General features: G+C 73.7%; 83 protein-coding genes and 4 tRNA genes (1 of these 87 running past the window's edge). 20 read left to right on the forward strand and 67 right to left on the reverse strand.

The genetic code is table 11. The annotated features are described in order from the left end of the window. The 15 genes from ACZLKG_RS12375 to ACZLKG_RS12445 all read right to left on the reverse strand — a co-directional run. Window positions 1-932 carry the 5' portion of a bifunctional phosphopantothenoylcysteine decarboxylase/phosphopantothenate synthase gene (locus ACZLKG_RS12375; RefSeq protein ID WP_425709470.1) on the reverse strand. It extends 412 nt beyond the left edge of the window, so 932 of the gene's 1,344 nt are visible here — the first part of the coding sequence; its start codon is at window positions 930-932; its stop codon lies off the left edge, out of view. 34 nt (window positions 933-966) lie between these two features. Continuing rightward, the gene (gene rpoZ, locus ACZLKG_RS12380) at window positions 967-1,230 is read right to left on the reverse strand and encodes a DNA-directed RNA polymerase subunit omega (protein ID WP_425709471.1); all 264 of its coding nucleotides are present in this window, start codon (window positions 1,228-1,230) and stop codon (window positions 967-969) included. A gap of 62 nt (window positions 1,231-1,292) precedes the next feature. After that, window positions 1,293-1,901 carry a guanylate kinase gene (gene gmk, locus ACZLKG_RS12385; RefSeq protein WP_425709550.1) on the reverse strand — a complete coding sequence of 203 codons (609 nt, stop codon included), beginning with the start codon at window positions 1,899-1,901 and terminating at the stop codon, window positions 1,293-1,295. 74 nt (window positions 1,902-1,975) lie between these two features. Continuing rightward, window positions 1,976-2,287 carry an integration host factor, actinobacterial type gene (mihF, locus tag ACZLKG_RS12390; protein WP_463648897.1) on the reverse strand — a complete coding sequence of 104 codons (312 nt, stop codon included), beginning with the start codon at window positions 2,285-2,287 and terminating at the stop codon, window positions 1,976-1,978. Window positions 2,288-2,574: 287 nt separating this feature from the next. After that, window positions 2,575-3,492 carry an orotidine-5'-phosphate decarboxylase gene (pyrF, locus tag ACZLKG_RS12395; RefSeq protein WP_425709473.1) on the reverse strand — a complete coding sequence of 306 codons (918 nt, stop codon included), beginning with the start codon at window positions 3,490-3,492 and terminating at the stop codon, window positions 2,575-2,577. Beyond that, window positions 3,489-6,872, reverse strand: a complete 3,384-nt coding sequence (gene carB, locus ACZLKG_RS12400; protein WP_425709474.1) for a carbamoyl-phosphate synthase large subunit — start codon at window positions 6,870-6,872, stop codon at window positions 3,489-3,491. The genes pyrF and carB overlap by 4 nt, the downstream gene beginning before the upstream one ends. Continuing rightward, on the reverse strand, window positions 6,872-8,077 hold the full coding sequence (carA, locus tag ACZLKG_RS12405; RefSeq protein WP_425709475.1) for a glutamine-hydrolyzing carbamoyl-phosphate synthase small subunit: 1,206 nt from the start codon (window positions 8,075-8,077) through the stop codon (window positions 6,872-6,874). The genes carB and carA overlap by 1 nt, the downstream gene beginning before the upstream one ends. Further along, complete coding sequence (locus ACZLKG_RS12410; RefSeq protein WP_425709476.1) at window positions 8,078-9,409, reverse strand: dihydroorotase; 1,332 nt, start codon at window positions 9,407-9,409, stop codon at window positions 8,078-8,080. Further along, window positions 9,406-10,413: an aspartate carbamoyltransferase catalytic subunit gene (locus tag ACZLKG_RS12415; RefSeq protein ID WP_425709477.1), complete on the reverse strand. Its 1,008-nt coding sequence runs from the start codon at window positions 10,411-10,413 to the stop codon at window positions 9,406-9,408. The genes ACZLKG_RS12410 and ACZLKG_RS12415 overlap by 4 nt, the downstream gene beginning before the upstream one ends. Further along, a complete protein-coding gene (pyrR, locus tag ACZLKG_RS12420) occupies window positions 10,410-11,123 on the reverse strand; it encodes a bifunctional pyr operon transcriptional regulator/uracil phosphoribosyltransferase PyrR (protein WP_425709478.1) in 714 nt (237 codons plus the stop codon). Before pyrR ends, ACZLKG_RS12415 begins: the two co-directional genes overlap by 4 nt. Window positions 11,124-11,202: 79 nt before the next feature. After that, entirely contained in the window at window positions 11,203-11,916 is a 714-nt protein-coding gene (gene nusB / locus ACZLKG_RS12425; RefSeq protein ID WP_425709479.1) for a transcription antitermination factor NusB, read from the reverse strand. After that, the gene (efp, locus tag ACZLKG_RS12430) at window positions 11,917-12,474 is read right to left on the reverse strand and encodes an elongation factor P (RefSeq protein WP_425709480.1); all 558 of its coding nucleotides are present in this window, start codon (window positions 12,472-12,474) and stop codon (window positions 11,917-11,919) included. A 150-nt stretch (window positions 12,475-12,624) separates the two neighbouring features. Beyond that, entirely contained in the window at window positions 12,625-13,125 is a 501-nt protein-coding gene (locus tag ACZLKG_RS12435) for a hypothetical protein (RefSeq protein WP_425709481.1), read from the reverse strand. Further along, on the reverse strand, window positions 13,122-13,733 hold the full coding sequence (locus ACZLKG_RS12440; protein ID WP_425709482.1) for a hypothetical protein: 612 nt from the start codon (window positions 13,731-13,733) through the stop codon (window positions 13,122-13,124). The genes ACZLKG_RS12435 and ACZLKG_RS12440 overlap by 4 nt, the downstream gene beginning before the upstream one ends. A 10-nt stretch (window positions 13,734-13,743) precedes the next feature. Continuing rightward, window positions 13,744-15,234: an HNH endonuclease gene (locus ACZLKG_RS12445; RefSeq protein WP_463648898.1), complete on the reverse strand. Its 1,491-nt coding sequence runs from the start codon at window positions 15,232-15,234 to the stop codon at window positions 13,744-13,746. 316 nt (window positions 15,235-15,550) lie between these two features. Between ACZLKG_RS12445 and ACZLKG_RS12450 the strand changes: the two genes are divergently transcribed. Further along, window positions 15,551-16,303, forward strand: a complete 753-nt coding sequence (locus tag ACZLKG_RS12450) for a 3-beta hydroxysteroid dehydrogenase (RefSeq protein WP_425709484.1) — start codon at window positions 15,551-15,553, stop codon at window positions 16,301-16,303. Between the two features lie 90 nt (window positions 16,304-16,393). Here ACZLKG_RS12450 and ACZLKG_RS12455 read toward each other — a convergent pair whose 3' ends face one another. The 3 genes from ACZLKG_RS12455 to aroC are packed head-to-tail and all read right to left on the reverse strand — an operon-like array spanning window position 16,394 to window position 19,874. Next, window positions 16,394-17,011 carry a shikimate kinase gene (locus tag ACZLKG_RS12455; protein ID WP_425709485.1) on the reverse strand — a complete coding sequence of 206 codons (618 nt, stop codon included), beginning with the start codon at window positions 17,009-17,011 and terminating at the stop codon, window positions 16,394-16,396. Further along, on the reverse strand, window positions 17,008-18,660 hold the full coding sequence (gene aroB / locus ACZLKG_RS12460; protein ID WP_425709486.1) for a 3-dehydroquinate synthase: 1,653 nt from the start codon (window positions 18,658-18,660) through the stop codon (window positions 17,008-17,010). Before aroB ends, ACZLKG_RS12455 begins: the two co-directional genes overlap by 4 nt. Continuing rightward, complete coding sequence (gene aroC / locus ACZLKG_RS12465) at window positions 18,657-19,874, reverse strand: chorismate synthase (protein ID WP_463648899.1); 1,218 nt, start codon at window positions 19,872-19,874, stop codon at window positions 18,657-18,659. The genes aroB and aroC overlap by 4 nt, the downstream gene beginning before the upstream one ends. Window positions 19,875-20,030: 156 nt before the next feature. Here aroC and ACZLKG_RS12470 point away from each other — a divergent pair, with 156 nt between their 5' ends. Beyond that, window positions 20,031-20,561, forward strand: coding sequence for a flavin reductase family protein (locus ACZLKG_RS12470; protein ID WP_425709488.1), 531 nt, complete (start codon window positions 20,031-20,033; stop codon window positions 20,559-20,561). A gap of 109 nt (window positions 20,562-20,670) precedes the next feature. On the opposite strand, the gene ACZLKG_RS12475 is transcribed toward ACZLKG_RS12470, so the two are convergent. From ACZLKG_RS12475 to ACZLKG_RS12505, 7 genes are all read right to left on the reverse strand, one after another. Further along, window positions 20,671-21,462: a creatininase family protein gene (locus ACZLKG_RS12475; RefSeq protein ID WP_463648900.1), complete on the reverse strand. Its 792-nt coding sequence runs from the start codon at window positions 21,460-21,462 to the stop codon at window positions 20,671-20,673. Further along, on the reverse strand, window positions 21,459-22,802 hold the full coding sequence (locus ACZLKG_RS12480) for an FAD-binding oxidoreductase (RefSeq protein ID WP_425709490.1): 1,344 nt from the start codon (window positions 22,800-22,802) through the stop codon (window positions 21,459-21,461). Before ACZLKG_RS12480 ends, ACZLKG_RS12475 begins: the two co-directional genes overlap by 4 nt. Before the next feature lie 8 nt (window positions 22,803-22,810). Further along, window positions 22,811-23,995 (reverse strand): hypothetical protein, encoded by a 1,185-nt coding sequence (locus ACZLKG_RS12485; protein WP_425709491.1) that lies wholly within the window; start codon window positions 23,993-23,995, stop codon window positions 22,811-22,813. Window positions 23,996-24,069: 74 nt separating this feature from the next. Continuing rightward, on the reverse strand, window positions 24,070-25,029 hold the full coding sequence (locus tag ACZLKG_RS12490) for an ABC transporter permease (RefSeq protein ID WP_425709492.1): 960 nt from the start codon (window positions 25,027-25,029) through the stop codon (window positions 24,070-24,072). Continuing rightward, window positions 25,026-25,805 carry an ABC transporter ATP-binding protein gene (locus tag ACZLKG_RS12495; RefSeq protein ID WP_463648902.1) on the reverse strand — a complete coding sequence of 260 codons (780 nt, stop codon included), beginning with the start codon at window positions 25,803-25,805 and terminating at the stop codon, window positions 25,026-25,028. Before ACZLKG_RS12495 ends, ACZLKG_RS12490 begins: the two co-directional genes overlap by 4 nt. Continuing rightward, window positions 25,802-27,163 (reverse strand): amidohydrolase family protein, encoded by a 1,362-nt coding sequence (locus tag ACZLKG_RS12500; protein ID WP_425709494.1) that lies wholly within the window; start codon window positions 27,161-27,163, stop codon window positions 25,802-25,804. Before ACZLKG_RS12500 ends, ACZLKG_RS12495 begins: the two co-directional genes overlap by 4 nt. Beyond that, window positions 27,160-28,080: an MBL fold metallo-hydrolase gene (locus ACZLKG_RS12505; protein WP_425709495.1), complete on the reverse strand. Its 921-nt coding sequence runs from the start codon at window positions 28,078-28,080 to the stop codon at window positions 27,160-27,162. Before ACZLKG_RS12505 ends, ACZLKG_RS12500 begins: the two co-directional genes overlap by 4 nt. A 130-nt stretch (window positions 28,081-28,210) precedes the next feature. On the opposite strand from ACZLKG_RS12505, the gene ACZLKG_RS12510 reads away from it, so the two are divergent. After that, complete coding sequence (locus ACZLKG_RS12510; RefSeq protein ID WP_463648903.1) at window positions 28,211-28,852, forward strand: helix-turn-helix domain-containing protein; 642 nt, start codon at window positions 28,211-28,213, stop codon at window positions 28,850-28,852. On the opposite strand, the gene ACZLKG_RS12515 is transcribed toward ACZLKG_RS12510, so the two are convergent. The 3 genes from ACZLKG_RS12515 to ACZLKG_RS12525 are packed head-to-tail and all read right to left on the reverse strand — an operon-like array spanning window position 28,821 to window position 31,674. Next, the gene (locus ACZLKG_RS12515; RefSeq protein ID WP_425709497.1) at window positions 28,821-29,279 is read right to left on the reverse strand and encodes a cupin domain-containing protein; all 459 of its coding nucleotides are present in this window, start codon (window positions 29,277-29,279) and stop codon (window positions 28,821-28,823) included. The two genes, ACZLKG_RS12510 and ACZLKG_RS12515, sit on opposite strands and share 32 nt — an antisense overlap. A 56-nt stretch (window positions 29,280-29,335) precedes the next feature. Continuing rightward, a complete protein-coding gene (locus ACZLKG_RS12520; protein WP_425709498.1) occupies window positions 29,336-30,109 on the reverse strand; it encodes a cysteine hydrolase family protein in 774 nt (257 codons plus the stop codon). Beyond that, on the reverse strand, window positions 30,106-31,674 hold the full coding sequence (locus ACZLKG_RS12525) for an AtzH-like domain-containing protein (protein WP_425709499.1): 1,569 nt from the start codon (window positions 31,672-31,674) through the stop codon (window positions 30,106-30,108). Before ACZLKG_RS12525 ends, ACZLKG_RS12520 begins: the two co-directional genes overlap by 4 nt. A gap of 139 nt (window positions 31,675-31,813) precedes the next feature. Between ACZLKG_RS12525 and ACZLKG_RS12530 the strand changes: the two genes are divergently transcribed. From ACZLKG_RS12530 to ACZLKG_RS12555, 6 genes are all read left to right on the forward strand, one after another. Then, the gene (locus ACZLKG_RS12530) at window positions 31,814-33,337 is read left to right on the forward strand and encodes an MmgE/PrpD family protein (protein ID WP_463648904.1); all 1,524 of its coding nucleotides are present in this window, start codon (window positions 31,814-31,816) and stop codon (window positions 33,335-33,337) included. After that, window positions 33,338-34,231 (forward strand): methylisocitrate lyase, encoded by an 894-nt coding sequence (prpB, locus tag ACZLKG_RS12535; RefSeq protein WP_463648906.1) that lies wholly within the window; start codon window positions 33,338-33,340, stop codon window positions 34,229-34,231. 71 nt (window positions 34,232-34,302) lie between these two features. Next, window positions 34,303-35,433, forward strand: coding sequence for a bifunctional 2-methylcitrate synthase/citrate synthase (locus ACZLKG_RS12540; protein ID WP_463648907.1), 1,131 nt, complete (start codon window positions 34,303-34,305; stop codon window positions 35,431-35,433). Between the two features lie 249 nt (window positions 35,434-35,682). After that, window positions 35,683-37,233, forward strand: coding sequence for a xylulokinase (locus ACZLKG_RS12545; RefSeq protein WP_463648908.1), 1,551 nt, complete (start codon window positions 35,683-35,685; stop codon window positions 37,231-37,233). A gap of 132 nt (window positions 37,234-37,365) precedes the next feature. Beyond that, complete coding sequence (locus tag ACZLKG_RS12550; RefSeq protein WP_425709504.1) at window positions 37,366-38,403, forward strand: zinc-dependent alcohol dehydrogenase; 1,038 nt, start codon at window positions 37,366-37,368, stop codon at window positions 38,401-38,403. A gap of 47 nt (window positions 38,404-38,450) precedes the next feature. After that, complete coding sequence (locus ACZLKG_RS12555; protein WP_463648946.1) at window positions 38,451-39,104, forward strand: class II aldolase/adducin family protein; 654 nt, start codon at window positions 38,451-38,453, stop codon at window positions 39,102-39,104. Between the two features lie 98 nt (window positions 39,105-39,202). Here the strand turns inward: ACZLKG_RS12555 and ACZLKG_RS12560 are convergent, their stop codons facing one another. The 7 genes from ACZLKG_RS12560 to ACZLKG_RS12590 form a co-directional block, all read right to left on the reverse strand. Beyond that, complete coding sequence (locus ACZLKG_RS12560; protein ID WP_463648910.1) at window positions 39,203-39,871, reverse strand: prepilin peptidase; 669 nt, start codon at window positions 39,869-39,871, stop codon at window positions 39,203-39,205. A gap of 49 nt (window positions 39,872-39,920) precedes the next feature. Continuing rightward, complete coding sequence (locus tag ACZLKG_RS12565) at window positions 39,921-40,910, reverse strand: shikimate dehydrogenase (RefSeq protein ID WP_463648911.1); 990 nt, start codon at window positions 40,908-40,910, stop codon at window positions 39,921-39,923. Beyond that, a complete protein-coding gene (gene mltG / locus ACZLKG_RS12570; RefSeq protein ID WP_463648912.1) occupies window positions 40,907-42,079 on the reverse strand; it encodes an endolytic transglycosylase MltG in 1,173 nt (390 codons plus the stop codon). Before mltG ends, ACZLKG_RS12565 begins: the two co-directional genes overlap by 4 nt. Further along, window positions 42,076-42,576, reverse strand: coding sequence for a Holliday junction resolvase RuvX (ruvX, locus tag ACZLKG_RS12575; RefSeq protein WP_425709508.1), 501 nt, complete (start codon window positions 42,574-42,576; stop codon window positions 42,076-42,078). The genes mltG and ruvX overlap by 4 nt, the downstream gene beginning before the upstream one ends. Beyond that, window positions 42,573-45,254 carry an alanine--tRNA ligase gene (gene alaS, locus ACZLKG_RS12580; protein ID WP_425709509.1) on the reverse strand — a complete coding sequence of 894 codons (2,682 nt, stop codon included), beginning with the start codon at window positions 45,252-45,254 and terminating at the stop codon, window positions 42,573-42,575. Before alaS ends, ruvX begins: the two co-directional genes overlap by 4 nt. A 176-nt stretch (window positions 45,255-45,430) precedes the next feature. Further along, the gene (rpsD, locus tag ACZLKG_RS12585; protein ID WP_425709510.1) at window positions 45,431-46,054 is read right to left on the reverse strand and encodes a 30S ribosomal protein S4; all 624 of its coding nucleotides are present in this window, start codon (window positions 46,052-46,054) and stop codon (window positions 45,431-45,433) included. Window positions 46,055-46,193: 139 nt separating this feature from the next. Further along, on the reverse strand, window positions 46,194-47,555 hold the full coding sequence (locus ACZLKG_RS12590; RefSeq protein ID WP_425709511.1) for a replication-associated recombination protein A: 1,362 nt from the start codon (window positions 47,553-47,555) through the stop codon (window positions 46,194-46,196). Window positions 47,556-47,675: 120 nt separating this feature from the next. On the opposite strand from ACZLKG_RS12590, the gene ACZLKG_RS12595 reads away from it, so the two are divergent. After that, complete coding sequence (locus tag ACZLKG_RS12595) at window positions 47,676-49,928, forward strand: MMPL family transporter (RefSeq protein WP_425709512.1); 2,253 nt, start codon at window positions 47,676-47,678, stop codon at window positions 49,926-49,928. A gap of 1 nt (window position 49,929) precedes the next feature. Further along, on the forward strand, window positions 49,930-51,204 hold the full coding sequence (locus ACZLKG_RS12600) for an MFS transporter (protein ID WP_463648913.1): 1,275 nt from the start codon (window positions 49,930-49,932) through the stop codon (window positions 51,202-51,204). Window positions 51,205-51,345: 141 nt separating this feature from the next. Here the strand turns inward: ACZLKG_RS12600 and ACZLKG_RS12605 are convergent, their stop codons facing one another. Genes ACZLKG_RS12605 through ACZLKG_RS12615 form a run of 3 tightly spaced genes read right to left on the reverse strand, consistent with a single transcriptional unit; the run spans window position 51,346 to window position 53,973 of the window. Beyond that, entirely contained in the window at window positions 51,346-52,143 is a 798-nt protein-coding gene (locus ACZLKG_RS12605) for an ABC transporter permease (RefSeq protein WP_425709514.1), read from the reverse strand. Continuing rightward, window positions 52,140-53,057 carry an ABC transporter permease gene (locus ACZLKG_RS12610; protein ID WP_425709515.1) on the reverse strand — a complete coding sequence of 306 codons (918 nt, stop codon included), beginning with the start codon at window positions 53,055-53,057 and terminating at the stop codon, window positions 52,140-52,142. The genes ACZLKG_RS12605 and ACZLKG_RS12610 overlap by 4 nt, the downstream gene beginning before the upstream one ends. After that, window positions 53,050-53,973 carry an ABC transporter ATP-binding protein gene (locus ACZLKG_RS12615; RefSeq protein ID WP_463648914.1) on the reverse strand — a complete coding sequence of 308 codons (924 nt, stop codon included), beginning with the start codon at window positions 53,971-53,973 and terminating at the stop codon, window positions 53,050-53,052. Before ACZLKG_RS12615 ends, ACZLKG_RS12610 begins: the two co-directional genes overlap by 8 nt. Window positions 53,974-54,082: 109 nt before the next feature. Here ACZLKG_RS12615 and ACZLKG_RS12620 point away from each other — a divergent pair, with 109 nt between their 5' ends. Continuing rightward, window positions 54,083-54,820 (forward strand): hypothetical protein, encoded by a 738-nt coding sequence (locus tag ACZLKG_RS12620; RefSeq protein ID WP_425709517.1) that lies wholly within the window; start codon window positions 54,083-54,085, stop codon window positions 54,818-54,820. Window positions 54,821-54,859: 39 nt separating this feature from the next. Here the strand turns inward: ACZLKG_RS12620 and ACZLKG_RS12625 are convergent, their stop codons facing one another. From ACZLKG_RS12625 to aspS, 3 genes are all read right to left on the reverse strand, one after another. After that, window positions 54,860-55,480 carry an L-threonylcarbamoyladenylate synthase gene (locus ACZLKG_RS12625; RefSeq protein WP_425709518.1) on the reverse strand — a complete coding sequence of 207 codons (621 nt, stop codon included), beginning with the start codon at window positions 55,478-55,480 and terminating at the stop codon, window positions 54,860-54,862. Between the two features lie 102 nt (window positions 55,481-55,582). Further along, window positions 55,583-56,359 carry a GNAT family N-acetyltransferase gene (locus tag ACZLKG_RS12630; RefSeq protein ID WP_463648915.1) on the reverse strand — a complete coding sequence of 259 codons (777 nt, stop codon included), beginning with the start codon at window positions 56,357-56,359 and terminating at the stop codon, window positions 55,583-55,585. Further along, window positions 56,356-58,200 (reverse strand): aspartate--tRNA ligase, encoded by a 1,845-nt coding sequence (gene aspS, locus ACZLKG_RS12635; protein ID WP_463648916.1) that lies wholly within the window; start codon window positions 58,198-58,200, stop codon window positions 56,356-56,358. Before aspS ends, ACZLKG_RS12630 begins: the two co-directional genes overlap by 4 nt. 156 nt (window positions 58,201-58,356) lie before the next feature. Here aspS and ACZLKG_RS12640 point away from each other — a divergent pair, with 156 nt between their 5' ends. After that, window positions 58,357-59,829 (forward strand): MFS transporter, encoded by a 1,473-nt coding sequence (locus tag ACZLKG_RS12640; RefSeq protein ID WP_463648917.1) that lies wholly within the window; start codon window positions 58,357-58,359, stop codon window positions 59,827-59,829. A 289-nt stretch (window positions 59,830-60,118) separates the two neighbouring features. After that, window positions 60,119-62,167, forward strand: coding sequence for a DEAD/DEAH box helicase (locus ACZLKG_RS12645; protein ID WP_463648918.1), 2,049 nt, complete (start codon window positions 60,119-60,121; stop codon window positions 62,165-62,167). Window positions 62,168-62,293: 126 nt separating this feature from the next. Here the strand turns inward: ACZLKG_RS12645 and ACZLKG_RS12650 are convergent, their stop codons facing one another. The 4 genes from ACZLKG_RS12650 to ACZLKG_RS12665 all read right to left on the reverse strand — a co-directional run bounded on the left by ACZLKG_RS12650 (window position 62,294) and on the right by ACZLKG_RS12665 (window position 67,902). Further along, entirely contained in the window at window positions 62,294-63,922 is a 1,629-nt protein-coding gene (locus tag ACZLKG_RS12650) for a GTPase family protein (protein WP_463648919.1), read from the reverse strand. Next, window positions 63,919-65,676, reverse strand: coding sequence for a dynamin family protein (locus tag ACZLKG_RS12655; RefSeq protein ID WP_463648920.1), 1,758 nt, complete (start codon window positions 65,674-65,676; stop codon window positions 63,919-63,921). The genes ACZLKG_RS12650 and ACZLKG_RS12655 overlap by 4 nt, the downstream gene beginning before the upstream one ends. After that, complete coding sequence (hisS, locus tag ACZLKG_RS12660) at window positions 65,673-67,031, reverse strand: histidine--tRNA ligase (protein ID WP_425709525.1); 1,359 nt, start codon at window positions 67,029-67,031, stop codon at window positions 65,673-65,675. Before hisS ends, ACZLKG_RS12655 begins: the two co-directional genes overlap by 4 nt. A gap of 130 nt (window positions 67,032-67,161) precedes the next feature. After that, window positions 67,162-67,902, reverse strand: coding sequence for an MBL fold metallo-hydrolase (locus tag ACZLKG_RS12665; protein WP_463648921.1), 741 nt, complete (start codon window positions 67,900-67,902; stop codon window positions 67,162-67,164). An 845-nt stretch (window positions 67,903-68,747) separates the two neighbouring features. On the opposite strand from ACZLKG_RS12665, the gene ACZLKG_RS12670 reads away from it, so the two are divergent. The 3 genes from ACZLKG_RS12670 to ACZLKG_RS12680 all read left to right on the forward strand — a co-directional run bounded on the left by ACZLKG_RS12670 (window position 68,748) and on the right by ACZLKG_RS12680 (window position 71,876). Continuing rightward, complete coding sequence (locus ACZLKG_RS12670; RefSeq protein ID WP_463648922.1) at window positions 68,748-70,091, forward strand: DUF349 domain-containing protein; 1,344 nt, start codon at window positions 68,748-68,750, stop codon at window positions 70,089-70,091. 79 nt (window positions 70,092-70,170) lie between these two features. Next, the gene (locus ACZLKG_RS12675) at window positions 70,171-70,791 is read left to right on the forward strand and encodes a hypothetical protein (protein ID WP_463648923.1); all 621 of its coding nucleotides are present in this window, start codon (window positions 70,171-70,173) and stop codon (window positions 70,789-70,791) included. A gap of 86 nt (window positions 70,792-70,877) precedes the next feature. Beyond that, on the forward strand, window positions 70,878-71,876 hold the full coding sequence (locus ACZLKG_RS12680) for an NAD-dependent epimerase/dehydratase family protein (protein WP_463648924.1): 999 nt from the start codon (window positions 70,878-70,880) through the stop codon (window positions 71,874-71,876). 44 nt (window positions 71,877-71,920) lie between these two features. Here the strand turns inward: ACZLKG_RS12680 and ACZLKG_RS12685 are convergent, their stop codons facing one another. The 18 genes from ACZLKG_RS12685 to thrS all read right to left on the reverse strand — a co-directional run bounded on the left by ACZLKG_RS12685 (window position 71,921) and on the right by thrS (window position 91,292). Further along, on the reverse strand, window positions 71,921-74,221 hold the full coding sequence (locus tag ACZLKG_RS12685) for a RelA/SpoT family protein (protein ID WP_463648925.1): 2,301 nt from the start codon (window positions 74,219-74,221) through the stop codon (window positions 71,921-71,923). 49 nt (window positions 74,222-74,270) lie between these two features. Then, window positions 74,271-74,828 (reverse strand): adenine phosphoribosyltransferase, encoded by a 558-nt coding sequence (locus ACZLKG_RS12690; protein WP_463648926.1) that lies wholly within the window; start codon window positions 74,826-74,828, stop codon window positions 74,271-74,273. Beyond that, window positions 74,825-75,937 (reverse strand): protein translocase subunit SecF, encoded by a 1,113-nt coding sequence (gene secF / locus ACZLKG_RS12695; RefSeq protein WP_463648927.1) that lies wholly within the window; start codon window positions 75,935-75,937, stop codon window positions 74,825-74,827. The genes ACZLKG_RS12690 and secF overlap by 4 nt, the downstream gene beginning before the upstream one ends. After that, entirely contained in the window at window positions 75,937-77,976 is a 2,040-nt protein-coding gene (gene secD, locus ACZLKG_RS12700) for a protein translocase subunit SecD (protein WP_463648929.1), read from the reverse strand. Before secD ends, secF begins: the two co-directional genes overlap by 1 nt. 13 nt (window positions 77,977-77,989) lie before the next feature. Further along, a complete protein-coding gene (locus tag ACZLKG_RS12705) occupies window positions 77,990-78,424 on the reverse strand; it encodes a preprotein translocase subunit YajC (RefSeq protein WP_425709534.1) in 435 nt (144 codons plus the stop codon). 165 nt (window positions 78,425-78,589) lie between these two features. Beyond that, complete coding sequence (gene ruvB, locus ACZLKG_RS12710) at window positions 78,590-79,594, reverse strand: Holliday junction branch migration DNA helicase RuvB (RefSeq protein WP_425709552.1); 1,005 nt, start codon at window positions 79,592-79,594, stop codon at window positions 78,590-78,592. A gap of 52 nt (window positions 79,595-79,646) precedes the next feature. Beyond that, complete coding sequence (gene ruvA, locus ACZLKG_RS12715; RefSeq protein ID WP_425709535.1) at window positions 79,647-80,279, reverse strand: Holliday junction branch migration protein RuvA; 633 nt, start codon at window positions 80,277-80,279, stop codon at window positions 79,647-79,649. Window positions 80,280-80,389: 110 nt separating this feature from the next. Continuing rightward, entirely contained in the window at window positions 80,390-81,019 is a 630-nt protein-coding gene (ruvC, locus tag ACZLKG_RS12720; protein WP_463648931.1) for a crossover junction endodeoxyribonuclease RuvC, read from the reverse strand. 22 nt (window positions 81,020-81,041) lie between these two features. Continuing rightward, window positions 81,042-81,800, reverse strand: coding sequence for a TSUP family transporter (locus ACZLKG_RS12725; RefSeq protein ID WP_463648933.1), 759 nt, complete (start codon window positions 81,798-81,800; stop codon window positions 81,042-81,044). Window positions 81,801-81,829: 29 nt separating this feature from the next. Further along, on the reverse strand, window positions 81,830-82,591 hold the full coding sequence (locus ACZLKG_RS12730) for a YebC/PmpR family DNA-binding transcriptional regulator (protein WP_463648934.1): 762 nt from the start codon (window positions 82,589-82,591) through the stop codon (window positions 81,830-81,832). Between the two features lie 121 nt (window positions 82,592-82,712). After that, window positions 82,713-83,279 (reverse strand): hypothetical protein, encoded by a 567-nt coding sequence (locus ACZLKG_RS12735; protein ID WP_463648935.1) that lies wholly within the window; start codon window positions 83,277-83,279, stop codon window positions 82,713-82,715. 508 nt (window positions 83,280-83,787) lie between these two features. After that, entirely contained in the window at window positions 83,788-84,360 is a 573-nt protein-coding gene (locus tag ACZLKG_RS12740) for an NUDIX hydrolase (RefSeq protein ID WP_425709540.1), read from the reverse strand. Beyond that, window positions 84,353-85,498: a PrsW family intramembrane metalloprotease gene (locus ACZLKG_RS12745; RefSeq protein ID WP_425709541.1), complete on the reverse strand. Its 1,146-nt coding sequence runs from the start codon at window positions 85,496-85,498 to the stop codon at window positions 84,353-84,355. Before ACZLKG_RS12745 ends, ACZLKG_RS12740 begins: the two co-directional genes overlap by 8 nt. Window positions 85,499-85,507: 9 nt before the next feature. Beyond that, a complete protein-coding gene (locus ACZLKG_RS12750) occupies window positions 85,508-86,704 on the reverse strand; it encodes a glycosyltransferase family 4 protein (RefSeq protein ID WP_463648937.1) in 1,197 nt (398 codons plus the stop codon). Beyond that, on the reverse strand, window positions 86,701-87,831 hold the full coding sequence (locus ACZLKG_RS12755; RefSeq protein ID WP_425709543.1) for an LpxL/LpxP family acyltransferase: 1,131 nt from the start codon (window positions 87,829-87,831) through the stop codon (window positions 86,701-86,703). The genes ACZLKG_RS12750 and ACZLKG_RS12755 overlap by 4 nt, the downstream gene beginning before the upstream one ends. Then, on the reverse strand, window positions 87,828-88,457 hold the full coding sequence (pgsA, locus tag ACZLKG_RS12760) for a phosphatidylinositol phosphate synthase (RefSeq protein WP_425709544.1): 630 nt from the start codon (window positions 88,455-88,457) through the stop codon (window positions 87,828-87,830). The genes ACZLKG_RS12755 and pgsA overlap by 4 nt, the downstream gene beginning before the upstream one ends. Continuing rightward, window positions 88,457-89,158, reverse strand: a complete 702-nt coding sequence (locus ACZLKG_RS12765; protein ID WP_425709545.1) for an HIT family protein — start codon at window positions 89,156-89,158, stop codon at window positions 88,457-88,459. Before ACZLKG_RS12765 ends, pgsA begins: the two co-directional genes overlap by 1 nt. A gap of 7 nt (window positions 89,159-89,165) precedes the next feature. Next, on the reverse strand, window positions 89,166-91,292 hold the full coding sequence (thrS, locus tag ACZLKG_RS12770; protein WP_425709546.1) for a threonine--tRNA ligase: 2,127 nt from the start codon (window positions 91,290-91,292) through the stop codon (window positions 89,166-89,168). 175 nt (window positions 91,293-91,467) lie between these two features. Here thrS and ACZLKG_RS12775 point away from each other — a divergent pair, with 175 nt between their 5' ends. Further along, window positions 91,468-91,995, forward strand: coding sequence for a hypothetical protein (locus tag ACZLKG_RS12775; RefSeq protein ID WP_425709547.1), 528 nt, complete (start codon window positions 91,468-91,470; stop codon window positions 91,993-91,995). Beyond that, entirely contained in the window at window positions 91,992-92,501 is a 510-nt protein-coding gene (locus ACZLKG_RS12780) for a hypothetical protein (RefSeq protein ID WP_463648941.1), read from the forward strand. The genes ACZLKG_RS12775 and ACZLKG_RS12780 overlap by 4 nt, the downstream gene beginning before the upstream one ends. 154 nt (window positions 92,502-92,655) lie before the next feature. On the opposite strand, the gene ACZLKG_RS12785 is transcribed toward ACZLKG_RS12780, so the two are convergent. From ACZLKG_RS12785 to ACZLKG_RS12795, 3 genes are all read right to left on the reverse strand, one after another. After that, window positions 92,656-92,730 (reverse strand) — tRNA-Val (locus tag ACZLKG_RS12785). 1 nt (window position 92,731) lies between these two features. Then, a tRNA-Cys gene (locus ACZLKG_RS12790) sits at window positions 92,732-92,802 on the reverse strand. A 55-nt stretch (window positions 92,803-92,857) separates the two neighbouring features. Next, window positions 92,858-92,929 (reverse strand) — tRNA-Gly (locus tag ACZLKG_RS12795). A gap of 182 nt (window positions 92,930-93,111) precedes the next feature. Between ACZLKG_RS12795 and ACZLKG_RS12800 the strand changes: the two genes are divergently transcribed. Then, window positions 93,112-93,186, forward strand: a tRNA-Val gene (locus ACZLKG_RS12800). Window positions 93,187-93,408: 222 nt separating this feature from the next. Here the strand turns inward: ACZLKG_RS12800 and ACZLKG_RS12805 are convergent. Further along, a partial coding sequence (locus tag ACZLKG_RS12805; protein ID WP_463648942.1) for a DUF222 domain-containing protein occupies window positions 93,409-94,357 on the reverse strand: 949 nt, incomplete at its 5' end.

Genomic DNA, 94,357 nt, shown 5'->3' on the forward strand with positions numbered 1-94,357 from the left:
GCCATGACGATGATGTCGGCCTCCGCGGCAGTGTCCTGGACGGCCTCGGCCAGCTCGAGGGCGGAGCCGACGGGGACGACCTCGATCGCGAGCTCGTCGGGCAGCAGCGCGCGCTCGACGTTGGCCGCGAGGAGGGTCACCCGGGCGCCGCGGTCGGCCGCGGCGCGGGCGATCGCCACGCCCTGCCGGCCGCTGGACCGGTTGCCGATGAAGCGGACCGGGTCGACCGGCTCGTACGTGCCACCGGCCGAGACGATGGCCGTGCGACCGGCCAGGTCCTGGCGACGCGGCGGGCACGCGCCGGACGAGAGCGGAGCGGGGACCTGCGCCGAGTCGGCACCCGATGGGGCGGCACCCGACGACGCCGCGACCGGGCGGCCGCCCGGGGTCAGTCCGACCAGCGCGAGGCCGGCGGTCACGATGCGCTCGGGCTCGGGCAGGCGCCCCGGCCCGGTGTCGGCACCGGTGAGTCGGCCGGAGTCGGGGTCGAGGACGGTGACGCCCCGGGAGCGCAGGGTCGCGACGTTGGCGACGGTGGCCGGATGCTGCCACATCTCGGTGTGCATCGCGGGCGCCAGCAGCACCGGGCAGGTCGCGGTGAGCAGCGTCGCGGTGAGCAGGTCGTCCGCGAGGCCGGCGGCGGCCCGGGCGAGGGTGTGCGCCGTCGTGGGAGCGACGATCACGAGGTCCGCGTGCCGGCCGAGATCGACGTGGTCGACGGCGGTGGCGCCGTCCAGCACGCCGGCGCGGACGGGCTGCCCGGACAGCGCCTCGAACGTCGGTGCGCCGACCATCTCCAGGGCCGTGGCGGTCGGCACGACGCGGACGCGGTGGCCGGCCTCGGTCAGCAGGCGCAGGACCAGGGGGGCCTTGTAGGCGGCGATGCCGCCGGTGACACCCAGGACGACGTCGAGCCGGCGGGGGGCGCGCACGCCCTCTCCCCCGGTGCCCGACGTCACGACCGGATCAGTCCTCGGTACGGGTGAGGGTGAGCTGCCCGGCGTTGATCTCGCGCAGCGCGATCGACAGCGACTTCTCCTCCGGGGCCGACGGCACGAGCGGGCCGACGAACTCCAGGAGACCGTCCTGCAGCTGCTGGTTGTAGGTGTTGATCTGACGCGCGCGCTTGGCGGCGTAGATGACGAGCGCGTACTTCGAGTCGACGGTGGTCAGGAGCTCGTCGATCGGCGGGTCGGTGATGCCGATCGGCTCGGCGACTGTTCCGGCCATGGGTCCTCCTCGCATGATGGGTGCGCTCGCGCGTGAGGGCGACGGGCACACGGACCGCCATCCTAGCGTGCGGGCTGCCGGACCAGGCCCAGGAGCCCGGCAAGGGCCAGTGCGGCCTCGGTCACGTCGGAGTTGACGATGATCTCGTCGAACTCCGCGACGGAGGCCAGCTCGACGTCGGCGGTGGCGAGCCTGCGCTCGCGCTCCTCCTCGGTCTCCGTGCCCCGACCGACCAGGCGCCGGACGAGCTCGACCCGGTCGGGCGGGGCGAGGAACACGTGGCGGGCCCCGGGCAGTGCGGCGCGCACCTGGCGGTGGCCCTGCAGGTCGAGCTCGAGCAGGACCGCCCGACCGGCGGCGAGCTGGTCGACGACGGCGCGGCGCGGCGTGCCGTAGCGGTGGACGCCGTGGACCACCGCCCACTCGAGCATCTCGCCGGAGTCGACGGCCTCGTCGAACTCGTCCGAGGTGAGGAAGTGGTAGTGCACGCCGTCGACCTCGCCGGGCCGGATCGGCCGCGTGGTGGCCGACACGGAGTACCACAGGTCCGGGTACAGGCGCCGCAGCTCGGTGACCACGGTGCCCTTGCCGACGGCGGTCGGCCCGGACAGCACGGTCAGGCGCGAGGTGTCGACGGGCGCGTGGTCGGGCCCGTGGGTGGTCTCCCCGATCGGTGGCGTCTCGTTCGGCACCGCGTCATTGTGTCAGGTCGACGGGCACGGTCGTCAGTCGCCGGTCGCGATCGTCAGCCGAACCGCTCGACGAGCCGCGAGCGCTGGTGCGGGCCGAGCCCACGCACGCGCCGGGACTCGGCGATCTTGAACTCCGCCATGATCGCCCGCGCCGTGGAGGAGCCGACGCCGGGCATCGCCTCGAGCAGCGCGACGACCTTGAGCTTGTTGAGCGCCTCGTCGTCCGGTGCGCGGCTGAGCACGTCCGAGAGCTGCAGGGCGCCTGCCTTGAGCTGGGACTTGACCTCGGCGCGCACGCGACGCGCCTCGGCGGCCTTGGCCAGGGCCGCAGCCCGTTCGTCGGCCGTGAGCGGGGGGACTGTCACAACGACCACCTCGTCAGTTGGTGAACACCGGTCCGGAGTAGAGGCTGACCCTAGCCCGGGAGACGCGGGTCACGCCAGATGAACACGCAGGTCCGTCCGGGCATCCGGGACGTACCGCGTGGGCGATGACGCGGTGAACGGCGCGTCGCCGGTCCGCCGCACTCCCCCTGCGGGTGCTCCGCCGCCCTGCCACCGCGCCGCGCGCGGGTCGCCCCGGCGGTCGGCCCTCGGGTGTCGCAGGCGGTCGCCCCGCGGGTCGCCCGGACGATCGTCCCGCGGGCCGGGGCTCACCGTCCGCGCAGCGCGCTGGTCACCACGGCGGCGGTCTCACGGGCGGCGCTGCCGACGGCGCCGCGCTGCGGACCGGCGGCGAGGACCGCCCGGGAGGCGGCGGCGAGCACCCGGTGGCGGGCGGGTCCGAACACGGCACGCAGCTCGTCGGGGCCGGCGCCCTGCGCGCCGACTCCCGGGGCGAGGATCAGCCCGCCGAACCCGTCGAGGTCGAGCCCGAGGTCCGTGGCCGCGGTGCCGATCGTGGCCCCGACGACGAGGCCGACCGGCCCCGGCGACGCCTCGGCGCCCAGACGGGCGTTGGTCGCCTCTGCCCAGGCCGCGACCTGACCCGCCACGGACCTGCCCGGGCCGCCGGCGTGCTGGACCGCGGAGCCCTCCGGGTTCGAGGTGAGGGCCAGCGCGAAGACGCCGCGACCGCCCGCGTGCGCGAGCTGGACGGTCTCGTCGAGCGAGGCGGGCCCGAGGTAGGGCGAGACGGTGATCGCGTCCGCGGGCATCGCGGCGTCGTCGGCGAGGTGCGCGGCCGCATAGGCTGCCATCGTCGAGCCGATGTCGCCCCGCTTGACGTCGAGGATCGTCAGCACGCCCGCCGAGCGCGCGGCCACCAGCACCTCCTGCAGGGCCGCCCAGCCGGCCGGGCCGTGCCGCTCGAAGAACGCCGACTGCGGCTTGAGGGCCGCCACGGAGCCCGCCACCTCGTCGACGACGCGCAGGCCGAGCTCGCGCGCCCCGTCGGCGGTGTCCGCCAGCCCCCAGGACGCAAGGACGCCGGCGTGCGGGTCCACGCCGACGCACAGCGGCCCGTGGTCGTCCATCGCGCCGGCGAGCCGCTCGCCGAACCCTGTGCGGGGAGCAGGTGCGTGGCGCCCGGATGACGCGTCGCCGGCCGACTCGCCGCCGGCCTGCGTCATGCGCTCGCCCCGGCCGCGGGAGCGGCACTACCGGGAGCGGCGCTGCCAGGAGCGGCGGCGCCCGCCCGGCCCAGGCCGAGGCGCTCGTCGCGCGCGGCGTCGAGGTCCTGGAGGGAGGCGACGTCGAACGCCCCGGCCCGCTCGGCCTCGATGGCGCGCACCGCGACGACGAGCTGCGCCGTCGTCGTGATGATCGCGCGGTCCACGGCCGTGGTCGCGGTACGGATCTCGTACCCGTCCGCGCGCGAGCCCTGCCCGCTGGGGGTGTTGATGACCATGTCCACCGAGCCGTCGGTGATGAGGTCGATGATCGTCGGCTCGCCGTTCGGTCCCCGCCCCTCCGAGTGCTTGCGCACCGTCGTCGAGGGGATGCCGTGGCGCAGGAGGACCGCCGCGGTGCCCTCGGTGGCGAGGAGCTCGAACCCGAGGTCGACGAGCCGGGCGGCCGGCCCGGCGATGTCCCGCTTGTCCCGGTCGGCGACGGACACGAACACCCGACCGCCGCTCGGCAACCCGCCGAACGCCGCGGTCTGGGACTTGGCGAAGGCGACCGGGAGGGTCGGACCGACCCCCATGACCTCACCCGTGGAGCGCATCTCCGGCCCGAGGATGGAGTCGACGACCTGTCCCTCGCGGGTGGCGAACCGCTTGAAGGGCAGCACGGCCTCCTTCACGGCGATCGCGGAGCCGAGGTCGATCGTGGAGGCGTCCACGGCGGGCAGCAGCCCGGACGCCCGCAGGTCGGCGATCGACTCCCCCGCCATCACCCGCGCCGCGGCGCGCGCGAGCGGCACGCCGGTGGCCTTGGCGACGAACGGCACGGTGCGCGAGGCGCGCGGGTTGGCCTCGATGACGTACAGGACGTCGGAGACCAGGGCGAACTGGATGTTGATGAGCCCGTGGACGCCGACGCCTGCGGCGATCGCCTCGGTCGAGTCGCGGATGCGCGCGATCTCGCCGGCGGAGAGCGAGACGGGCGGCAGCACGCACGAGGAGTCGCCGGAGTGGATGCCGGCCTCCTCGACGTGCTCCATGACGCCGGCTAGGTAGAGCTCGGTGCCGTCGTACAGGGCGTCGACGTCGATCTCCACGGCGTCGTCGAGGAACCGGTCCACGAGCAGCGGGGCCGCGCGACGGGTCGCGTCGCCGGCGTGGACGGTGGCGTCGGCGAGGTAGTCGGTGAGGTCGGCCTCGTCGTAGACGATCTGCATGCCGCGGCCCCCGAGCACGTAGCTGGGCCGCACGAGCACCGGGTAGCCGATGGATCCCGCCACGGCGAGCGTGTCCGCCGGGGTCACGGCGGTGCCGTGGGCGGGGGACGGCAGCCCGGCGTCGTCGAGGACGCGGCCGAAGATCTCGCGGTCCTCGGCCGCGTCGATGGCCTGCGGCGGCGTGCCGAGGATCGGCACGCCCGCGTCCGCGAGGCGCTGCGCCAGCGAGAGCGGCGTCTGGCCGCCGAGCTGGACGATGACGCCCTCGACCGGGCCGGCGGCGAGCTCGGCGCGGTAGACCTCCATGACGTCCTCGAACGTCAGCGGCTCGAAGTACAGGCGGTCGGAGATGTCGTAGTCGGTGGAGACCGTCTCCGGGTTGCAGTTGACCATCACCGTGGTGAACCGGTCGGCGAGCTCGAGCGTGGCGTGCACGCACGAGTAGTCGAACTCGATGCCCTGCCCGATCCGGTTGGGGCCCGAGCCGAGGATGATGATGGCCGGCCTCTCCCGGGGCGCGACCTCGCTCTCGGCGTCGTAGGCGGAGTAGTGGTACGGCGTCTGCGAGGCGAACTCGGCGGCGCACGTGTCGACCGTCTTGAACACCGGGTGCAGGTCGAACGCCCGGCGCACCTCGCGCACGGCGTCCTCGGACAGGCCGCGCAGCTCCCCGATCTGGACGTCGGACAGGCCGTGCCGCTTGGCCCGCGCGAGGACGCCGGAGGTGAGCGCGTGCGCGCCGGCCACCTCCTGGGCGACCTCCTCGACGAGCACCATCTGGTCGAGGAACCACGGGTCGATCCAGGTCGCCTCGAAGAGCTCCTCGACGCTCGCGCCGCCGCGGATCGCCTGCTGCACGTCGACGAGGCGGTGCTCGGTGGGCGTGGCCGTCGAGGCGACGAGTGCGGTCAGCTCCTCACCGGCGGGCGCCTCGCCGCGCCAGTGGAACTGCTGGCCGGACTGGTCCAGGGAGCGCAGCGCCTTGCCGAGCGCCTCGGTGAAGTTGCGACCGAGCGCCATGGCCTCGCCCACGGACTTCATGGTGGTGGTGAGCGTGGGGTCCGCGGCGGGGAACTTCTCGAACGCGAACCGCGGGACCTTGACGACCACGTAGTCCAGCGCCGGCTCGAAGCTCGCGGGCGTGGAGCCGGTGATGTCGTTCGGGATCTCCGGGAGCGTGTAGCCGATGGCCAGGCGCGCTGCGATCTTGGCGATCGGGAAGCCGGTCGCCTTCGAGGCCAGCGCGGAGGACCGGGACACGCGGGGGTTCATCTCGATGACGACGATGCGGCCCGTGCTCGGCTCGACCGCGAACTGGACGTTGCAGCCGCCCGTGTCGACGCCGACCTCCCGCAGCACCGCGATGCCGATGTCCCGCATCCGCTGGAACTCGCGGTCGGTCAGCGTCATGGCGGGCGCCACGGTGATCGAGTCGCCCGTGTGGACGCCGACCGGGTCGACGTTCTCGATCGAGCAGACGACCACGACGTTGTCCGCGTGGTCGCGCATGAGCTCGAGCTCGAACTCCTTCCACCCGAGGATCGACTCCTCCAGGAGCACCTCGGTGGTCGGCGAGAAGTGCAGGCCGGCGCCGGCGATGCGGTCGAGGTCCTCGCGCGTGTGGGCCAGGCCCGAGCCGAGGCCGCCCATGGTGAAGCTCGGGCGGACCACGAGCGGGAGCCCGAGCTCGTCGGCGGCGGCGTGCACCTCGTCGATCGAGTGCGCGATGACCGAGCGGGCGGACTCCCCGCCGGCGCGCTCGACGACCTCCTTGAACGCGAAGCGGTCCTCCGCCTTGTTGATGGCGTCGACCGAGGCTCCGATGAGCTCGATGCCCAGGCGGTCGAGCACGCCGGAGTCGTGGAGCGCGATCGCGGTGTTGAGCGCGGTCTGGCCGCCGAGGGTGGGCAGGATCGCGTCGGGCTTCTCCTTGACGAGGATGGCCTCGACGACCTCGGGGGTGATCGGCTCGACGTAGGTCGCGTCGGCGACCTCCGGGTCGGTCATGATCGTCGCCGGGTTGGAGTTGACGAGGACCACCCGCAGGCCCTCCTCGCGCAGCACGCGGCAGGCCTGGGTTCCGGAGTAGTCGAACTCGGCCGCCTGGCCGATGACGATCGGGCCCGAGCCGATGACGAGGACGGAGCTCAGGTCGGTCCGGCGGGGCATCAGTTCTCCTCGGAGGTGGTGGGGGTCGCGGGCTCGGCGCCGCGGTGGGCGGCCATGAGCGCGAGGAAGCGGTCGAAGAGGTGCTCGCCGTCGTGCGGTCCGGCGGCGGCCTCGGGGTGGTACTGGACGGAGAACGCCGGCAGGTCCAGCGCCCGCAGGCCCTCGACCACCTGGTCGTTGAGGCCGACGTGGCTGACCTCGACCCGGCCGTAGCGGCCGTCGTCGTAGGGCGCGACGGACTCCCCCTCCACGGGGGCGTCGACGGCGAAGCCGTGGTTGTGCGCGGTGATCTCCACGCGGCCGCTCGCCTTGTCCAGGACCGGCTGGTTGACGCCCCGGTGACCGTAGGCGAGCTTGTAGGTGCCGTAGCCGAGGGCCCGGCCGAGGAGCTGGTTGCCGAAGCAGATCCCGAAGAACGGGATCTGCTCGTCGAGGATGCCGCGCAGCAGCTCCACCTCGTGCTCGGCCGCGCCCGGGTCGCCGGGGCCGTTGGAGAAGAACACGCCGTCCGGCGTCAGCGCGAGCACCTCGGCGAGCGTGGTGTCACGGGGGACGACGTGGACGCGCGCGCCGCGCTCGGCGAGCTGGGCGGGCGTACGGGCCTTGATGCCCAGGTCGACGGCGACGACCGTGGCGACGGGCTCGCCGTCGGGCTCGATGGTGTACCGCTCACCGGTGGAGACCTCGCCCGCGAGGTCGGAGCCGGACATCGCCGGAGCGTCCCGGACGACGTCGACGAGGACCCGGGTGGCCTGCGGGTGCAGGTCCGCGGCGCCCGCGGGCAGCGCGGAGCCGGAGAAGATCCCGGCGCGCATGACGCCCGCCTCGCGCAGGTGGCGGGTGAGCGCGCGCGTGTCGACCTCGCAGATCCCGACGACGCCCTCGGCGGTCAGGCGCGCCTCGAGCCCGCCGGTGGCCCGCCAGCTGGACGACCGCCGGGCGGCGTCGCGCAGGACGTAGCCGGCGACCCACACGCGGTCGGACTCGTCGTCCTCGTCGTTGACGCCGGTGTTGCCGACGTGCGGCGTCGTCATCACCACGATCTGGCGGTGGTAGCTCGGGTCGGTGAGGGTCTCCTGGTAGCCGGTCATGCCGGTGGAGAAGACGATCTCACCGAGTGTGCGGCCGCCCGCGCCCCAGGCAGATCCTCGGTAGGTGGTGCCGTCCTCCAGGACGAGCAGGGCGGGTGTGCGCTCGGCGCTCACTCAGGACTCCTTCTTCTCGGGCATGCCGGCGAGGTCGTCGACGAGGGACCCGTCGAGGACGGTCGCCCGGCCGGCGTAGAACGTGTGCGTCACGGCGCCACCCAGCTCGCGGCCCGCGAACGGCGAGTTGCGGGACCGCGAGGCGTGCGCCGCGGTGTCGACGGTGCGTCGGGCGGCCGGGTCGACGAGGGTGAGGTGGGCGGGGGCGCCGGGAACGAGCTGCCGGCCCTGGTCGGCGACGCGGCCGATCCTCGCGGGCGCGGTCGACATCACGCGGGCGACCCCGGCCCAGTCGAGCAGGCCGGTGGCGACCATCGTCGTGGTGACCACGGCCAGGGCGGTCTCCAGCCCGGTCATCCCCATCGCGCCGGCGGCCCACTCGGTGTCCTTGTCCTCGGCGGCATGCGGGGCGTGGTCGGTGGCGACGATGTCGATCGTGCCGTCGGCCAGCCCGGCGCGCACGGCCTCGACGTCTGCCGCGGTGCGCAGCGGCGGGTTGACCTTGTACAGCGGGTCGTAGTCGCGCACGAGGTCGTCGGTGAGCAGGAGGTGGTGCGGCGTGACCTCGGCGGTGACGTCGATCCCCCGGGCCTTCGCCCAGCGGACGATGTCGACCGAGCCGGCGGTCGAGAGGTGGCAGACGTGCAGCCGGGAGCCGACGTGCTCGGCGAGCAGGACGTCGCGGGCGATGATCGACTCCTCCGCGACCGCCGGCCAGCCGGTCATGCCGAGCTCGGCGGAGACGACGCCCTCGTGCATCTGGGCGCCCTCGGTCAGGCGCGGGTCCTGCGCGTGCTGCGCGACGACGCCGTCGACCGAGCGGACGTACTCCAGCGCCCGGCGCATGAGGACGGGGTCGCTCACGCACCGGCCGTCGTCGGAGAACACGGTGACGCCGGCCGCGGAGCGGTGCATGGCGCCGAGCTCGGCGAGCTGGGCACCGGCCAGGCCGACGGACACGGCGCCGACGGGTCGGACGTCGACGTAGCCGGCCTCGCGGCCGAGGCGCCAGACCTGCTCGACCACGCCGGCGGTGTCGGCCACCGGCATGGTGTTGGCCATCGCGTGGACGGCGGTGAAGCCGCCCGCGGCCGCGGCTCGGGAGCCGGTGCGGACGGTCTCGGTGTCCTCGCGGCCGGGCTCGCGCAGGTGGGTGTGCAGGTCGACGAGGCCGGGCAGCGCGACGAGGCCGTCGGCGTCGACCCGGACGGCGTCGGACGAGGCCTGCGCGGCCGCGTCGTCGCCCACGGCGGTGATCGTCCCGCCCGAGAGCAGGAGGTCGGCCCGGTCCCCGCCGAGGGGCCGTGCCCCGGTGATGAGGTAGCTGGTCATGACGTGGTCCCTTCGGAGCCGGCAAGCAGGAGGTAGAGCACGGCCATGCGCACGGCGACGCCGTTGCGGACCTGCTCGAGGACGACGCTGCGCTCGGAGTCGGCGGCGTCGGCGGAGATCTCCAGGCCGCGGTTCATCGGGCCGGGGTGCATGACGATGCCGTGCGCCGGGAGGAGCGCGAGACGGGCGGCGTCGAGCCCGTAGAGGCGGTGGTACTCCTGGGCCGAGGGGAAGAACCCTCCCCCGCCGGCGGACATCCGCTCGTGCTGGACGCGGAGCATCATCACCGCGTCGGGCGCGGCCTCGAGGGTGGCGTCGAGGTGGTGCTCGACGCGCGCGGGCCAGGCGCCCACGCCCACGGGCAGGAGCGTCGGCGGGGCCACCAGCGTGACGTCGGCGCCGAGCGTGGTGAGCAGGTCGACGTTCGACCGCGCCACCCGCGAGTGCAGGACGTCCCCGACGACGACGACGCGCGCCCCGGCGAGGTCGCTGCCCGGCGGGGCCGGGGTGTCGGTGGTCGGGGGCTCCCCGGGCGCGGGTTCCTCGGCACGCGAGTGCAGGTGGCGGCGCAGCGTGAAGGCGTCGAGGAGGGCCTGCGTGGGGTGCTGATGGGTGCCGTCGCCCGCGTTGAGGATCGGGACGTCGGTCCAGCCGGCGTGCGCGAGGCGGTGCGGCGCGCCGGAGGCGGGGTGCCGGACGACGACGCCGTCCGCGCCCATCGAGCGCAGCGTGAGCGCGGTGTCCTTGAGCGTCTCGCCCTTGGACACCGAGGATCCCTTGGCCGAGAAGTTGATCACGTCGGCGCTCAGGCGCTTGGCCGCCGCCTCGAAGGAGATGCGCGTGCGGGTGGAGTCCTCGAAGAAGAGGTTGACGACCGTGCGGCCGCGCAGGGTGGGGAGCTTCTTCATCTCCCGTTCCTGCGTGGCGGCCATCTGCTCGGCGGTGTCGAGGATGCGCACGGCCTCGGCGCGGGAGAGGTCGGCGGCGGAGAGCAGGTGCCTCATCGGTCCCCCTCCCCGACGATCCGGACGGACTCCGGCGTGCCGCCGACGGCGTGGGTGCCGGCGTCGGTGTGGATGGCGGCCGCGACCTCGTCGGCAGTGCGATCGGTAGTGCCGCCGGCGTCGGTCGCGGCGATGATCCCCGCGTCGGTCTCCGCGAGCGAGACCCGCACGCTCTCCTCCCGGGAGGTCGGCAGGTTCTTGCCGACGAAGTCGGCGCGGATCGGGAGGTCGCGGTGGCCGCGGTCGACGAGGACCGCGAGCTGGACCCGGCGCGGTCGGCCCAGGTCGGACAGGGCGTCGAGCGCCGCGCGGATGGTGCGCCCGGAGTAGAGGACGTCGTCGACGAGGACGACGGTGCGGCCGGTGAGGTCGACCGGGATGTCGGTGCGCTCGAGGCCGCGGACCGGGTGGTCGCGCAGGTCGTCGCGGTACATCGTCGTGTCGAGCGAGCCGTGCGGGACCGGCTCGGCGAGGTCGGCGGCGCGCGCGACGCGGGCCGCGAGCCGGGCGGCCAGCGGGACGCCGCGCGTGGGGATGCCGAGCAGGACGAGGTCGTCGGTGCCCTGGTTGCGCTCGACGATCTCGTGCGCGATGCGGGTAAGCGAGCGGTCGATGTCGCTCGCGGTGAGGACCTCGCGTCCGGCTCTCTCGCCGGCCGGCGTGGGTGATGTGGATGTGGGGTCTGCGGATGCAGCCGGGTCGGGGCACATGGTGCCGTGACCTCCTTCCCTGCCTCGCTGGACAGATCGTTAAAGGATGTCGGTGCGCCCAGGGTACGCCGGGCGCGGGTCAGATCCGGTAGAGGTCCTTGTTCCTGGACACCTCGCCGAGGACGCCGCCGACGAACCGCGGGGAGTCGTCGGTGGAGAGCCGGCCGGCCAGGTAGGTCGCCTGCTCGATGGCGACCCCATCCTGGACGTCGTCGAGGAAGACGACCTCGAAGACCCCCAGCCGCAGCAGACCACGGTCGACCGCGGGCATCCGCCTGAGCGACCAGCCGTGGGAGGTGGCGGTGAGGATCTCGTCGATGATCGTCAGGTGGTCGGCGACGCCCTCGACGAGCTCGACGGCGTAGGCGGGCAGGCCGTCCTGCGCGATCGTGCGCCCACCGCGCTCGGCGAGGACGGCGAGCAGCCGGTCGCCGTCGGTGACCAGGCCCTTGGCGTCGGCCTCGAACAGGACGTCGAGCGCCCGGTGACGCGCCTTGGTCCGGGCGGTGGCGTGGAAGGCCCTGCGCACGCCCTGGGTGTCCGAGGTGCTCCCCCGTACCGAGTCCGACCGGTCCGCGCTCACGCGGACCGCGCCGGCGGGCACCTCGTCCTCGGTCGTGACCTCGACCGGAGTCGGCTCGTCCTCGGTCAGCGGCGCGGGCAGGTCCTCGGTCGACGGCACAGCTTCGTCCTCGCTCACCTGCGCAGGGACGTCCTTACTCACCGGCGCGGAGCCGGTCGGCGCGCGGTCGAGGCCCTGGTCGTCCTCGCGCGCGGGTGTCTCTCCGCCCACTCAGGCGCGTCCGAGGTAGTCGCCCGAGCGGGTGTCGACCTTGACCTTGACGCCTTGCTCGAGGAACAGCGGGACCTGGATCTGGTAGCCGGTCTCGAGGGTGGCGGGCTTCGTGCCGGCCGAGGAGCGGTCGCCCTGGAGGCCGGGCTCGGTCTCGGTGACCTCGAGCACGACGGAGGCGGGCAGCTCGACGAAGAGCACCTGATCGTCGTGGGTGGCGACGACGACGTCGGTGTTCTCGAGCATGAAGTTCGCGACGTCGCCGACCACCTCGGGGCGCACGGGGATCTGGTCGAACGTCGCGGAGTCCATGAAGATGAAGTCGGTGCCGTCGTTGTACAGGTACTGCATGTCGCGGCGGTCGACCGTGGCGGTCTCGACCTTGACGCCGGCGTTGAACGTCTTGTCGACGCCCTTGCCGGACAGGACGTTCTTCAGCTTGGTGCGCACGAACGCGGGGCCCTTGCCCGGCTTGACGTGCTGGAACTCGACGACCGACCAGAGCTGGTTGTCGATCTTCAGCACCATGCCGTTCTTGAGGTCGTTCGTCGATGCCATGCGTGTGCCGTCCTTAGCGTCGGGAGTCGTCTCGGTCGTGCTGTCTCGATGCTGCCGTCCCGGCCCCGCCGGGCGCGTGGTCGGTGCCGGGGCCCGCGATCGTGGCCCGCGACCGGCCGTCGGCCTGGCCGCAGGGGCCCGGGCAGCGGTTCAGGATATCGCGACGAGGACACCCAGTCCCGCGAGCCCCCATGATGCCGCCCACAGGTAGGAGGCGAGCGTGCCGATGATGAAGCGCTCGGCCGTGAGTCCGGCGACGACGACACGCGGCGGGACCGGACGCTCCTGAGGGTCGCCCTGCAGGACGATCGGGGTCTCGTCGTCGCGGCGTCCGACGCCGGAGCAGTGGTCCGCACGCAGCTCGGGATAGCGCCCCAGGCCCTTGAGCGCGAGGACCACGGCGACGACCTCGGGGAAGCCGGTGACCAGGCCGCCGGCGATAGCGGCGCGCTCCAGGTAGCCGATCCACTGCCCGCCGCGGTCGAGGCCGACGGGGTGGGTGACGAGTCCGGGCGTCCCCTCCCTCCCACCGCCGGTCACCGTGAAGCGCCGCAGCAGCCGGGCGACGATGGGGCTCCCCGTCAGGGCGGCGCCGACGGCGGCGACGAGCACGAGGCCGGCCGTGACGAGCCCGAGGAGCCAGCCGTTCACGGGGTCTCCCCCTCGGCGTCGGCGACCATGCCGGCGACGTGCGGCAGCGCGGCCAGCTCCTCACGGACACCGGCGACCCGGACCCGGTCGTGGACCGCCTGGTAGGTGATGCCGAGCTCCTCGGCGACGGCACGCTGGGTGACGCCGGTGACGAGGCGGTCGGACACCTCCCAGCCGGCGTCGGACCTCGTGCGTCTCAGGGCACCGACGAGGTGGAGCACGGCGGTGGCGGCCTCGGCGGCTCCCTCGTCGGCACCCCGCACGACGATCGGGTACGGCGACGCCTTGCTCCGCGCGGTCTCCACCGCGTCCCGGGCGAGGACGAACGCCGTTCCCGACGACGCGCTCGCGCTGTCCGCGAGCGGTGAGTCCACCGGTCCGGCGCCGACCCCCACCGCCCAGTCCAGGCGGGCGAGGCGCAGCGCGACGTCGACCGCAGCGGGGGCGCTCGAGAGCACGGCCTGAACCTCGTCGCCGACCGTCCGCTCGAACGGGAGCACGACGGCGCGGCCCGCTCGTCGCTGCCATGGAGCCAGTTCGGCGAGGATCTCGTCCACGAGAACCCCCCGCTGGGTCGACCGATTCTGATCGGCGGTGACGACGAACATGCGATCAAGGCTATGTTCTTGATTGCAGAGGATCAAGGGGATGATCGGGGGCGGTTGGCCCGGCCCTTTCGCGGGCGATCTCCTCGTCGTGCGCGCGGAGTGCCTCCCGGTTCGCGGCGACGCGGGCCCTCAGCGAGTCGACCCGCCTGTCGGTGACGTTCTGGGCGAGCGTGGATCGGCTCGCGGCGTAGCGGTGCCCGGTCGGCGTCGTCACGGTGAGGCTCGTCGCCGTCGACTCGTGGGTCCAGCCGGCGTTCTCCTTGGCGAGGTTGCACCGCTGGCACAGGCCCGAGGCGTTGGCGAGGCTCGTCTCTCCGCCCTCGGCCCACGGGGTGGCGTGGTCGACCTGCCGGAAGTCCGCCCCGCAGAAAGGGTTGCGGCAGATGTCGTCGCGCAGGCTCACGAGGTGCCGCAGCGAGGCGGGGAACCCTCTGGCACGTGAGTCGACGCCGTCGATCTGCCCGTTCTCGGGCCGGACCCACAGGCGGCGCAGGGTCACGTCGGCCGCCTGGGCCTCGGAGAGGTAGCCGCGGGCCACCGCGGCGGGCACAGGGCCGTGCCCGGGCAGCCAGGCGGACTCGGGTCCGCCGAGCAGCGTCTCGTCGGTCATCACCAGGGTGAGCGCGACGTCCCGCGGCTCGCTGACGTCCGTGCCGGTCACGCGCTCGACGAGGAGGTCCGCACCGATCTGCGCGTTGCTCCGACCGTCGGCGGCGCCTGCTGTGACGGCGCTCCCGGAGTCGCGGTCGAGCGTGGTCTTCACCCGCACGGCGTCCGCCACGGTGAGCAGGGCGGTGAGATAGGCCATCCCGTTCGGGGCCGGGCGGACGTTCACGCGACGCTCGCTGGTGGCACGCTGCATGCGCAGGACGGCGCCGGCCTGGTCGAGCTCCTGGGCGAGCTTGCGCGCCCGGTTGCCGGCCTGCCGGTCACCCATCGCGGGGAGGTCGGGTGCCAGCGCCTCGTCGACGGCGCGGCGATCCTCCGGGGTGAGGAAGGCGATCTCCCTCGCGACCAGCGTGGCGCGCCACTCGGACACCTCACCGGCCTCCATGAGCGCGAAGGTGCGCGGCATCTCCGTGGTGAGGCAGCGGGCGAGACGTAGGTGTACGCCGCCCTGGCTCGGCGACTCGCGGCGCGCCAGTGCGATCTCGTCCGCCACTCCCCTGCCCTGGAGCTCCGCCGGCACACCGCGGTGATCCTCGTCGTCCCGACGCATGTCCTCCAGCGCCACAGAGGCTCGCGCCTGCAGGGCCTCGGCGGCGCACTTGAGCGACTCGACCGCGGAGACGACCGCGATCACCTCGGCCTGGCTCGCGACCTCGAGGTCCGCCAGGGCGCGCGAGAAGCTGGCGATGCCCTCGGTACCTCGAAGGGCGGCAGGAGGCATGACCGGCTCTACGGCATCCGTGGCTGCACCGACGGGGACGCCGGAGTCGCCGCTCGGCGAGCCGCCGTCGGGACCACCCTCGCCCGAGCCCGGCGTCCACTCCGTCGTCATACCGCTCACCTCCCCCGTCCTGTCACTGACCGCCGACGGATCCCTGTCCACCGACCGCGCCACGCCTTGTCGCGAAGACCCCTGCGTCGGTCGATCTGGTGGCTACGTTACGGGCCACCACCGACATCGAATCCTTGGAATTGCAACGGTTGTGGACGGTCATGCAGTGGGGGGACCTGTGGAGACGGCGACGAGAAGCTGGGCCTCATCCGGCACGGCCTGCCACGTATCTCCCGTGCGCCTCCGCCGTGCTCCCCCTAGCCTGGCTCCCACGCGATGTCGTCCGACGGCGGACGACCGACAGGTGGGCAGAGCGATGCGGGTCGCGATCGTCGGCGGCGGGATCTCCGGGCGGGCCATCCAGCGCGCCGTGACCGACCGGGGCGGCGCGGCCGTCCAGCTCTCCAGGTCCACCGGCTACGACGTCATCTGCCACAACCCGCTCGAGCACCTCCGCGGCTACGACGTCATCATCGAGGCAGCCAGCCGGTTCACGACGAGCGCGCGGGCGGCGACCGACTTCTTCACCCGTTCCACGACGGCGGTCGCGAGGGCGGCGAACGCAGGCGGAGCGCGGCACGTCCTGCTCTCGATCGTCGGTTGCGAGCTGCCCGAGGTGCAGGGCTACGGCTACTTCGCCGGCAAGGCCGCGCAGGAGCGCATGGCGGCCGAGGTCAGCGAGCACCTCGTCGTGGTCCGCTCGAGCCAGTGGTTCGAGTTCGCGGAGCAGAACCTGGGCCGTATGCGGCTCGGCCCCCTCGTCGCGGTGCCCACCATGCGCATCCGCCCGGTCGCGCTCGACGCCGTCGCCGACGTCCTGGCCGACTGCGCGCTCGCGCGACGTGCGGGCGACCGCCACGACCTCGTCGGTCCCGAGGAGCTGACGCTGTGGGACATGACCCGGCGCGTGGCCGGGAACGCGGCCGGGGACGGGCGGCGTATCCGGCCCTTCCCGCTCCCGCTGCCCGGACGGATGGGTCGCGCCTTCCGCGACGGCACGCTCGGCCGCGCACCCGGCGCCGAGGTGGTCGGGCCGACGTTCGAGGAGTGGCTCGTCGCGCGGGGCTGACGACAGGGGGGCGGCCCGGTGCCGCCCCGCGCGTCGGTCGGGGGTCGAGCTGCCAGGGCCCCACCCGCCGGTCGGGGGTCGAGCTGCCGGTCAGCCCGCCCGTACGACCTCGAGCACGGCGTCGCGCACCTCGTCCGGGTCCATCGCCGTCGTGTCGATCGTCGTGCTGGCGACGGCCTCGAGAGCTGCGTCCCGCTCGGCCGCCATGGTCGTCCACATCGCCCGCGGGTTCGGCAGCGCGACCGAGCCAAGGCCGGACAGACCGAGCCGGCGCATCGCGGTGCCCGGCGTCAGCCGGAGGTGGACGACCGGCACGCCCTCGGCGCGCAGCTCGGCCAGCCGGTCGGCGACCGCGCCGAGCGCACCCGAGCCCAGCCCGACGACGGCGGGCCTGGCGAGCGGGTCCGTCGCCAGCACCTCGGTCACCACAGCGGACTCGGCCGCCCGGTACTCGTCCTCGCCGAGGTCGACGACGAGCTCGTGCACCGGGGCACCGAGCCGTTCGGCCACGAGCTCGTCGGTGTCGCGCACCTCGATCCCCAGCGCCTCGCCCACCGCGACGGCCGTGATCGAGACCCCGGCCCCGGGCACGCCTACGAGGACGATCGTGCCCGTGCCGCGTGGCGTCGCGGTCTCCGGCGCCCGGTCGCCGTCCGCGCCGGCGATCGGAGCGTCGCCGGTCGCGAACCCGCCCGCGTCCCCGGTCACGCGCTCACCGTGTCCCAGGCCGCCTCGAGCGCAACCTCGTCGGGCCCGTCCAGAATGACCGGATCGCCCTCGGCGCGCAGGGCGACGAACCGCAGTCGGTCGCCGCGCACCTTCTTGTCGTTGCCCATCGCCGCACGGACCTCGCTCCACGGAAGCCCGCTCACGGTCACCGGGAGGCCGAGCGAGCTCAGCACCTCGCGGTGGCCCTCGGCGAGCCCCGGCCGCGCGAGACCCACCCGTTCGGCGAGCTCGGCGGCGACGACCATGCCGACGGCGACGGCGTCCCCGTGGCGCCACGCGTACCCGGAGGCGCGCTCGATGCCGTGCCCGGTGGTGTGCCCGTAGTTGAGGACCTCCCGCAGCCCGGCCTCGCGCAGGTCCTCCCCCACGACGTGCGCCTTCACGGCCACCGCGCGCTCGACCAGCTCGCGCAGTACGCGCGAGCCCGGGTCGAGCGCGGCCTCGGGGTGCGCACGCACGAGCCGCAGGACGTGTCGGTCGCCGAAGAAGCCGACCTTGACGACCTCGGCGAGCCCGGCGGCCAGGTCCGCCCGGGGCAGGGTGGCCAGCAGGTCGAGGTCGCAGACGACGGCGAGCGGCGCATGGAACGAGCCGACAAGGTTCTTGCCGGCCGGCGTGTTGACACCCGTCTTGCCGCCGACGGCCGCATCGACCATCCCGAGCAGCGTCGTGGGCACATGGACGACGCCGACACCCCGCAGCCAGGTGGCCGCAACGAATCCGCCGACGTCGGTGGTGGCCCCGCCGCCGAGCGTGACGACGACGTCCTGACGGCCGTAGCCGTGCTCGCCGAGCAGGTCGTGGCAGCGCCCGACGACCTCCCACGTCTTCGCGGCCTCGGCGTCGGGCAGGACGAAGGAGTGCGCGTCCCTGCCGCCGAAGCGAAGCGCGGCGGCGATCCGGCCGGCGCGCTCGGCCATCGCCTCGGGGTGGACGATGAGCACGCGGCGCGCCGTCTCGGGGATCGCGCGGGCGACCTCGCCGGACAGGTCGTGCCCGATGGTCACGCGGTACGGGTGGGCGCCGGGCACCGTGAGCACGGTCGGCTCCGTCGCGAGCGTGGCGACCTCGGCGGCGACGTCGGTCAGCTCACGGCCGTCGGTGTCGACCGTCCACGTGGCGACCTCGTCGTAGAGCGGGGCCCGCTGCTCGGCGAGCACGGTGAGCCGGCCGACCGGGTCGTCGGCGAGCAGCGGCCGGGTCGAGGCGGTCCCCACGCGCGCGTGCGCCTGCTCGGGCGAGACCGACAGGTGCACGACGCGTCGCGTCGCAAGGTCGGCGCGCGTGTCCGGGTCGAGGACGGCGCCACCGCCGAGCGTGAGGATGCCGGTCCCGTGCCCGAGGGCATCGATGATCACCTCGCGCTCGAGCTGCCGGAACGCGTCCTCGCCGGCCGCGGCGAAGACTTCCGACACGCTGCGGCCGGCCCGGCGCTCGACGAGGTCGTCGGTGTCCGCGACGGACGTGCCCAGCATCCGCGCCAGGTGGCGGCCGACCGAGGACTTGCCCGCACCCGGCAGGCCGACGAGCACGAGGTCGGGGCCGCGGCCGGGGACCGGCACGCCGGCGATCCGAGTCCCGGTGATCGGCGTCCCGGCGATCGGCAGCGCCGTCCCTTCCCCGCTCACCGCTGGTGCTCCGGGAACGAGGCGAGGTAGGCGGCCAGGTTGCGGGACGCCTCCGCGAGGGAGTCGCCGCCGGTCTTCTCCAGCAGGGCCTGCGCGAGCACGAGCGCGACCATCGCCTCCGCGACGACGGCGCCCGGCGCCACGTGGCAGGTGTCGGAGCGCTGGTGCAGGGCCGTCGCGTCCTCACCGGTGGAGACGTCGACGGTCGACAGCGCCCGCGGGACCGTCGAGATCGGCTTGAGCGCGGCGCGCACGCGCAGGACCTCGCCGTTGCTCATGCCGCCCTCGGTGCCGCCGGCGCGGTTCGTGGTCCGCGCGATGCGGCCGTCGTCGTCGTGGACGATCTCGTCGTGCGCCGCGGAGCCGCGGCGCCGGGCGGTGGCGAACCCGTCGCCGATCTCGACGCCCTTGACGGCCTGGATGCCCATGACGGCGCCGGCCAGGCGGGAGTCGAGGCGGGCGTCGCCGGACACGAACGAGCCCAGGCCGGGCGGCAGACCGTAGGCGAGGACCTCGACGACCCCGCCCACGGTGTCGCCGTCCTTCTTGGTCGCGTCGACCTCGGCGACCATCTCCTCGTCGACCCCGGGGACGATGCACCTCAGCGGGGAGGCGTCGAGCGCGGCGACGTCGTCGGGCGAGGGCAGGGGGGCGTCGTCGGGCACCCGGACCGGGCCGACGGCGAGGGTGTGCGAGACGAGCCGCACACCGGCGACCTGCTCGAGGATCGCGGCGGCCACGGTGCCGAGCGCCACTCGGGCGGCCGTCTCCCGCGCGGAGGCGCGCTCGAGGACGGGCCGGGCGTCGTCGAGCCCGTACTTGCGCATACCGGTGAGGTCCGCGTGCCCGGGGCGGGGACGCGTGAGGGGGCGGTTGCGGGCCACCTCCCGCTCGTCGCCGGTGCCGGCGTCGACGAGGAGGTCGGCGGGGTCCACGGGGTCGGCCGACATGACGGTCGACCACTTCGGCCACTCGGCGTTGCCGATCGTCATCGCGACCGGACCGCCCATCGTCACGCCGTGGCGGACGCCGCCGAGGAGGGTGACGACGTCGGTCTCGAACTTCATGCGCGCCCCGCGGCCGTAGCCGAGGCGGCGCCGGGCGAGCGCGGCGACGATCTCGTCGGAGGTGATCGACAGGCCGGCGGGCACGCCCTGCAGCACGGCGACGAGCGCCTGGCCGTGGGACTCCCCGGCAGTGGTCCAGCTGAGCATGGGACCGATCATCCCATCTGCGGGTCCGGTCGCCGTCGCGTGCCCGAGGGCCGGAAGCCACGGGCGAGAAGTGATCGCCTCCGTGGTGTCACACCGGGGAAACATCACGGTCCTAGCCTGGATGTTGATGGTATCAACATCCACCGAGGAGCACCCATGACCGTCACCCGACCGGCACGCACCATCGACGACGGCGTCGCCACGTCGTTCCGCACGGCCATGGCCGGACTCGCCGCCGGCGTCTGCGTCGTCACCAGCTGCGCCCCCGACGGGGCACCCGTCGGGACGACGGTGAGCACGGGCTTCAGCGTGAGCATGTCTCCGCCGCTCTTCGGCGTCTGCTTCGACACCGGCTCACGGACGCTGCCCACCGTGATCGCACGCGGCGCCTTCGTCGGCAACGTCCTTGCGGGCGAGGCCCAGGACGTCGCTCGTCGCTTCGCCTCCCGCGAGCCGGACAAGTTCCGCGGGATCGCCCACCGGTACACCGCCGACGGTCTGCCGTGGCTGATCAAGGACGCCGTCAGCGCGGTCGAGTGCGAGGTCGTCGGCGCGACCGAGATCGGGGACCACGTCCTGGTGCTGGGCGCCGTCTCAGGCGTGCACCGCGTCCGCGACGAGTCGGCGACCTCGCTCGCCTACGTGGACCGCCGGTTCTTCTCGCTGCCTCGGGGCACTACCGACTGAGCGGGGTCCGGCCGTTCGGGCGGACCACGTTCTCCGTGGATGACGCGCAGCGAGGGGGGCCGGGCTCCGGTCCCCCTCGCTGTGCGCCGTCCACGTGTGCGCCCGGTCGCTACGTCACGGAGAAGGTCGATGCCTCGGCGATCGCCCGTGCGGCCTGGTCCACCGCGGCCCGGAACAGGGCGCGCCCGTCGTCGGCACCGGCCGTGGTCGGGTCGCCGACATGGCCGTCCGGCCCGAAGTCGTCGGACAGCCACCCGAAGCTCGCGGGCCTGCCGAAGCCGACGACCTCGAACCCGTCGAGCCGTTCCGGGACCCGCCTGACCGCACGATCCATGTGCACGAGCTCCGGCCGCAGGTGCAGCATCATCGACGTCTCGGTGTGGCCGCCGTGGATCCCCAGTCCGAGCTCGCTGGGATTGCCGTGCTCCCGCGCGACCTCTCCACCGACGGAGGCCGGGACGAAGAAGGTCGCGAGCCCGAACCTCCGCCTCAGCTCGCGCAGCGCCACCTGCTCGAGCGCGGCGTTGCCGCCGTGGCCGTTGACGAGGAGCACCCGGGTGATCCCCGATCCGGCGAGCGAGCGCCCGATGTCGACGAGCGTCGACATGAGGGTCTCCCACGACAACCAGATCGTGCCGGGAGACCAGGCATGCTCGTCGGACTTGGTGTAGGCCAGTGCCGGGAGAAGGACGACGTCGGCCCGGCCGTCGGCGGCTACCGCGTCGGCGGCGTGGGTCGCGACCTCGGTGGCCGTGACGAGGTCCGTCGACAACGGGAGGTGCGGTCCGTGCTGCTCGATCGCGCCCGTCGGCAGGACCGCCACGGTGTTCTCGGGCAGGGCCGCGACGTCAGGGAACGTGAGGTCGGCCCAGCGGGCGGCCCTCGGCGTCGGCGCGGTCACCGCACACCGATCGTCGTGCGCGTGTCGGTGCGTGCCCGCTCCGGCACGAGCTTGCCGGGGTTGAGCAGCCCCAGCGGATCGGTCCGGGCGGCCGTGGCCGCGACGAGCTCGACGTTGCGGTCGACGTACCACTGGTGCGGCGAGTGGACGCCGAGTCCGGCGGCCTCCAGGAGCGGTATCCCGTCCAGGACCTGCTGCTCGTCCACGTAGTCACCCACCACCATGGCGAGCGGCTCGGCACCCATGAGCTCGAGGTGGAGCCGGGTCCCGGGGTAGACGGCGCGGACCCGGGCCGGGTCGTCCCAGAGCGCGCGCCCGCCGGTCTCCATGTGGAAGCATGCGGGCTCCCCCACCTCCCGCTGCCAGTAGTAGATCGGGTGGTTGTAGGACATCGACGAGAGCCGGTCCGTCTCGGCGTACTCGTCGTAGGTCGCCACGACCTGGCCCCCGCCGGCGGCGACCAGGTCGGCCACCTGATCGACGGTGGAGGACTCGGCGATGACGCGCAGGCTGTGCTGCGTGGCGTCGAGCGGCGTCGGCGCGGGGAGGGTGGCGACCAGGGCGGGCTCGTCGGCGGACGCCAGGCGCGGCAGCACCGGCAGCGTGAGGAGCGCGCGGTGCGCGGCCACGAGGCCGTCGTAGGTCGGGAACGACGCGTACACCGCCGACCAGTCGCGGGCGGGATCGGTGCGGACCGTGGCGCTCGTGACCACTCCCGTGACCCCGTACGCGTGGATGTACGGCGTGGTGTCGGCTCCGTGGACGGTGAACGTCCGGCCGCTGCCGTCCATCGGGGCGACGGTCAGCGAGACCACGAACCCGTCGGTCGTGGTGCCGTGCTCGATCGTCCCGGTGCCCGCGCTCCCGCCCGCGAGGAAGCCGCCGAGCGTCGAGCCCTTCGTCGAGGGGAACATCCAGATGTCCCGCCCCGCCGCCCGCCCGGTGGCGTCGACGGCCGTGAGCCGGGCTCCGGCACCCGCGGTCATCGTCCCGTCGCTGTCGACGGCGATCTCGTCGAGCGCACGGAGGTCGAGGCTCAGCCCGCCCGAGAACGGCGTGAGCTGGCCGTAGTTCCCGGTCCCGGCCCCGCGCGGCGTGACGGGGACGCCGGCCTCGTAGGCGAGCTGGAGGACGCGGGCGACCTCCTCGGGTGTCCGGGGGCGGACGACGGCGTCGGCGAGGTAGCGGCCCGCCGGCAGCTTCTCCTGCAGGATCGGCGACATCCGCGACCAGTCGGAGGAGACCTTGGTGACGAGGTCGAGATCGGTCGAGACCGCGTCCGGCCCGAGCTCGTCGGCGATGAGGGCGGCGAGCCTGCCCGCGGCGGTGGTCGTGCTCATCGTGGCTCTCACTCCCCCATCGAGATCGACGGATCGATGAACTCGTTCGTGTACAGCTCGGCGGGGTCGAGCTCGGCGAGCGTGACGGTGCCCTGGTCGCGCAGCAGCGGGAGGAACGTGTCGGCGATCTCCTGCATCCGCGCGTCGTCGAACTGGCCGAAGACCCCCGTGGCCGGGTCGTCGGTGACGATCTCCTCCTCGACCAGCGCGGCCGCCGAGAAGTCGGCGACGCCCGCGGAGTAGGTCCACCCGACGTTGTACTGCTCCACCACCTCGACGAGCAGGTCGTTCGTCGGCCCCGGGTCCGCGAGGAAGTCGATCTGCGACTGCTGGAAGATCGGCACGAGCCGCTCCAGGCACCCGGCCAGCTCGTCGACCCGGTCGGCGCGCACCGCGAGGGACTGCGGGTAGATCGAGAACCCGACCTCGCTCATAAGCTCGAAGGCCACCGGACGCCCCCAGGCGTCGACCTCGTTCTCGTAGATGTAGGGCTCGGCCGTGACGAAGCCCTGCTGCACGATCGACGGGTCGGAGACGAACCGCGAGGGCGTCCCCTCGTAGCTCGTGTCGGAGGCCGCCATGTCGAAGCTCGTCGTCCGCGCGAGCAGCGCGGGCAGGACGTCGCCCGAGGTCACCACGGTGGCGCCCTGCGAGACGACCTCGTCGATGGTGGTCGCGCCGGGATAGGTCTCGGGGTCCCACATGAGGATCTGCGGGCTGTTCGTCATCTGGGACACCACCGCGACGGTCGGCTGTGCCTCGTGGGAGCTGATCGCGACGTCGGTGCTCACCGCGCCGAGCGTGATCTCGTCGTCGAGGTACATGAGGGCGGGAACCGGCTGGAAGCCGACGTTCGCGCCACCCGTGCGCACCTCGATGTCCACGCCGGTGTCCACGCCCTGGGCGACGAGCGAGCCGCGCACCGACTTCGTGTCCGTGTCGATCTCGGCGTCCGACCCCACGAGCGCGTACGTCCCGCCGTGCTCGGACTGCGGCTGCCAGTCCCACTGGACGACGACGGTCGCCGGGCAGACCTCCGCGAGGTCGAGGGCGCTGCCGGCCTCCGCGGCCTCGGCGTCGGGCGCGGCCCCCGCATCCTCCGCGGGGTCGTCCGCACCGTCGGCGGAGGAGCACGCGGCGAGGGCGAGAAGTCCGGCGACGGCGAGCAGGAGGTGTGGTCGGGCGTGCGTCATGGTGGTTCTCCTTGGCTGGGTGGTTCGGCCGGCGGGGGCCGGGCGAGGGACGGAGGGCACTGAGGGGTCCGCTCTCACGAGCTGGGCCGCTTCCCGTACCAGCGGCCGAGCACGAGGCGGTCGAGGACGGCGAAGAGACCGAAGACCACGACGCCGAACAGGGCGGTCAGGGTGATGGCGGTGAACAGGGCGTCCATCTGGAGGCGCAGCGTGTAGGTGCGCAGCAGGCCGCCGATGCCCACGGGGCCCTGCTGGAAGAAGTAGTCGCCGACCAGCGCACCGATGACGGACAACCCGGCGGCCGTCCGCAGACCGGTGAAGATCGACGGGACCGACGCGGGGAGCTGGAGCTTGACGAGCCGTTGGGTCCGTGAGGCGTTGTTGAGGGTGAGGAGATCGTGCGCGGCGGCGCTCGCCGACTGCAGCCCGAAGAACGTGTTGGAGATCATCGGGAACAGGGCGATGATCACGCAGACGATGACCCGTGCCGGGAAGCCGTAGCCGAACCAGATGCCGATGAGCGGCACCAGGGCGAGGATCGGGATCGTCTGGAGGATGACGGCGTAGGGGTACAGGATCGACTCGGTCCACCTGGACGCCGACATGGCGAGGGCCCAGAGGATCCCGATCACGACGGCGACGGCGAGCCCGATGGCCGCGACGACGACGCTGCGTCCCAGCGCGTCGAGCATCGGCTCCATGAGCTGCGGGTTGGTCAGGGTGCTGCCGAAGACCTCGTGCGGGGGCGGGAGCAGGAACCGCTGGTCCACGGGCAGGATCGCGAGCGCGACGACGTACCAGATGACCACGATCCCGATGAGCGAGAGCACGACAGGTGCCGCCCCGCGCAGGGCACCCACCGTCGCCGGGCCGATGCGCCGGCCGACGCCGGCACGACGACGGCCCGGCCGCTCCGGCGCGGGGACGGGGACGGTGAGTACCCGGTCGGGGTCGGCCACGGGTCGGTCGGACCCCGGGTCCGGGAGGTCGTTCGCGGTCCCTGCGTCGGGACGGATGTGGGCGTGCAGTGTCATGAGTGCTCTCCAAGGGCTGCCGAGACCTCGCCCGTCAGGGCGGCGAACTCGGGGTCGTAGCGGAGCTCGGCGGGTCGCGGGTAGGCCCACGGGATGCGGATGTCCGCCACGATCCGCCCGGGACGGCCGCTCATGACGATCACCCGGTTGGCGAGGTAGACGGCCTCCGAGACGGAGTGCGTGATGAACAGGCCCGCGAACTGCTTGAGCCGGAAGATCCGCTGGAGCTCGGTCTGCATGCGCAGCCGGGTGATCTCGTCCAGCGCCCCGAACGGCTCGTCGAAGAGGGCGAGGTCGGGCTCGGTGACGAGGGCGCGGGCGATCGACACACGCATCCGCATGCCACCCGACAGCTCGCGCGGATACTGGTTCTCGAACCCCGTGAGCCCCACGAGCTCGAGCGCCTCCCGGGCGAGCCTGCGTCGGTGGCCGGCGTCGACCTTCCGCAGCTCACCGGTCAGCTCGACGTTCGTCAGGGCCGTGCGCCACTCGAGGAGGGTGGCCTCCTGGAAGACGTAGCTGGTCGAGCGCGAGCTCACGGTGAGGACGCCGGAGCTCACGGTGTCGAGGCCGGACGCGAGACGCAGGAGGGTCGACTTCCCGCAGCCGGACGGGCCGACGACGGACACGAAGTCACCCGGCCCGATCTCGAGGTCGATGCCGTCGAGCGCGACGGTGCCCGTGGAGAACCTCTTGGTCACCCCCGACATGCGCAGGGTCCTGAAGCTCGTCGCGCGCGGGACCGCGGTGGGGGCGGACGGTTCGGTGAGGGTCATGACGTGGACCTTCCGATCGGTTGACGTGCGGGGGACGGGGCGGGGGCGAGATGCCGGTCGGCGGACCGGTGACCGAACGGACGTCGGAACCGGTCCGGGTGAGCAGCCGGACCCGGGTCCGCCAGGGCGAGGTCCCGGCTCACGCGGGTGTCGGCGACCACGACCCCGGCGCGCAGCACGATGCGGGCGACCTCGGCGCCGGCGAGCACGTCGGCGACCGGCACGTCGGGCACGAGCATGAGGTCGGCCGCGGCGCCGTCGGTGGGCCCCGCCGCCGACAGCCCCATGACCGTGCGGGCGCCCGACGTCACGGCTGTGAGGGCCTCGTCGGCGCCCAGGTGGCCGGCGGTCATGAGGAGGGCGGTCGTCCCGAAGGGATCGGCGGTGCCGACGGGGTTGAACGGGTCCCGGACGTTGTCCCCACCGGCGGCGAGCTCGATCCCGGCGTCGAGGATCTGCCTGAGCGGGGGCATGCCACGCAGCCGCGGCTCGTCGGGGCCGCGCCCCTGCAGGTACAGGTTGGTGATCGGCAGCGTGACCAGCCCGATGCCGGCCCTGCCCACGAGCTCGAGCACGGCGCGGAGCCGGTCGCTCGGCAGGGAGCCGAGCCGCACGCAGTGGCTCGCGGTCACCCGCTGCGCCAGGCCGCGGGCGATGACCTGCTGCGCGAGGTCGACCAGGTCGAGCCGGGGCGCGGCCGTCTGCTCGTCGGTGTGCAGGTCGACGGGGAGACCGGTGCGCTCGGCGACGTCGAGGAGGTCGGCGGTCTCGGCCGCCGGGTCGTCGGCCAGGTGGGGGCAGCCGCCGATGACGTCGACCCCCCGGTCGACGGCCTCGCGCAGGTGCCCGTGGTCGGCGCCCGGTCCGGCGAGGACGCACACCTGGATGGTCACGACGCCCGAGAGCTCGTCCCGCAGCCGGACGAGCGCGTCGACCCCGCGCAGCGGGTCGCCGTCCGCCAGGAGGTCGACGTGCGTGCGGATGGCCGTGACGCCGTTGGCGACGTACCGGCCCACGGCCCGCGTCGCGCGGGACCTGATGTCGGCGGCGCTCACGGACGGCGTGAGCGCCCGCCACCTGGACACCGCGGACTCGAGGTCGTCGCCGCCGGGCGGGAGCCGGTCGGCGGTGAAGGCCTTGTCGAGGTGTGCGTGCGGCTCGGCGGCCGCGGGCAGCAGCCGCCACCCGGAAGCGTCCAGCTCGGTGCGGGGGGCGGTGCTGCCCGCGGTCGCGGCTCCGCCTGCCAGCGGGAGGTCACCGAGGGTCCCGTCGAGCAGTCGGACCGAGCGCAGGCGGTCGACCCGCAGCCCGGCGAGGTGCGCGCGTCCCGACGGCGGCCCGGCGAGGTGGCGGCTCATGCGCCGAGCCCGGTGAGGACGACGACGCCGCCGACCTCGTGCCGCAGGGCGGGGCTGCCGAGCATGTCCCTGCTCGGCACCGGGCAGGTGCGTCCGTCGGCGACGGCGCGCGCGGCGGTGGCCACGCGTGCGACGGCCGTGCCGGGCAGCTCGTGGACGAGGTTGTGCGCGGGCAGCACCCGGCGTACGTCGAGCGCGGCGAGCCGGTCGAGCGAGTCGGCGAAGGCTGCGGTGTCGGCCTCGTCCCCGTGCAGCCAGTGCGCCGAGGCGAGGACCGTGTCGGCGGACAGCAGGGTCCCGGTGGACTCCTCGAGCAGGACGAGCGCGTCGGGCGCATGACCCGGTGTGTGCAGGACCGTGAGGCGTCGGCCGCCGAGGTCGATGACCTCGCCGTCCTGCACCCTCCCGGTCGGCGGGACGGCGCCCACCCGCCAGCCTGTGAGGTCCGGCAGGTCCCGCATCCGCGGCAGGTCGGTAGCCGCGAAGAAGAGCTCGTCGTCCAGGCGCCGGAAGTCCCGGTGGCGGGCGACGACGTACGACATCGCGTTCCAGTACCCCCGAAGCACCTCGGGATCGACCGCGCCGTGCCGGCCGCCGGGGTGGGCGAGCAGCTCCACGACCTCGACCGGGCCGGACGGGTCCAGCAGGTCGCCGTTGCCGCCCCGGTGGTCGAGGTGGTCGTGCGAGCTGAGCACGACGACCGGGAGGTCGGTGAGCCCGGCCACGACGCGGGATATCGGGGCGATCCCGAGACCGGAGTCGAGAAGCAGGGCGCGCTCGGCGCCGATCACCAGGTAGCAGCTCACGTGGCCGGGCTCGCCGATCAGCCAGATGTTGCCGGCGAGCTCCCGCACCTCGAACCAGGCCTGCGCCCGGTCGAGCCCCGCCAGCGGGGGCGCGGTCGGTGTGTGCGTCATCGATCCTCCTCGTGGGATCCTCATGTTGATCTGATCAACATCATCGACAGTACGGAGCGGCTGTTTCACGCAGGTGTCAGGCGGGCGCCGGGCGCGTGACAGAGTCGGCGACGACGAAGGAGTGCCACCCATGGACCGTCAGACGCGCGCCGACCTCGCCCTCGGCTCCGCGATCCGTGCCCGCAGGCACGCCCGCGGCGCCACGCTCGTCTCGCTCGCCGGCGCGACCGGACTGTCCCACTCGTTCCTCTCCCAGGTCGAGCGGGGGCATGCCCGGCCGTCGATGCGCTCGCTGTTCCAGATCGCCCAGGCCCTCGGGACCACGCAGCAGGCCCTCATGGGTGCCGGCCGGGTCGACGCCGACGAGGTCCTCCGCGGTCGGGACGCCCCCCGCGTGCGCGCGGTGCGCACGGGCGGCTCGTCCCGGCCGGACGCCGGCGCGTCCGGCGCCCGGCTGGTGCTGCGCGCCGGCGACGTCGACATCACCGAGTTCGTCGCGCCGCCGCAGGACTTCCGCGACCTCTTCACCCACGACCACGCCGAGTCGCTCTACGTGGCAGCAGGGACCGTCGAGCTCGAGCTCGTGGACCCGGACGGGACGCACCGGCTCGTCACGCTCGATGCGCGCGACACCGTGAGCTACGGCGGCGGGGTCCCGCACCGGTTCCGGCAGGTGGGGGCGCCGACCGCGGTGGTCCTCGTGGTGCACGCCCACGACGGCGGCGCGGACGCGGAGCACGTCAGCGACCCAGGGTCGCCAGACCGGCGATGACCGCGGCCCGGTCCTCGTCGTCGAGCGCCTCCGGCACCCCGGAGGTCACGAGGTGCTCGAACCCGCTGTCCATCGAGCCCAGGTCGTTGGCCATGATCGTCACCGCGTAGAGCCGCTCCGTCCCGGAGGTGTTGCGGATGTGGTGCACCGACCCCTCGGGCAGCACGAGGACGTCGCCCGCGGCGACCTCGACGGTGTGCTCGTCGCTCACGGCCTCGCCGCGCCCGGACAGGAAGATGAAGATCTCGACCGAGTCCGGGTGGGTGTTGTCGGGCTGCACCCCGTGCGGGTCCCAGATCTCGAAGAACACACTCGTGGGCGACTGCTCGGACGGCCCCGTCAGGTGGGTGAGCTTGACCGTGTCGCCCGCCTGGATGCGGTACGTCTGCAGGTCGGAGAGGTGCTTGAGGATCGGCGCGTCGGCCATGTGCGTTCCGTTCGTCGTGGGTGCGGTGGGGGGCAGGTGGAGCGCGGGGGCGCGGGTCAGGTCGTGACACGGGTCGGGGCGAGTGCCGCGGACAGCTCCGCCGGCGTCGTCGTGAATCCGAAGCACTGGCGCACGTTGTAGAGGGTCGCCGCGCGGCAGAAGTCCGGCGACGTGGTCGCGCTCGCGCCCTCGACGAGGACGACGTCGTAGCCGAGGGCCGCGGCGTCGGTGAGCGTCGCGAGCACGCACTGGTCGACGTTGACACCGGCCAGCAGCAGCGTGTCGACGCGCAGCCGGCGCAGGATCGAGTCCAGCGGGGTGTCGACGAAACCGGTCATTCGATACTTGGAGACGCGCAGGTCGCCGGGCTCGACCGTCAGCTCGTCGACGACCTCGGCGCCCCAGGAGTCCTCGGTGAGGACGGCCGGGCTGAGCCCGGCCCGCTCGCCGATGCCTCCCCCGCGCCCGTCGGCGTCGTACACGTGCAGCACGCCGGGAGGGAGGTTGGCCCGGTCCGGGCGGTTGCCCCAGCCGAGCCACACGACGGGTACGCCGGCCCCGCGCAGCTCCGGGAGCAGCTGTCGCAGCGGTTCGATCGCTGCGCGCGCGGGTGCGACGTCGACGCCGATCGAACCGAGCCACCCCCGGGGATGGAGGAAGTCGTTCTGCATGTCGACCACCACGACGGCCGTGCGCGCCAGGTCGATCGTCAGCCGTTGCGGCAGGGCGCCGAGGTCGACGGGCCTCGTCCCGGGCTGACCGGTGAGGTCGACGTGCTCGGGCCACAGGCCCCACGACCGGGGCCGCGGAGCGACGCTCGCCGCGGTCATCGCGCCGCCACCGCCCCGGCGGCCCGGACCAGTGCGAGGTCGGAGCCCGGGGGGCCGACGAACGACACCCCGGCGCGGGACCGCCCGTGGTGCAGCAGCGGGGCGCTGACGGCGGGCAGACCCGCGAGGGAGGCCAGGCTCGTGAGCCGCAGCGTGCGCGAACGGTCGACCTCGACCGACGCGGGCGACGCCGTCAGTGCGGGCGGCGGGCCCGAGGTGGTCGGCAGCAGGAGGATGCGGTCGGCGACGAGGTCGCGGAGCAGGCTCCGCGCGACGTCGAGCGTCTCCCGCGCCTCGGACGCGGCACCGGCGCTCACCCGGGACGCGGCGCCGAACCGCTCGGCGACGTCGGGGGCCAGTGCGCCCGGGTGCGCGACGATCCATGCCCCGTGGGACTGCCAGGCCTCGAAGGCCTGGACCGTTCGGAAGGCGGCGAACCACTCGTCGAGGTCGCCGGGGAGCCCCGCACGGTCCGCGCGCAGGTGCTCGGCCAGCTCCTCGACCTGCAGCCCGAGACTGGTGTCCGCGAGCCCGGTGATCGCGTCCACCACGACGTACGACCGCGGGCGGTCCGGCGTGGCCGACGGGGAGTCCCCGCCGAGCACGACGCGGGCGGCCCGGAGCAGCGTGCCGGGGCCACGGGTGAGCAGGCCGACGGTGTCGAAGCTGGGGGCGAGCGGAAGCATGCCGTCGGTCGGAACCGCCCCCTGGGTGGGGCGCAGCCCCCAGAGCCCCTGGTAGGCCGCGGGCACACGGATCGAGCCGGCGGTGTCAGTGCCGAGACCGATGCTCACCTCCCCGCGTCGCACGGCCACCGCCGGGCCGCTCGAGGAGCCGCCCGGCACCCGACCGGGAGCCTCCAGGTTCGGCGGTGTCCCGGTGGCGGGGTTCGTCCCCGCGATGCTGTAGGCGAGCTGGTCCGTCTGCGCGACGCCGGTGACGGCCGCCCCGGCGAGCAGCAGCGCGTCGACGGCCGGGGAGCTCTTAGCCTCGGGCTGCCGCTCGGCGAGCAGCGCCGGCACCCCGCCGCCGACGGCCTGGCCCCGCAGCGCCAGGACGTCCTTGACGGCCACCGTCTCACCCGTGAGCTCGCCGTCGCTCGACGGCGCGAGCAGCGGGCTCCCCACGACCCGCCAGACCGCGTGGTCCACGGTGCGCGGCGGCGCGGTGACGTGGGCGGCGGCCACGCGCCAGCCGTCGTCGGTGCGTCGCCACACCTGGGTCTGCAGGCCCGGCGTCCCGGTGGGCGAGCGGACCTCGGCCATGACGAGCGCGGTCCCGGGCGCAAGGTCGCGCACGTGCACGGCCACGACCTGCCGGGTCGGCGCGGTGCCGCGGGCAGACCGGTAGGCGGTGATCGCCCGGTGCCCGACCGTCAGCGTCGTGCCGTCCCCGCGCAGCGTGTCCTCGGCGTCGAGGAAGAGGGCGCCGAGCGCCTCGAGGTCGTTCGCGAGCAGCGCGCGGTCGTAGGCCCAGAACGCGTCGAGAAGAGCGGGGGGCGCCGTGCCGTCGACGCGGACGGGTGCGACGGCCTCGACAGGGCCCGGCGCGGTGGTGGTGTGCATGCCGCCCACGCTAGGAAGGGGTGCGTGTCGGTTCTGTTTCTCCCCGGGTCGGCCAGCGAACGATCACGTGTCCGTCATGTGTCCGGGGTGACGGACCCGTGAGACTCTAGGATCCCGCCACCGTCGCCGAGAGGGCCCCATGAGCAGGCACCACGTCACCGTGCACCCGTCCACCGCCGACCTGCCGCGCGAGCGCCAGCTGGCGTGGGCGATCGCCGAGCTCGCGGCCGACCGGGTCGAGCCGGACGCCGAGGTGACGGACATGGTGATCAACCGGGTGATTGACAACCACGCGGTCGCCGCCGCCTCCCTCACGCGGGCGCCCGTCGTCGCCGCACGAGCGCAGGCCCTGGACCGCCCGCGTGACCCGGGCGCGACCGTCGTCGGGCTCCCGTCCACGACCCGGGTGGCGCCCGAGTGGGCGGCCTGGGCGAACGGGGTCGCGGTGCGTGAGCTCGACTTCCACGACACGTTCCTCGCGGCCGACTACTCACACCCGGGCGACACGATCGCGCCGATCCTCGCCGTCGCCCAGCACCTCGCCGCCCGTGGGATCACGGGGGCCGACGTCGTCGCGGCGATCGCCACCGCCTACGAGGTCCAGGTCTCCCTGGTCACCGCGATCTCGCTGCACAAGCACAAGATCGACCACGTCGCCCACCTCGCGCCCGCGGTGGCCGCGGGCCTCGGCACGCTCCTGCGGCTCGGCCCGGACACGATCTTCCAGGCCGTCGGGCAGGCCCTGCACACGACGACGGCGACGCGCCAGTCCCGCAAGGGCCAGATCTCGACGTGGAAGGCCTACGCGCCGGCGTTCGCCGGCAAGGCCGCGATCGAGGCCGTCGACCGGGCGGTGCGCGGCCAGACCTCGCCGGAACCGATCTACGAGGGCGAGGACGGGGTGATCGCCTGGCTGCTCGACGGCCAGGGCGCCGCCTACGACGTCGACCTGCCGGCGCCCGGCGAGCCACGCCGCGCCATCCTGCGGACCTACACCAAGGAGCACTCCGCCGAGTACCAGGCCCAGGCGCTCATCGACCTCGCGCGCAGGATGGGCGAGCAGCACCCCGAGCTGCGCGACCCCGAGCAGGTGGCAGGCATCGTGCTGGAGACCAGCCACCACACCCACCACGTCATCGGCTCCGGGGCCAACGACCCGCAGAAGTACTCACCCGACGCCACGCGCGAGACCCTCGACCACTCGATCCCCTACATCGTCGCCGTCGCGCTGCAGGACGGGACGTGGCACCACGAACGCTCCTACGCGCCGGAGCGGGCCCGCCGGCCGGACACGGTCCAGCTGTGGCAGCGGATCACGACCGTCGAGGACCCCGTGTGGACGGAGCGATACCACTCGAGCGACCCGGCCGTGAAGGCGTTCGGCGGCCGCCTCGTCGCCACGCTGACCGACGGCAGGGTCATCGCCGACGAGCTCGCCCTCGCGGACGCCCACCCGGACGGCGCGCGCCCCTTCGCCCGCGCGCAGTACGAGGGCAAGCTCGTCACGCTCGCGACCGACGTCGTTGGCGAGGACGAGGTGCGACGGTTCCTCGGCGTCGCCGCTCGCCTGGCCGAGCTCGGCCCGGACGAGCTCGGCGAGGTCACCGTCACCGCGCCGGAGCAGACGATCGCGTCCGCCGGCCGACCCGAGGGGATCCTCTAGGTGCTGCACTCCGCCACGTCCGCCGCCGACAAGCGCCGTGCCCTGCGCGAGCGCCTCTCCTCCGGGGAGCTTCTCGTGCTGCCCGGGGCGTTCAACCCGCTCTCGGCCAGGCTCATCGAGGACACGGGGTTCGACGGGGTCTACATCTCCGGCGCCGTGCTCTCGGCCGACCTCGGCCTGCCGGACATCGGGCTGACCACGCTGACCGAAATCGCGGGCCGGGCGGGTCAGATCGCGCGCGTGACGGACCTGCCGTCGATCGTCGACGCGGACACCGGCTTCGGCGAGCCGATGAACGTCGCCCGCACGATCCAGGTCCTCGAGGACGCCGGGCTCGCCGGCGCCCACATCGAGGACCAGGTCAACCCCAAGCGGTGCGGGCACCTCGACGGCAAGCAGGTCGTCGACGAGACCACCGCCCTCAAGCGGATCAGGGCGGCCGTCGAGGCCCGGCGCGACGAGCACTTCCTCGTCATGGCCCGCACCGACGTCGCGGCGGTCGACGGCCTGGAGGCTGCGGCGGACCGGGCGCGAGCGCTCGTCGATGCGGGCGCCGACGCGGTCTTCCCCGAGGCCATGCGCTCGCTGCAGGAGTTCGCCGCGGTGCGCGCCGCGGTCGACGTCCCCGTGCTCGCCAACATGACCGAGTTCGGCAAGTCCGAGCTGTTCACGCACGCCCAGCTCGCCGACGTCGGCATCAACCTCGTCATCCACCCGGTCTCGCTGCTGCGCTCCGCCATGGGCGCCGCCGAGCGGCACCTGCACCACCTGCGCGAGCACGGCACCCTCACCGCCGTCGTCCCCGAGATGCAGACCCGGGCCCGGCTCTACGAGCTGCTGGACTACGCCGGCTACAACGCCTTCGACGACGAGATCTTCACGTACGAGCCGTGACCCGAGCACCGAGCCGAGCCCCGCCCAGAGCCCTGGGCGCCGCCACGCACCTCACCGACAGGAGCCCCGCCATGACGCAGCAGCACAGCGCAGCCGAGCCCGAGATCCGCAAGGGCCTCGTCGGCGTCGTCGCCGACACGACCGCGATCTCCAAGGTCAACCCCGAGACCAACTCGCTTCTCTACCGGGGCTACCCCGTCCAAGAGCTCGCCGACCGGTGCTCGTTCGAGGAGGTCGCCCACCTCCTGTGGCAGGGCGAGCTCCCCACCGCCGCCGAGTCCGACGCCCTGGTCGCCACCGAGCGCGCCCACCGCGCCCTCGGCGAGCAGACCCGCGCCGTCGTCGACGCCCTGCCGACAACCGCGCACCCCATGGACGTCGTCCGGACCGCGGTCTCCGTGCTCGGCGCGAGCGACCCGCTCGCCGAGGACTCCTCGCGCGAGGCCGAGCTCGAGAAGTCAACCCGGCTGCTCGCCCAGGTCCCCGCCGTCGTCGCCTACGACCAGCGTCGCCGCCGCGGCCAGGAGGCCGTGGCCCCGCGCGACGACCTCGACTACTCCGCCAACTTCCTGTGGATGACGTTCGGCGAGGAGGCCGACCCGGTCGTCGTCGACGCGTTCCGCCGCTCGATGGTCCTGTACGCCGAGCACTCCTTCAACGCCTCGACGTTCACCGCCCGGGTCGTCACCTCCACGCTCGCCGACCTCCACTCCGCGGTCACCGCGGCGATCGGGGCGCTCAAGGGCCCGCTGCACGGGGGCGCGAACGAGGCCGTCATGCACGTGCTGCACGAGATCGGCACCGCCGAGGGCGCGGCGGCCTGGCTCGAGCAGGCGCTGGCCGAGAAGCGCAAGATCATGGGCTTCGGGCACCGCGTCTACAAGAGCGGCGACTCGCGGGTCCCGACGATGAAGGCCGCCCTCGACACCCTGGTCGAGCACTACGACCGGCCCGACCTGCTCGCGCTCTACGACGCTCTCGAGGACGAGATGACGCGGGCGAAGAACATCCTGCCGAACCTCGACTACCCGTCCGGGCCCGCCTACCACCTCATGGGCTTCGACACCGAGATGTTCACCCCGCTCTTCGTCGCCTCCCGGGTGACGGGCTGGACGGCGCACGTGATGGAGCAGCGGGCGAGCAACGCGCTCATCCGACCGCTGTCCGCCTACTCCGGGCCGGACGAGCGGCACCTGGCGTAGGAGTCCGGCGCGCCCCGCGCACGGTCGCGGGGCCGGAGCTCGGCACAGGCTCACGGCGCGCGCCCCACGGAGCGAGCGCACCACCGTGCAGCGCGTCGGCGGCGTCCCGCACGATCGTTCGCGTCACCAGACATACTGGTGCTTCCAACACGAACCGTGGTGAGATCATCGTGGAGTCCGCGCCGGGACTGCGGCTCCCGTCGCGGCCGACGGCGGCCCGACGCCGATCAGCGCCGATTCGAGGTTCCCATGCCCCCGTCATCACCGCTCGTCATCGCGGTCGACTCGTCGACCACGTCCAGCAAGGCCATCATCGTCGACCCCGACGGCAAGGTGGTGGCGCTGGGCAAGCGGGAGATCCAGCTCCGCAGCCCGCAGCAGGGGTTCGCCGAGCACGACCCCGCGGCCTGGTGGAACTCCACCAACGAGGCGGTCGCCGCCGCGGTCTCGCAGCTGAAGAACGCCGACAAGGAGCGCATCGTCGCGATGGGCGTGACCCACCAGCGCGAGACGTTCGCCCCGTTCACCGAGGACGGCACGCCCCTGAGGAACGGCATCCTCTGGATGGACATCAGGGCCTCGGACCAGATCCTCACGTACGGCACGAAGGACATCTGGGAGCTGTCGGGCAAGCCGCCGGACGTCACGCCGGCCATCTACAAGATGGCATGGGTCAAGGAGAACGAGCCGGGCGTCCTGGACAAGGCCGATCGCGTGGTCAACGTCCACGCCTACCTGGTGAAGAAGCTCATCGGCGAGTGGAAGGACTCCGTCGCCTGCGCCGACTCCCTCGGCCTGTTCGACATCGCCCGGCAGACCTACGACTCCTCGCTCCTCGAGATCGCCGGTGTCCGCGAGGACCAGATGGTCGACCTGTACAAGCCGGGCGAGGTGCTCGGCGAGATCCAGGAGTCCGTCCTCGACGGCTGGGGCCTCTCGCAGCCCGTCACGCTCGTGGCCGGCCTCGGCGACGGCCAGGGCGCCGGCATCGGCGCCGCCTCCGTGGACGAGCAGACGCTCTACATGAACCTCGGCACCGCGGTCGTGGCCGGCGTCCTGTCCGAGGAGTACGCGTTCGGCCCCGTCTACCGCACCCTCGCAGGCGGCGTCGCCGACACCTACGTGCTCGAGGTCCTCCAGTCCTCCGGCGCGTTCCTGCCCACCTGGTACCGCACCGCGTTCTGGAACCCCGAGCTGCGCGGGCGCCCCGACCCCCAGCTCGAGCGGATCGCCGCCGAACGCGCACCGGGCTCCGGCGGCCTGGTGACGCTCCCCTACTGGAACGCCGTCCAGAGCCCGCACTGGGACCCGATCGCGCGCGGCGCGGTCGTCGGATGGCGCGGCTCGCACGGCCGCGGCTCCATGTACCGCTCACTCCTCGAGGCGATCGGCCTGGAGATGGCCCGGTCGCTCGACGGCCTCGAGAAGGCCACCGGCACGACGATCACCACCGTGCGCGCGATGGGCGGCGGCGTCCGCTCGCCGCTGTGGCGGCAGATCATGGCCGACACGAGCGGGAAGCCGATCACGGCCTGCCTCGAGGACGAGATCTCCGCGCTCGGCGCGGGCGTCCTGGCCATGGCCTCCACCGGCGTCCACGGCGACACCTCGGTGCGCACCGCCGCCCAGGCGATGGCGCGCTTCGGCGACGTGACGGAGCCGAACCAGGACAACCACGAGATCTACGCCGAGCTCGGCGCGATCCAGGGCGAGATGTACGACGCCCTCAAGGGGACCACCGACAAGCTCCAGGCGTTCGCCACGAAGTACCCCGACGCCGAGGTGGGCGACGTCGAGTGACACCGCGCCCTGCCGCGGCCGACCCGGTCGCGGCGGGGCGCACACCGACCGGGGCGGCCGACGCGATCGGCCGCCCCGGACCGCACACGCAGGACTGCGCGAGCAGGACCGCACGAGCAGAGAAGAGAGCGCATGCGCGCGTACATGTTCCACGGACCCGGCGACCTGAGGCTCGAGGACGTGCCCGAGGGCCGTCCGGGACCCGGCGAGATCGCCGTCGAGATCAAGGCCGCCGCCACGTGCGGCACCGACCTGAAGTCCTACCGGCGCGGGCACCCCACGCTGTTCCCCTCCCTGCCCGCTCGGTTCGGCCACGAGTTCGCCGGCGTCGTCACCGAGGTCGGCGAGGGCGTGGAGCGGTTCGCCGTCGGGCAGCGCGTCGTCGCCGCCAACACGGCGCCGTGCGGCTCGTGCTGGGCGTGCACCATCGGCCGCGAGTCGCTGTGCGAGAACCTCCAGTACCTCAACGGTGCGTTCGCGGAGCAGATCGTCGTGCCGAAGGCGATCGTCGACCGCAACACCTACGTCATCCCCGACTCCCTCCCGTTCGAGGCGGCCGCCCCCCTCGAGCCGCTGTCGACGGTCGTCCACGGCATGCACGAGTCCGGCATCGAGCTCGGCGACACCGTCGTCATCAACGGTGCGGGCCCCATCGGCCAGATGTTCCTCAAGCTGGCCCAGCTCCGCGGCGCCACCGTCGTCGTGGCCGACCGCTCCGCCGGACGGCTCGAGCAGGCCCGCGCCGCCGGCGCGAGCGAGACCGTCGACCTCACCGGTCTGGAGACCCCCGAGGAGTGCGCGGCCGCCGTGCGCCCGTTCACCCCGGGCGGGCGGGGCGCCGACGTCGCGATCGAGGCCGTGGGACTGCCGAACGTGTGGGAGCAGACCGTGCTCGGGCTGCGTCCGGGCGGCACCGCCGTGCTGTTCGGCGGGACCCCGAAGAACGCGCCGTTCTCGGTCAACTCCTCCGACATGCACTACAAGGAGTACACGCTCAAGGGCGTCTACCACCACCAGCCGCGGTTCGTCCAGATCGCGGTCGAGCTGCTGAGCACGAACAAGTTCGACGGGCTCAGCCTCGTCACCGAGACCCGGCCGCTCGAGGCGCTCGTGGAGTCGCTCGAGGACATGGCCGAGGGCAAGGGCTCGAAGTACATCCTCCAGCCCTGACCGGCCGCAGGGATGGCGACGAGAGACACGAGGAGGGTCAGGTGAGCATGCTGCTCGAGAAGGAGCGCGCCGAGGTCGTGCGCGTCTGCCAGGAGATGCAACGACAGGGACTCGTGGTGGGCACCGCGGGCAACGTCTCGGTGCGGGTGGGCGACCAAGTCGTCATCTCGCCGTCGGGCATGGCCTACGAGGACCTGGAGCCCGGCGACGTCGGGGTGCACGACCTGTCGGGCGAGCCCGTCGACGCCGCGTACGCGCCGTCGAGCGAGCTGCCGCTGCACCTGGCGGTGTACGCGGCCACCGACGCCCGGGCGATCACCCACAACCACGCGCCGGCGTCGACGGCGCTGAGCGTGGTGGTCGACGAGGTGCCGGCGACGCACTACTACTCGTCGATGTTCGGCGGCCGCCTGCGGGTGGCGCCCTACGCGACCTTCGGCACCGACCAGCTCGCCACGAACGTGGCCGGCGCCCTCGAGGGCCGTACGGGCGCGCTCATGGCCAACCACGGCGCGCTGACGACCGGGCCGACCCTGGCGAAGGCGTTCAGCCTCCTGCAGTACCTGGAGTACGTCTGCGAGGTGCACCTGCGGGCGATGTCCGTCGCGGGCGTACCCGGGGCCCACGTCAAGGTGCTCAGCGACCAGCTCCTCGCGGAGGCCGGCAGCGGCCTGTCCGGCTACGGGCAGACCAGGAAGTAGTCGGGGCGCAGCCCCAGGGGCGGTCCCGGCCGGGAGCGGCCGGGCGCCACCCCTGTCGCGGGTCGTGCCGGGCGGTGTGGGCGGACGGGCCCGTGACGTCAGACCGCGAGACCGCCGGCGAGCTGCAGCCACGTCGCCAGTGCCGCGCCCAGGAGCAGCGAGGGCCCGAGCGGGACGTGGGACCGCAGGTTCGCCCGCCCCACAAGGACCGCACCGATCGAGTGCAGCCCGCCGAGGACGATGCCGAGGACCGGCCCCACCGTGGCGGCTGCCACGGACAGGTAGCCGAGCCACGCACCGGTCAGCAGGAGCAGCTTGACGTCGCCGAGGCCGACCCCGCCAGGCGTGACGAGCGCGACGACGTAGAGCACGCCCGCCGGGACCAGTGACCCGGCCGCGGCCTGCATCAGTGCCGCCGGAGCTCCGGCCGTGACCGAGGCCGCCACGAGGAGCGGACCGACGACCACGGCGGCGGCCAGCAGGAGACGGTCGGGCAGCCGGTGGGTCCTGACGTCGGTCACCGCCAGCAGCACGGCGATCCCGGCGAGCCAGCCGCCCGCCGCCGCCCACAGCACGCGGGCCGCACCGGTCGCGGCACCGGCCGCGGCCCCTGGTCCGGCGTGCGGGGCCGCTGAGCCGTCCGCCGATAGCAGCGCGACGGAGGCGAGGACCGCGACCACGCCGGCAAGGCCGATCGTCGCCGGACCGACCGCGCCGAACGCCGCCGCCCTCGCCCGTCGGGCGGGAGCGCCCGATGCGTCGCCCACGTGCCACCTCCCCCTCCTCGGGCGGCGTGCGGCACGCGGCGCCCGTCCGTCATCTCGCGGGCGGCAGCACCGGCGGCGAGTCAGGGATCGCCGCGCCACGAGCGCGCACGGCCAGCTGGTCGAGCAGCGCGGCCCGCATGGCCACGGCGTCGGGCTGCCGCCCGGTCCACAGTCTGACCTGATCGACGGCCTGGTGCAGGAGCATTCCCCAGCCCTCGGCGACCGTGCCGCCGGACGCGGCCCACGCGGCGGCCAGGGGCGTCGGCGTCGGCCCGTAGACGACGTCGAGGAGCACCGCCTCCGGTCGGACCGCGGCCGGCACGAGCTCCGCCACCGGGTCGGCGACCCCGCGCGGGAGCGTGGACACCACGACTGCAGCACCCGCGAGCGCGCGCGCCACCCCGGCGGTGTCGGTGAGGCGCACATGACCCGCCGCCAGGCCGGCGCGGTGCGCGACCGGCAGCGCGGACCCCGGACCGCCCACGTTGCGGGCGACGAACGTCAGCTCGCGCACCCCGGCGCTACCGAGCGCCGCCACCGCCGACGAGGCGGTCGCACGGGCACCGAGGACCACCGCCGGTCCGTCCGCCGCCGTCAGGCCCGCATCCGCCAGCGCTCCCGCGATGCCCGCCACGTCGGTGTTGGCGCCGACGATGAGGCCCCCGGGCTGGACGACGATGGTGTTGACGACGCCGAGGAGCCCCGCCACGGAGTCCTTGACGTCCACCGCGCCCGCGGCCGCGAGCTTGAGCGGCATCGTCACCGACAGCCCGGCCCACGAGCTGTCGAGCCCGGACAGGACGTCCGGGAGCTGGTCGGTCGTCACGTCCTGGAGCCCGTACGCCCAGTCGGTGAGCCCCAGGCTCGCGTACGCCGCGCGGTGGAGGGTCGGCGACAGGGAGTGGGCGACCGGGGAGCCGACGACGGCGGCCCGCCGCCGTACGCCGGGCGCGTGGACGTCCTGGCCGACCAGGACCTCGCCGTGGCCGGTCACGACGCCGCCCGCCCCGCCGTTGCCGGTCACCCCGTGGCCGGTCACGACGACGGGTTCTCGGCCTGCCACTCGCGCAGCAGCTGGACGTTCTCGTTCTGCTCCTCCAGCGTGGAGGCGAACAGGGTCTCGCCGGTGTCGAGGTTGATCGTGACGAAGTAGAGCCAGTCACCCTCGGCGGGGTCGAGGACAGCAGCGATCGAGGTGTCGCCGGGCGACCCGATCGGGGTGGGCGGCAGGCCCGGGTGGACGTACGTGTTGTACGGGTTGTCCGGGTTGGCCGTGTCGTCAGAGGTCGGCATGCCGCCGGTCTCACCCATGCCGTACAGGACCGTGGAGTCCATCCCGAGCATCCCGTTGGTCTCCGTGGTGTCGTTCAGCCGGTTCTCGATGACCGTGGCGACCTGCGGCATGTACTCGTCGATGTTGACCTCGCGCTCGACGATCGAGGCCCGCGTGAGCACGGACTGCCAGTCCTCCTCCGGGACGCCGAGCTGCTGGAGCCGGTCGACCTGGAAGGTCACCATCTCGGCGAGGACCTCCTCCGCCGTCGTGTCCGGCTCGAACGCGTAGGTCGCCGGACCGAACCAGCCCTCGGACTCGCCCTCGGCCACCTCGGGCAGCCCGATCGCCTCGGCGTCGGCGGCCGCCTCGGCGACCTCCTCGACCTCGATCTCGAGGTTGCCGGCCACCCGCTCGACCACCTGGTCGCGGGTGAAACCCTCGGGGATGGTCATGGTGATCTCGTTGCGGCTGGCCGGATCGAGCAGCGCCGCCACCGCGTCCTCCGCCCGCATCTCCTCCAGCAGGGTGTAGGTCCCCGGCTGGATGCCGCCCGAGTCGGGGTTGTTCGCGTAGGCGTCGGTGAAGGCGCGCTCGGACGCGACGACCCCGGCCTCGACGAGCGTCGAGGCGATCTCCGTGCCGGAGGCGCCGATCGGGATCGTCACGTCGACCTCGTCGCTGCCGGGTCCGGGAAAGTCCTCGGCGCTCGTGTCGGGCCGGAACCCGAGCATGTCGCGGACCTGCGGCAGGGCGAACCAGGCGACGGCGGCGAGGGCGAGCGCGGTGAGCACGACGACGACGACGGACCGGGTGCGACGCCTCCTGCGGCGCCTGCGCGCCTCCTCCTGCGCACGCACCTCGCGGCGCGAGGCCCGGACCGCCCCCTCGGGTTCCGCCGGGCTGTCGGCCACCTCGTCGAACAGGTCGCTCATCGGGAAGTCTCCTTCGGCGCTCGGGGGGTGACCGGGCGGCCTGCGGGCCTTCCGGTCGCGCGCTCGGCGTCAAGTGCGCTCTCGAGGATGAGCACGGCCGCGACCTGGTCGACGACCTCGCGGTGCCGCCGCCCCGGGCGGCCGCTGGCGTGCATGGCGCGGTGCGCGGACGTGCTCGTCAGGCGCTCGTCGACGAGGCGGACGGCGACGTCGGGGCTCGTGGCGGCGATGACGCCGGCGAGCGTGGCGGCGTAGTCGGTGGCGGCGCGCGCGGAGGCCCGCACCTTGCCGTCCATGCTCCGCGGCAGACCGACGACGACCTCGATCGCGCCGGTCTCCTCGGTCAGGCGCGCGATCTCGAGCTGGTCGGCGCCACCGGCGTCGCGTGCGAGCGTGGCGACGGGACTCGCGAGCACGCCGTCAGGGTCGCACCGGGCGACGCCGACGCGGACCGTGCCCACGTCGACGCCGATCCGCACCCCGCGGCGCAGCGTCATGCGCGGCCCAACGCCGCGCGGACGGCCGCGAGCGCGGCCGGGACGGCGGAGGCGTCCGTGCCGCCGCCCTGCGCCACGTCGTCCTTGCCTCCGCCACCACCGCCGAGCTCGCCCGACGCGGTGCGCACGAGCTGCCCGGCGCGTGCGCCGGCGTCGCGCGCGGCCCGGTTGGTCGCGACGACCACGAGCGGTCGGTCGTTCGCCGTGCCGACGAGGGCGACGACCAGGCCCCGGGACTCCCCCGCCCGGCCCCGCACGTCGAGCGCGAGGGTGCGCAGGTCGTCCGCGCCGGAGACGGCGCCGAGGTCCGCTGCCACGAGCGTGAGGTCCCCGACCTGCTCGCCCGCGTCGAGGAGGTCCCCGCCACGGCGCAGAAGCTCGGCCTGCTGGAGCGCGGCCAGCTGCTTCTCGGCGCCCTTGAGCCTGGTCATGAGCGACCCGACGCGGTCGATGAGCTCATCCGGGCGGGAGCCGACGAGCTGGCCGAGCTGGGAGACGATCGCCTTCTCGCGCGCCTGGTTCTGGTAGGCGCCTGCGCCGACGAGCGCATCCACCCGGCGCACGCCCGAGCCGATCGAGGCCTCCCCCAGCACGGTGACGAGCCCGAGGCTGCCGGTGCGGTCGACGTGCGTGCCGGCGCACAGCTCCCTGGACCAGTCGCCGCCGATCGAGACCACACGCACCTGGTCCCCGTACTTCTCGCCGAACAGCGCGACCGCGCCGGACTCTCGGGCGGCGTCGAGGCTCATGGTCTCGTCGGTGACGTCGAGGTCCTCGGTGAGACGCTCGTTGACGCGGCCCTCGATGTCGCCGAGCACGGCGGCGTCGACCGCCGAGCCGTGGCGGAAGTCGAAGCGCACGCGCGACGGCGAGTTCTCCGAGCCGGCCTGCGTGGCCTGCTCCCCGAGGTGCTCGTGCAGCGCCTTGTGGATCATGTGGGTCGCGGTGTGTGCGCGCGCGATGTGCCGGCGGCGCTCGGTGTCGATCGCGGCGTGCACGCCCTCGTCGAGGGTGACGGTGCCCTCGGTGAGGGCTCCGCGGTGGACGGTCAGGCCCTTGACGGGCTGCTGGACGTCCGCGACGTCGACGACCCCGCCGCCGACGAGCCGGATCTCGCCCTGGTCGGCCAGCTGGCCACCCTGCTCGGCCCAGAACGGGGTGCGGTCCAGGACGAGCTCGACGTCGGCGGGCGCACTCGCCGTGGGTGCCGGCTCGCCGTCGACGAGAAGACCGACGACCCGGCCCTCGGCCTCGGCCTCGTGGTAGCCGAGGAAGTCCACCGGAGCACCGAGGGAGGCGAGGATCTCGTTGTACCGGGCCGTGTCGACGTGGCCGGACTTCTTCGCGAGCGCGTCGGCGCGGGCGCGCTGACGCTGCTCGCCCATGAGGGTGCGGAACCCCTCCTCGTCGACGGACACGCCCTGCTCGGCGGCCATCTCGAGGGTGAGGTCGATGGGGAACCCGTACGTGTCGTGCAGGGCGAACGCGTCGTCGCCGGACAGCCGCGCCGCCGTGGGGCCGCCGCGCTCCTTGGCACGCGTGACCGCCGTGTCGAGGATCGTCGTGCCCGAGGCGAGCGTGCGGAGGAAGGAGTCCTCCTCGCCGTAGGCGATGTCACTGATCTGACCGAAGCCGGCCTCGAGCTCGGGGTAGGTCTCCTTCATCGCGTCGAGGGAGACGGGCAGCAGCTCCGGGAGGGTCGCCTCCTCGACGCCGAGCAGGCGCACAGAGCGCACGGCGCGGCGGATGAGGCGGCGCAGCACGTAGCCGCGGCCGTCGTTGCCGGGGCGCACACCGTCGCCGATGAGCATGAGCGCGGAGCGGACGTGGTCGGCCACGACGCGCAGGCGGACGTCATCCTCGGCGTCCGCGCCGTACCGGCGGCCGGTCAGCTCCTCGGTGCGCGCGATGACCGGGAAGACCTGGTCGGTCTCGTAGAGGTTGTTCTTGCCCTGGAGCAGGTAGGCCATGCGCTCGAGGCCGGCCCCGGTGTCGATCGACTTGCTGTCGAGCTCGCCGAGGAGCGGGTAGTCCTTGCCCTGGCCGGGGCCGCGGAGGAACTGGTCGAAGACGAGGTTCCAGAACTCCAGGTAGCGGTCGCCGCCCGGGTCGACCGAGCCACCCTCGGCCTCCGGGCCGAACTCCGGCCCGCGGTCGTAGTGCCACTCGGCGCACGGGCCGGCGGGGCCGGGCTGACCGGTGTCCCAGAAGTTCTCCTCGCGCGGGAGACGCACGATGTGCTCGGGGTCCAGGCCGATCACGGACGTGAGGTGGTGAAGGGCGGCCGCGTCCTCGTCCCAGACCGTCACCCACATGCGGTCGCCGTCGAGCCCGAGTCCCCGCTCGGCGTCCGTGATGAACTCCCAGGCGAGGTCGATGGCCCCCTCCTTGAAGTAGTCCCCGAAGGAGAAGTTGCCGGCCATCTGGAAGAACGTGCCGTGGCGCGTCGTACGGCCCACGTTCTCGATGTCGTTGGTGCGGATGCACTTCTGCACCGAGGAGATGCGGGGGTGCGGTGCCTTCTCCGTACCGACGATGTACGGGATGAACGGCACCATCCCGGCGATCGTGAACAGCAGCGACGGGTCCGGCGAGACGAGCGAGGCCGAGGGGACGACCTCATGACCGTGCCGGGCGAAGTGCTCGTTCCAACGGCGGTGGATCTCGGCGGTGCGCATCGGTCCTCTTCGGCGGTTCGGGGGGCGTCCGCAGACCGGACGGGGCCGGGCGGCTCGGGGCAGACTATCGCGCCGAGACGCGATCGTTACCAATCGGCGTTCTGGCTGATCCGGAGCCCGGTTGAGATGCCTGCGCCCCGATCACCTTCGTGACCGGGGCGCAGCGCGGGGGTGGATCAGCGCGAGTAGTACTCGACGACGAGCTGGACGTCGCAGGTCACGGGGACCTCGGGGCGGGCCGGGCGGCGCTTGAGCTCGGCGCGCAGCTTCTCGAGCTGGACGTCGAGGTAGGGCGGCAGCTCCGGGAGCACGTCGCGGTGCCCGCCGGCGGCGGCCACCTGGAACGGCGTCGTCGTCTGCGAACGGGGCTTGACCTGGATGACCGAGCCGGGCTGCACGCGGAACGACGGGCGGTCGACGATCTTGCCGTCGACGAGGATGTGGCGGTGCGAGACGGCCTGGCGGGCCTGCGCGGTGGTGCGCGCGAAGCCGGAGCGCAGGACGAGGGCGTCGAGACGCATCTCGAGCAGCTCGACGAGGGACTCACCGGTCATGCCTGGCTCGCGGCGGGCCTCCTCGAAGACCCGGACCATCTGGGCCTCGCGGAGCCCGTACTGGGCGCGCAGGCGCTGCTTCTCCTTGAGCCGGACGGAGTAGTCCGAGTCCTGGCGGCGGCGGGCGCGGCCGTGCTCGCCGGGGCCGTAGGGGCGCTTGTCGAAGTACTTCTGCGCCTTGGGGGTCAGGGCGATGCCGAGGGCGCGCGAGAGGCGCACCTGACGGCGGGTACGGCTGGGGGCCATGCGGATTCCTTACTCGTGTCACGACCGAACGGCGCTGCGCCGTCGGTGTGGGGTCGACCGTGGTGGCCGGCTGGTGCCGGCGGTGGCCAGGACCCCAGGAGCGCCTGCGCCGGTGGCGCAGGACAACCTCAGCAGGGTATCAGCGCTTCCCGCGCAGGATCGAGCGGATCGCGCCGAGGCGCCCTGTGATCTCCCGCTCGTGCCCGTGGGTGGTGGGCCGGTAGTAGGTGGCGTCCGCGATCTCCTCGGGCAGGTGGTCCTGCGCCAGGACGCCGCGCGGGTCGTCGTGCGGGTAGCGGTAGCCGACCCCGTGGCCGGCCCGCTCGGCGCCGGCGTAGTGCGCGTCGCGCAGGTGGTGGGGCACCTGGCCGGATCGGCCCGATCGGACGTCGGCCAGGGCCTCGTCGATGCCGAGGTAGGCGGCGTTGGACTTCGGGGCCGACGCGATGTGGATGGTGGCCTGCGCGAGCGGGATCCGTCCCTCGGGCATCCCGATGAGCTGGACCGCCTGGGCGGCGGCGACCGCGGTCGTCAGCGCGGTGGGGTCCGCCATGCCGACGTCCTCGGACGCGTGGACGATGAGGCGGCGGGCGATGAATCGCGGGTCCTCCCCCGCCGCGATCATGCGCGCCAGGTAGTGCAGGGCGGCGTCGACGTCGGAGCCGCGCATGGACTTGATGAACGCGGAGATCACGTCGTAGTGCTGGTCGCCGTCGCGGTCGTAGACGACGGCCGCGACGTCGATCGCCGCCTCGACGTGGGCGGTGGCCACCGCGGTGTCGCCGGCGTCCTCCGCGGCCGCGGCCGCGGCCTCGAGGATGGTCAGCGCCTTGCGGGCGTCCGGCCCGGCGAGCCGCACGAGCACGTCGGCCGCGTCGTCCTGAAGCGTGAGCGACCCGCCCAGGCCGCGCTCGTCGTGAAGGGCGCGCGCCACGAGGCTGCGCACGTCGTCGGCCGTCAGCGGGCGCAGGGTGAGCAGGAGCGAGCGGGACAACAACGGGGCGTTGACCGAGAAGCTCGGGTTCTCGGTGGTGGCGGCCACGAGCGTGACCCAGCGGTTCTCCACGGCCGGCAGCAGCGCGTCCTGCTGGGTGGTGGTGAACCGGTGCACCTCGTCGACGAACAGCACCGTCTCCCGCCCGGAGGTGACGAGGTCCCGACGGGCGGACTCGACGACGGAGCGCACGTCCTTGATGCCGGCCGTGACGGCGGACAGCTCGACGAACCTGCGGCCCGAGGCGCGCGCCACGAGGTACGCGATCGTCGTCTTGCCCGTGCCGGGCGGGCCCCACAGGACGACGGAGGCCGGGGCCGTGCGGCGTGAGCCGGACGCGTCGGCCGGCTCGAGGAGGCGGCGCAGCGGCTGCCCCGGCGCGAGCAGATGGTCCTGGCCGAGGACCTCGTCCGCGCTCGCCGGCCGCATGCGCACGGCCAACGGCGCGCCCGCCGAGGCGGCGGGCGTGCCGTCGTCGGTGGTCGAGGCGGAGGTGAACAGGTCCACCGCCCCAGCCTACGGAGCCCGTCCCACATCCGGACCGCCGTCATCGGGCGTGCGGGGGTGGCGCACGCCTCGTGGCCGCAACGGCAATCAGGTACGTGCGGCCGGTCGCGCGGTGCGAGCATGAGCCTCGTGTTCCGCGCACTGGGCCGACTGGTCACCTCGTTCCCGAAGCTCGTCGTCCTGGCCTGGGTGCTCGTCGTCGCCGGCGCCGGGACGTGGGCACTGACCGGGTTCGGCGGCGACGGGCTCTTCGACCGGATGGCCGCCGGCGACGAACCGGTCATCGAGGGCTCCGAGTCCACGATCGCCTCCCGCGCGATGGAGGACAGCTCGACCGACGCCGACACCGTGACGATGGTCGTCACCGGGATCGACGTGGCCGACCCCGAGACCCAGGCCGCCGTCGCCCAGGTGCTCGGACCGCTCACCGCCGAGCTCGACCAGATCTCGGGCGTCTCCCGCGCCGTCTCCCCCGCGGCTTTCCCCGGCGGTCCCGCCGACGAGCAGGCCGGCCCGTTCGTCTCGGCCCAGGGCGACGGCGTCGCGGTGATCGCGACCATCGACAACGACGCCGACGTCGACGCCACCCACGCCGAGGTCGTGGAGCTCATGGAGTCCGCCGACCTGTCCGCCCTCGGACCGGACGCGGACGCCCACCTCACCTCGACCCAGCTCGTCGTCGACGCCATCAACGCCCAGATCCAGGAGGACCTCATCCGGGGCGAGGCGATCGGGCTGCCGGTCGCCCTCCTCATCATGGTGGTCGTCTTCGGCGGCTTCCTCGCCGCGACGCTGCCCGTGATCGGTGCGCTCGCGTCGATCGTCGCCGGCATGGGTGCGCTGCTCGCGCTCACCTACGGGATGGAGATCCAGTCCTTCGTCCTCAACGTGGTCACCGTCCTGGGGCTCGGCCTGTCCATCGACTACGGCCTGCTCGTGGTCTCGCGCTTCCGCGAGGAGGTCGCCCGCATCCGCGAGACGACCGACGACGCGGGGCCCTTCCGGCCCGGGAGCCGCGACCCGCGGCTGATGGCGGCCGTGCGCAGATGCGTCGAGACCGCGGGACGCACGGTGTTCTACTCCGCCGTCACCGTGGCGATCTCCGTGGCCGGCCTGCTCCTCATGCGTCCCGACATCCTCACGACGATCTCGGCCGGCGCGGTCGCCGTCGTGCTCCTGGCCGTCGTCGCGGCAATCACGCTCATCCCGGCGGTCCTCGTCCTGACCGGCCACCGCCTCGCGCGCGGCTCCGCGCTGGCGAAGGTCCCGGGGCTCCGGCTCCTCGTGCGTGCCTTCGGGGACACCGGGTCCGACGAGGGCGCGTTCTCCAGGCTCGCCCGGTTCGTCCACCGCCATCCCTGGGCGATCCTCGTCGGGGTCACCGCACTCCTCGCCGTGGCCGTCTCCCCGCTGGCGAACATGACGCTGCGCTCGTCGTCGGTCGAGATGGTCCCGACCGACACCGACACCGGGCAGGCGCTGCAGGTGCTCGCCGAGGACTATCCCGCGCTCGGGTTCGCCGACGCCTACACGGTGGCCGACGCCGCGCCCGACGAGCTCGGCGCGTGGGCCGAGGCGGTCGAGGCGATCGACGGTGTGGAGTCCGTCGGGACGCCGAGCGTCCTGGACGACGGCCGGTCGCTCGTCACCATCACGCTCGCCACCGACGACCCGGGCGACGCCACGGGCGTCGCCGCCACGGAGGAGATCCGCGCCGTCGACCCGGGGTTCGAGACCTTCACCGGCGGGACGGCGGCAGCGCAGATTGACTTCACCGACTCCCTGGTCGACGGGCTCCCGCTGACGGCCGGCGTCGTCGTCCTGGCCGTGTTCGTCCTGCTGTTCCTCATGACCGGGTCGCTGCTCATCCCGATCAAGGCCCTGCTCATCAACGTCCTCTCGATCGCCGCGTCGCTCGGGCTGACCACCTGGCTCTTCACGTCCGAGACGGGATCGAGCCTCATCGGCCTGTCCGAGCCGCACGCCGGCCTGGAGACGTACGTGGTGGCGATCATCGTCGCCTTCGGGTTCGGGCTCGCGATGGACTACGAGGTCTTCCTCCTGGCGCGCATCAAGGAGTACTGGGACTCAACTGGGGACAACGACCTCGCCGTCGAGCGGGGGCTGCAGCGCTCGGGGCGGATCATCACCTCCGCGGCGGCGATCATCATCGCCGTGTTCCTCGGGTTCGCCCTCGGGGAGATCGACGCGATCCAGCAGGTCGGGCTCGGGCTCGCGCTCACCGTCCTCCTCGACGCGACCCTCGTGCGGCTGCTGCTCGTGCCCGCCACGATGACGCTGCTCGGCCGCTGGAACTGGTGGGCGCCGGCCCCGCTGAGGCGGCTCTACGAGCGCTTCTCGATCGAGCACTGAGGTGCGGCTCCTCCTCGACCTCACGCCGCTGCGCGAGTCGGTCCCCTACCGGCACCTGTGGGTCGGCCAGCTGGCGTCCGCCCTCGGCGCCCAGCTCGCCACGACCGCGATCGCGCTGCAGCTGTTCGCGCTGACCGGCTCGTCGATGTCGGTCGGGCTCGTCGGGCTGTTCGCGCTCGTGCCCATTGTCGTCGTCGGCCTGTACGGCGGCGCCGTCGTCGACGTGTTCGACCGGCGCAAGGTCGCTCTCGCCGGCGGTGTCCTGCTGTGGGTGACCGGTGGGCTCAACGTGGCGCAGGCCGCGCTCGGCAATACCGAGACGTGGGTCCTCTACGGGCTCGTGGTCCTGCACTCGACGGGCTTCGCGATCGTCTCCCCCGCGCGCTCCGCGATCTATCCCCGTCTGCTGCCGCCCCACCAGCTGCCGGCGGCGAACGCGCTCAACGCCATCGTCATGTCCGGGTCGATGTTCGTGGGCCCGCTGCTCGCCGGGTTCATGGTCGAGCACGTCGGCTACACGATGACCTACCTCGGCGACGCCCTGCTCTACACGGTGGCGATGTGGGGGATGTGGACGCTGCCGCCCGTGCCGCCGCAGGGCTCGGTCGCGGGCGTGCGGGCGCGCATGCCCGGGCTGCGCTCGGTCGCCGACGGCGTGCGCTTCCTCGCCACCGCACCCAACATCCGGATGACGTTCCTCACGGACTTCTGCGCCATGGTGCTGGCGAATCCCCGCGCCCTCCTGCCGGCGGTGGCGATCGTCGGGCTCGGCGGCACCGAGGGGACGACCGGCGTGCTCTCGGCCGCCATCGCCGCGGGGGCGCTGCTCGCGCTGACGTTCTCCGGTCCCGTGGGACGGGTGCGCCGGCAGGGTGTGGGCACGGTGGCGGCGGTGGGCTCCTACGGGGTGGCCGTCGCGCTCGCCGGGGCGGCCGTGCTCCTGGGTGGGCATCTCGGCGCGCCGTGGGCGCTGGTGCTCGTGTGCGTCGCGCTCGCGGTGTCCGGCTCGGCGGACTCCATCGCCATGGTCTTCCGGACCACGATCCTGCAGGTCGCCACCCCCGACCACCTGCGCGGCCGGCTCCAGGGCATCTTCATCGTCGTGGTCGCCGGCGGGCCCCGCCTGGGCGAGTTCCTCCTCGGCTCGCTCGCCACGGTCACCGGCGAGGGCTGGGCGCTCGTGGCCGCCGGTGTTGCGTGCGTCCTCGCCCTCGCCGCGGTCGTGGCCCTCCAGAGGAAGTTCCTCGACTACGACGCCGAGGACCCGCAGCCCTGACCGCGGGGCCGCCCGGTCCGGTCCCCACCTGCGCCGAGGTCGTGCCGCACATGGCGAGATCGTGCTCCGCAGGCACGACCTCACCACCTCCGGCACGACCTCGCCACCGTCCCCCTGCCGGTGCCGGACGAGCCGGCGCCTTCAGCGCAGGAACAGGGCGCGCAGCCGCACGGTCGTCAGCCACAGCCCCGCGCCCACCATCGCCACGAAGTAGCCGAGGTGCCCGAGCGTGGCCCAGTCGACGTGTCCGACGCCCAGGTGGCGCATCAGCTCGACGCCGTGCCACAGCGGAAGCGCCTGGACGAGCCACTGCACGGCCTCGGGGTAGACGTCGATCGGGTAGAGCGTGGCGGAGAGCAGGAACATCGGGAGCATGACGAACCCGATGACGTCCATCTGCTGGAAGCTCGTCATGAAGCTCGTGATCCCCATGCCGATCGCGGCGAAACCGAAGGCGACGAGGACGGCCGCGGGCACCATGAGCAGCGCCCACCAGCTGGTCACCAGGCCCATGAGGGCCATGACGCCGAGGAACCCGCACGCGTAGAGGAACCCACGGAACAGGGCCATGACGATCTCGCCGAGCGCCACGTCGAGGGGACCGAGGCTCGTCTGCAGCATCGCCTGGTACAGCTTGGCGAAGCGGAGCTTGAAGAAGACGTTGAAGGTCGAGTCGTAGATGGCGCCGTTCATCGCGGAGGTGGCCAGCAGCGCCGGGGCGATGTAGACGGCGTACTCGACCGCCTGCCCGCCGGGGCCGACGACCTCGCCGACGAGGCCGCCCATGCCGATCCCCATCGCCAGCAGGTAGAGCACGGGCTCGAAGAAGCCGGAGACGAGGATGATCCAGTTCTGGGCGAGCACCACGGTGAACCCGCGCTCGACGACCGCCCCGGTGTTGCCCGCCCACAGCGAGCGGATCATGGACCGCGCGCTCATGAGGAGAGCCTGCGCGTGTAGGACCGCCGGGACCACACGAGCCCGAGGGCCGTGCACGCCACGAGGAACGCGACGTGCGCGGCGATGAGCCACGGGGCGACGTCGGCGCCGTAGGAGACCACCCGGGCCAGCTGGCTGCCGTGCCACACCGGGGAGAGCCAACCGATCCACTGGAGGTACACGGGCATCACGGTGAGCGGGAAGAACGTGCCCGCGAAGAGGAACATCGGCATGACGACGAAGCGCTGGATCGCCGAGAACTGGAAGCCCTCGTCCTCGAGCGTCGACGCGTACGCCTGCACCGGTGCACCGAACGCCGCGGCGGCCAGCACGCCGATCGGCACGAGGAGCACCGAGGCCGGCGACGACGTGGCGCCGAACGCGAGCATGATGAGCCAGAAGACGAGGCACTGGGCGGCGAACCGGAGCATGACGCCGACGAAGTGGCCGTGCGCGATGTGCCCGGGGCTCATCGCCGTCGCGGCGGGCGCGTGGTAGAGCCGCTGCCACTTGAACCCGGTCATCACGGGGTAGGTCATCTCGCCGGTCACCGACATCACCGCGGTCGAGACGAGGATCGCGGGCGCGACGAACGTCAGGTAGTCCACGCCGTCGACGGTGCCCGCGCCCTGGCCGACGAGCGTGCCCAGCCCGATACCCATGGCGATCATGTAGACGAGCGGCTGCCCGACGGCGTACATCAGCGCCGAGAAGGCGTAGTAGCGGAAGCTCCGCAGCCAGGCCTCGGTCTGGTACCACCAGCCCCAGCGTCGCGCGGCGGCGGCCATCGCCAGGTGGCGGGGGTCGGCGCCGGCGGAGGTGGCGACCGTCGCGTCGGGACCGCCCGACGACGACACCCCCGTCGTCGCCCCCGCCCCGGCTCCTGCCCGGGCGGCGTCCTCGTGGTCAGTCAACGAGGCTCCTGCCGGTGAGCCGGAGGAACACGTCCTCCAGGGAGGACCTGCGCACGAGCGAGGTGATCGGGCTCAGGCCCCGGCGGGCGACCTCCTCGACGACGGCCTCGCCGTCGTCGGCGTAGAGCAGCACGCGGTCGGGGAGCACCTCGGTGCGCTCGGCGACATCCGCCAGCTCGGCCACCACGGACGAGTTGCGCGCGGAGCCGAACCGCAGCTCGACGACCTCGCGCGTGCAGTACTCGCGGATGAGCGCGCGCGGCGAGCCCTCGGCCATGATCCGGCCGTGGTCGACGACGACGAGCCGGTCGCACAGCTGCTCGGCCTCGTCCATGAAGTGGGTCGTCACGACGAGCGTGGTCCCGCCCTCCTTGAGGCGGAACAGCCGGTCCCACAGGATGTGCCGCGCCTGCGGGTCCAGGCCGGTCGTGGGCTCGTCGAGCAGGAGGATCTTGGGGTCGTTGACCAGCCCCCGTGCGATCGTCAGGCGTCGCTTCATCCCGCCGGAGAGCGACTGCACCTTGGCCCGGGACTTCTCGGTGAGCTGGGCGAACTCGAGCAGCTCGTCGGCCTTGGCGGCAAGCTCGCGGCGCGACATGCCGAAGTACCGGCCGTACATCACGAGGTTCTCCTTGACCCGGAGCTCCTCGTCGAGGTTGTCCTGCTGCGGTATGACGCCGAGGTGGGCGCGGACCTCGGGGCCCTGCCGGCCCGGGTCCATGCCGAGCACGCTCAGCTCCCCGCCGGAGCGGTCCAGCGTGCCGCCGATCATGCGCATCGTCGTCGACTTGCCGGCGCCGTTGGGGCCGAGCAGGCCGAAGCTCTCTCCGGGCGCCACCTCGAGGTCGATCCCGTCGACCGCGACGAAGTCGCCGTACGTCTTGCGCAGGGCAGAGGCGTGGATGGCGGGTGGCACGCGGAGGATGATAAGCCAGGTCAACGGCGTTCGCGCGGCAATTCTCAGGCCGCGCGGGCGTTCGGAGTCACCGATCGGGCGCCGAGGTGCGGCACCCTAGAGTGCGGTCGTGGGCCTCTTCGACTTCATCGCCGGCTACTGGTGGCTGGTGTTCCCCCTCGGCGGGGTCATCGGCGGCGCGGTCGGTGGCGTCGCCACGGGTGTCAGCAAGTGGGACAAGCGCAGGCGTAAGCACAAGATCGAGCTCGCGCGGATCAAGTACGGCGCGCGGGACGCAGAGGCGGAGCGGGTCGAGGCCTCCCGGCGGGAGATCGAACGCACGCGCGCGCGGCACGCGGCGGTGGACGAGCGCTGGCTCGACTACGAGCTCGACATCGCCAAGCTCATCGACCACCCGCTGATGACCGACATGCGCGAACCGCTGACCGTGGACTTCCACCGGGCCAAGCGGGACGCCGACGCCCTCCGGCCGGGCGATGCCGACGGTGCTCCCGGCGCCGCCGGTGCCGACGAGCCGGTCGACGCGGAGCTGCTCGCCGAGTACCGGGACGCGGTGCGCCGGTACGAGACCGCGTTCGACGTCGCCGAGCAGGAGGCGCGGCGGCGTCAGGCCTCGGCGTTCTCCGTGACCGAGCAGCAGGCGCTCGTCCGTGCCAAGAAGTTCCTCTCGCTCGCCGACGACCCCTCGGCCACCTATGCGGAGCGGCAGACGGCCTACCGGCGCGCCACCCGCGAGCTCAGCGGACTCGTCGTGCTGCCGACCGCGGCCACCGACGCCTTCGAGCAGCGCATCGCCGGCGCGATCGGCGCACCCGCCGAGAGCGACGACGCACGTCGGGACTCGTGACGCCCGCCGGGGCTCGGTGGTCCGTGCGTCGGTCCCTGCTCACTCGAACCGGCTGACGTCCCCGGCGCCCACCCGCGCGACGCGCACGTCCCCCTCGCTGAGGTCGAGCACGCTCGTGGGTTCGGTCGAGGTGACGTCGGAGTCGACGACGGCGTCGAGCGCGTGGCCGATCTCCTCGGCCACGACCCAGCCCTCCGACATGGGCTCCTCCGCGTCCGGGAGGATCAGGGTGGAGGACAGGATCGGCTCCCCCAGCTCGCGCACGAGCGCCAGGGAGACGGGGTGGTCGGGGATGCGCACGCCGACGGTGAGCTTCTTGGGGTGGACCATCATCCGCGGCACCTCCTTCGTGGCCGTGAGGATGAAGGTGTACGGCCCGGGCGTGAGCGACTTGATGAGCCGGAAGTCGGAGTTGTCGACGATGACGACCGAACCGAGCTGGGCGAAGTCGTGGCACACGAGCGTGAAGTGGTGCTTCTTGTCCAGGCGCCGGAGCTGCGTGATCCGCTCGATCGCGTCCTTGTTGCCCGGCGTCGCGCCGAGCGCGTACCCCGAGTCCGTGGGATAGGCGACCAGACCGCCCTGACGCAGGACGTCGACGGCCTGGGCGATCTTCCGCGGCTGCGGGTCCGTGGGGTGGATGTCGAGGTGGCGCACCATCGCCTCATCCTGCCACCGGTCGTCGGGGCGCGTCGCGCGCCCGCGGGCGCGTGCCGTCGCCCCGTTCCCGAGCCAGGCCCTCGGCACGGCCTGAACGATCGGTCAGGCGGGGTCGGCCGGCGCGATGTTCTCCACCTGCTGGACGAGCCGGAAGCCGAGCGACTCGTACAGGCGCCTGGGCCCGACGACGTCGGCCCACGTACCGAGCTGGACGACGCGCGCGCCTGCGGCGAGCTCGCGCCTCGTGATCGCGCACGTGAGCGCCGAGCCGACGCCCTGGCCCCGGTGGGCCGGGCGCGTGCCCAGGCCCGAGAGCACGGCGACCTCTCCTCCGCCCTGGACGGGCGCGCGCCGGGACGCCATGACGGCCAGCCACTCGCCGTCGCGCACGTAGCCGGTCCACGTGTGCTCCTCGAGGTGCCGGAGCGCCCACGTGTCCGGGTATGCCTCGGCGAGGACGTCGCGAACGACGCGGTCCGCCTCGACCTGCTCGAGGCGGAGCACCGCCTCCTCACCGGGCCTCGTCTCGGGCGCCTCGTGGATCGCGAGCAGGTCCCAGGCCCGTCCCGTGGTCATGGCGAGCCACGGCGCGAGGGCCGTCCGGGCGTCCGCCTCCGCCTCGGCCCGACGCCGCAGCTCGGCCAGCGTCCCGAGCGGCGCCTGGGCGGAGGCCAGGTCGGCGACCGGGTGGGCGATGAGCAGGTCGACGATCTGATCGACGTCGCCGGAGGCGAGCACGCGCCGGCCCCCGCCGTTCGGGTCGGGTCCCACGCCGACGCCCGCCGTGGCCGTCTGGGCCAGCGGCGAGGCGCCGATCCGCGCGGCCTGCGCCCGGTAGAACAGGTCGCCGTCGAGGAAGCCCTCGTGCGCGTCGGTCACGCTCGTGCGGACGGCGCGCCGGTACCGCCCGTCGGCTCGCTGCTGCCCGCCCCGGCCTGGTCCTGCTCCTCGTCCTCGGGCTCGGCGTCGACGCCGGCCTCGGCGCGCTGGTCGTCCGTGATGGGTGCGGGCGCGCCGGTCAGCGGGTCGTAGCCGCCGCCGGTCTTGGGGAAGGCGATGACCTCGCGGATCGAGTCCACCCCGTGCAGGAGCGCGACGATCCGGTCCCAACCGAACGCGATGCCGCCGTGCGGGGGCGCGCCGAACTGGAAGGCGTCCAGGAGGAAGCCGAACTTCTCCTGCGCCTCGTCCTCACCGATGCCCATGACGTCGAACACGCGCTGCTGGACGTCGCGGCGGTGGATACGGATCGAGCCGCCGCCGATCTCGTTGCCGTTGCAGACGATGTCGTACGCGTAGGCCAGCGCCTCGCCCGGGTCCTCCTCGAAGCGGTCGATCCACTCCGGGGTCGGGGACGTAAAGGCGTGGTGCACGGCCGTCCAGCGTCCGCCGCCGACGGCGACGTCGCCCTCGTCCAGGGCCTCGGCGACCGGCTTGAACAGCGGCGCGTCGACGACCCACACGAACGCCCACGCGCCGGAGTCGATCAGGCCGGTGCGCGCCGCGATCTCCTGCCGCGCCGCACCGAGCAGGGCGCGCGAGGGCGTCTGCTCGCCGGCGGCGAAGAAGACGCAGTCCCCCGGCTCGGCGCCGACCGCGGCCGCGAGCCCGGCCCGCTCCGCCTCGGAGATGTTCTTGGCGACCGGTCCGCCCAGGGTGCCGTCCTCGGCGATCGTCACGTAGGCGAGGCCCTTCGCGCCGCGCTGCTTGGCCCAGTCCTGCCAGGCGTCGAACGTGCGGCGCGGCTGGCTCGCCCCGCCGGGCATGACGACGGCGCCCACGTAGGGGGACTGGAACACGCGGAACGGGGTGTCGGCGAAGAACTCCTTCAGCTCGGTGATCTCGACGCCGAACCGCAGGTCCGGCTTGTCCGAGCCGAACCGCCGCATCGCCTCGGCGTAGGTCATCCGCGCGATCGGGCGCGGGATCGCCACGTCGATGAGCGCCCACAGCTCGGCGAGGATCTCCTCGGCGACGCCGATGACGTCGTCCTGGTCGACGAAGCTCATCTCGACGTCGAGCTGGGTGAACTCCGGCTGCCTATCGGCCCGGAAGTCCTCGTCCCGGTAGCAGCGGGCGATCTGGTAGTACCGCTCCATCCCGCCGACCATGAGCAGCTGTTTGAACAGCTGCGGCGACTGCGGCAGCGCGTACCAGGAGCCCGGCGCCAGGCGGGCGGGCACGATGAAGTCGCGGGCCCCCTCCGGGGTGGACCGGGTGAGCGTGGGGGTCTCGATCTCGACGAAGTCCTGCGCGTCGAGCACGCGCCGCGCGGCCTGGTTGACCTTCGAGCGCAGGCGGATGCCGGCGGCCGGGCCGGTGCGGCGCAGGTCGAGGTAGCGGTGGCGGAGGCGTGCCTCCTCGCCGACGGCGCCCGAGTCGCCCGCGTGGTCCGAGACCTGGAACGGCAGCGGCGCCGAGCTGTTGAGCACGGTGAGCTCCGTGGCGATGACCTCGATCTCGCCGGTCGCGAGCTCGGGGTTGGCGTTGCCCTCGGGGCGCACGGAGACCTCGCCGGTGACCTGGACGACGAACTCGCTGCGCAGCTCGTGGGCGACGTCCTCGTCACGGACGACGACCTGGGCGATGCCCGAGGAGTCCCGCAGGTCGAGGAACGCGACGCCGCCGTGGTCGCGGCGTCGATCGACCCAGCCGGCGAGCGTGACGGTCGTGCCGGCGTCGGCGGCGGTGAGAGTTCCTGCGGGGCGCGTGCGGAGCACGAGGGGTCCTTCCGTCGGGGTGCACCCCGCGAGACGGGCGGGGGCCGCCCCCGATGGTACGTCTCACGCACCGGTGAGTTGTCCGGCCGCCCCCCGCGGGGCGACGATGCGCGAGTGAGTGCTGAGGCGGGCGACGATCTCGCGGAACACACCGACGTGAGGACGATCCGGCTCCTCCTCGTCGTCTCGATCGCGCTCATCACCTTCGTCGCCTTCGAGGCCCTCGCCGTGGCGACGGCCATGCCGACGGTCTCCCGGGCGCTCGACGGCGGACAGCTCTACGCGCTCGCCTACGGCATCACGCTCGCCACCCAGGTCGCCACGACGACGGCCGCCGGCAGGTGGTGCGACGCGGGCGGGACCCGGACCGCCCTGGTCACCGGCATCGTCACCTTCATCACCGGCCTCGCGCTCGCGGGCCTCGCCCCGGACATGTGGCTGCTCGTGCTCGGCCGGGCGGTCCAGGGCGTGGGCGGCGCGCTCGTCATCGTCCCGCTGTACGTGCTCGTGGGGACCGTCGTCCCCGCCCGGCGGCGCCCGGGCTTCTTCGCGGCCTTCTCCGCGGCGTGGGTCGTGCCCTCGCTGGTCGGGCCGCTGCTGGCCGGGTTCCTCGCGGACCACGTGTCCTGGCGGTGGGTGTTCCTCGGCATCGCGGCCGTCGCGGTGCCGGCGATGTTCCTCGTCCTCGCCGTCTTCGCCCGCCTCCGCCGCGACGAGGCGGCTGCGCGCGCCGCTACGCCGAACGGGTCGGACGCGCCGAGGGCCCGCCCGGCCTCCACGCCGGGCGAGCAGCGGGGCTCGGCCCCCGGCAAGCAGCGGCGCTCCGCGCCGGGCGACCGGGGCGGCGCCGCGATCCTCGTCGCCGTCGGGGCCGGGATCGGGGCCGCGCTGCTGCAGTCGGCGGGCTCGGCCCCCGGCGAGGGCGTCGGGCTCACGGCGTCCGACTGGGTCCTCCTCGGGCTCGGCACGCTCGTGCTGCTCGCCTGCCTCCCCCGCCTCCTGCCCGGCGGCGCGCTCCGGCTCCGAGCGCGCGTGCCCGCGCTCGTCACGGGCCGGGCGCTGCTCAACGGCGCCTACGTCGCGACCCAGGTCTACCTCGTGCTGCTCCTGCAGGAGCAGCACGGCTGGGGCGCCATGTCGGCCGGCAGCGTGCTGACCGTCGGCTCCCTGTCGTGGGGCGCGGCCTCCGTGGTCGCGGCGCGCGTGCGGACCGAGGCGACGCGCGCGCGGCTGCCGTGGATCGGGTCGTCGATGCTGGCGGCCGGCATCGCCGTCGCGATCCCCACCTCGTGGCCGGACGTGCCCGCCTGGCTGACGATCGTCTCCTGGGTCGTCGCCGGCGGCGGCATCGGGCTCGCCATGTCCTCCTCCTCGGTGCTCGCGCTCGGCTGGACCCCGCGGGCGCGCCAGGGCGAGGTCAGCGCGCACCTCCAGATCGCCGACGCCCTCGGGCCCGCGGTCCTCGTCGCGCTCACCGGGGTCGCCGTGGCCGTCGCCCCGCCCGGCGCCCTGGGACAGGTCCCCTACGTCGCTGCGCTCGGCATCGGCCTCGCGCTCGCACTGCTGTCGGCCACCGCGTCCTACCGCTCGCAGGGCGACCGGTCGACGCTGGCGACCTCGCCCGGCTGACCGGGAGGCCCCGGGCCACCGGAGCGACCGGGGGCGCCCTCGGCGGCCGAGCGACGCCGGGGACCTCGCCCGCCTGACCGGGCACAACGGCGTCGTTGTGCCGGTTCTCACCGGGGCTCGACCACCCGCCAACGGCGCCCGCCCGGTAACGTCTGGGGTCGAGCGCGCCATCCATGGCCGTGCACGCCCCACTCTTCTCTCCGACGCACAAGGCGCGGACGACTTCCGGGCACTGTGCGGCACGCGCCCCGTCCTGGGCGCCCCGCTCGCCGCACCCCGAGGAGAATTCTTGCCCGATCACGCCGCAGACCCTGCCCACGACACCGAGGGCGCCACCGTCCCCGACACCGAGCACGCCTCGCCCCAGAACGGCGCCGACCAGGCGCCGCAGGTCGAGGAGACCTCGAGCGTCAAGGCGTCCGCCGCGCAGGAGACCGACGCACCCGCCGCCGAGGCACCGGCAGAGCGCGAGGAGCGCCCCGCCACCTTCGCCACGCTCGGCCTGCCGACCGACCTGCTCCGCGCCGTCGAGGACCTGGGGTTCGTCGCACCGACCGACGTGCAGGCCCGCACGATCCCCGTGCTCATGAGCGGTCGGGACGTCGTCGGGGTCGCCCAGACCGGCACCGGCAAGACGGCCGCGTTCGGTCTGCCCCTGCTCGCCGCCGTCGACCCGGGTCTGCGCAAGGTCCAGGCCATCGTGCTGGCCCCGACCCGCGAGCTCGCCGTCCAGGTGGGCGACGCGATCGCCGACTTCGCGCACCGCATGCCGGGGCTGCAGGTGCTGCCGATCTACGGCGGTTCGTCGTACACGCCGCAGCTGCGCGGGCTCAAGGACGGCGCGCAGGTCGTCGTCGGCACGCCCGGCCGCGTCATCGACCACATCGAGCGCGGCTCGCTGGACCTCACGCATGTGCGCTTCCTCGTGCTCGACGAGGCCGACGAGATGCTGCGGATGGGCTTCGCCGAGGAGGTCGAGTCGATCGCGTCGCACGTGCCGACCGACCGGCGCACCGCCCTGTTCTCGGCCACGATGCCGACCGCGATCCGACGCGTCGCCGCCACGCACATGACCGACCCGGCGCACGTCTCGGTCACCCCGCCGGCGAGCACGGTGGCGAACATCGAGCAGACCTACGCCGTCGTGCCGTTCCGGCACAAGACCGGAGCGCTCGCCCGCATCCTGGCCGTCTCCGACGCCGATGCCGCCATCGTCTTCGTCCGCACCAAGGCGCAGGTCGAGGAGGTCGCGATCGAGCTCCAGGGCCGCGGCGTCCAGGCGGCCGCCCTGTCCGGCGACGTCCCGCAGAAGGAGCGCGAGCGCATCGTCGAGCGGCTCCGCGAGGGCACGCTCGACGTCCTCGTCGCCACCGACGTCGCCGCCCGCGGGCTCGACGTCGAGCGCGTCGGCCTCGTCGTCAACTACGACGTGCCCCGGGAGACCGACTCCTACGTCCACCGCATCGGCCGCACCGGCCGGGCCGGGCGCACGGGCCGCGCCCTGACGTTCCTCACGCCGCGCGAGCGCGGCCGCCTCGGCCAGATCGAGCGGGCCACGAACGCCACTCTCACCGAGGCCGTCATCCCCACGCCCGCGGACGTCTCCGCCCACAAGGCGCGCACGATCCTCCTCAAGACCTCCGAGCGGCACGACGCGGGCCGCCTCGAGATGTACCGCACGCTCCTCACCGAGGCCATGGGCGTCAGCGCCCCGGCCGACCCGGCCGAGGTCGCCGCCACCCTGCTCGCGCTGGCCGTCGGCGACTCCGGGCCGCGCCCGCGCTCGGAGTCCGAGCCCGACCAGCTCGCCCTGCCCGCGCGCAAGCAGCGGGACAAGAGCTGGAAGGACGACCGTCCCGGGTCGTCCGGCGCGGGCGACCGACGCGGCCGCACGCGACGCGAGGAGAACGTCGACGAGCAGGGCGAGTTCCTCAGCGCCCGCTTCGAGGACGGCCGCGAGCCGAAGGGCCGGGTGGCCCGGCGCCCGCGCGGCGCCGGCGACGGGACGACCTACCGGGTCGACGTCGGGCACCGCGACGGCGTCCGGCCGGCCGCGATCGTCGGCGCGCTGACCGGGGAGTCCTCGCTGCGCGGCGGCGACATCGGCAAGATCGACATCTTCCCCAGCTTCAGCCTCGTCGAGGTGAGCGCCGACCTGGACTCCCGCTCGCGCGAGAAGCTCGCCCGCGCCGTCGTCGGGGGCCGCCGCCTCAACCTGCGTGAGGACTCCGGCCCGAAGGGCGGGCATCGGCCCGCCGGCAGGGGCTCGGACCGCCGCCCCGGGCGCGACGACCGGCGCTCCACCTCGCCGTCGCGGCCCCGCCAGGCGCGGTACTGACCGTCGGCCGGTCGCTCGCCCCCGCATCGACCGGGTCCGCCGGCGAGGTCGTGCGGTACCCGCCGAGATCGTGCCTGCGAGGCACGACCTCGGCGCACGCGGCACGACCTCGACGCCGGCGGCCGGTCAGCGCAGCGCGCGCACGGCCGAGCTGAACTCCTCGAACCTCGCGAGGTGCGCGTCGAGCGGCTCCGTGACGTCCGCGCGCACGCGCTCGGCGATCACGCTCCGTAGTCGCCTGCGCACCGCTCCCGCGCGGCGCCGCGCGCCGATGCGCGCGAGCCACGAGCCGAGCACCCACACGAGCAGCCCGGCGAGCACGCCGCCGAGGAGCAGCAGGGTCGGCACCGGCCAGCCGCGCCAGTCGGGCGTGTCCGGTGCCGGCATCTGCAGGTAGCCCATGACGGCGAGAGCCCCGAGCCACACCCCTCCGGCCACCGCGGCCCCGATCAGCACCCACTGGATCAGGCCGAGCACGCGCCACCACGCCGGGCGCCTGCCCTGGCCGAGGTCCACGGCACCGATCTCGGGATCGACCTGCTCGAGCAGTCCCGGGACCCGGCCCTCGACGTCCGCGCCGACGTCAGCACGCCACGCGTCGGGCATGCCCCCGGCCCGGGCCTCGACGTGGCGGCGCACGGCCGTCGTCAGCGAGGCGACCTGTGCCGGTCCCGCGGGCGGCAGGGACGTCACGCGCCCCGCTCCGCCCCGCTCCCCCAGGTGCAGGCGGCGCAGCGGGTCGGGCCGCAGGCGGCTGACCCACCGCACGGGCGGCCACCCGACGTGCCGACCGGCCCGGCGACGGTAGGCGGCCGCGGCCGCGCGCGTGACCACCGGGACCCCGGCGGCGTCGGAGGCCGCGGCCACGACCTGGCGCTCGTCGGCCGCGGGCGACCTGCCCGGCTCCGCGGCGTCCAGCTCCGCCGCCACTGCGAGCTCCTCGGCGACGGTCGCGGCGTCGGCGCGCAGCCGGGCGTGGGCGGCCACCTGGGACGCGGCCTGGTCCGCGACGGCACCGGCGAGCTCGGCGACGCCCTCGCCCGTGCGTGCGGAGGTCAGCAGCACCGGGACGCCGCCCAGACCGTCGTCGGCGAGCAGCCGCCGCAGGTCGTCGACGACGGCGTCCCGGGCCCCGCCGGAGAGCGTGTCGGCGTGGTTGAGCACGACGAGCGTGACGTCGGCGTGCCGCGCCATGGGCGCGAGGAACTCCCGGTGCACCACGGCGTCGGCGTACTTCTGCGGGTCGAGCACCCAGACGAGGACGTCGACGCGCTCGGCCAGCTGGGTGGCCAACTCCCGGTGCGCGGCGGCGGTGGAGTCGATGTCGGGCAGGTCGAGCACGACGAGCCCGGCCGTGCGCTCGTCATGACCGCCGGCGGGCGTCCGCTCGGGGACGTCCAGCCAGTCGAGCAGCTCGGCGGTCGCGGCCGACCCGTCCGGCCCGGGCGCGAAGGTGACGGCGTGCGGGCGCTGCGTCGTCGGACGCGTGGGGGCCACGCGCGCCACCGGCGCGCCGGCGAGGGCGTTGACCAGGGAGGACTTCCCCGAGCCGGTCGCGCCCAGCAGGGCCGCCACCGTGGTGCCGGGGGCGAGGCTGCCGCGCTCGCCGGCGCGCGTGAGCACGACGTCGGCCCGGTCGAGCACGTCGGCGGGCAGGTGGCCGCGCGCGGCCTCGACGGCGGTGCGCAGGTGCGTCAGGTCGGTCGCCAGGTCCCCGGTGTCCCGTGCGCGCCTGCCGCGGCGCCTCGCGCTCATCGGGCGTTCTCCGCGCGGCGCGCGTCGGCGACCGCCCGGGCGGCGGAGTCGATCCGGTCCGCCAGGGCCTCGTCGACACCGAGTGCGTCCAGCTGGTCCGTGAAGTGGCGCGCCCCTTCGGCGAGAAGGCCGCGGATGCGCCCCGCGAGGTCCTCGCGGGCGCGCTCGGCCATGCGCCGGACCTCGTCGTCGCCGAAGACGGCCTCGAGGATCTTCTGTGCGACGACCACCGTGCCGCCGCCGACGGCCACCTCGGCGCCGGTCGGGATGAACGCCGTCGACGCGAAGACCGCGACCATGAGGGCGGCGCCGAGGATGTTGACGCCGAAGGACAGCGCGCGGGCGGTCTGCCGGCGGTCGGCGCCCTCCTCACGCACGAGGTCGAGCAGGGCGGACTGCCAGGCGCGCACCTCGTCGGCGGCGCGGGCACGGATCGCCTCGTCGTCCGGCCGGTGGGCGACGGCGGCGCGCACGAGCTCACGGGCGGCCGGCTCGCGCAGCCAGGCCCGCTCGGCCTCGGCGGACGCGCGACGGACCTCCTCGACGAGGACGGCGAGCATCCCGGTCTCGATCGCCTCGGTGACGGGCTCGACCGGAGACCCCTTGCCGGTGAGTGCGGAGACGATGCGGTCGCGGATGCGGCCGACCCGGGACTCCAGGGCGCGCATGAGCTCCCCGGTCCCGATGAGCTCCTGCCACCGGGCGAGCACCTCGCCGCGCAGCATCGAGCCGTCGCCGGCGGCCGCGATCGCCCGCTCCTCCGCCGCGTCGTACGCGGTCTCGACGTCCTCACGCAGGCGGTCGACGACGACGGACTGCTCCCGCGCGCCCTCGCCGACCGTGGCGGTGCGCCGGACGAGGTCGTCGACGGCGCCGCCGAGCGTGGCCCGGGCGACCGCGGCGCGCGAGGCGGAGTCGGTGGCGATGCCGCCGAGCCAGGCGCGCAGCGGTGCGACGTCCATGTCCGGCAGGAGCCCGCCGTCCGGGATCGGCACCTCGGCGACGGTGAACAGGGGCGCCCGGCCGAGGCCCGCGGCGGCGAGCCGCGCGGAGAGGTCGTGGCGGACCTCCCCCGACACCCCCTGCGGCACGCGGTTGAGGACGACGGCGACGACGATGCGTCGGGCGGCGGCCTCGGCGAGGAGCTCCCACGGCACGGCGTCCGCGTATCGGGCGGCGGTCGTGACGAACACCCACAGGTCCGCCGCGGCGAGGAGCTCGCCGGCGAGGCGGCGGTTGTCCTCGACCACCGAGTCGATGTCCGGTGCGTCGAGGACCGCCAGGCCCGGCGGCACCCGGTCCGAGACGCGCAGCTCGAGCTCGCCGTGGGTGCCCTCGCCGGCGGGCGTCGGCGCGGCGTCGCCGGAGACGTGCACGCGGGCGAGCCCGGGCAGCACCCGGTCGCCCGCGAACCACTCCTCGTCGAGAAGGTGGTGGACGAGCAGCGGCCGGCGCGTGGTCGGGCGGATGGCGGACGCGCTGGTCACCGGTGCGCCGAGGAGGGCGTTGACCAGGGTCGACTTGCCGGCACCGGTCGAACCGCCCACGACGGCGAGAAGCGGCGCGTCGATCCGGGAGTACCGCGCGAGCACGTAGTCGTCGAGCTGCTGCGTGACCCGCTGCGCCTGGGTGCGCGCGCCCGCGGCGACCGGTGTGGCCAGCGGGAGCCGCACGGCGCCGAGGACCTCACGCAGCTCGGTGAGTGCCGCGAGGACGCGCCGTGCCGCGGCGCCGGTGCCTGCGGGCAGGCTCACCGGCCGTCCTCGACGGTGGGCGCGACCGTCGGCCGGCGGTCACCGGCCGGCGGCTCCCAGGTGGCGGGGTCGGCGGCGACCTGCTCGCCGGAGCGGATGTCCTTGACCTCGTGGCCGTCGCCCGAGACGAACCAGACGAACGGGATCGAGCGCCGGTCGGCGTGGCGGATCTGCTTGCCGAACTTCGCCGCGCTCGGGGCCACCTCCACGGGGATGTCGCGGGCCCGCAGTGCCGCGGCGACGTCGTCGGACGCGCCGCGGTGGTCCTCGTCGGCGACCGCGACGAGCACGGCGCTGGGCACCGGACGGGACGCGCGCGCCAGGTCGGCGCCGAGGATGCGGGCGACCAGGCGGGAGACGCCGATCGACAGTCCTGCCCCCGGGAAGGTCCGGGAGCCGGCGGTGGCGAGGGAGTCGTACCGTCCGCCGGAGCAGATCGAGCCGAGGTCCTCGTGGCCGAGCAGGGTCGTCTCGTAGACGGTCCCCGTGTAGTAGTCGAGGCCCCGGGCGATCGACAAGTCCCCGACGACGGCCTCCGGGCGGCGGCGCTCGGCGGACGACAGCACGGCGAGCAGGGAGTCGAGCCCCTCGTCGAGGAGGTCCGTGCGCACGCCGAGGGCGCGGACCTGCTCCTCGACCTCGGACGCGGTGCCGCGGATCCCGGCGAGCCGCAGGGCCTGCTCGGCCTGCTGCTCGCTCGCACCCGCCTCGTCGGCCAGCAGCGCCGCCACGGCCTCGGGACCGATCTTGTCGAGCTTGTCGATCGACCGCAGCACGGCCTCGACGTCGGTGAGCCCGATGCCGGAGTAGAAGCCCTGGGAGAGCTTGCGGTTGTTGACGCGGACGACGGCGCGCGGCACCGGCAGGGCGGCGAGGGCCTCGGCCATGACGAGGGCGAGCTCGGCCTCGTGGTGCTCGGCCAGCGCGCCGTCGCCGACGACGTCGACGTCGGCCTGGGTGAACTCGCGGAACCGGCCGTCCTGGGGGCGCTCCCCGCGCCAGACCTTCTGGATCTGGTAGCGGCGGAACGGGAACGTCAGGTCCCCGGCGTGCTCGACGACCCAGCGCGCGAACGGGACCGTGAGGTCGAAGTGCAGCCCGAGCCGCCGGTCGGTGCCGGACGCGGGATCGCCGGCGGCGTCGTCGTCGGCCTGGAGACGGCTGAGGAGGTAGATCTCCTTGGAGGTCTCGCCCTTGGACAGGAGCTGCTCGACCGGTTCGACGGAACGGGTCTCGATCGGCGCGAACCCGTGCAGCTCGAAGGTGTGCCGCAGCGTGTCCAGGACGTGGTTCTCGACGAGACGTCCGTCGGGCAGCCATTCGGGGAATCCGGACAACGAGGGGGTACGAGCCATGGGCCCGATTGTTCCACCGATGGTCGCCCCCGCCCGTGCGGTGCGGCCGCGTCGGGTGGCCCGGCGGTGTGCGTCTGCTCCCATCGCGCACGCTCCGGGCCTTGCCCGATGTCGATCGGCCGGCCAGGTCTCAGGAGAGGAAGGGGTTCGTGGCGAGCTCGTGCTGCAGGGTGGTGACGGGACCGTGGCCCGGCAGGAGGATCGAGCGCGGGTCGACGACGCGCGTGAGGGTCCGCAGCGTCTCGTCCATGGCCCGGGGGTCGCCGCCGGGCAGGTCGGTGCGGCCGACGGAGCCCGCGAAGACGACGTCGCCGGTGAGCAGCAGCAGGTGCGGCACCGTCGGGGTCGGTAGCCGCACGTGGCCAGGGTCGCCGGGCTCGCCGGTGTCGAGCTCGTCGGCCTGGAGCAGCAGCACCGTCGAGCCTGCCGTGTGCCCGGGGGCGGGGATGCCGCGCACGCCGAGCGCGGGGACGACCGCCGCTCCCCCGCCGGTGAGGAGGTCGGTGGACATCTGCTGGACGGCGGCCGGCCGGCGCCACGGGGTGCCTGCGATCAGCGGGAACTGGCCGCCGAGGAGCTCGCCGACCTGGTCGGCGCCGGCGGGGTCCGCCAGGCGGGGCCGGTCGGGTGCCGCGATCTGCACGGGGACGCCGGCGGGGTCCGCGACGGCGGCGGCGTCCCACACGTGGTCCGGGTGGCCGTGGGTGACGAGGACGGCGCCGACGCTCAGCCCCAGGTGCTCGAGCACCGGGCCGAGGAGCTCGGCGGAGCCGGCTCCCGGGTCGACGACGACGCACGGGCCGTCCTGGGCCGGGGCGAGGACGAAGGTGTTGACCTCGAGGGCCGGGGCGACGACGCGGCGGACGAGCATGCCGCCAGGGTAGACGGGGCCCGGGGCGCAGCTCGCGGGCGTGGCCCTCTCGGGCCGGACTGCACTCTCGGTGGGATTCGAACCTTTCGCCCGCGCGCGGACGGTCACGTGTCGGTGCGGATGCGCGGAGCGAACTACGCTGTCCGGGTCCCCTGCCGAGCCGGGGACCCGCGCACCAGGTCGGTGCCGCGGTGACGACGACGCCCGCACGCGGGCCTCGGCATGGAGTGAGCGACGTGAGCGATCAGCCCTACCGCGACGAGAACGCACCCGCGGAGCCCCACGGCTCCCCCGAGGCGCCCGGGACCACCGAGGAGGAATCGGCCCGCGCGGCCGCGCATCCGGCACCGGAGCCGGCCGAGGCCGGCCCTCCTGCGCCCGAGGCTGGGCCGGGGCCAGCCGCGGACGCGCCGTCCGCACCGCCTGCGTCGGAGGCTCCACCGGCACCCGAGACCGCGCCGGCTCCCGAAGCGCCTCCCGCGCCGCCGGCACCCGAGACTGCGCCGGCACCGCCCGCACCGGACGCGCCTCCCGCGCCGCCGGCTCCCGAGACTGCGCATGGTCCGGAGGCAGCCCCGGCACCCGAGGCAGCCCCGGCACCACCCCCGGCACCCGAGGCAGCCCCGGCACCCGAGGCAGCCCCGGCACCCGAGGCAGCCCCGGCACCACCGGCACCACCGGCACCCGAGGCAGCATCGCCGGCTCCCGAGGCAGCCCCGGCGCCACCCGCACCCGCACCCGCGGCTGCGGCACCGGAGTCCCACGCACCGGACGCGCCTCCTGCGCCGCCGGCTCCCACCCCGCGCCCACGGCCGGGCGGGGCGCCCGCACCGACACCGGGCTCCGTGCCGACGCCGAAGGCGATGCCGGCCAAGCCGTCGGTCGCACCGGTCCCGGCCGCCGCGGCCGCTCCCGCCGCCCCCCAGCCGGCGCTGGACCCCGCGCTCGCCGCGGCGGCAGCCGCCTTCGGACGGGTCGACGAGGAGGGCACGGTCTACGTCAAGGACGGCGACTCGGAACGGATCGTGGGTCAGTTCCCGAGCGGCTCCGAGGAGGAGGCGCTCGGCATGTACGTGCGCCGCTACCTCGACCTCGCCGCTCAGGTCGCGCTCCTCGAGACGCGCCTGAGCCACATCACCCCGAAGGAGGCCGGCCAGACGCATCGCAAGCTCACCGAGCAGCTCGCCGAGCCGGCCGCCGTCGGGGACCTGCCGGCGCTGCGCGAGCGACTGGCCGCCGTCGAGCAGGTCATCGAGGTCGAGCGCGAGAAGGCGCGCGTCGCGCGCGCCGAGGCCAAGGCCGAGGCCCTCGTCGAGCGCACCGCGCTCATCGAGCGGGCCGAGGGGATCGCCGCCCAGAACCCCGCCAACACCCGGTGGAAGGCCTCCGGCGAGGAGATGCGGGGCCTGCTGGACAGCTGGAAGAAGGCCCAGCGCTCGGGTCCGCGCATCGACAAGCCGGACGAGGACGCGCTGTGGAAGCGCTTCTCCGCGGCACGCACGCAGTTCGACAAGCAGCGCAAGGCGTTCTTCCACGAGCTCGACGCCAGCCAGGACGAGGTGCGCCGGGCCAAGGAGAAGCTCATCACGCGCGCAGAGGAGCTCTCCGGCTCGACCGACTGGGGACCCACCTCGGGCGCCTACCGCGACCTCATGGACCAGTGGAAGGCGGCCGGACGCGCCTCGAGGAAGGTCGACGACGAGCTCTGGCACCGATTCCGTACCGCGCAGCAGCGCTTCTTCGACAACCGCACCGCCGCCAACGCGGCGATCGACAAGGAGTACGAGGGCAACCTCGAGGTCAAGCTCGAGATCCTCACGAAGGCCGAGGCCCTCCTGCCGATTACGGACGTCGAGGCGGCGAAGAACGCCCTGCGTCCGCTGCAGGACCAGTGGGAGGAGGCGGGCAAGGTGCCGCGGGCGGACATCCAGCGCGTCGAGGGCCGCATGCGCGCCGTCGAGAAGGCCATCCGCGACGCCGAGGCCGAGCGCTGGAACCGGTCCGACCCGGAGAAGAAGGCCAGGGCGGACGGCATGCTCGCCCAGCTCGAGGACGCCATCGCCGGCCTCGAGGAGGACCTCGAGAAGGCCCGGGCCACCGGCGACGACAAGAAGATCGCCACCGCCCAGGAGGCGCTCGAGGCTCGCCGTTCCTGGCTCGCCCAGATACAGGCGTCCGCCGACGCCTGATCCATCCACAGGCACCGCTCCCGCGGCCCCGTCCACAGATCGTGGGCGGGGCCGCGGGCGTCCAGGCCATCGTGGGCACATGCATCCGGCTCTGACCTGGCTCGCCCCACGTGCCCTGCCCGTGCCCCAGCTGGTGGCACCGGTCCACGGCGACGCCCTCGTCGTCCGCACTCCCGGTGGTGCCGACCCCCCGCCCCTGTCGACCGTGTGGGGGTCGGCGGACGGGACGACGCCGCCGGCGGCGATCGGCGCAGGTCTGGCGCGCGCGGCACGGGCAGCACAGGCGTCCGAGGAGCTCAGCCCCCACCAGGTGCTCTGTCTCGGCTCGGCCGCCTGGGTCCACGTCGGCGGCCCTCGCCCCCGGATCCCCGACACGGCGCGAGCCCCCGGGCGCACGGGCAGGGCCCGACACAAGATCGTCCTGCGCGCGCACGACCTCACACACGTCGACGGTGTCCCGGCCACGACGCCGGCGCGCACGGTGCTCGACCTCGTTCGCCGTCTTCCGTTCGACCGGTCGGCGGGGCCGGCGCGCGCGCTGCTCGGGGATCGCGCGGTGGCCGCCGACGTCCGGCGTGCGGTCCTCGAGCGCACCGGGCTGCCCGGCATCCGCCGGGCCACCGAGCTGCTCGACCTCGTCCTCGTCGACCTCGGGCACCGGCCCATAGGTGACCTCGGGCGCAGGCCCGTATCCACGTAGGGCGCGGGGGCGTAGTCTCGCGGCGTCGGCCGTCCGGATCAACGGGACACCGTCGCCGAACGAGAACCCGTCGCCGAAGGAGTCCCGTGCCCCGCATCGTCGTCGCAGGAGCGTCCGGGGTGCTGGGCGGACGCATCGCCACCAGGCTCGCGCGGACCACGGACGCGACCGTCGTGGCGGGCGACCACCGGGCCGAGCGCGCACCACTGACCGCGCGGGCCGTCGGCGCACCCGAGCATGTCCACCTCGACGTCCGCGACGCCGCGAGCGTCGCCCGGGCCGTCGAGGGTGCGGATGCCCTGGTCGTCGCGGCGCCCCAGGACCGTCCGCTCGTGCAGGAGGTCGGCCTGGGTGCGGGCGTCCACGTCGTCGACGTGAGCCCGGACCCCGCGCAGGCCGACCAGGTGCGCGCGACGGATGCCCGCGCGCGTCGGCAGGGTCTCGCCTCGGTGACGATGGCGGGGATGTTTCCCGGGCTGTCCGGGCTCGTGGTGGCGGACCTCGTCGCCGGCCTCGACCGGGCCGACCACGTCGAGCTGCTGTACCACCAGAGCACGAACGCGTCGGTCGGGCCGGACGGGACCGTGGCGATGCTGCGCTGGGTCGCCGCTCCGGTCCCGCCGACCCGGCGGCCCGGTCTGGCGGACCGTCATCCCCGCGAGCCGGGCCTGCGCCGGTTCGAGCACCCCGAGCGGGCCCTCCTCGCGGACGCCACCGGCGCCGACGTCCGGTACTGGACGGGCTGGGACTCCCCCGCGTTCATCCGGCTCGTCGCCGGTCTCGCCCGGGTCCGCGCCCTGGGCCCGCTCGCTCCCGTGCTCGCTCCGCTGGCGACGCACGACCCGGACCGGCCCGAGGAGGCGATGCTCACCGTCCGCGTGCTCGGCCGTCGCGACGGTCGACCGGGCCGGGACGGGGTGCGGATCGTCTGCGACTCGGACTACGGGGCGACCGCCGCCGTCGCGGTCGCGCTCACCCGCCTCGCCCTCGACGGTCGCCTCGTCGGCGCGGGCGTCCCCCTCGATCTCACGACGCTCGGCGACGTGCTGCCGCACGTGCCCGCGACGATCACCCGCGCCGCGTAGGCGTCGCCGCCGGGCTGACCGCCCGACCCGCGGCACGGCCCGGGTCAGCCGCGCCGGCCCTCCGGCCGCCGCCCCATCACCCGCTGGACGTCGAGCACGCCCTGGACCTGCCGGATCGCCCTGAGCACCGAGCCCAGGTGCGCGGTCTCGGCCATCTCGAAGACGAACCGGCCGATCGCCACCCGCTCACGGGTGGTCGAGATCGACGCGGACAGGATGTTGACGTGGTTCTCCGAGAGCACGCGCGTGAGGTCGGACAGCAGGCCGTGCCGGTCGAGCGCCTCGACCTGCACCTGCACGAGGAACGTGGACTCGGGGCTCTCGACCCACTCCACGCCGACGAGCCGTTCGCTCTGCGTGCGCAGCTGGTCGACGTTCTGGCACTCGGCATGGTGCACGGACACGCCCTGGGAGCGGGTGATGAACCCGACGATCGGGTCGCCCGGGACGGGGGTGCAGCAGCGAGCGATCTTCACCCACACGTCGGAGCCGTCCATGCCCTCGACGGCGATGCCCGAGTCGCCGCTGCGGCGCACGGGCGTACCGGTGCCGGGGATCGTCGCCTCGGCGAGCGTCTCCTCCGCCCCGTCGTCGCCGCCCATCGACTCCACGAGCTTGGCGACGACGTTCGCCGCGGACACGTGCCCCTCGCCGATCGCGGCGTACAGGGCCGTGACGTCGGCGTACCGCATCTCCACCGCGAGCGAGTGCACGGCCTCGGCACTCATGAGGCGCTGGATCGGCATGTTCTGCTTGCGCATGGCCTTGGCCAGCGCGTTCCGCCCGCCCTCGACGGCCTCCTCCCGGCGCTCCTTCGTGAACCACTGCCGGATCTTGTTCTTCGCGCGCGGGCTCGCGACGAAGCTCAGCCAGTCCTGGGAGGGGCCCGCCTCGGGAGACTTCGACGTGATCACCTCGACCGAGTCACCGTTGTCGAGGCGCCGGTCGAGCGGGACGAGCTTGCCGTTGACCTTGGCCCCGACGGTGCGGTGACCGACCTCCGTGTGCACGGCGTAGGCGAAGTCCACCGCGGTCGAGCTGCCGGGCAGCGCGAGCACGTCACCCTTGGGCGTGAACACGTAGACCTGCGAGCCGGCCATCTCGTAGCGCAGGGAGTCGAGGAACTCGCCCGGGTCGGCGGTCTCCTTCTGCCAGTCGACGAGCTGGCGCAGCCAGCCCATCTCCCCGCCGGACGGCTCGGGCGCGGCACGTCCCGCACGGGAGCCCTCCTTGTACTTCCAGTGGGCGGCCACGCCGTACTCGGCACGCCGGTGCATGGCGTGGGTGCGGATCTGGATCTCGACCGGCCGCCCGCCCGGGCCGAGCACGGTCGTGTGCAGGGACTGGTAGAGGTTGAACTTCGGCATCGCGATGTAGTCCTTGAAGCGCCCCGGCATGGGCGTCCATCGCGCGTGCACGGCGCCGAGCATCGTGTAGCAGTCGCCGACCGAGTCGACGAGCACACGAACCCCGACGAGGTCGAAGATGTCGTCGAAGTCGCGGCCCCGCACGATCATCTTCTGGTAGATCGAGTAGTGGTGCTTCGGTCTGCCGGTGACGACCGCCTTGAGCCGGTGCGTCTTGAGGTCCTGCTCGATCTGGGAGCGGACCTTCGCCAGGTACTCGTCGCGGGCGGGCGCCCGCTCGGCCACCAGGTGGTCGATCTCGTCGTAGACCTTGGGGTAGAGCGTGCGGAACGAGAGGTCCTCGAGCTCCCACTTGATGGTGTTGACGCCGAGCCGGTGCGCGAGCGGGGCGTAGATCTCGAGCGTCTCGCGGGCCTTGCGGCGCGCGGACTCCTGGGAGACGTGCCGCCAGGTGCGCGCGTTGTGCAGGCGGTCCGCGAGCTTGATGACGAGGACGCGGATGTCCTTGGCCATCGCGACGACCATCTTGCGCACCGTCTCGGCCTGCGCGGCCTCGCCGTAGTGGACCTTGTCGAGCTTCGTCACGCCGTCGACGAGGAGCGCGATCTCGTCGCCGAAGTCCTTGCGCACCTGGTCCAGCGAGTAGTCGGTGTCCTCCACCGTGTCGTGCAGCAGCGCGGAGGCCACCACGACGTCGGGCATCCCCAGCTCGGCGAGGATCGTCGTCACCGCGACGGGGTGGGTGATGTAGGGCTCGCCCGACTTCCGCGTCTGCCCCTCGTGGGCGCGCTCCGCGACCTCGTAGGCCCGCCGGACGAGCTGGACGTTGGACTTGGGGTGGCTGGCGCGCAGCGCGCCGATGACGGGCTCGATCGCCGCGGGGAACTGGTGGGAGCGGCCCCCGAGCCAGACGAGGCGCGAGCGTCCCCAGCCGGACGGCGAGGACGCCGCCGGCTGCCCGGTCCGCTCGATGGTCATCCCAGGATGATAGTGCTCCACCCGGGGACCGGCCGACGCGGTCCCGGTCTCAGACGACGACGACCGAGTCGACCTGTCGTCCCGTCAGGCGCGAGCGTCCGCCGAGCTCGGCCAGCTCGATGAGCATCCCCAGGCCGGCCACCTCGGCGCCGGCCTCCTCCATGAGTCGGCACGCGGCCGCGGCCGTGCCACCGGTGGCGAGGACGTCGTCGACGACGAGCACCCGCTGGCCGCTCTCCACCGTCGAGGGGCGCACCTCCATGCGTGCCTGGCCGTACTCCAGGGAGTAGTCCGCGCCGATGACCTCGCCGGGCAGGCGACCGGCCTTGCGGACGGTGATCATGCCGACCCCGAGCGCGACCGCGACGGGCGCCCCGAGGATGAACCCGCGGGACTCCAGCCCGGCGACGGCGTCGACCCTGCCGCGGTAGCGCTCGGCGAAGGCGTCGACGAGCGCGGCGAACGCGGGCCCGTCGGCGAGCAGCGGCGTGATGTCCCGGAACAGGACGCCGGGCTTGGGGTAGTCGGGGACCAGGGCGATGTGCTGCTCGACGATCGCCGTGATCTCGGGGCCGAAGCCGGGTGCACCTGCGGAGGCTGGGCTCATCGCTTCTTCTTCCGTCGGGCCTTGCTCGGCGATGGGGCCGTTGCGGCCCCGGCTCCCGCCGTCCGGCCGGCCGCGTCGCCGGCCTCGTCGTCGATGTCGTCGTGGCCATCGTCGTCGGCCGGGCGCGCCTCCGGGTGCTCGCCGGCGCGCTCGAGCAGCACGTCGTCGGTGTGCTGCCGGTAGTCGCTGTCCAGCATCCGCAGGCTGACCTCGGCCGGCGCCGCGATGAACACCGACGACACGGTCGACAGCAGCATGCCGACGAACAGGGCGAGCGCGATGTCGCGCAGCGTGCCCGCCCCGAGGAGCAGGACACCGATGATGAGGATCGCACCGACCGGCAGCAGCCCGGTGACCGACGTGTTGATGGAGCGCACGAGGGTCTGGTTGACGGCGAGGTTCGAGCGCTCGGCGTACGTGTCCCGTCCCTGCTCGAGGACGTCGGCGGTGTTCTCGCGCACCTTGTCGAAGACCACGACCGTGTCGTACAGCGAGTAGCCGAGGATCGTGAGGAAGCCGATGACGCTCGACGGCGTGACCTCGAAACCGATCGCGGCGTAGATCCCGACCGTGAGGACGACGTCGTGGAGCAGCGCGATGATCGCCCCCGCCGCGAACGTCCAGGCCCGGAAGTACAGCACCATCACCACCGACACGGCGGTGAGGAAGATGCCGAGCGACAGCAGCGCCTGCCGGGTGACGTCCGCGCCCCAGGTGGGCCCGACGAACGTCGCCGTGACGTCGTCGACCGGGACGTCGTAGGCCTCGGCGAGGCCCTCGCTCAGCTCGCGCGTCTGCTCGTCGGAGAGCTCGGCCGTCTGCACGCGCAGCGAGGACGATCCGACGACCGCCACCCGGGGCGGTTCGCCGCCGACGTCGGCGACGGCGTCGGTCGCCAGCGACTGGTCGAGCGTCGCCGCGCCGGAGACCGTGAACTGCGAGCCGCCGCGGAAGTCGATGCCCGGGTTGATGCCCCGCACGAGCAGCACCCCGACCGAGATCAGGACGAGGACGGCGGCGGCCACGTACCACGTGCGGCGCCTGCCGACGATGTCGAAGGAGCGCTTCCCCGTGTAGAGGTCGTTGCCCATCGAGGAGAGGGACGCCATCAGACCACCGCCCCGTCGTCGCCGGACCCGCCGAGCCCCGCGTAGGGGTCGACCGATCGTTCCTTCTTGCGTCGTTCGCGCTCGGCACGCCGCTCGGCCGCCCGGCGTTCGGCGATGGTCGTGCCGGCCCCCACTGGAACCTTCGTCCCGTCGGTGGTGCCGGCGTCGTCGTCCCCGGACCCGCCCTCGCCCGTGCCGGTCGAGGACCGGCGCGACCGGAACCGGCCGGCGCCCCGGTAGAGAGCGGGGTCGACACCGAGTCGCTCCGGTGAGAGTCCGGAGAGCGTGTGGCCGTCCCGGAAGAACGGCATGCGCACGAGCAGCTGCATCGCCGGGTGCGTGAAGAGCACGACGACGACGAGGTCGATGATCGTCGTCAGTCCGAGGGTGAACGCGAAGCCGCGCACCCCGCCGACGGCGAGCAGGTAGAGCACGATCGCCGCGAGGAAGTTCACCGCGTCGGACGCGATGATCGTGCGCCGGGCCCGCTTCCAGCCGTGCTCGACGGCGGAGGCCAGGGTGCGGCCGTCCCGGATCTCGTCGCGGATCCGTTCGAAGTACACGATGAACGAGTCCGCCGTCGTCCCGATGGAGATGATGAGTCCCGCGACGCCGGGCAGCGAGAGGCGGTAGTTGATCGACCAGCTGAGCAGCGCGATGACGAGGTAGACGATCGCGGCGGCCACCGCGAGGCTCGCGACCGAGAGCAGGCCCAGGCCGCGGTACTGCCAGATCATGTAACCGACGACGAGAACCAGGCCCACGAGGCCGGCGAGGGCGGCGTTGGTCAGCTGCTCGGAGCCCAGCGTCGCGGAGATCTGCTCGGTGGACTGCACCTCGAACGTGATCGGCAGGGAGCCGAAGTTCAGCTGGTTGGCGAGCGCGTTCGCCTCCTCGTCGGTGAACGAGCCGGTGATCTGCGCGCTGCCGTCGAGGATCGCGCTGTTGAACCCCGCGTTGGACAGGACGACGCCGTCGAGCACGATGGCGAACTGGTCCTGCGGCGGCGGCAGGGTGGGCAGGCGCTGGGAGACCTCGGCGAACACCTCGGTGGCCTCGGAGTTCATCTCGAGGTTGACGGCCCAGAGCCCCGTCGACATGCCCTGGTTGTTGACCTGCATCCCGGAGCTGGCGCCCGTCAGCTGCGTGCCCTCGACGACGGCCGGACCGAGCACGAACTTCTGCTGGCCGGTGGGGTCGCACGCGACCACCGCGGTGCCGGAGTCGTCCGCCCAGCCGCCGGCCTGGTTGGCCGGGTCCGTGCAGTCCAGCGCGTACATGTCGTACTGGACGCGCTCGGTGATCCACGCCGTGTCGGAGGTGTCGGCCGGCTCCTCGGTGGGCTCGGTCGCGAGCTCGCCGTCGCCGTCGGCGTCGGCCGCGATGAAGGCAGCGCCGCGCACCTCGTCCGGGATCTCGGCGGCGCCGGGACCGTCGGTGGGGGCGTCGGCGGCCGCCGCCAGGGCGCGGTCGGTGCCGGCGCCGGCGGTGGCCGACTCGGACCCCGACTCCGCGGGCGACCCGGCGCCGTCGGTCGGCGCCTCGGCACCATTGGTCGGGGACTCGGCGCCGTCGGTCGGGGCCTCCTCGGGCAGCAGCTGGCTCGGGTCGATCGTCGTGGGGTCCTGGAGGGCGAGCACCGGGCGGAACCTCAGCTGCGCGGACCGGCTGATGAGCTCGAGGGTCTCCTCCGACGCGCGCCCGGGGATCGCGACGACGATGTTCTGCGCGCCCTGGCTCGTGATCTCGGCCTCCGCGACGCCCGAGCCGTCGACGCGGTTGCGGATGATCTCGATCGCCTGCGCCACGTCCTCGCCCTCGATGGCGGAGCCGTCCGTGGTGCGGGGGGTCATGATGACCTGCGTGCCGCCCTCGAGGTCGAGCGCGAGACGGGGCACCGGCGAGGCACTGCCGGCGAGGTTGCCGGCCGTGAGCGTTCCCACGAGCGCGACGACGAGGACCAGCAGGCCCAGGAGCGTGCGCGCGGGGCGGGGCAGCCTCGGGCGGCGCGGCTCACGCCGCTTCTTCGGGTCGGACACGTCGGGACGGGCGTCAGCTGCGGTCGTCGCGGCCGGGGCGGCCGTCGTCGAACCACTCGTTCTCCTGGTCCACGGCGGGAGCGTCGCCGCCCGCGGACTCGCGGGCGTCGTCGACCGATGTCTCGGTCGCGGCGTCGGCCACGGGCTCGTCGTCGAGGTCGTCGTGCGACCCGTCGGACATCAGCTCGTAGGGCGACTGCGTGGGCTGCGCGATGCCGGTGCGGTGGACGAGGTACTCGCTGCCGTCGGGGTTCGACAGGGTGATGATGTCGCCGTTGACCTCGACCACCTGGTGGTAGGTGCGCGCGATGGTCTGCACCCAGCCGCCCGGGACGAGGCCCTCCTCGACCTTCTCCCGCTGGCGCTGCTGGGCCTTCTTCCCCTGCCGGCTCATGAACCAGAAGAGCAGGACCATGCCGAGGACGAGGAGGAGCAGTGTGGGATCCACGCGCAGACCAATCAGGTGAAGGGGCGAACCAGAGCAGTCTAGGGCGTGGGCGCTCCGGCCGGGCCCAGGCTCTCCGTGAAGGTTGTCTCCCGGACCGGGCGGCCAGGCGCGGGCAGCGCCGGCCGGAGGGTGCTGAGCGCCCTGTCACGAGACGCGCGTGCGGTCTCAGGAGAAGAGCGTGCCCTCGGCCGGCGGTTCGAGACCCAGGTGCGCGTACGCGGCCGTGGTGGCGGCACGCCCCCGCGGGGTGCGCACGACGAGCCCCTCGCGCACGAGGAACGGCTCGGCGACGGTCTCCACGGTCTCCGGCTCCTCGCCGACCGACACGGCGAGCGTGGTCAGCCCGACCGGCCCGCCCCCGAACCGCGTGCACAGCGCCGTGAGCACGGACCGGTCGAGCCGGTCGAGCCCGAGGTCGTCGACCTCGAAGATGGTCAGCGCCGCACGGGTCGCCGTCAGGTCCGCGACGCCGGCGCCGCGCACCTGCGCGTAGTCCTGCACCCGTCGCAGCAGCCGGTTGGCGATGCGGGGCGTGCCTCGCGAGCGGGCGGCCAGCTCGCCGGCCGCGTCCTCGGTGAGCTCGATGCCGAGCAGGGTCGCGGAGCGCGTGAGGACCTGGACGAGCTCGTCGACGTCGTAGTGCTCCAGGTGCGCCGTGAACCCGAAGCGGTCGCGCAGGGGCGCCGGCAGCAGGCCGGCCCGGGTCGTGGCGCCCACGACCGTGAACCTCGGGAGAGCGAGCGGGATCGAGGTCGCCCCGGGTCCCTTGCCCACGACGACGTCGATCCGGAAGTCCTCCATCGCGAGGTAGAGCATCTCCTCGGCCGGGCGCGCGAGCCGGTGGATCTCGTCGATGAAGAGCACGTCGTGCTCCTGCACCGCGGAGAGGATGGCGGCGAGATCCCCGGCGTGGGTGATCGCCGGCCCCGAGGTGAGCCGCAGCGAGCCCGAGACCTCGTGGGCGACGATCATCGCCAGCGTCGTCTTGCCGAGCCCGGGCGGGCCGGAGAGCAGCACGTGGTCGGGCGCGGCGCCGCGGGCGGTGGCGGCGGCGAGGACGAGCGCGAGCTGGTCGCGCACGACGCGCTGGCCGATGAAGTCCGCGAGACGCCTGGGTCGCAGGGCGGCCTCGGCGGCGCGCTCGACGTCGTCGGCGCCGGTGGTGAGCACGTCGTCGTCCGACCTGCCCTGCGTCGGCCCGCCCGTCGGTCCCGGGACGTCCTCAGCCACGGCGCCCCCCGCCCAGGTGGGTGAGGGCGGCGCGCAGGAGGGCGGGGACGTCGCCGTCGGGTGGTGCGTCGTCCGCGGCGAGCACGGCGTCGACCGCGGCGCGCGCCTGCGGCTCGGACCACCCGAGCGTGGCCAGCGCGGAGACGACCTCCCCGGCGTGGGCCGGGAGCGAGCCCGGTGCCGGCGCGTCGGCCGCGTCCGCGTCCTGCGGCGGGGCGTCGCCCGCCGGTCCGAGCCGCTCGCCGATCTCGAGGACGATGCGCTGGGCCCCCTTCCTGCCGATGCCGGGGACGCGCTGGAGGGTGGCGAGGTCCTCGTCGGCCACGGCGCGCCGCAGCTGGTCCGGGCTGAGGACGGCGGTCATGGCGAGCGCGAGCCGGGGGCCGACCCCGGAGACGGTCTGGAGCGTCTCGAAGACGTCGCGCTCGTCGACGTCCCGGAACCCGAACAGGGTGAGCGACTCCTCGCGCACGACGAGCGAGGTCGGCACCGTGACGTCCGAGCCCTCGCGCAGTCCGGCCAGCGTGCCGGGCGCGGCCTGGACGCGCATGCCCACGCCGCCGACGACGATGTCGGCGTCCTGCAGCGACACGCGCGCCACGGTCCCGCGCAGCGATGAGATCACCGGTTCGGTCCTTCCTTCGATCCGTCGGCCGTCCCGCCGCGGGGCCGCCCGGGCCGGGCACGTGCCCGTTCCGGTTCTCCCCTCCTGCGGCAGAACACGTGTTCGACACCCTATCGTCTCGGGGCGACCGCTCCCGCGCGGCGCGCCAGGCGTTCCGCGTCGGCCCAGGCCCGCTGGGCGGGCGTGAGACCGGCGCCCGCGGTGTCGGGGAGCATGCCCGCCCCGCCGTGCTGGGCCGTGGCGGTCCCGCGTCCGGCCGCTGCCGCGCCGCCCCCGCGCCACGCCTGGCAGATCGCCAGCGCGAGGGCATCGGCGGCGTCGGCGGGCCGCGGTGCGGTGTCCAGACCCAGGATCCGGCGCACCATCTCCTGGACCTGCTTCTTCCCCGCGCGACCGTCGCCCGTCACGGCGGCCTTGACCTCGCTCGGCGTGTGCAGGGCGAGGCCGGTGCCGGCCCGCGCGGCGCCGAGCATGGCGACCCCCGCGACCTGCGAGGTGCCCGTGACCGATCGGACGTTGGCCTGGGCGAACACGCGCTCGACCGCCACGACGTCGGGCCGGTGCTCGGCGAGCACGGCGTCCAGCCGCTCGGCGACCGCCAGCAGCCGCAGGTGCGGGTCGTCCTCCGCGGGGGTCCGGACGACCTCGACGTGCACGAGCGCGACCTCGCGCCCGCCGCCGCGCTCGATCACGCCGAGGCCGCAACGGGTCAGACCGGGATCGACTCCGAGGATGCGCACCCCTCCACTCTCGCACCCGCGGTCACAGCAGACGTGAAGCGCCGCGCAGCAGGGTGGCGATCGCGCCGGCCCAGGCGACCGTGAGGGCGAGCCGCCGGGCGGTCTCGGCCGGCACCCGCGCGGCGAGCCGCCCCGCCAGGGGCACGACCGCGACGACGGTGCCGGCCAGCAGGGCGACCACCCACCACTGGGGGAGGTCGGAGACGGGCGCGGCGCCGACGCCGAGCTTGAGGACCACCGAGAGGACCCCCATGGTGAGGAACGTGGGCTGCATCGAGGCCGCGAAGCTGGGGTGCGGCCAGCGGGAGAGCCTCGAGTACATGACCAGCGACGGGCCCGCGACCCCGGCGGTCGTGTTGAAGAAGCCGCCGACCGCGCCCGCCACCCCCGCGGCGAACGGCCCGCGCACCGGGGGCAGCCGGTCCGCCGCGGAGGCGAGGACCGTGCCGAGCAGGCCGAGGACGAGGATCGACCCGACCGTGATCTCGAGCCAGGCGAGCGGCAGCTCGCGCACGACGAGCGCGGCCGGCACCGCGCCGATCACCGCGCACGGCAGGAGGGTCCTGAGCCGACGCCAGTCCGACCGCGTGCGCATCGCCCGCCAGATGACGAAGGCGGACACCGTCGTCGTCGCGTTCGTCAGCCACACCCCGGCGACGGGGCCGATGAGCAGCGACAGCACGGGGGCGACGACGAGGCCGACGCCCATCCCCGAGACGCGCTGCAGGGTGGTCCCGACGGCGACCGCCGTGACGGCGACGAGGATCTCGCCGAGGCTCATCGGGCGCCCGGGCCGGGTCCGAGGACCGCTCAGTCCTGAGCGTCGAGCTCGGCGAGCACCTCGTCGGGGATGTCGACGTTGGAGAACACGTTCTGCACGTCGTCGAGGTCCTCGAGCGCGTCGACGAGCCGCATGACCTTGGTCGCCCCGTCCGCGTCGACGGTGACCTCCATCGACGGCACGAACTGGGACTCCGCCGAGTCGTAGTCGAGACCCGCGTCGACCAGCGCGGTGCGCACGTCGACGACGTCGGTGGCCTCGGACAGGATCTCGAAGGTCTCGCCCTGGTCGGTGACCTCCTCGGCGCCCGCGTCGAGGACCGCGGCGAGGACGTCGTCCTCGTCCACACCGTCGGTCTTGGGGACGACGACGACGCCGCGGCGGTTGAACAGGTAGGCGACCGAGCCCGGGTCGGCGAGGTTGCCGCCGTTGCGGGTGAAGGCGACGCGCACGTCGGAGGCCGCGCGGTTCTTGTTGTCGGTGAGGCACTCGACGAGCATGGCCACGCCGCCGGGCGCGTAGCCCTCGTACATGATCGTCTCGTAGTCCGCGCCGCCGGCGAGCTCGCCGGACCCGCGCTTGACCGCGTTGTCGATGTTGCTGGACGGGACCGAGTTCTTCTTGGCCTTCTGGATGGCGTCGAAGAGGGTGGGGTTGCCGGCCGGGTCACCGCCGCCGGTACGGGCGGCCACCTCGATGTTCTTCACCAGTCGCGCGAACAGCTTGCCGCGCTTGGCGTCGATCGCGGCCTTCTTGTGCTTGGTCGTCGCCCACTTGGAGTGTCCCGACATCGTGTCTCCCTCGCTCGCGTCCCACTGGTCGTCGGCGGCCGGAGTGCGGCGTGCGCCGCGCGTCGACGGCGCCAGGTCCGTCGGGCATCGTACCCGCCGGGCGGCACCAGGGACGCGGGTGTCACCACACGTCGGCGTCGGACGTGCACTCCTCCGCGATGGCGGCCACGCCCGAGGCGGAGTCCTCAGCGACCTGCGCGTCGTGGACGGGCTCCCAGGTCGAGCCCTGGACGCGCCACCCGTCGCGGAAGGTCTCCCACGCGGGCGGGTCGCCGATCGCCCAGCCGTTGGCCACGAGGCAGTCGTGCTCATCAACTCGGCGATCGTAGGACTCGCGGATCTGGGCGTCGCTGAAGGATGTCGCGTGGACGCGCCCCACTTGCGCGCTGCACGCGGCGTAGTCGTCGCCAACGTCGTCGCCTGAGTGCCCCTGCGGCTCAATCTCAAAGCCGTCGTCCTCGGGAGTGATGAGGTAACCGAGATCCTCCATGCAGGTCGCCATCGCGGCAGTGCGCTCGGAAGGTGTGCCGTGAAACGTGTCCGGCTCGGAATGCGGGGGCGCTTCAGACACGGTGGCAGGGCCCGAGGTTGAGGGCGGCTCGGCACCTTCGGAGCCGCCGCACGCGGCGAGCATCGTCGATACGACCACACTGAACGCGAGTACGACGCGAAAGCGGGCGACTCGCACGCGTTCAGCGTCCGAAGTCGGAGCAGCCAACCGACCTCGTCGTGAACCACCCGTCTGCGACTAGCCGGTAATAACCCCCTCCGCCACTCGTCGCGATGCGAGTTGCGGACCGTCCCTCGAAGCGTGAGATCGCTCCGCCCGGTGGCTGGACAATTCCACCGGGGTCAGTATTCACAGTGACAGACGCGCGTCCGAACTGTCCTGCTGGGCATCCGTGCGATCCCCTGATGTCCTCGTACGCCTGTGCGGCCGGCGCCGTGCCGACACACCACATCAATGCGACCCCTGCCGCCGCGCACCGCGCTCTGGCTTTCATGCCGACCCCCGCGTCGAGATGTTTATCACACGATAGGAGACTGTGGCGGCCAACTGGGTCGTTTCGCCTATGGCACCTGGAGAATCGTCACGGAGTAGTGGAGCGCTCCGGCAGGAGCCGGCCGCGCCACTCAGATGGGACGATTGACCTGTCGCCGGGCGGGTGACCGACAGGGACCTGTCCCCATCGAACTCACTCGTGCGTCAGGTGCCGGCACCTCCCGTCCCAGCCGCTCGTGAGAGAGCGGTGCAGGGAGGGCAGTTCGGTCGGGTACACGGTGGCGCCGCCGGCCACGAGCGCGTCGAGCTCGTCGGGGCTGAACCAGCGCATCTGGTCGAGGACGTCGCGCTCGAGCTCGGTCCAGCCGGCCGCGTCCGTACCCGGCCGGCGACCCGGCACCCGGGCGACGAAGAAGACCTCGTCCTGACGCACGGTCCGGCGCACGAACCGGAACGTGGCGCTCCTGGTGGCCACCGGCCCGACGAGGTCGGCCACCGCCACGGTCAGGCCGGACTCCTCGACGACCTCGCGGGCCGCAGCGGTCCGGTCGTCCTCGCCCACGGCGATCCCGCCGCCGACGGTGAACCACCAGCGGTGGTCGTCGTCGTCGCCGTCGTGGCCCTCGACGAGGAGCAGCGCGCCGTCGTCGTCGAGCAGCAGGACGCGGGCGCCCCGCCGGAACGGGATGCCGTCCGGGCCGGGGACCCACTCCTCGCCGAGGTCGGCGGGTGGCATCCGGGCGTCGTCGGGAGCGCTCTCAGCCACGGAGGAACACCGCCCGGTCGGCGACGGCGCGGCGCAGCAGCGCGGCCTCGCGGCCCTGGTGGTCGCGCGGCGGCCGCCCCTCGCGGGCGCGGCGTCGGCCGAGCGCGAGCTCGACGGCGGCCTGCTGGAAGTCGATCATCGCCCTGCCCTGGGCGCCGCCCCGGGCGCGAGCCCAGCGCACGGCATCACGGCGCGCGCCGGTGGAGGTGAGCATCCGGACCTCGAACGGCGCGAACCAGCCGGCGGCGGCGTAGTCGTGCAGACCGGCGGTGATCGCCCGGTGCTCGCGCCGGCGCAGCCAGAGGACCAGGACGATGAACGCGATGAACAGGGGGATCTGGAACGAGACGAAGACCTGGAAGAACGAGCCGGTCACGGAGGTGTAGTTCCACACGCCGTGCAGGACCACCGCGAGCAGCCAGCCGGGGATCACCAGCAGCCAGCGCCCGGGCCGGTCGGAGCGGGAGGCGATGCCGAGGGCCAGCCCCATGCAGACGGTGAACATCGGGTGGGCGAACGGGGTCATCAGACCGCGCTGGACGAAGACCGCGGTGATCGAGTCCCAGTACGTGAGGAAGTACTGGATGTTCTCGACCGCGGCGAAGCCGGCCCCGACGGCGAGCGAGTAGACGACGCCGTCGACGAGCCCGTGGAACTGTCCGCGTCCCAGCAGGACGACGACCACGAGCCCCAGTCCCTTCATCGTCTCCTCGGTCACCGGTGCGCTGACGATCGCGGTGAGGGCGGCGGCCCGCTCGAGGCCCTGGTCCTGGGAGACGACCGCCTGGAACAGCGAGTTCCCGGTGGCGGCGACCGCGGTGGCGACCCCGGCGCCCCAGGCCAGCGCGACGAGCAGCAGTCCGCGCGGCTCGGGCTCCCAGGCGTCGATCCAACGGATGAGCAGGACGATCGCCAGGAACGGGACGACGGCGAGCAGCACCGCCACGAGGACCTGACCGGGGCCGGAGGTGCCGCCGACGAGCTGCGGGAGGATCCAGGCCAGCCCGCCGACCGCGACGACGACGGCGCCGATCTCGGTGGCGGTGAACGCCCTCGAGCGGCGTCTGGGGACGGGCCACGCGGGAGGTGCCGGCCCGAACGCCCCCGGACCGGGGGCGAGGCCCATGTGCTGAGTCACCGACTCACCCTAGAGGCCGTCGCCCGGCCCGATCGACGTCCGGCCCGGGGACCTCGGCCCGGCGACCCGCCGGTACACGTCCTCGACACGGGCGGCGACCTCGGACCAGTCGTAGCGCCGGACCGCCCGCAGCGCGAGACCGGCCCGGCGTGCGGCGCCGGCCGTGTCCTCCAGGCACTCGACGAGGCGGGCGGCGAGGTCGTCGGGGTCCCCGCGCCGGGCGAGGAGCCCGAGCGGGGTGCGCACGCCGGTCGTCCCGTCCGCGTCGAGGACCGCCGCGAAGGCGGGCAGGTCGGAGGCCACGACGGGCGTCCCGGCGGCCATCGCCTCGACGAGCACGATGCCGAAACTCTCCCCGCCCGTGTGGGGCGCGACGAGCACGTCGGCCCGCTGCAGGAGCCGGACCTTCTCCGCCTCGGTGACGCGGCCGTGCACCTGCACGTCGTGCAGGTCGTCGGAAAGGGCCGCGGACAGTGCCGCGGTGGCCGCCTCACCGCCGGGTCCCGCCACGGCGAGCGTGGCGTCCGGTCGGGCAGCGCGCACCGCGGGCCACGCCGCGGCAAGTACGCGCATGCCCTTGCGGGGCTCGTCCGCGCGGCCGAGGAACAGGACCTGGGGACCGGCCGGGTGGCCGGACCCGGGTGCGACGGGGTAGTTCTCGACCGACGACGGAGGTCGCAGCGCCGCGACGTCGAGCCCGTTGGGGATCACCTCGCACTCGGCGCCGAGCCACGACCGGTGGGTGCGCGCCGCCTCGTCGGAGACGGCGATGCGCGCCGCGAGTCCGTGCAGGTGGCGACGCTGCAGCGCGGCGAGGGGACCCAGCCGCTCGACCCGGTCGACGGCGGCGTGGAACGTGGCGACGACGGGGATCCCGTCCGCGCGCGCCGCCCGCATCGCGAACGCCGACGCCGACGGGACGGTCGGCTCGTGGACGTGGAGCACGTCGAGCTCGTGCTCGCGCACCCAGCGCCTCGCACGGCGGGCCGCGGCCGGGTGCGGGGCGATGTTGGCCACCGACCCGTTGAACCGGATCGGCATCGACCGGCCGGCGACCGTCTCGTCCGCCGACCGGCGGCGCCGGCCGGGCGCCAGCGTGAGGACCTCGTGCCCGCGCGTGCGCAGCGCCTCGGCGAGCTGGCGGACATGGGCGTCGACCCCGCCGGGGACGCCGACGTCGTAGGGATGGGCGATCCCGATCCTCATCCGGTGCCGCTCCCGGCCACACCGGAGCCCTCAGCCTCGCGGGCACGGCCGGCCGCCAGCCGGGCCGCGTCGAGGTCCTCGAGGAAGACCCGCTGCAGCATGTGCCACTGCTCGGGGTGACGCCTGAGGAACGGCTCGGCGACGTCGACCCACGCCCGGGTGAGTGCGACCACGTCGGTCCGGTCGACCGGGCGCGGTCGCCGCGGCGCCGCTGCGTGCCCGGCCGCGTGCGCGGCTGCGCCGCCGGGAGCGCCGGCCGCCCCATCGCCGTCGTGGACGGGCCCACCGGCACCGGCCGAGCCGTCCGTCCCGGGCGCGGCGGCGTCGAGCCCCGGGGCGAGGTCTCCCGCCGTGACGGGCTCGCTGAACTCGGTGACGATCCCCCACCGGGAGCCGGCCCGCCTGGCGCGCTCCCCCGTGAGGCGCTCGTGACGGATCGTGATGACGACGAGCGGCACGTCGAGGGCGAGGGCGAGGGCCGCCGGACCGGCCGCGACGAGCATGGGCCGGTCGGCGACAGTCACCTCGACACCGGTGCGGCCGAGGTCACGGTCGGCGAGCAGCGGCACGAGGTGCGGGCGGCGGGGTGCCTCGTCCATCAGGCGCGGAAGGACGGCGGAGCCGTCGTCCACCAGGATCGTCATGCCCAGGTCCGTGCGCAGCCGGACGAACTGCTCGTGCAGGGCGTCGGGTCGCAGGCGCTCGGCCACCGTGAGGACGGGCGCCATCGCGAGGCAGGACCAGGCGCCCGCGAGGTCCCAGTTCCCGGCGTGCAGGAGCGCGGCGACCACCGGGCGTCCGGCGTCGAACGTGGGCTGGACGTGCTCGCGGTGCACGGCCCGGAACCTCGCGATGATCTGCTGCTCGGTGAGCCTGCCCAGGGTCAGTGCCTCCGCGAAGTAGCGCAGGTAGCCGCGCATGTTGGCGCGCACGGCCCGGCGCAGCTGCGACTCTGTGAGGTCGGGGCGTAGCCGTGCGGTGTGGGCCGCGATGCGCCGGGTCCGCTCGGACGGAAGCGATCCGACGACCGTGCCGACGGCCCCGACGACGCGGTCCACGACCGGCTCCGGCACGCGACCGACGAGGCCGGCTGCCGCCGGGAGCAGCCGGAGGGGATCCAGGCTCACGAGTCGTCCGACGCGCGACGGGCCTGGGAGCGGACCTGCGCCACGCGCTGACCCGCGGTGACGAGCGACGCCAGCGCCGTCATGATCAGGACGACCGACAGGACCCAGGCCGGGCCGCCGAGGCCGTGCACCAGCACGCCGACCAGGAGGAGGACGAGCCGGTCCGCGCGCTCGGCGAGGCCGCCGGCCACGATGAAGCCCTCGGCCTCGCCGCGGGCCTTCGTGTACGGCACGAGCTGGTCCGCGACCAGTGCGACGACGGCGGCGAGCACGAGCCGGTCGCCCTCCGTCCCGGGGACGTGCCGGAGCGCGTACGCGACCACGGACCCGAGCAGGACGGCGTCGACGACCCGGTCCGTGGTGGCGTCGACGAAGGCCCCGAACGGCGAGACGGTCCCGGTGGCACGGGCGACCTGGCCGTCGACCGCGTCGAGCAGGACGAGCCCGCCAAGCACCAGCGCCGCGACCCACAGGTGTCCGGAGGGCACGAGCAGGAGGGTCGCCGAGACCGTCACCACGCCCCCGGCGACGGTGACGGCGCTCGCGGGCACACGGAACCGGACGAGCGTCCGCGTCAGGGGTGCGAGGAGCACCTCCGTGAACGGCCGACCATTCGCCGACAGCATCAGGTTCCCGGGCCTGATTCGTCGGTCGGGTCCTCGTCGTTGTCGTGGTCGTCGTGGGCGGCGTCGTCCCAGGCGTCGGCGAGCAGGGTGCGGGTCTCGGAGAGGAGCTGGGGCAGCGCCTTCGTGCGGCCGATGATCGGCAGGAAGTTGGCGTCGCCCGCCCAGCGGGGCACGACGTGCTGGTGGATGTGCGAGGCGATACCCGCGCCGGCGACGCCCCCCTGGTTCATTCCGAGGTTGAACCCGGCGGGCGACGAGACGGCGCGCAGGACCCGCATGGCGCGGGCCGAGAGCCGGCCGATCTCGTCCCGCTCAGCCACGGTGAGGTCGGTGAGGTCGGCGACGTGCCGGTACGTGCAGATCAGCAGGTGGCCGGGGTTGTACGGGAACAGGTTGAGCACCACGAACGCCGCGGCACCTCGGTGGACGACGAGCGCGTCGGCATCCTCCCGCGGGGGCGAGGCGCAGAACGGGCACGACTCCGCCTCCCCGGTACGCGGGCGCACGTCGCCGCCGGTGTCGCCGACGTAGACCATCCGGTGCGGCGTCCACAGCCGCTGGAGAGCGTCGGGAACGCCGGGGCGGTCGGCGGGGTCCTCGAGCTGGCCGCCGGCGGGGTCCTCGACCTGGCCGCCCAACGGGTCCTCGACCTGACCGCCGGCCGGGTCCCCGGGGTGGCGTCCCGCCGGCCCGCCGCTCAACGCGACCTCACGGCGTGACCGGTGGGGCGTCGTCGGCCGTCGCCTGCTCGGCGGCCGACTCGCCGGACGCTGCGTCCGAGGGGCCCGCCGGGTCGGCGTTCGCACGGGAGCGGACGTGCGCGACGATCTCCGCCACGGCCGTCTCGATCGGCACCTGGTTGCGCTGGGTGCCGTCGCGGTACCGGAACGACACCGCGCCGGCCTCCTCGTCCTCGCCGCCGGCGATGAGGACGAACGGCGCCTTGACCTTGGCGGCGTTGCGGATCTTCTTGCCGAACCGGTCGTCGCTGGTGTCGACCTCGACGCGCACACCCTCAGCGCGCAGCAGCACCGCGACGGACTCCAGATGGGTCTCGAACGCCTCGGCGACGGGGATGCCGAGGACCTGGACGGGCGAGAGCCACGCCGGGAAGGCGCCGGCGTAGTGCTCGAGCAGCACCCCGAAGAAGCGCTCGATCGAACCGAAGAGTGCGCGGTGGATCATCACCGGCCGCTGGCGGGTCCCGTCGCCTGCGGTGTACTCGAGCTCGAACAGCTCCGGCTCGAAGAAGTCGAGCTGGATGGTGGACAGCTGCCAGGTGCGGCCGATGGCGTCCTTCGCCTGGACGGAGATCTTCGGGCCGTAGAAGGCGGCGCCGCCCGGGTCGTCGACGAGCTCGAGCCCGGACTCTGCGGCGACCTCCGCGAGCGTGGCGGTGGCCTCCTCCCAGGTCTGCTCGTCGCCGACCGACTTCTCCGGGTCGCGCGTGGACAGCTCGAGGTAGAAGTCGTCGAGGCCGTAGTCCTTCAGCAGGTCGAGGACGAAGGTGAGCAGCCGGGAGAGCTCGTCCTTCATCTGCTCCCGGGTGGTGTAGATGTGCGCGTCGTCCTGCGTGAAGCCGCGTGCGCGGGTGAGGCCGTGCACGACCCCGGACTTCTCGTAGCGGTAGACGTGCCCGAACTCGAAGAGCCGCATGGGCAGCTCGCGGTAGGAACGGCCGCGCGAGCGGTAGACGAGGTTGTGCATCGGGCAGTTCATCGGCTTGAGGTAGTAGTCCTGGCCCTGCTTGGTGACCTGGCCGTCGGCACCCACCTCCTCGTCGATGTGCATCGGCGGGTACATGCCGTCCGCGTACCACTCGAGGTGCTTCGAGGTCTCGAAGAGGTTCTTCTTCGTGATGTGCGGGGTCTGGACGAACGAGTAGCCGGCCTCGACGTGGCGGCGGCGCGAGTACTCCTCCATCTCCATGCGGATCATCGCGCCCTTGGGGTGGAACACCGGAAGGCCGGAGCCGATCTCGTCAGGGAAGGAGAAGAGGTCGAGCTCGGAACCGAGGCGCCGGTGGTCGCGGCGCTCGGCCTCCGCCAGCCGGTCCAGGTGCGCGGTGAGCTCGGCCTTCGAGGGCCAGGCTGTCCCGTAGATCCGCTGGAGCTGCGGGTTCTTCTCCGACCCGCGCCAGTACGCGGCAGCCGACCGCATGAGCTTGAAGCCGTTGCCGATGAGCTTCGTGCTCGGCAGGTGCGGGCCGCGGCAGAGGTCTCCCCACGCCACCTCTCCCCCGCGGCGCACGTTGTCGTAGACGGTGAGCTCGGCGCCGCCGACCTCGACGCTCGCGCCGTCGGCGATGGCCTGTCCGTCGGCGTCGGTACCGCCGGAGCCGGGGCCGCCCGCGAGCGCGACGAGCTCGAGCTTGTAGGGCTCGCCGGCCAGCTCAGCGTTCGCCTCGTCCACGGACACCGTGCGACGGACGAACGTCTGCCCCTCCTTGACGATGCGCCCCATGACCTTCTCCAGGTCCTTGAGCTGATCGGGGGTGAACGGCTCGGCCACGTCGAAGTCGTAGTAGAAGCCGTCCGTGATCGGCGGGCCGATCCCCAGCTTGGCCTGCGGGTTCACCTGCTGCACCGCCTGGGCGAGCACGTGCGCGGCCGAGTGCCGGAGGATGTCGAGGCCGTCCGGGCTGGAGATCGTCACGGACTCGACGACGACGCCGGCCGGGAGCGAGGACAGGTCGGTCGCGAGGTCGCGCAGCTCGCCGTCGATTCGGAGCGCGACGACGTCGCGCCTGTCGGCGAAGTGCTCGGTGCCCGTCGTCCCGGTCGCCACCTCGTGGGTCTCGTCGTCGAGGCGGACGGACACGGGAGGTGCAGACATGTGTGGGCTCCTTGCAGGTGGGTGGTCGTGCCGGCCCATGCTACCGACGCGCGGGGAGCACTACCCGGGCCGACCAGGCCCCGGAGCGGCGGCCACGCGCGACGATCAGGACGTGCCCGTGGCTGCACGGGACTCTCACCGCGGCACGGGACGTGCACGACGAACGGGGAGCGACATGACAGGACGGACCGGCGTGCGCGCCACGGGGACGAGGACCGCAGCGTTCGGTCTGCTCTCTGCCCTCCTCGCACTCGGCGCGTGCACCGACGACGCCGGTGCCGACGGCCTGGCGGTCGTCGGCACCTCGGTCGCCGGCTGGCAGCAGAGCGCCGACCTCATGGGCGATGTGGAGGTGGGCGAGTTCACGGCGCTCCTGCGCACGCAGGAGGAGTACACGGCCTGGCTCGACGGCCTTCCCCACCAGGAGGTCACCCGCGACGCGCTCACCGCTGAGCTCGACCTCACCGACTCTGTCGCTCTCGCAGCTGCCCACCCCGTGTGCGAGGAACGCATCGAGGTCGTCACCGACGGCGAGGGCGCGCTCGCGAGCAGGACCGTCAGCACCTCCGACGACCAGGTCGACTGTGCATGGAGCCCCATCCAGGTGTCCGTGGTCGAGGTGCCGTTGGAGGAGCTCGGCGTCGACTCCGCCGACGACGTCGTCCACGACCAGGACATCCGCGACCAGGGCCGTACGTCGTGAGGCGACGTGCCCTCATGGTCACCGTGGCCTCGCTGCTCGCCGTCGGTGCCTGCGCGGGCGTCGACGTGCCCGCCGCGACCGGCGGCGCCGACGGCCTGGTGAGCGTCGGGACGAGCGTCGCCACGTGGAGCGAGGACTCGGCACCGGCCGGCGGAGTCACCGAGGACGACTTCACGGCGCTCCTGCGGACCCAGGACGAGTACGACTCCTGGCTCGACGGCCTCCCCCACCAGGACGTCACCCGGGACCCGCTGACCGCCGAGATCGACTTCACGGACTCGGTGGCGCTCGTCGCCGCGCACCCGATCTGCGACGAGTCCATTCGTGTGCTCACCGACGGGGCCGGCACCATCGCCAGCGATGCGGTGCCGCCCGCCGACCCGGCGTCGCAGTTCGAGTGCGAGTGGAGCCCGCTCCGCGTCAACGTCTACGAGATCCCGCTCGCCGACCTCGGGGTCGATTCTGCCGGTCAGGTGGTTCTGGATCCGACGCTCGTGGAGCCGTAGTCGGGCACGGCCCGGTCCCGCGCGAGCTCGGGTCGGTTCCGCGCGAGCACGAGCCGGAACACGTCGGGCCGGCACAGCCCGGGCCCGCATGCTTCCCGAGGCGTCGTCGGCGGGGAACGACGAAGCCCCCGACCATGTGGTCGGGGGCTTCGGCTGGTGGGCGATACTGGGATCGAACCAGTGACCTCTTCCGTGTCAGGGAAGCGCGCTACCGCTGCGCCAATCGCCCGAGGTGGCGACGGGATTCGAACCCGTGTATACGGCTTTGCAGGCCGCTGCCTCGCCTCTCGGCCACGCCACCATGAGGTCCATGCCACCTCATGGCGACATGCTCCCACGTGGTGGTGGGACCTCCGAGCGGATGACGGGATTCGAACCCGCGACCCTCACCTTGGCAAGGTGATGCTCTACCCCTGAGCCACATCCGCATCGCACCGGAACCGCGCTGCGGCCCCTCGTGCGACCAGAACCTTAACCACCGGGCACGGCAAAACTCAAACCAACCGGGCCTGTCCTGAGGGTGAACGCTGTCACGTCCGTCGAGGTCGTGATCAGGGCTCTCGATCGGATAGAGTTGACGACCGTCCCCGTCGCGCGAGCGGCAGGGCACGGGCGATTGGCTCAGTGGTAGAGCGCCTCGTTCACACCGAGGAGGTCACTGGTTCGAACCCAGTATCGCCCACCAGCACGAAACGGCCCCCGGTTTGCGGAGACGCAGAGCCGGGGGCCGTTCTCGTTGGCCCTCATGCACTGGTTGCTCCTCTCGGCCGGCCCGCACCCGTCCTCGCTCCCCGCGAGACTGCGGCTGACGGCTGACGACCGGCGCCGTGCGCGGCAGGTGGTCGCGCCGCGGAGCGTCACGCCCGCACCCCCGGTCCCCGCGGATCGCCCGCGCGGCCGCGCGCCGTCACTCTCGCTGAGGTAGCTCGTTGCAGTCGGGGTATTGGCAGTGTTGGTCGCGGGCGTGGATGGCCCGGGTCATGTTCGCGGGGAAGATCCGTTTCTCTCGTCCGACGTCGAGGACTGTGGATTCCGGGCCGAAGATGACGCGCATCAGTGCGCTGTCGCAGGCCAGACGGGCGAGCATCGCGTGCGGGATGGGGGTCCCGTCCTCGAAGGTGGCGGGTTGGATGCCGTCCATCACGCGGGGGTCGATCGCGGCCGAGATCACGTGATCCTCACCGGGCTGCCAGTCGGTCAGCCACTGCCGTGCCGTCTCGGACAGGTCGAAGATCCCCGACCCGCCCTCGCTCGCCGACCCGTCGGGGGTGCTGCCACGCTCGTCCACCAGCCCGAAGGTGGCGTCGATACCGAACGCTGCACCGGCGTGGGTGCGGGTGGTGGTGTGGGGGCGGGTGGTGGTGTGGGTGCGGGTGGTGGTGTGGGGGTCGCGGGGTCCGCCGGGGGCGGTCAGGGTCTGCTCGGCGGTGATCGGGGCGACGATCTGCCCGGCGGGTAGTCCCGCATGGGCCTGGCCGTGGTTGGGGGTGAGGTCGTGGGTGGCCAGCCAGCCGGCGGTCGCCGAGGCGGGTGGGATCACGGACCCGGTCGCTTTGGTGAGGGCGGTGAGGGTGTCCAGGGTGGCGGTGATCGTCACGTGCGGACGGACCCGCGCGTTGGCCTGCTGCTCACCTCGGTCGAGGGACTCGTGGGCCAGGGCGACCAGTGCGCCGGCGCGGCGTTGGGCCGGGGTGCGGTCGTCCTCGGCGCCCTTGCGGCCGGCGTGAGCGGTCAGGGCGGTGGTCACGACCTGCCCGGACAGCTCGTCGAGCCACCCCGTGAGGTGATACCCACCCGTGGTCGGGGCGATGGTCAGTTCTTCGCGGGCATCGTCCTGCCGCCAGGCCTTGTCAGCT

This window comes from Georgenia sp. Z2081, from assembly GCF_055326445.1.

Coding starts and splice junctions, on each gene's coding strand:
- rpoZ (WP_425709471.1), bottom strand. CDS start 1,230: ATGGCCGGAACAGTCGCCGAGCCGATCGGCATCACCGACCCGCCGATC.
- pyrF (WP_425709473.1), bottom strand. CDS start 3,492: ATGACGCAGGCCGGCGGCGAGTCGGCCGGCGACGCGTCATCCGGGCGC.
- carB (WP_425709474.1), bottom strand. CDS start 6,872: ATGCCCCGCCGGACCGACCTGAGCTCCGTCCTCGTCATCGGCTCGGGC.
- ACZLKG_RS12410 (WP_425709476.1), bottom strand. CDS start 9,409: ATGACCAGCTACCTCATCACCGGGGCACGGCCCCTCGGCGGGGACCGG.
- ACZLKG_RS12415 (WP_425709477.1), bottom strand. CDS start 10,413: ATGAGGCACCTGCTCTCCGCCGCCGACCTCTCCCGCGCCGAGGCCGTG.
- pyrR (WP_425709478.1), bottom strand. CDS start 11,123: ATGTGCCCCGACCCGGCTGCATCCGCAGACCCCACATCCACATCACCC.
- efp (WP_425709480.1), bottom strand. CDS start 12,474: ATGGCATCGACGAACGACCTCAAGAACGGCATGGTGCTGAAGATCGAC.
- ACZLKG_RS12440 (WP_425709482.1), bottom strand. CDS start 13,733: ATGTTCGTCGTCACCGCCGATCAGAATCGGTCGACCCAGCGGGGGGTT.
- ACZLKG_RS12445 (WP_463648898.1), bottom strand. CDS start 15,234: ATGACGACGGAGTGGACGCCGGGCTCGGGCGAGGGTGGTCCCGACGGC.
- ACZLKG_RS12450 (WP_425709484.1), top strand. CDS start 15,551: ATGCGGGTCGCGATCGTCGGCGGCGGGATCTCCGGGCGGGCCATCCAG.
- aroC (WP_463648899.1), bottom strand. CDS start 19,874: ATGCTCAGCTGGACCACTGCCGGGGAGTCCCACGGCCAGGCGCTCGTC.
- ACZLKG_RS12470 (WP_425709488.1), top strand. CDS start 20,031: ATGACCGTCACCCGACCGGCACGCACCATCGACGACGGCGTCGCCACG.
- ACZLKG_RS12480 (WP_425709490.1), bottom strand. CDS start 22,802: ATGAGCACGACCACCGCCGCGGGCAGGCTCGCCGCCCTCATCGCCGAC.
- ACZLKG_RS12485 (WP_425709491.1), bottom strand. CDS start 23,995: ATGACGCACGCCCGACCACACCTCCTGCTCGCCGTCGCCGGACTTCTC.
- ACZLKG_RS12490 (WP_425709492.1), bottom strand. CDS start 25,029: ATGACACTGCACGCCCACATCCGTCCCGACGCAGGGACCGCGAACGAC.
- ACZLKG_RS12495 (WP_463648902.1), bottom strand. CDS start 25,805: ATGACCCTCACCGAACCGTCCGCCCCCACCGCGGTCCCGCGCGCGACG.
- ACZLKG_RS12500 (WP_425709494.1), bottom strand. CDS start 27,163: ATGAGCCGCCACCTCGCCGGGCCGCCGTCGGGACGCGCGCACCTCGCC.
- ACZLKG_RS12505 (WP_425709495.1), bottom strand. CDS start 28,080: ATGACGCACACACCGACCGCGCCCCCGCTGGCGGGGCTCGACCGGGCG.
- ACZLKG_RS12510 (WP_463648903.1), top strand. CDS start 28,211: ATGGACCGTCAGACGCGCGCCGACCTCGCCCTCGGCTCCGCGATCCGT.
- ACZLKG_RS12515 (WP_425709497.1), bottom strand. CDS start 29,279: ATGGCCGACGCGCCGATCCTCAAGCACCTCTCCGACCTGCAGACGTAC.
- ACZLKG_RS12520 (WP_425709498.1), bottom strand. CDS start 30,109: ATGACCGCGGCGAGCGTCGCTCCGCGGCCCCGGTCGTGGGGCCTGTGG.
- ACZLKG_RS12525 (WP_425709499.1), bottom strand. CDS start 31,674: ATGCACACCACCACCGCGCCGGGCCCTGTCGAGGCCGTCGCACCCGTC.
- ACZLKG_RS12530 (WP_463648904.1), top strand. CDS start 31,814: ATGAGCAGGCACCACGTCACCGTGCACCCGTCCACCGCCGACCTGCCG.
- ACZLKG_RS12540 (WP_463648907.1), top strand. CDS start 34,303: ATGACGCAGCAGCACAGCGCAGCCGAGCCCGAGATCCGCAAGGGCCTC.
- ACZLKG_RS12545 (WP_463648908.1), top strand. CDS start 35,683: ATGCCCCCGTCATCACCGCTCGTCATCGCGGTCGACTCGTCGACCACG.
- ACZLKG_RS12550 (WP_425709504.1), top strand. CDS start 37,366: ATGCGCGCGTACATGTTCCACGGACCCGGCGACCTGAGGCTCGAGGAC.
- ACZLKG_RS12555 (WP_463648946.1), top strand. CDS start 38,451: ATGCTGCTCGAGAAGGAGCGCGCCGAGGTCGTGCGCGTCTGCCAGGAG.
- mltG (WP_463648912.1), bottom strand. CDS start 42,079: ATGAGCGACCTGTTCGACGAGGTGGCCGACAGCCCGGCGGAACCCGAG.
- ruvX (WP_425709508.1), bottom strand. CDS start 42,576: ATGACGCTGCGCCGCGGGGTGCGGATCGGCGTCGACGTGGGCACGGTC.
- alaS (WP_425709509.1), bottom strand. CDS start 45,254: ATGCGCACCGCCGAGATCCACCGCCGTTGGAACGAGCACTTCGCCCGG.
- rpsD (WP_425709510.1), bottom strand. CDS start 46,054: ATGGCCCCCAGCCGTACCCGCCGTCAGGTGCGCCTCTCGCGCGCCCTC.
- ACZLKG_RS12595 (WP_425709512.1), top strand. CDS start 47,676: ATGAGCCTCGTGTTCCGCGCACTGGGCCGACTGGTCACCTCGTTCCCG.
- ACZLKG_RS12605 (WP_425709514.1), bottom strand. CDS start 52,143: ATGAGCGCGCGGTCCATGATCCGCTCGCTGTGGGCGGGCAACACCGGG.
- ACZLKG_RS12625 (WP_425709518.1), bottom strand. CDS start 55,480: ATGGTGCGCCACCTCGACATCCACCCCACGGACCCGCAGCCGCGGAAG.
- ACZLKG_RS12650 (WP_463648919.1), bottom strand. CDS start 63,922: ATGAGCGCGAGGCGCCGCGGCAGGCGCGCACGGGACACCGGGGACCTG.
- hisS (WP_425709525.1), bottom strand. CDS start 67,031: ATGGCTCGTACCCCCTCGTTGTCCGGATTCCCCGAATGGCTGCCCGAC.
- ACZLKG_RS12665 (WP_463648921.1), bottom strand. CDS start 67,902: ATGCTCGTCCGCCGCGTCGTCGCCCCGGCCCTCGAGGTCAACACCTTC.
- ACZLKG_RS12675 (WP_463648923.1), top strand. CDS start 70,171: ATGCATCCGGCTCTGACCTGGCTCGCCCCACGTGCCCTGCCCGTGCCC.
- ACZLKG_RS12685 (WP_463648925.1), bottom strand. CDS start 74,221: ATGACCATCGAGCGGACCGGGCAGCCGGCGGCGTCCTCGCCGTCCGGC.
- ACZLKG_RS12690 (WP_463648926.1), bottom strand. CDS start 74,828: ATGAGCCCAGCCTCCGCAGGTGCACCCGGCTTCGGCCCCGAGATCACG.
- secF (WP_463648927.1), bottom strand. CDS start 75,937: ATGGCGTCCCTCTCCTCGATGGGCAACGACCTCTACACGGGGAAGCGC.
- ACZLKG_RS12725 (WP_463648933.1), bottom strand. CDS start 81,800: ATGAGCCTCGGCGAGATCCTCGTCGCCGTCACGGCGGTCGCCGTCGGG.
- ACZLKG_RS12730 (WP_463648934.1), bottom strand. CDS start 82,591: ATGTCGGGACACTCCAAGTGGGCGACGACCAAGCACAAGAAGGCCGCG.
- ACZLKG_RS12750 (WP_463648937.1), bottom strand. CDS start 86,704: ATGAGGATCGGGATCGCCCATCCCTACGACGTCGGCGTCCCCGGCGGG.
- pgsA (WP_425709544.1), bottom strand. CDS start 88,457: ATGCTGTCGGCGAATGGTCGGCCGTTCACGGAGGTGCTCCTCGCACCC.
- thrS (WP_425709546.1), bottom strand. CDS start 91,292: ATGTCTGCACCTCCCGTGTCCGTCCGCCTCGACGACGAGACCCACGAG.
- ACZLKG_RS12775 (WP_425709547.1), top strand. CDS start 91,468: ATGACAGGACGGACCGGCGTGCGCGCCACGGGGACGAGGACCGCAGCG.